Raw genomic sequence first — 115,343 nt, 5'->3', positions numbered from 1 at the left:
CCGCTTCGGTGCTTCATGCAACGGTTTCCCCCGGCCCAGGCGTTACTGCCTACACAGGGCCCTGACCGGAAGTACCGGAGCCGGGCCGGGGGCCGACGCATCTCACTCACCGACTTTCTCCCCCGGACCAGTCTGCGCCGATACCGGTCTAGACCTGTATTTCGTCATGGGCAGGTCCGGAGGAGGCTGGGGTGGCTGGACACAAGGCCGAGCTGCGACGACGGGTGGGCAACACCGTCGCGCTGATCGCCGTCTGCGTACTGATCTGCGGGATCGCGTTCACCGGAGCGGTGGTGTTCCTGATGCCCAGCGACAAGGCGCATCTGGCGCCGGTGGGCACCGCGCGACCGGCTCCCCGGGGCACTCAGCCGGTCGCCGCGCCGATCCCGGCCGCGCCTGGGACGAAACCGGCGGCCAGGGGCTACGCGTGCCCCGGCTACAGCGGTCTGCAGACGAAGATCCCGCTGCCGTCCCTGCTCGCCGATACGTTTGCTTGGGGCAACAACCCGCCGTACAAGATCGGTAACGGAGCGGGCGATATCAAGTGGGAGAGCAACCCCTACAACGATCCGAGCTGGCATCTGTGGGTGCACTCGCTGCGCTGGCTGGGCAACGGGATCGACGCCGGTCGCGCCGGCAACAGCACGGCGATGAAGCACTCGCTCACGATCATCCAGGACTGGGTGAAGGACAACCCGTTCCCGTGGAAGAGCAACCCGAGCGCGTCCGAGTCGACGATGCACCGGACCAATGTGCTGATCTGCACCCGGCAGGCGCTGCTCACCGTCCTGCACGCCCGCACGCTGCCCGCGCAGTACAAGTGGCTCGACGACGCCCTGCTCACGCACGCGCGGTACATCATCGAGCACTGGAGCGGCATCCGTAACCACGGTACCGACGAGAGCATCGCGCTGTTCGGCGTCGGCTGCACCTTCGACCGCGCGGATTTGAAGAAGAAGGCGATCGACCGGTTCAACGCTGCCGTCGTCCAGTCGATCGATTCCGAGGGTTCGACCAACGAGCAGTCGGTCGGGTACGCCGGCTTCAACTACCGGCTGTGGGGCCGGGCCGCCGAGGTCGTCCGGCGCTGCGGGGACGATCCGGGCCCGGCGATCGAGTCCCGGCGCAAGCTGCTGGCCGACTGGATGGCACTCGCGACCAAGCCGAACGGCGAGCTGTTCCAGATCGGCAACACCACCCAGGAAGAGGTCAAGACCGAGCCCGGTACGCCGTGGGAGTTCGTCGCGACGCAGGGTGCGAAGGGACCGCGGCCGGACCGCCGGACGGGCATCTTCAGGGCCGGCTACATCTTCGGCCGGACCGGCTGGGGCGAACACCGCCCGTACGACGAGGAGTCGGCGTACAGCATCAGGTTCGGGCAGTCGATGAAGTACCACGGGCACGACGACCACACGTCGATCAACTACAACTGGCACGGACAGGACGTGCTGATCGACCCCGGGTACTACGGCTACAAGAAGGGCGACCTGCAGAACTGGGCGCCGAGCCAGGCCGCGCACAACGTGATGACGATCCCGACCGCCAAGACCAAGCTGGCGCCGACCCGGCTGGTCGGCTCGGTCAGTACGGCGAACTCCGACTACTACGAGCTCGCCGACGAACCGGCCGAAGGTGTCAGCCGCAGCCGGGACCTCTTGATCCTCAAGGATCCGGACCTGGTGATCTCGCTCGACCGCGCCGAGTCGGCGGGTAGCCAGCGGTACGAGACGCTGTGGCACCTACCGCCCGGCCAGTCGGTCACCGTGCAGTCGCCGACGACCGCGGTCGCGACCGGCGGCGGGATGCAGACGCATCTGTTCCAGATCCCGTTCGGCGAGACGACCGGCACGACAACTGTCGAGCAGGGCAAGTCGAACCCGGCGCAGGGCTGGTACCTGCCGGACATCTTCCACGCCAAGCCCGCGCCGGTGGTCAAGTTCACCCAGACCGGGCTGAACGCGCGCATCCTGTCTGTCGTCGCACCGTCGGCCACCGGCGAGAAGGTCAGCTACAGCACTCGCTCCGCCGGCACGAACTTCTTCGTCGAGCTCACCGTCGGCGCCCAGAAGATCACCGTCAAGGTCACCCCCGACGGCCGCCTGACCCGGATGAACTGAACCGTTTCGGTTCGATCCGAAGACAGGTTTCCAGCACGATCGAATCGTTTGGGTCTGGTGCGGCCAACCGGTCGACTGAACCCATGAACAACCGTGACATGTGACGCTGGAGGAGAGCCCATGGCCGGCAAGGAGCAGTAGTCCTATGACCGACCCATCCGTCCCCGACTGAGGAGGCACCATGGCCGGCAAGGACCAGTGACTCATCGGGCCGTCAGGCCGGGTCGTGCCTTGGCCTGGCGGTCCGCCCTGTTCTATCGCCCGACAGCGCGTTCCAGCTGAGCCTTGTTCATCTTCGAGCGGCCCTTGACGCCCTTGTCCTTGGCCTCGTTGTAGAGCTGCGCCTTCGTCCGCCCGCCGGAGCCCTGGTGCGACCGCAGGCCGCCACGGCGCCCCGACGAGATGTCGTGCGTGGAACTCCGGCTCGCCTCCTTCGACTCACCGGACCGCGCCCGCTCCTTGTTCACCGTCCGGGCGGCGATCTCCTCCGCGACATCCTCGCTGCGGCCGCGTTTCTTCAGGCCGGCCTTGATGTGCTCGTACTGCCGTTCCCGCTTCGGGCTGGATCCTGCAGGCATGATCAAGCTCCTTTCGCCGCCTGCCCGGTACCCAGTTGGCCGATCGAAACAACTTCTTGCCCCGCTCTCGCGTCATGAAGCTGTCCGGGACACGTCTCCTCAGCACGGAAGGCGGCCGAGCGAGCAATGAGGTGTTTCAGATGAGTCACGACACTGGTCAACCGGTGGAGCAGGTGGGTGATCCCTGCCGGTTCTCCTGGGCCGTGGGCGGACAATCCCACGTCTGCCGCCAGGGAAGCGGGCACGCGCTACCGCACAAATGCGCGTACTGCGGCCTCGAGCAGCACGCTGGATCCGACACCGCACACTGACTGTCGGTGGCGCCGTCTAGAGTCAGCGCCCATGACCTCACCCCGCGCGGCCGGACTGGTCTGGAACGACGGCATCCCCCAGCTGGAGTGGTCCGCCACCACCCCACGGACGCCGCTCCGCCTGGGCGACGAAATCGCTCTCATCACCGGCCCCGATCGTCAGTGCCTCGGCATCTGGCGCAACGGCAAACGCCTCGGCTGCCCCACCCGGACCCCGCTCGCCGCGACCGCCCATGGACCGCTCTGTCCGGAGTGCCAGACGATGGACCGGTCGTACTCGATCGCCGCCGACACCCGCCTCGACGACCCGCGCGAGTTCGCCGTGTACCTCGCTCACCACGGCAGCCGGGTCAAGATCGGCATCACCGCGGCCGACCGCGGCTCCGCTCGTCTCCTCGAACAGGGCGCGCTCAGCTCCGCCTTCCTGTCCAGCGGGACGCTGGCCGCGGCCCGCCGGGTCGAGCGGCTCTTCACCTCCGCCTTCGGCGTCACCGACCGCGTCACCTCACCGACCAAGCGGACCGCCCGCCTCAGCCCGCCCAGCGCCGCCGAACGCTTGAGCGACCTCCGCACCCTGGCCGCGAACATCGACAGCCTCGACTGGCCCGACGGTCAGACCGTCCGCGCGCTCGAGGTCGTCGACCACACGCCGACGTACGGGCTGCCCGCGGACGGGATCTGTCCCGCCCACGCGGTGACCGGACTCGCGCCGGGTGTCGTGATCTCCGGCCGGATCACCTGTCAGATCGCCCGCGATGTCTACCTGGAGACCTCACACGGTCTCGTCCTCACCGACACCCAGCTGCTCTCCGGCTGGTCGCTCACCCCGGCTGAATCGGGCACGGCGTTCACTGCACCGACCGAGCCGATCGCCGCGCCGGTCCTACCGCAGGACGCCCTGTTCTAGCGCTTCCGGCAGCGGCTCCGAGTGCACGAGATGCAGGCGGCTGACGGCTCGCGTCAGGACGACGTACAGGCGTTGCAGTCCGCGCGGTTCCGCGGCGACGATGCGGGCCGGCTCGGCCACCACCACGGTGTCGAACTCGAGGCCCTTGGCCAGGGTCGCCGGGACGCAGACCAGCCGCGTCGCCTCCATCGAGTCCTCCGACTCCCCCAGCAATCCGGCCTCCAGCCCGGCTCCCACCAGCTCGGCCTGCAGCGCCCCGATCTGATCATCGGCCGCGATCAACGCCACCGAACCCTCAGCACTCAAAGCGATCCGGCACGACTCGACGACCGCGTCCGCGAATCCGTCCTCACCCGTCCGTACGACGGCCAGCGCGTCGGCGACCGTCCGCACCCCGGTCGGCACCCCGAGCGTCGGAGCGATGGCGGGAAGCAGTCGCGCCGCGAACTTGATGATCTGCTCCGGCACCCGGAACCCGCGGTCGAGCTCGACCACGAGACCGTCCGACTTGTCGAGGTGACCGAGGACCTTGTCCCACGCTCCCGCGGCCCACGGCGTTGTCGCCTGCGCGACATCGCCGAGTACGGTGGCCGAGCCGGTCCGGCACCGCCGACCCAACGCTCGCAGCTGCATCGCTGAGAGATCCTGCGCCTCGTCCAGCACCAGGTGCCCGAGGGAGCCGGCCTTCCGCTCGATCAAGTCATCGAGCTCGTCCAGCAAGACCGCATCGGCCGGCGACCACTTCGCCGACTTCCACCCTCGGGCCGGCTTGGCCCACAGGATCGCGCTCTGCTCCTCCGCTGTCAGGTCGTCGCCCGCCACCTCCGCCAGGAACTCGGCGTCGGAGAGCATTCGGTGCAGCACCTGCTCCGGCACCAGCTTCGGCCAGACCGAGTCCACCAGTGCCTTGACCGGCTTCGACCGTGCCACCGCATTCTGGACCCGGTCGTCCGGCGAGTCGCCCCGCCGTTCCATCAACACCAGTACGGCGTGGGCCAGCCGTTGCGCGAGCGCATTCCGGCCGGCGGCGTACCCGGTCGATCCGCGCAGTGCCGCGACGATCTCCTGCGCCTCGTAGTCGTGCACCCGGAACCGCTGGGCGCCCTTGCTGTACAGCACGCCCTCGGTCGGCGTACCGACGAAGGACCACAACGCCCGCACCAGTACGGCGGACATCCGCTCGCTGCCCTTGATCCGGGCAGTCTCCGGACCGTCGACCGCCTCGGTCGGGTGGGTGATCAGCTCCTCGATGGTGATCTGCCGGACGTCGACCTCACCCAGCGCGGGGAGCACCTTGCGGATGTAGGACAGGAACGAGCGGTTCGGACCGACGATCACGACACCGCCACGGCGCAGCCGCTCGCGTTCGGTGTAGAGCAAGTACGCGACGCGGTGCAGACCCACCGCGGTCTTCCCGGTGCCGGGTGCGCCCTGCACACAGATCGACGGGTTCAGCGGCGCCCGGACCAGGTCGTCCTGCTCCGGCTGGATGGTGGCGACGATGTCGCGCATCGGGCCGGTGCGCGGTCGCTCGATCTCGGCCCGCAGGAACGCGTCGCCCTGGTCGACGACCGGTACGCCGGTCATCGGCTCGTCCTCGAAGCCGGTCAGCTCGGCGCTGTCGGAGAAGCCGTACCGCCGGCGCAGCAACACGTTCTGCCGATCGCTGTGCGTCGCCCGGTAGAACGGGACGGAGACCGGTGCCCGCCAGTCGATGACCATCGGCTCACCGCTGCCGTCGTGCACGTGCCGGCGGCCGATGTAGATCCGGTCGATACCGTCGATCGTGCCGTGCTCGTAGTCCAGCCGCCCGAAGAACAACGGAACGTCGGGCAGATCGACCAGCGCGAGGGTCCGCTGCTCGTGCGCGCGCTGGTTGGCCTCGTTGGTGAACCGCTCGTCGTTGTCCTCACCCCCGATGACCGGGATCTCGCGGACCAGCACATCGGCGTACATCCGGGCCAGTGCGGCCTGCGCCTCGGCGAGAAAAGCGCGCTCGGAGTCGAGTTCGACCATCGTGGGAGTGCCTCGTTTCGGTGAAGGAGAACGGAGCGCGGGGTGACCACCAAGGGTCCCGCCCCGGAGCAGATCCGGTTCGATTCGATCCTTCACACAGGCTTTGCACGTCACCCACAAAACAGACGGGCGACGTTACCAGTCTGGTCTCGCAGGGACCACCCAATTAATTCAGCAGACCCTCGCGGTGCGCGATCGCCGACGCCTCGGTCCGCGACGCCGCTCCGAGCTTCCGCAGCACCCGGGCCACGTGGGTCGCGACCGTGTTCCCGGAGACGAAGAGCTTCCGCGCGATTTCAGCGTTCGACAAGCCCTGCGCCATCACCTGCAGCACCTCGAGCTCCCGAGCCGTCAGCCCGAACGCCCGCGCCGGCCGCGCCTCCGCATCCAGCCCGACCCGATCCGCCAGGCCGGCGATCCGCGCCAGCAACGGCGCGGCACGCAGGTCGGCCGCGATCGCCCGAGCCTCCGCCAGCGCCTCCCGGGCGGCCTTGTCGTTGCGCTCGGCAACTTCCGCGGCCGCCAGCCCGGTCAGCGCCTCGGCAAGGTCGTACACCTGGCCGATCTCGCGCCAGGCATCCACCACCCGCTGCCAGGCGGCCACCGAGTCGTCCTCGGCGGCATCGGCTGTCGCCACGACCGCCGCCGTGGTGACCCGGGCCGCCATGTCCGCCGCCACCACCTTCCGCGCGTCCGGAAGGGCCCACAGGTTCTTGGACTGCGCGACCGCGAGCAGGAACCAGGCGGCGTCGTACCCGCTCCACACCCGAAACGGCAGCGCACGCTCGAGCATGCGCCGCGCCGCCTCGTCATCGCCTTGCAGGGTTGCGAGAGTGAGCCGAGCGGTCAGCATCATCGTCTCGAAAGGCCGCGCCTCACCACACAGCGCCTCGCCTTCGTCGAGCAATCGCCGCGCATGGTCGAACTGTCCCCGTCGTGCGGCGATCTGCGCTCCGACGTAATGCAGTGCCAGCAGGTATCGCGGCGGTGGCGCGTCGGCCAGCGCATCGTCGGCAACATCCAGCGCCTCGTCCCAGCGGCCGAGACGGAACAACGCGTTGGCGCGGTTCTGCGCCAGCATGCTGCCGCGCGACCTCGTCAGTCCCCAGCGCTCGGCCGACTGCTGACCGCGCGCGGTCCGCCGCGCCGCCTCTTCGACCTGTCCGTCGAGCGCGTACACGACGCTGTCCCACTGCACAGCGGTCAGGCTCAGCGAATAGTCACCGGCCCGCAGCGCCAACTCCTCGCAGCGGGAGTATCGCGAGTGCGCCGACTCGACCGCACCGTCCACGTCGTCCAGGAAGGCCAGCGGGAGCAGCGCGGCGGCGCGCAACCCGTTGTCGTCGAGACGCTCGGCCAGCCCATAGGCCTCAGTGCCGAGCGCCCGTGCGCGGGCCATGTCCTCCTCGACGCACGAGACGAGCGCGAGCCAGGACAGCAACCGGCTGCGCAACAGATCGTCCATCCCGGCCGGCACCAGCGCCACCGCTTGCTCCAGGCTCTCGAGCCCAGGCTCGCCGAGCCGGTTCTGCAGCAGGCCCTTGAGGCCGAGGAAGCGCGCCGCCCGCGCCGGTTCGGCGTCGATGTCCATCTCGGCCAAGGCTTCGGCCGACCGCCGGACACCCCAGTCGGCGCGACCCGCCGAGTACGCCGCCTCGACACCGGCCGCGAGCACATCGACATGACTGACGCCGGTCAGCGTCTCCGGGCTCTCCACCTCGGGCCAGAGCGTGAGGACCTTGTCGAGCAGGTTCAGTTGGTCGTCGTACGCGAACTGCCGGCCCGCCACCGCGGCCGCACGCCAGGCCGCGGTCAACGCCCGCCCGTGCTCACCAGCCGCCGCCCAGTGCTCGGCCAGTGCGGCTGCCTGATAGTCGCCGTCGGTGTCTCGTGCGCTGATCGCGGCCGCGTAGCGGCGGTGCAGGCGGCGGCGCTCGCCCGGCAGCAGCGCGCCGTACACGGCCTCCCGGATCAGGTCATGCCGGACGGCGTACACGGTGTCGCGCACCACGACCTGGTGCCGCTCGACCAGCTCACGCAACGCCTCATCGCTCGGCCGCTCCAGAACCTCGGCCAGAATCACATCCGGTACCTCGGCGCCCGCCACCGCAATTGCCGCCAGCAAGTGCCGCGCGTCCGGCGCCAGGTCCGCCACTCGGTCCAGCAGCAGATCACTCAGTCCGCCACCGGCCGCCGCACCACTCGACCGCAGAGCCTCGACAAACAAGGGGTTCCCGTCGCTGCGCTGGTGAATTTCGCGCACCACGACCGGATCGACCGGATGCCCGTCGAGCGCGGCCAGCAACGCTGCAACCTCACGTCGCTCGAGCGATGCCAGCTCCACCCGTACGACGTCCGCCCGGCGACCCAGCTCCCCCAGCAACTGCCGCGTCGGGTGACCGGGAACGAGTTCGCCGGACCGGATGGTGCCGACCAGCAGGACCCGGCGGTCCGCCAGGTTTCGCGCCAGGTACGCGAACAGCTCGCGGCTCGACACGTCGGCCCACTGCAGATCCTCGACCACCAGCACCACCGGTTGGTCCCGCGCCGCCCGGCCCAGCAGGGACAGGAACTCCTCGAACAGCCGCACCTGTCCGCCGTCGACCCGGGTGAGCCCGAGCTCCGGCCACCAGTCGGCGAGCGCCGTACCGTCGGCAGGGAGCTCGGCACGCAGCCGATCCGCTCCCCAGGAGCGCAGCAGACCGCGCATCACGGCCACGAACGGCAGCCAGGGTGTCCCGCCCGAGCCCAGCTCAAGGCAGCCGCCGGTCAGCACCAGCGGAGTCTCCGGCAGCCGGCCGATCGCCGTCGTCACCAGCCGGGATTTGCCGATCCCGGCCTCGCCGGTGACCAGCACCGTGATCGCCTCACCGCCGCCAACCTGCCGGTACGCCGTCTCGATCGCGGCCAGCTCGGTCTCCCGGCCCACGAGGACAGGACTGATGACGGTCGGCGGCATAGACCACATCGTCGCATCATCCAGGGTTCGTCCGGCGATGTCACCAGATCTGGTGACGACCTGGGCCGGGGTCGACGCCGAGAGTTGAGCCATCAGACCCTAAGACCCCAAGGAACCGACATGACCAACCCTCGCCGTACCGTCGTCGGAAACATCTCTCTGTCGCTCGACGGCCGGGTCAACGGCCCCGGCGGCGACTTCGACATGAGCTGGATCGTGCCGCACGCGGCCACGCCCGTGACGCTGGACCACATGATCCGAGTCACCGCTCCGGCAACGACCGCGCTGCTCGGCCGCAAGAACTACCAGGGCTTCGGCGGCTACTGGCCGAGCGTCGCCGACGACGAGACCGCACCGGAGCAGAGCCGCCAGTTCTCCCGCTGGCTCAACGAGGTCGAGAAGGTCGTCTTCTCCAGCACGCTCGACCACGCCGGCTGGCAGAACAGCTGGATCACCACCAGCGACCCGGCCACCGCGGTCAAGGAGCTCCGCACCCAGCCCGGCGGCGATATCATCGTCCTCGCCAGCGCGAGCGTCATCCGCGCCCTGCTGGCCGCCGACGAACTCGACCGCCTCTCGATCACCCTCTGCCCGGAACTCGTCGGCGGCGGAGCCTCCCTGTTCGACACCACCTTGGTCCCCGGCTCCTGGACCCTCGTCGACAGCACCCCCGGCGACAGCGGCACCCTCTGCCTCCTCTACGACCGCAAGCGCGCCTGATCTCCATGGGTACGGTTCAGGCACAGGCGAACATGTCCCTCGACGGGTACGTCGCCAAGCAGGACAACAGCATCGGCCGGTTGTTCGACTGGCTGCAGAACGGCGACGTCGCGGTCCCGACCCCCGCCGGCGACTTCACCATCCACCTCACCCCGACGAGCGCGGAACACCTCGGGCGGTGGGTGTCGGGGCTGGGTGCGCTGGTCTGTGGCCGGACGCTGTTCGACGTGGCTCAGGGCTGGAACGGCCGGCACACCTTGGATGTCCCGGTGGTCGTGGTGACTCATCAGGTACCCACGGACTGGGTCGAGGCCCACCCCGACGCACCGTTCTCCTTCGTGACCGACGGTGTGGAGGCCGCGATCGCCCGGGCTCAGGAGCTCGCCGGCGACCGTGTCGTCTCGGTCGCCGGCGGAACCATCGCCCGGCAGTGCCTGGAACTGGGGCTGCTGGACGAGGTGGCCGTCGACCTGGTGCCGGTGGTGATGGGCGCGGGCAATCGGCCCTTCTTCGGGGAGCTCTCCGCGGAAGTGTCGCTCGGCAACCCGACGACGTGCATCCAGGGCGACCGCGTCACCCACCTCGTGTTCCCGGTTCAGCGGTAGGCGCGGGCCTGGAGTTCGAAGAGTTCGGCGTAGCGGCCGCGGGCGGCGAGCAGTTCGTGGTGAGTGCCGACCTCTTCGATCCGGCCTTCGTGCAGGACGACGATCAGGTCGGCCATCCGGACGGTCGAGAAGCGGTGCGAGACCAGCACGGTGATGCCGCCGGTCTCGGTGGCCGCGATCCGCGCGGCGGCGGCGTACTGCTCGAAGAGGCGGTGCTCGGCCTCCGGGTCGAGCGCGGCCGTCGGCTCGTCGAGCAGCAACAGCAGCGGTCTCTCCCGCATGAAGGCGCGGGCCAGCGCGAGCCGTTGCCATTGACCGCCCGAGAGCTCGGCACCGCCTTCGAACTTCTTGCCCAGCTGGTTGTCCAGGCCCTTCGGCAGCCCGGCGATCACCGACTCCGCATCACCCCGTACGACGGCCGCCCGGACCGCCGCCTCGTCGGACATCCGGTCGAGGTCGCCGATGCCCACCACCTCGCGGGCGCGGAACTCGAACTTCACGAAGTCCTGGAAGCCGGCCGACATCCGGGACCGCCACTGCTTCGGCTCGACCTCGGTGAGCGGGACTCCGTCGATCAGGATCTGGCCGGTCGTCGGGTCGTACATCCGGGCCAGCAGCTTCACCAGCGTGGTCTTGCCGGCGCCGTTCTCGCCCACCAGCGCGACGGCCGACCCGGCCGGAATCTTCAGCGTCACACCGCTCAGCACCGGAGACTCTCCGCCGGGATAGGCGAAGCCGACGTCCTGGAGCTCGATCCCGGTGCTGAGCTTCGCGGGCGCCGGCGTCGTGCTCTCCCGCCACGCGTTGTCCTTGGCGTACTCCCGCAGCCAGTCGTAGCGAACGAAGCTGCGCACCACCTCGCCGACCCAATAGATGTTCTGCGCGATGCCGCCGGTCATCTGATCGACCTGCGGCGCCAGCAGCAGCACGAGCACCACGTCCCCGGCCGACGCCTGGCCATCGCGAGCTCGCGCGACCACCCAGACGATCGCAGCGGCGTACGCCAGCGCGAACAGCAACCGAACGGCGCCGTCGACCTTCCCGCTCCACTTCGCCGCACTGACCAGCAGCTTGAACCGCTCGGCCTGCAAGCCCGAGATCCGCTCGATCAGCACTCGCCCCAACCCGAACACTCGCAGCTCGAGCGCCGTCCGCGGGTCCTTCGCCACCTCGATCAGCCGATCCGCCAGCCGCTCGTGCGGCAGCGAGTCCTCGTACGCCTTCTGCTGGCGCATACTCCCCTGGTACGCCGACCAGATCCGCGACGTACCGAGTAGCGGCAGCAGCAACAGCACTGGGTGCACCGATCCCAGCAAAGTGAGCACAGTAACGGTGTTGGTCACCGTCCCGAACACCCACAGCAGCACCTCGGAGCCGACGCCCATCCGCCACGCCCGCTCGCGAACCAGCTCCAGCCGATCGGCCACATCGGGTCGCTCGTGATGGGTCAGCCCGGGAATCCCGGTCGTCACGTCCAGCAGGTCGGCGTGCACCCGGCCGGCCATCCGCTCCTGCGCTGTCTGCTGCACCGGCCAACCGACGACGTCCGCCAGGAAGGCGACCGCGAGGCCCCCGATGATGACCGCGATACCGACCGCGATCGTGCTCGACCGGTGTCCGCTCAGGCCGTCGACCAGCAGGCTGATGCCGTAGGTCTGCGCCGGCGCTGTCACCGCTCGCGCCGCGACCAGCACGGTCGAGATCGCCATCAGCAACGGCGCCGCCCGGAACGACGTGACCAGCCACAGCCGGCCGATCCGCAGGCTACGCATCGGTCACGTACCGCTCGGCCTGCAGCCGGAACATCTTGGCGTAGGTCCCCTCGATCGCGAGCAACTCCTCGTGCGTCCCGTCCTCGATGATGTGGCCGTCGTCGAGCACGCAGATCCGATCCGCGTTCCGCACCACGGAGAACCGGTGCGAGATGATCAGCGACGCCACCCCGGAGGTCAGCTCGAGATACCGCTCGACCAGCTCGATCTCGGCGCGCACGTCCAGCGCCGCGGCAGGTTCGTCCAGCACGAGCACACCGGCGCCCGCGTGGACGGCGAACAACGCCCGCGCGAGCGCGACGCGCTGCCACTCCCCTCCGGACAGATCGACACCGCCGTCGAAAGCCTTGTCCAGCACGGTGTCCCACTCCTTCGGCAGTCCGCGCACGACATCCTCGATCCCGGACTCCCGGGCCGCCTGCGCAAGTGCGACCCGGTCACCCGCCCTCTCGATCGCACCGAACTCCACGTTGTCCGTCACCGGCAAGGGGAACCGGAGGAAGTCCTGCACGATCGCCGCGATCCGCCGCTGCCAGGCGCCCAGGTCGAGCTCGGCCAGGTCGACACCATCGACCAGGATCCGTCCACTCGTCGGCCGGTACGCGCCGCCGAGCAGCTTCACCAGCGTCGACTTCCCCGCGCCGTTCACCCCGACCAGCGCGAGCGCTTCACGCGCGTGGATCGTCAGGTCGAGATCGCGCAGGACGTAGTTCTCGGACCCCGGATAGTGGAAGCTCACCTTCTCGAACCGGATCTCCCGCACCGGCATCGCCGCCACGTCGTGCTGTCCGCTGACGGCCGGCTCCGGATGCCGCGTCGCGATCGTCTCCGGCAAGGCCACCATCGCCCGGTACGCCGACAACCCGCGCCGCAGCTGGACGACGCCGTACCCGCTGCCGGAGACACCGATCGCCAGAATCGCCGGTACGGCGGTTGCGACCTGTGTCAGCGGCAGATCACCGGCCAGTGCGGCCCGGCCGACGAGCAGGATCGCGAATCCGTCGGCGAGCAGCCGGACCAGGCCCATCGCGATCGACCAGGCCACGTTCTTGCCGCGCTTGGCCCAGACCGCGCGGAAGCCGGCCGTCCATTCTTCGACGTACCGATTCACCACCCACTGGTGCAGGCCGAAGACCCGCAGCTCCTTCGGCGCATCGCGCATCCCGAGGTCGAAGACGTAGTTGGCGCGGCGCTGCTCCTCGGTGTTGCCCCACCACATGTCGATCTCACCCTCGATCATCCGGCCCTGGTGCCACTCCAGCAGGAGCGTCACCGCGACCAGCATCGCTGCGACCAGCCAGGAGAACATCAGCCCGACGATCACCGCCGACCCGATCATCGTGACCCTGGCCGCGAGCAGCCACGGCAGCTGGGACATCCCGGTGGAGAGGTGGAAGCCGCCCTTGCCCTTGGCCCGCTCCTGGACGTCCAGGACCTCGCCGTCCTCGAGATGCTCGATCCGTTGCGGTCGCAGCAGCGGCTCGGTGATGCCGATCCCGATCTCGCGGACGACCACCGCCTCGAGAAGCGTCGCCGTGACCCGATGCATCGCGGGCGTCAGGCTCTCCAGGACGAACACGATCAGCATCGCCGCCAGCAGCCAGCCGAAGGCCCACAGCGACATCGCTCCGGCCGACCCCGCGACCACCCCAGGCACCGCACCGACCACCTGCCCGGTGAGCAGCGTGACCGCCATCCCGAGCATTGCTCCGAGCACGGCGAGACCGACCGTCAACGCCGTACTTCCCGGCGCGACGCGCATCCCGTATCTCAGCAGAGTCAGCACCCGACAGACCGTAACCGGCCTAGCCGACAAAAATCACTGGAATAGTTCGGACCGACGCATTTCCAGGAGATCCGCGAGCTTGATCGACTCGCCGTCACGCCCGCCCTGACCCACCACCAGCGGCGGATCCGACGGCAGCACCCGTACGCCGGCCACCCGAGCAGTCAGGCTCGCCGGCGTTCCGAGGATGTAGAAGTTCGCGTCGGTGTCGACGGCGACCGACTTGTTCTTGCGCAGGTACCAGCCGCTGATCCCGGTGCGATAGCTCGTTCCGGATCCGATCACCTGCGCGCGCAGCGGCTCAGGTGCGACGCCGCGCTCGGTGAGTTCGCGCACGAACTCGACCAGCAGCTCCCGCGCCTGCGCCGACTCGGCAGCCTTCCGCCGCTCGAGCGCGGCCGCTTGCTCGACAGACGCCTCCCGGCGCCGCTCCCGCCAACTCTGGTCCGCCACACGCTCAAACTACTGGATGCCCGGTCGTGCTCCGTGCGGTGGAACGTTCCCCCGTATCCTCACGGGGTGAGTCAGGACAAAGCCGACGGCGGCCGGATGGGCGACTCCTCGCTGCTGCGGAAACTGAACGTCGCTGCAGCCCTGGACGCGTTCCTCCAGGCTGAATCGCTGACGCCGCGGGAGCTGCGGGATGTCGTCGGGGTCTCCCGGCCGACCGCGGAGGAGCTGCTCGCCGGTCTGATCGCGGACGGCCTGGTCGAGGAGACAGCCCCGCCGCGGCAGCGGGCCGGCACCCGAGGCGCCGGCCGCCCGGCCCGGCACTTCCGCTTCCGCGCTGAGTCCGGGTACGTGACCGGCATCGACATCGGCGCCCACAAGGCGATGGCCGTCGTCACCGACCTGCGCGGCAACACCCTCGCCACGCAGCGCGCCGAGCTGGACCCGCTGCTCGACGTTCCGACCAGACTGCAGGCCGCCATCGACGTCACCCTCGCCACGTGGAGAGCGGCCAGTCTCGAGCCTTCCGACATCAGCAGCGCCGCCTGCGGCGTGACCGGCGCACTCCGGACCGGCGGCGCGGCCCGCGACGTTCGCGACGGACCGATCGGTTCCGAACTGGCGGTCTACTCGCTCCCCGGCTTCCCCGACATCGACGTGGCCGCTGAGCTCTCCGCCGGGCTCGGCGTACCGGTCGCGGTCGCGAACGACGTCAAACTCGCCGCTCTGGCCGAGCACTGGAAAGGTGCCGCCCAAGGACACGGTGACATCGTCTACATGTTCGCCGGGCACCGCGCGGGAGCCGGCGTCCTGATCAACGGCCAGGTCCACCAAGGCCACCACGGCGCTGCCGGCGAGATCGGCACCTGGCCGGCCCTCGGCTGGGAAGCCGCCGTCAACCAGCTCCACGCCCGCGGGACCGAGCTCGCCACCGCCGCCGGCCTGCCGCCCGGCCGCGAAGGCGAACTCGTCATCGCCTCCGCTGCCCTGCAGGACCCCGAGAGCCTGCGCGTCCTGATGGAGTTCGCCGAAGTCCTGGCCCGCGGCGCCGCGGTCCTCGCCCTGGCCGTAGACCCCGAGGTAGTCGTCCTCGGCGGCGGCATGTCCCGCGGCGGCGCCATCATCGCCGAGCCCTTCCGCCGCGCCCTGAACCGCCTCACCCTGGCCCCGATCGAGGTCATCACCTCCACGATGGGCGCCGACTCAGTAGCCCTAGGGGCAGCCCGCATGGCCCTCGACACCGTCCTCGCCGACCTCCTGGCAGTCCCGGGAGCTTGACTGCTCAGCTGCTTGCTTGTCGCTCTGCTCGCGAGGTGGCGTCGGCTTCGGTGGTGAAGGCGGCGCGGGGCTGCTGCACGGACGCCAGTGACACGATGTCTCGGCCGTAGAGGACGGCGACCAGCCACACCGCGAGCACGCGGACCTTGCGGTCCCACGTCGGTACGGCGAGCACGTGGTACCCGCGGTGCATGAGCCAGGCCAGCAGGCCCTTGACGACGATCCGCCGGAACTGGAAGACACCCGTCCCCAGGCCCAGCGTCGCCACCGACCCGAGGCTGTGGTGCTTGTACTCCTTGGGTTCGCGGCCGCGCAGATCGGCGAGCAGGTTCTTCGCGAGCAGCTTTCCCTGCCGGACGGCGTTCTGCGCGTTCGGCACGGTCAGCGCGCCAGGCACCGGTGAAGCCAGGTCCGGGATCGCGGCGTCGTCACCTGCCGCCCACGCGTCGGGAACGATCTCGTCCGCGGTACCGACGCGAAGATCGGGCCGGGTCTCGATCAGGCCGCGGGCCGTCACCGGAAGATCGGTGTGACCGCGCACCAACCGGGTCGCGGCGTTGCCGGCCGTCCAGACGATCAGCTCCGCATCGAACGCCGAGCCATCGGACAGCACCACGTGTCCACCGACGGCCGACTGCACAGTCGTCTCCAGATGCAGGTGGCCGCCCCGCCCCTCGAGCAACCGGCGTACCCAGGCCCGCGGACCGTCCGTCACCTCGGGCAGGATCCGCGCCGTCGCCTCGACCAGGTGGAAGGACAGATCGTCCCGGCTCAGCCCGGGATACGACTTGAGCAGACTGTTCGCGAGCGAGAGCAGCTCGCCGAAACTCTCCACACCGTTGAAGCCCGCGCCGACGAAGACAACTGTCAGCAGCCGTCGCCGCTCCGGCCCGGGCGGTAGGACGGACGCCTCGTCGAAAGCCGTGAGCAGCCGGTCGCGGACGGCGACCGCCTCCTCGACGTGCTTCATCCCGATCGCCTGGTCCGCGACGCCGGGCAGGTCGAACGTCCGCGTGACCGCACCCGCGGTGACCACGATGACGTCGTACGGGAGCTCGAAGTCCTCGCCACGCACCGGGTGCACGGTCACCGTCTTCCGGGCGTGCTCGACGACGGTCACCGAGCCGGCGATGACCCGGGTACGGCGCAGGTTGCGGCGCAACGAGATCGCCGCGTGCCGGGCCTCGACCGAGCCGGAGAGCACTTCCGGCAGGAACGGCTGGTACGTCATGTACGGCCGCGGGTCGATCAGGATCACCTCGGCCTCGCCGCGCCGCAACTTCTTCTCGAGTTTCCAGGCCGTGTAGAAGCCGGCGTACCCACCTCCGACCACCACGATTCTGCGCACCGAAGTCCTCCGTCCACGGATAGCTGTCACTAGCAAAGACAGCGCATCGACCCCCACTGTGACAAGGCCCACCGCCGATGTGACTGCGGTTACCCGGCAGATCCGTCACGGTTCCGGAAGTCGCGTGGTCTTGTGGAGGTAGAGCCGATGAGCCGAAGGAGACCGTCAATGACGATGGCCGAGCAGCAGATCGCAACCTCCGTGCTGGTGATCGGGACCGGCGGTGGCGGCCTGCGGGCCGCGATCGAGCTGGCCGAGCAGGGCGTCGAAGTCCTTGCCCTGGGCAAGCGTCCGCGGAACGACGCGCACACCTCGCTGGCCGCCGGCGGCATCAACGCGGCGCTGGCCACGATGGATCCCGAGGACACCTGGCAGCAGCACGCCGCCGACACCCTGCAGGAGAGCTACCTGCTCGCCAATCCGGAGACCGTCCGGATCGTCGCCGAGGGCGCGGCGCAGGGCATCGCCGATCTGGAGCGGTACGGGATGCCGTTCGCCCGCGAGGCCGACGGCCGGATCTCGCAGCGGTTCTTCGGCGCGCACACCTACCGCCGGACGGCGTTCGCGGGCGACTACACCGGGCTGGAGATCCAGCGCACCCTCGTGAATCGCGCGCTGCAGCTCGGCGTACCGATCCTCGACAACGTCTACGTGACGCGGATCCTGGTCCGGGACAACACGGTGTTCGGGGCCTACGGCTTCGATCTCGACACGGGCAAGCGGTACGTCATCCACGCCGACGCCGTCATCCTCGCGGCCGGCGGTCACACCCGGATCTGGCGGCGTACGTCGTCACGCCGCGACGAGAACACCGGCGACTCGTTCCGCCTCGCGGTCACGGCCGGCGGCCGGATCCGCGACCCCGAGCTCGTCCAGTTCCACCCGTCCGGCCTGCTCGAACCCGAGAACGTGGCCGGCACGTTGGTCTCCGAGGCCGCGCGTGGCGAGGGTGGCCAGCTCCGGAACGCGCTCGGCGAGCGCTTCATGGCCCGGTACGACGCCGAGCGGATGGAACTGTCGACCCGCGACCGGGTGGCACTGGCGGCGTACACGGAGATCAAGGAAGGCCGTGGTACGCCGAAGGGCGGCGTCTGGCTGGACGTGTCACACCTGCCGCGGGAGACGATCATGCAGCGGCTGCCGCGCGTCTATCAGACCCTGCTCGAGCTGCAGATGCTCGACATCACCCAGCAGCCGATCGAGATCGCGCCGACCGCGCACTACTCGATGGGCGGCGTCTGGGTGCGGGCCGAGGACCACTCGACCGGCGTCGACGGGCTGTACGCGCTCGGCGAGGCGGCCAGTGGTCTGCACGGCGCGAACCGGCTCGGTGGCAATTCGCTGATCGAGCTGCTGGTCTTCGGCCGGATCGTCGGCGCGGAGGCGGCGAAGTACTCGGTGAATCGTGAGTCCCAGCTGCGATCCGCCGACGTGGTCGGAGAAGCTCGGGCAGAGGTCGACGGCCTGCTCGCGGCCGACGGGCCGGAGAACGTCCGGGCACTGCAGAGAGCGCTCCGCGACACTCTCACCGCCCGCGCCGGCGTCGTACGGGACGAGGCGGGTCTGCTGGCCGGCATCGCCGAACTGGCGGAGATCGAGGAGCGCACGGCACAGATCGGCGTCCACCCCGACATCGCCGGATTCCAGGACCTGGCGCACGCCTTCGACCTCAAGTCGTCCGCACTCGCCGCCCGGGCCACCCTCGACGCCGCGCTCGAACGGCGCGAGTCCCGCGGCTGCCACAACCGCTCCGACTACCCCGACCTCGACGAATCCCTCCAGGTCAACCTCGTCTGGTCGGGTCCTGGTCAGATCACGCGAGAGCCGATCCCCGCGATCCCGGCCGAGATCCGCGCGCTGATGCGCGACGACATCTCCACCGAGGGCAAGCTGGTCGAGTAGCGTGTAGCCGGCCGTGCCAACGGTCAGCTGGACCAAGTTCGGCCTGCGCCCACGCGGACTCCGCCGAATCGCAATCCTGGAAAGTGCGCGCCCGTCCCAGTCACCAGGGGATCTTCCAGCGCGTGCCAGAGTTGTTGCCGGCTGCGGTCCGCAAGGTTCGCATCGACATCGCCGAAGGAGTGCCACGTAGGCTCAGCAAGCTGCACGGGGTGGGTGATGGCGTCACCGAGCAACAGGGAGCGCCGATCGCCGAAATCGACCATCAGGCAGAGGTGCCCTGGGGTGTGGCCCGGGGTCATGAGCGTTGTGACCCCGGGCGCCAGCTCTGTCTCACGATCCAACGGTCGCAACAGCGACGAGTTCTGGGGGCGGCGGAACCCGGCTTCGACCTCCACGTCGAGCTCTCCCGGTCCGTCGACGAAGTAGTCCCAGTCCGCCGCTCCGAACCAGATCCTCGCGCCCGGGAAGGTCGGCTGGGCGTCGCTGTCGAACAGCCAGCCGACGTGGTCGGAATGCAGGTGGGTGCAGACCACGTCCGTGATCTCGTGCCGAGCCGTCCCGAGTGCGGTCAGCTCGGTGAGCAGCTGACCGCCGTGCAGTTCCATGCCGTCAGGCATCTGCTTCCGGCGCGGGCCCAGGCCCGCATCGACCAGCACCACTTGCTCCGCCGTACGGATGAGGAAGCAGCCGATCGGCAGCCGCGCGGTACCGTCGCGGTCGAACACCTCGGGACGCACAGTGGGCTCGGCGCCGAAGTAGCTGGGCCGCGCCACGAACGTGCCATCCGACATCGCCTGCAGCGACGGAGCGGCGGCTCTATTCATCTCGTACCTACGCGCGGGAGCGGAGTGCTCTTGTCCGTGCGGGCCACGCGGAGCCGGATCCGGGTGTGAAGGGTGGGCAAGGCAACAACCGTGGCGAGTTCGGTCGCGGTGCGAGCTGCGGCTGCTTGCACCGCGTCGAGATCGGCGGTGGGCTCGATTGTGCAGGTGAGTTCGGCGACCAGTTGGCCGCGGTCGGCGACGACTTGGCCGGAGCCGTCACGAATCCCGGGCGTCCGGGCGAGTGCTTGGGCAGCGGCGTCTACGGCCGAATGAGCGTCGGCGGTCAGTCGGCCGCTGCGATCGCCGCCAGGCAACGCGAACCGGCCGCCGACGCGGCGTGGCAGATGCCGCCCGAGCCACCAGAGGCCGAGCAGGATCGCCAGCACTCCGCCGGCACCTGTTGCCCACGGCCACCATTCGGCGGTGGCCGGATCCGCGAAGGGTCCGGCCGTGATTCGGTCCGATGGCAGTTCGCCGTACTGCCACGCGATCAGTGCGCCTCCGGCCGCCAGCAGGTTGAGCGCGACTACCGTTCCCACCGCCCGGTCCAGGGCGATCACTCCACGTCGCATGTCACTCCTCCCGTACGGCGATGCGCGTCCGCGGCACCGGGCTGATGCTTGCCAAGCGGCTGTCCACGACCGCCTGCACGTCGGTGCTCACCCGGACGGGTTCGCCGAACGTCGTCACGGTCAGGCTGACGCGCTTGCGCTTGGACTTCCCAGACACTGCAGTGACCGAATCCACCTGCCGAGCACTCTCGGACGCCAGCCGGGCCACGTCCGTACTGCGCAGCCAAACGAGCCCGTCCGGACCCACCGCATGATGAGTCCGGCGCCGCCGCTTGTAGGTCACCAGCAACACCAGTAGTCCGACGACAGCGGCGGCGATCCCGGCCGGCAGCATCCAGCCGGACGGTTCCAGCTCAATCGTTCGCCCGAAGCCTCGCGCCAACCAAGAGGTTCCGTCCATCAGTCCGACGGCAACCGCCAGCTCGCGGATCGCGACACAACCCGCCAGGATGAGCGCGACGGCCGCCAGCAAGCCGACCCACACGGCGGCAGCCCCAGCCACCGGCTGCTTGGCCGCCACCGCCTCAGCGGACGACGCTTTACTTCTCGACACCTCAGAGGCATCAACCATGGTGATGACGACATCGGCGCGGTCGACGCCGAGGCCCGTCAGCTCTTCGACCGCCGAGGTGATCGCCTGGCGCAGATCGGCTGCAGTCTCCGCCAACGGATGCGGCCAGCTGATCGCCGTCTCCAACTCCAGCCGGACACGCTGCCCGGCGACCACCGCCCGCGCCTTCGGCAACCCACGCCCCAGTACGCCGGCCTGCCGCGACACCGCCGGATGCCGCCGCGCCGTGATCTCGACGATCCGCTCCACCGCCCGTTGAGCGATCTCGAGCCGCCCGCGATCACCCCCGAAAGCGATCGCGGACGGCTCCGAGCCGCCCGGAGCCGGTCCGTCCACCGGCTCGAGTCCATCCGACGCACGCGCGGCCGCCGCGGATCCCACGACCCGCGCAGATTCGCCGGAAGCCGCCACCAGCACATCCCCAGCCACCGGCGACTCGCCGGCCGGGCGCGAGTCCGCTCGGCGCGAGCCCGCCGGGTGCGAGTCGACCGGGCGCGGGCCGGCGCTGCGGTCAGCCACGGTTGCGGCGGTTGAGGAGATCGTCGAGCGCCTTGGAACCACCGCCACCGGACAGGAAGTACCCGACGGCGAGGCCTACCGCGCCCAGCACGAGGGCGAGCAGGAAGCCGGCGAACCCGCCGGCCGCGGCGGCGATGGCGATCAGCAGGCCGGCGAACAGGCCGATAGTCGAGGTGCTCACTCGGATCTCCTCAAGGGTTGATGAACCGGTGCGTCAGCGGACGCGCGGTTCGGTGGTGGTGTCGTCAGCGTCGTCCGCGTCGTCGTCATCGCCGTCCAGGTGCACGTCGGTCACGGAGATGTTGACCTCGGTGACCTCGAGCCCGGTCATCCGCTCGACGGCCGAGATCACGTTCTCCCGGATCGCGCCGGCCAGCTCGCCGATCGCGACGCCGTACTCGGCGACGAGCTCGATGTCGACGGCGGCCTGCGTCTCGCCGACCTCGACCGAGACACCCTGGGACAGGTTGGTCTTCGAGCCGGGGATCCGCTCCCGCAACATCCCGACGGCCCGCGCGGCGCCGCCGCCGAGAGCGTGCACACCGGGGATCTCGCGGGTCGCGATACCGGCGATCTTGGAGACCACGACATCCGCGATCGAGGTGCGCCCGCCGGCCGACCCGATGCCGTCGGCAACGACAGCGTCGGCGGCCGGGACGGAGGCGACCGATCGCTTGGCGGCCGGCTTGGGGCTCGCCGTGGGGATGGCACTGTCGGTCATGAGGATGCCTTTCTCGTCAGCGACTGCTTCGAATGGTGGAACAGCGTCAGTCGTTCGGAGCCGTTCGCCAGAAGGACGACCGCTCGCCCGGAATCGTCACGGTCCCTCCACATCCTGCACAGCGTGACATGACTCACGGGGCAGATCGGGGAGGCTACCGTGACATCTGTGCGGCTGGTGTCGTCCTCACTGCACGCGCGCAACCAGGAGGTGACGTGACCACGGTGCTGACCGAGCTCGACGAGGCGACCCTCGTCGCCCGGGCCCGCGATCGGGACCCGGCGGCGTTCGAGTTGCTGGTCCGTCGCTACCAGCGCCGGATCTACACGCTCTGCCTGCGGATGCTGAACGGCGCGACCGGCGACGCGGAGGATGTAGCCCAAGAGACGTTCGTGACCGCCTGGCGCCGGTTGCCGGAGATCCAGCACGAAGCAGCCTTCGGCTCGTGGCTCTACCGCACCGCCACCAACAAGTGCCTAACCGTCCTGCAGCGCCGCCGGCCGTTCGCGGAACTGAACGAAGACAGCGCTCCCCCGGATCTCGCCGAGGATCCCGCCCGCGCGGCCGGGAACACCGCCGCGATGCAGGCACTGGCCGACGCACTGCGCCGGCTCCCACCGCCACAACGTGCCTGCTGGTTGCTGCGCGAGGTCCACGGCCGCTCGTACGCCGAGATCGCGGACCTGGTCGGTACGACGCCCACGGCGGTCCGCGGCCGGATCGCCCGAGCCCGCGCCGAGCTTGCGGAGGTGATGAAGCCATGGAGATGAACCCTGATGACACGGTCACCGCGCTGCACCCTTTGCCCTGCGGCCGAACGGTCGAAGACGTCTGGGACGAGCTGGAGTCCGGTGAGCTCAGTGCACACCGAGCCGACTGCCCGCACTGCCGAACCGCGCAGGCCGGCCTGGAGCAGCTGATCGAAGCGACCCAGCTGCTGATCGACGACCCGGTCGAGGTCCCCGGTGGTCTGCTCGACCGGATCATGACCGCGGTCCGCGCCGACCTCAACCTCGGCCGCACGATCCCGCTGCCCACGGAGCCGGCCGCGATCGAGGTCTCGGTGCACGCGCTCGCCGCCGTACTGCGGTATGCGGTCGACGGCACCAGCGGCGTACGGGCTCGGCAGTGCCGGATCGAGTTGACGCAGCCGGGTTCCGTCGCGGTTTGGATGTCGGTCGCCCTCGAGTTCGGGGCTGGTCAGGTCGGTGCGCTCGACGAAGCGCGCCAACGGGTTGCCATGGCCTTACGTGGTCAGGTCGGGCTGGAACTCGACACCCTCGACTTCGAGGTCGTGGATGTCTGGACCACCCCGGGACCGCAGAGTCCGGGATCGCGGTCGTGACCGCGGATCCGGCCGGCGCGGTCGCTCAGTTGGGCGCGGCTGATGCAGCCGCGCAGGCTGCCCGCGCGGTCGGCGGCGTTGTCCGCCTGCAGCCTGGAATCAAAGGGCTGCTGCGCCAGTTCGGGGCACAGGCCTGGCAACGCGCGACGGGTCGCGACGTACCGGATGTGGCCGGGGTCGAGGTCGACCTCAGCGCGCCCGGTCAGGTGCGCGCCGAGGTCCGGATCGTCGTGGGCGTCGATCACCTCGCGACCGAGGTCGGCCAGAAGGTGCACGAGGCGGTGGCCGCGGCACTGGAGACGGCAACCGGACGGCCCGCGACCGTCCGGATCCGCATCGTCGAGTTCGACCTCGAACCGCGCTACAGCTGACGTGCGATGAAGCGTTTGCCGGTGGTGATCATCGGCTTCTCCACCCAGCGGTAGCACAGGTGCGCCATCAGGATGGACATCAGCGCCACCGGGACCCACAGCACCGGGCCCTGGTAGATCGCCGCAACGGCGCTGTGTGCGATCAGCTGTACGAGGTAGATCGAGTACGAACGTTCGCCGAGAAACACGAAGGCCCGGGAGGAGAGCAGCCGCTGCGGGAACGCGTCGGCAAGCAGCGCCGGCAACAGCAGGAACCCGACCAGTACGACGTACGGCGGCGGAACCGCGATGACGCCGGGAACCGCACCGACCAGGTGATGCCGCTCGATGAACGCGGCCCAGAACTGCACGGTCCCGTGGATCACCAGGAAGGCCGCGGCCGCCGTACCCGCGACCCAGGGCCGGGTCAGCGGCTTGAAAAGCTTGTAGGTCTTGGGGTTGTGCATCAGGATCGCGACCAGGCAGCCGACCAGGATCGAGAAGTAGTGCGCGGTCCACCCGCGCGGATCGGCGCCTAGCGTCAGCGGCACCGCCCCGAGCGTGACCGCCATCAGCACGAGGGTCAGACCGATCCGGCGGCTGGATTTCGCCTTGCGCTGCACGAGGATGGCGGAGAAGGCCAGTAGCGGCCAGAACAGGTAGAACTTCTGCTCGATGCCCAGCGTCCAGGACTGCCCGTACGCCCCGCCGTGGCCGAACTCGTTGAGGAAGAACAGGTACAGCGGCAGTTCGGAGCCGGGCGGGCTCTTGGTCAGGTTGCCGTGGAAGACCTGCAGGACCAGTGTCACCGCGAGCAGCAGGAGATACACCGGCAGGATGCGGAAGATCCGCCGGGCGTAGAACTTCCTGAACGAGACCCGCCCGGAGCGGTCCTCCTCACGCAGCATCAGTGTGGTGATCAGGAAGCCCGAGATGACGAAGAAGATCTGGACACCGATCCAGCCCTGCAGCCAATCCGGACCTTCGTTGTGGAAGACCACGACCATCAGCGCGGCGATCGCGCGCAACCCGTCGAGAGCGGGGAAGCGCTTCAGCGCCAGAAACTCAGCGTGGCTCAGCGTCTGCTTTGCCGCGTCGACCTTGCTCGAGGGACCGATCGTCATGCTGTCGACGATCGCTGCCGGCCCCCTGCCGGCACATCGCCGTCAAGTGCCGATCGTGCCGACCGGGTGTCACTCCTGAGAGTGACACCCGGTCTCCGCGCTCAGGGCCTGATGACCGGAGCGATCGTCTTGCTGCGGGCGCCTTCGTACGCCGCGAGCAGGATGCCGAGTACGGCGATGCCCTCGACCTCCGTGTGAAGCGGTCGGGTCTTGCCGATCAGCGAGTCCGCGAAGTGACCGATCTCGGCGACGAAGGTGTCGACCGGCTCCAGCTCGAACGTCTCCGATTCGCCGGACCGCAGTTGGTAGGTGAGCGACGTACCGTCGCTGTGCAGGGAGCCCAGCTCACCGACCGCCGAGAACCGCTCGGTCGATCCGGCCGGCTGGTACGCCCAGCTCGTCACCAGCTGACCGACCACGCCGTTGTCGAAGCGGATCAGCACCTGGGCGGAGTCCTCGCCCTCCATGAACTTCAGCCGGTGCGTCGACAGCATCGCCGTCGCCTCGACCGGCATCCCACCGGCCAGGTGCAGCATCAGGTACGTCGGGTGGTAGCCGGTGTCGATGAGTTCGCCACCACCACTCGTCTTGCTGCTCGCCCGCCAGCCCATCGAGCTCGGGTCGAAGTCGTTGTAGAAGCTGTCCGTGGTCCGCACCTCGTAGACCGTGCCGATCGTGCCGGCCTCGAGCAGTTCCTTGGCCTTGGCAACGGCCGGCATGAACAGCTGGTTGTGCGCCGACATCAGCGTCACCCCGGCGGCCTCGACAGCTCGCCGTACGTCGGCTGCCTCGTCGGCGCTCAGGCACAGCGGCTTCTCGCAGAGAATGTGCTTTCCTGCTTCAGCTGCCGCGACGATCGCGTCCCGGTGCAAGTGGTGCGGCAGGCAGATGTCGACCGCGTCCAGCTCCTCGTTCGCGAGCATCTCGCGATAGTCCGTGTACGCCGTCGCGCCGAGCTCACTCCCCCGCGCCTTGGCGGTCTCCTCGACGGCGTCGGCCACTGCCGTGATGCCGATCTTGTCCGCATGGGCCGCGTAGCCCTTGATGTGCGCGGAGGCGATGCCGCCGGCGCCGATCAGGCCGACCTTGATCTGGGGCATGGTTCGTCTCCTCAGCTGTTGGAGTAGGCAACGACCGTGTTGGTGGTGGCGGCCTCGTTCGCCGCGACCACCAGCCGGGTCAGCTCCAGGGCGCGGCTGATGTTGTCGTCCGCCCGGGTGCCGTTCGTGATGTGCTCGACCCACTGGCCGAACGGATCCAGGCTGTGCTCGGGCACCGGGAGCTCTTCACCGCCGACCTTCAGGACGTTGCCGTCGTCGGTGTAGGTCAGCGTGCTCTCGGTCCCGAAGATCTCGATCGTGAACGGGTTCGGGCTGGCGAATCCGGCCTCGATGACGCCGATCGTCTGGTTCGGGTAGCCGAGCACGACGACCGCGTTGTCCTCCAGCCCACGCCCGGCGATCGACCGGTACGTCGCGCTCACCGTTTCAGCGTCGGCGCCGAGGAACAGTTGCGTCAGGTAGACCGGGTGACAGCCGAGGTCGGTGAGCGCGCCGCCGATCGCGGCCTTCGGCTCGAAGAACCGCTGCGGCAGCCAGCCCTCCTTGCCGTCCCGCGCGATCGCGCCGTCGTGGGACAGCCGGACCCGCGCATAGGTCACCTGACCGAGCCGGCCGCTGTCGAGCACCTCGCGGATGGCGTTGGTGTAACCATGGGCGAGTCGCGGCAACGACACCACCAGTTTGACACCGTTGTCGTCGGTCGCGGCGATGATCTCCTCGGCCTCCGCGACGGTCGGCGCGAGCACCTTCTCGGTGAAGATGTGCTTGCCGGCCTGGGCGACCTTGACCATCAGGTCCCGGTGCTCGTCGGTCGCGGTGGTGATCACGACACCGTCGATGTCGCCGGCCAGCAACGCGTCCAGATCGCTTGTGTAGGAGACTCCGAACGCTTCAGCGCCGGCCTTTCCGCGCTCCTCGTCCGGGTCCCAGACCGCCACCAGTTCGGTGCCTGGGTGCTCCTGCGCCTGCCGCGAATAGTCGCCGGCATGCACATGCCAGAAACCCAGGGTCGCGATCTTGAGGGGGTTCGGCATCTGCTTCCTCCTGCCCGAGGTCGTCCCGGCTCACCCGCACCGGCCGCGCACCAACGTACAACGTTGTCATGGGGTTTTGGGAAGGGCTGGCGCGCCTCGTTTCAGCTGCCGGACCGCTCGGCGTCCCTATAGTTATCCAGGACTCCTAAGTAATCGGATGAGGGCTGATGAGCGAGACGCTGTCCGGTGGCGACCTGCAACGGTTGCGGCAACTCAATGTGGTCGCCGCTCTGCGGGTTCTGCGCGCCGATGCGCCGCTCACCGTCACTGAGCTCGCGAAGCGCACCGGCCTGTCGCGCGCCTCGACCGAGGACGTCGTCCGGGATCTGCTCGGCCGCGGCTGGATCAGCGAGGTCTCACCGACGGCCGGCACGGTCGGGCGGCCCGCCCGTCGCTATCGGTTTCGCGCCGATGCCGGGCGGCTGCTGGGCGTGGACATCGGCGGCCACAAGGTGCTGGCCGTCGTCACGGATCTCGAGGGCGACGTCCTGCACCAGGCCCGGATCCCGGTGGCGCCGGAGGCCGGCCGGCGGGAGCGATTGGCAGCTGTCGACGACTGCATCGCGTCCGCGTTGGCCGGCGCGGACGCGACCGCCGGGCAGATCTGGGCGACCGGCGTCGCGACGACCGGGCTGGTCGACGGCACCGGCAAGGTGATGCTGTCGGACTCCCTGCCCGAGTGGACCGGTGTCGACCTGGTCGCGCAGTTGCGGCGGATCGTCGGTGGGCCGATTCGAGTCGAGAACGACTGCAAACTCGCAGCCCTGGCTGAGAATTGGCGTGGTGTCGCCCGCTACGCCAAGGACGTCGTGTTCCTGCTGGCCGGCCTGCGCACGGGCGCCGGGCTGATCATCGACGGCAAGCTGCACCGCGGCTTCGCCAACTCGTCCGGCGAGATCGGCGCGCTGCCCGCCGTCGGCTGGGAGCGTGCTCCGGAGCACCTCCACGGCTGGCTCAGCCCGGGCCAACCGGTCGAGCGCGTCTTCCTCGCCGCCCGTGACGGCGACCGCGCCGCGCTCCGCGCCGTCCGCGGCTACGTCCGCGACATCGCCATCGGTACGTCGGCCCTCGTACTCACCTTGGACCCGGAGCTCGTCGTGATCGGCGGCGGCTTCTCCCGGTCGGCCGACGTACTGGTCGAGCCGCTGCGGCGTGAGCTCGACCGGTGGTGCCTGCGGACGCCGGAGATCCGGGTCTCGGCCTTCGCGGACGAAGGTGTGGCGCTCGGCGCGGTCCGGCTGGCGGTCGAGCAGGTCGAGTCGACCCTGTACGGCGACGCTCCCGCGACCGCCGCGGCGCTCATGTTCTGAGCAGCGTCTTGATCAAAGCTGCTCGAAACTACCTAGTTGTGAACTCTTGACACAGTTTCCGTGGAGTCCATGATTATTCCATCGCCCCGCCCAGCGAGAGGAACCGTCCATGCGACTCCCGAAGGCTCTGCGGCTGTTGACCGGTGTCACCGTCGGCGGACTACTGACCGCTTTCGCGGTGGTCTCCCCTGCCGGTGCGACGATCAGCGGTGGCTCCGCGAGTAACACCGCGACCACCGTCACCTACCAGTACTCGTTCACCGGCACGCCGGCGTACCAGCGGGTTTACGTGGACACCGACCGTTCCACGGCGACCGGCTATGCCCAAGGCTCGGTGGGCGCTGACTACTTACTGGAGAACGGGAACCTCTATCGGAGCACCGGTACTGGCTGGAGCTGGACGCTGGTGAAGGCCGTCACCTTCTCGGCCGTGAGCGGGGTTGCACGGTGGACTGTTGATCGGGCGGATCTGGGAGAGAGCGCCTCACCGAACGACGCCGACTTGATCTTCCAGGTCGAGTCGCCGATGGAGACCTCCAGTAAGTACACGCAGGTCTATAGCAGTGGTGGTTCTGTCGCCTACACGGCGAGCACGGAGAACTTCGCGAACCCGGAGCGCGGTTTCTACCACCACACCGGCGACTGCGATAAGTCCGACTTCTCGGTGAGCACTCTGCAGAGCTATCGAACCAGTCAGGGCATCTCTCTGGTGATGTGCGTCTTCTACCTCGCCGAGTACAAGAACGGCGCGATCGCACAAGCCGCGCTCGACCAGCTGCAACAGCAGCTCGACACCGTCCGGGCCGCCGGGATGAAGATGGTGCTGCGGTTCGCGTACACGACCTCGACGGCCGGGGACGACGCGACCAAGGCTCGCGTGCTGGCCCACCTCGACCAGCTGGCGCCGTACCTGAGCTCCGGCAAGGACGTCATCGCCGTCGTCCAGGCCGGGCTGATCGGAGCCTGGGGTGAGTGGTACTACACGCAGAACTTCGGCAACGCCGGCACCGTCAGTACGACGGACTGGGCGAACCGGAGGGCGGTCGTCGACAAGCTGCTGAGCGTCGTACCGTCGAGCCGGATGGTGCAGCTGCGGACGCCGAAGTTCAAGCGGACCATGTACACGACGACGGCCGTGCAGTCCGCCGACGCCTACAACGGATCCGCGACCTCACGGATCGGGCACCACAACGACTGCTTCCTCGCGAGTCCGGACGACTACGGCACCTACGAGAACACGTCGGTCGAGTATCCGTACCTGCAGGACGAGACGAAGTACGTCGCGATGGGCGGCGAGACGTGCGGCGTCAACGCACCGCGATCCAGCTGCCCGACGGCGACCGCTGAGCTCGCGCAGTTCCACTGGTCCTACCTGAACACCGACTACGAACCGAACGTGCTGAACTCGTGGAACTCCGGCGGTTGCCTGGCGGACGTCACCAAGAAGCTCGGCTACCGCCTCCGTCTGGAGACCGGGACCTTCCCGACCTCGGCGGTCCGCGGCGGGAGTTTGCCGGTGTCGCTGTCGGTCCGCAACGACGGCTACGCGACGCCGTACAACGCCCGAGGTCTTGAGCTGGTACTGCGGAACACGTCGACCGGCACCAACTACAAGCTGGCGATGAGCTCGGACCCGCGGCGATGGACGGCCGGTACGGCGACCACGGTCTCGCAGACGCTCACCGTGCCGTCGAGTCTGCCGACCGGCTCGTACCAGCTGCTGCTGAACCTGCCCGATCCGCTGCTCTCGACGCGGCCGGAGTACTCGATCCGGCTGGCGAACCAGAACACCTGGGAGCCGTCGACCGGGATGAACTCGCTCTTGCACACCATCACGATCAGCTAGGAGATCCCCCTGTGCTGCATTTGTCTGCCACGCTCCGCGCTAGGTTCTTACGCCTAGTTGGTGCCACGCTGGCACTCGGTCTGCTCGGCCCAGCTCAGCTCGCCGACGCACATCGCGACCCGACCGTCACTCGCAACTACACGGCGAGCGACGCCGTCATCGCCAACCAGGAGCGTGGCTTCTACCACCACACCGAGACGCACTACCGCGCCGACGGCTCCGGCTACGTCCCCCTCGACGTGGCCACCCTGCGCAACTTCCGGACCCAAGAGAACGTCACCCAGATTCTCCGGGTCTTCTACCTGGAGAAGTTCGCCGGCCTGGACAAGCTCGACCCTGCCTACCTCGACCTCGTCCGCGCCGACTTCCGTACCGCCCGCGCGGCCGGCGTGAAGGTGCTCGTCCGCTTCGCCTACGCCCAGCCCGCCGGCTGGCCGCCCACCATCCCGTACGGCGATGCTCCGGTGCAGCGCGTTCTCAAGCACATCCAGCAACTCACGCCGATCCTGCGCGAAAACGCCGACGTGATCGCCCTCGTGCAGTCCGGCTTCGTCGGACTCTGGGGCGAGGGCTACTACACCGACTACTTCGCCGACCCGGCCGACCCGAGCAAGGTCTCCGACCAGAACTGGGCCGACCGCCGTGCCGTCGTGATGGCGCTGCTGAGAGCACTCCCCCGCGATCTGATGGTCCAGGTGCGTACGCCGTACATGAAACAACGCATGCTCGGCCTGCCGACCGGAACCGAGGGAGCGCTCTCGGCTGACCAGGCGTACGACGGCTCGCCGGCCGCGCGCATCGGTCACCACAACGACTGCTTCCTCGCCAGCCCCGACGACTTCGGCACCTACCTCAGTGACCCGATCGAACTCGACAAGGATTTCGTTGCCCAGGACACCAACTACGTCCCCGAGGGCGGCGAGACCTGCGCGGTGAATTCGCCACGCTCGGACTGGGACTCGGCCGCCGCGGAGATGGCCCGCCTGCACTTCTCCTTCCTCAACACCGACTACCACCCCGACGTGCTCGGTAGCTGGGGCTCGAACATCACCACCGCCAAGCAGAAACTCGGCTACCGGTTCTCGCTGGTGCGTGGCACCTACACCGCCAAGACCCGCCCGGGCGGCGCCGTACAGGTCGGGCTGGACATCCGCAACGACGGCTGGGCCGCGCCGTACCACCGCCGGCAGGTCCAACTGATCTTCCAGAGCGACAAGCACACCTACCGAGTCAACCTCCCCGCCGACCCACGTCTCTGGGCAGCCGGTACGACGACCACCGTCAAGACGACCGTCCGCGCGCCACTCGCACCCGGCCGCTACCGCCTGCTGCTGAACCTCGCCGACCCGTCGCCGCGCCTGCAGTCGCCGGCCTTCAACCCGATCTACGCCGTCCAGCTGGCCAACACCGGCACCTGGCAAGCAGCGACCGGCTACAACGACCTCGGCCAGGAGGTCACCGTCTCGAGGTGATGCCTTCTCTGCCGTGCGACGGAGGCCGGATCCGTCGCACGGCAGAGGCGCCGGCCGGGCCGCCCGACCTACGCTGCTCGGCATGAGGCGAACACTACTTCTGGGTACGGCCATGGCGCTTTGTCTCCTTGGCGTTTCCCCAGCCGTTGCTAATAGCAACAAATTGACCTGGCACCGGTGCAGCACCGGTCCGGCCGACGAGACCGGCGGCTCTCTCGATGCCGTCGGCGCGCAGTGCGCCGAGGTCGCCGTACCGCTCGACTACCGCCGCCCGGACGGCCGCACGATCTCGATCGCGATCGCGCGCCGGGCGGCCACCCAGCCCAGCAGGGGCACGCTGGTGGTCAACGTCGGCGGCCCCGAGGCCTCCCGCCAAGGCATCAACTTCTTCCTGGACAAGAGCCCCGCCTTGGCCGCGCAGTTCGATCTGGTCGGTGTCGACCCGCGCTTCTTCGGTCTCAGCGCACCCCTCGAGTGCGGCTGGCGGACCGACCGCTACCTCCGCAGCGCCCAGTACGCGAGTCCAACACGTGCCGCCTTCCGCGACAGCGTCTCAGTCGCCCGCGAGCTCGCTTCCCTGTGTGCGCCGTACCGGGATCTGTTGCCTTACGCATCGACCCGCAACATCGCTCGCGATCTGGACCGCGTCCGCGCTGCGCTCGGCGTACCGGCGTTGTCCTACTTCGGTACGTCGTACGGCACGTATCTGGGCGCGGTCTACCTGCAGATGTTCCCCGGCCGGGCTGATCGGGTCGTGCTCGACAGCTCGCACGCCCCTGACTCCTACGGCCCTCGCTGGACTCGCTCAACCGCGCCCGCCGACGCTGCTGCCCTCGCCGACTGGGCAAGGTGGGCCGCTACCCACACCCCCGACCTCGGGGCCAGCCGAACCGCGGTCCTGGCCACCATCGACCAGATCGCTGCCGTCCTCGCTCGGCACCCCATCCAGGTCGGCAGCCACGAGGTCACCGAGGCCATGCTTCCCGGCCTGCTCCTCACCGTCGACGACGAAGACGCGTCGTACCAGGAGTTCTCCGCCGCCGTCCGCGTCTACCGCGACGCTGCCAACGGCCTGCCCGTCACCCCCACCCCACTCCAAGAATAACGCTTCGCCCTCTACGACCTCCCCGAAGTAATCCCCGCCTTCGGCTTCAGCGCCACCGTCGCCAACCAGTGCGCCGACCGCGCAGCTCCCCGAGACCCCGCCATCTACTACCGCGACATCCAAGCCCACCGCCTCACCGAGCCCCTCTACGGCCCGCTAGCCCGAGACATCAGTCCCTGCGCCTTCTGGCCGACCACTCCCATCGAGCCGCCCACCACCATCGCCACCTCGCACCCCGTCCTCATGCTCGCCGCCACCGGCGACCCAGCCACCCCCTACCCCGGCCAACTAGCCATGCACCAAGCCCTCGCCGGCTCCCGCCTCGTGACCCTCGCCAACACCTACCGCCACGGCGTCTACGGCGCCTCCCCCTGCGTGGACGCCGCCGTAGCCACCTACCTGACCACCAACGCCCTGCCTCCCACCGACCAAACCTGCCCCGAGCCAAACCAAGATTTTGGGTAAGCCAGCAGGTCCGCAAGCAAGCAACCATCCGTCTCGCACGACCTCACCACCACGCACTCACCCCTCCACCAACCTCCTCCCCCTCCCCCGGCCCACCGGTCTCGCGGCTGACCGGTCACCTGGCCTGCCACACACCACACGAAACAACCACTCCTCACCTACTCGAGGCCACAGCAACCAGCCGGCGGCGACCCGTCCGCTCGCGGCCGACTGAGGCAGATGGCTGGCTGGTCTGTGGCTGAGGTGCTGGTGCTGTCGGCGAATGAGCTTGCGTTGCCTGTGGTTGCCGGGCTGTGGTTGAGCTAGCCCTGCCGCAGACGACCAGCCCATCGCCCGCTTCACATCCGCCAACGCCAGCTGTCAGCTCACCCGCCAGCTGACTCCACCCCATCCGCCGAGCGCTGCAGGCGGTCGGATGGCGGTTGGATGGCGGCCGCTCGGCCGCTCACGGCCGACTGAGGCACACGGTGGGCTGGGCTGTGGCTGAGGTGCTGGTGCTGTCGGCGACCGAGCCTGCGTCGCCCGTGGTTGCCGGGCTGTGGTTGAGGTGGCGGTGCTGCTGATATTTGGCCTTCTGTTGGCTGCAGCTGGCGGCCGCCGTTTGGTGGATGAGGCCCACCCGGTAGCTGACGGCCGTCGGTTGGTGGTGCGGGACTTGAACTGCGTTGGCGGGGCTCGCCTGTGGTCGGAGCTTTCGTCGCCAGCGCCCGTGGGATCTGGCTGAGATGGACGAAGTACCGGTGGCGACCAAGCCTGTCCCAGGCGATGACGGATCCGGAGCCTTCGTGCCAGCGCCCGCGGGATCTTGCTGAGATGGACGAAGTACCGGTGGCGACCAAGCCTGTACCAGGCGATGACGGACGTGGTGGTGGAGCCGGATGTGGTGGGGACGGCAAACCGAGCTTCTGTCGTGGGCGGCGTCAGGCCACAGCGTCCGGCTGACCGTGATCTGCGGGCTCTTGAAGCCCTTGCGGACCCCGACCACATAGACCTGCAGCCGCGAACCGCGCTCGTACTTCTCCCCCGGGACCTGCTCCGACGCCGGCAGCACGCCTCGATCAAGCCTGGTTCAGGCGATGATGGACGTGGTGGTGGAGCCGGATGTGGTGGGGACGGCAGACCGTGCTTCTGTCGTGGGCGGCGTCAGGCCACAGCGTCCGGCTGACCGTGATCTGCGGGCCCTTGAAGCCCTTGCGGACCCCGACCACGTAGACCCGCAGCCGCGAACCGTGCTCGTACTTCTCCCCCGGACCTGCTCCGGCGCCGGCAGCACGGCCTCGATCTTGCCGGCAGCCCGGCGTCAGGCGGCCGTGGTGGGGGTTGGATCGGCCCAGGGGTTGAAGGTTGGGTCGGGGTCAGCCAGCAAGGCTCGCCAGGTGGGAGGTTGGGCGGGTGGATCTTCGCCCCAGATGGCCTGCCTGGTTGCTGTCCGGGAGTCGATTGTTGGCCGGGCGGCGGGTTCGCTCGCGTGGGCGTGGGCGTGCGCACTGTGGGGCTGCACTTCGGTGGAAGCGCAGGCCTCGGCACGGGCGGTGCCGGTGGGTGTGTGGCGACTGGGGCCGCGGGAGGGTGGGTCGGCCCAGCTGGGGCGGGCTACCTGGACTTGGTCGTTGACGATGGTGATGATCCATTTGCCGGCGTGGAGGTCTACGTGGTGCATGCGGCAGAGGAGCACGAGGTTGCTGACGGCGGTGGTACCGCCGTCGATCCAGGAGATGAGGTGGTGGGCGTCGCATTGAACAGGTGGGGCGTTGCAGATGACGCAGCCTTGGTCTCGGGTGTTGAGGGCTCGGCGCATGCCCAGGGTGACCAGGCGTTCGGCGCGGCCTACGTCGAGGGGTTCGGACTTCGAGCCGAGGACCAGCGGGATGATCTTGGCGTCGCAGGCCAGGCGGCGGAGCGTGGCGGCGGACAGGCCGCCGCCGTAGACGGTGCTGCCGATGGCGTTGGGGGTGGCTGCCTTGAGGTCTTGCCAGTCGATGGTGACGACGAGGTTGGTTTTGGCGCCGAAGCCGGGGACCCACTGCCCGGCGGCGGCCGGTTCGCACGGCGGCGTAGCCGGGTCGCTCGAGGTGTCTGCCGGCGTGGTGTGTGAGGTGCGGGTCAGGCCGGCGTCGGTGACCGCGGCGGCGATGCTCAGGATGCTGGAGAGGGCGTCGGCCTGGCGCTTCTCGCGGGAGCGCGGGTCCAGCTCGCCGTCGGCGGTGCGGTGGGGGCGGGCGCCGGCGTGGATGGCGGCGCGGAGGCGCTCGGCATTGTCGTTGGCCAGGTAGCCGGTGAACTTGACGCCGTGCTCGTCGTTGACCAGGTTGAGGCGCTCGCGGGCGTAGGCCTTCTGCTCGTCGGGCTCGGGGCCGTCGGCGTCGAGGAGATCGCGGACCAGTTGGGCAGCCTTGCGCAGCTCGCTCGGGGACGACAGCCGGGCCAGGCCGACCAGCTGCTCCTCCGCGACCCGCAACTCGTCGACGGAGACCGTGGTGGGCACCTTCTCCAGCGCCGAGACGATCACCGCAGCCTGGTCGGGCCGCAGAAGGATCTCTGGCGGGAGAGTGTCGTCCGTGCCGTCCGGTGCCGGTACCGGAGTGCTCGGGTCCGGCAGTGCTTCAGCGACCGCCGGATACTTCGGCAGGGCCTGCGCCAGCCGAACCAGGCGCCGCGCTTCGGGGCGGTCCATGCGGTAGCGCAAGGCAACGAGCTCCGCGGTGTCGCGGGCGCCGAGCTCTTGCGCGTGACCGATCTCGTCGAGCCGGCCGATCAACTGCAGCTGGTAGGTCTTCAACTGGGCGACCAACGCCTCGATGGAGTCGACGGCGGACAGCGCTTGGCTGCCATCCATCGACCACACCGGCCGCTGCCCCAGAAGTTCCATACCGACAACTCTAGACACCCCCACCGACAGTTTTCAAAGCCAGAACCCCTTATTTTCAAGGGAAATAGTTATCCACAGAATCCGGCTAGCGGCGTCCGGGGCGAACCAGCCCAGCCTCATAAGCGAGTACGACGGCCTGCACGCGATCGCGGACGCCGAGCTTGGCGAGCACGTTGCTCACGTGGGTCTTCACGGTCCCGGCGGAGACCGTCAGCTCGGCAGCGATCTCGGCGTTCGACGAACCACGCGCGACCGCGATCAGCACCTCGCGCTCCCGATCGGTCAGAGCCTCAATCGCCTTGACTGCAACGGGATCGAGCGCCGGTGCGAGCTGGTCGAGCAAGCGGCGAGTAGTCGAGGCAGCCAGTACGGCGTCGCCGGCGTGGACGGTGCGGATGGCGGTGAGCATGTCCTCGGGCGGTGCGTCCTTGAGGAGGAAGCCGCTGGCGCCTGCGCGGACCGCGGCGAGCGCGTACTCGTCGAGGTCGTAGGTGGTCAGCATCAGAACCCGTGGCGGCGACGGCAGCACACTCACCTGCCGACACGCCTCGATTCCGTCCAGCCCAGGCATGCGGATGTCCATCACGACCACGTCCGGCCGAGTACGCCGTACCTCCGCCACCGCAGTGAAACCGTCGCCCGCTTCGGCGACCACAGACAGGTCGTCCTGCGAGTCGATCACCATCCGGAACCCGGCGCGCACCATCACCTGGTCCTCGACGAGCACGACCCGGATCACGACGCCACCGGAATGATTGCCCGCAGCAACGTCCCACCGGCTCGCCGTTCGGTCAGCTGCACCGATCCACCGTACGCCGCCACCCGCTCCCGCATACCGAGCAACCCGAACCCCTGCCCGTCCCCCGGCCCCAGTCCGTCGTCCGCTACCAGAACCTCCAGCCCACCAGGCGTCGAGCGCACAGTCACCTCCGCCCGAGCATCCGGACCCGCGTGCTTCATCACATTCGTCAGTCCCTCCTGCACGATCCGGTACGCCGCCAGCCCCACCCCAGGCTCGACCTCGTCAACCTCGACCGAGAGCGTCGCACCCGGCACCCGCGACACCAACGGCGGGAGGTCCGCCAGACCCGCCGCAGGCTCCACCGGCAGTTCGGGATTGTCGCGCAGGACGCCGAGGATCCGCCGGGTGTCCCCCAGCGCCTGCCGAGCGTGCGCCCCAATCGTCTCCAGCGCCAGCACAGCAGCCGCCACCCCATTCGCAGCAGCCGGCACCACCGCCCCATCCCCATCCCCACCCACCACCGGCACCACCGCCCCATCCCCATCCCCACCCACCACCGGCACCACCGCCCCATCCCCATCCCCACCCACCACCCCACTCGCGGCTCCCACCCCGCCCCCACCCGCGCCCATCACGGAACGCGCGGCATACCGACCACCATCCGCCTGCGCGATCACCACAGCCAACGAGTGAGCGACCACATCATGCATCTCGCGCGCTATGCGGGCTCGCTCGGCCAGCACCGCCAGTTCACGCTGAGCCTCCACCTGCGACCGCCGGACACGCTGCATGGTGCCCACAGCCCAGGCCGCGATCACCGTGCTCGCCAGGAAGCCGCCAACCACCAGATGCGACACCAGCGAGTCGCGGAGGCGCGGCCACTCCACACCGCCGAGCACTGCACCCACCAGTCCCGCAAGCAGCCCAACCAGCCGCGCCCACCGAGGGCCGTAGGCGGCAGCAGCGTGAACAGCCAGCGGCACGGCGACATCAGCCGGTACGGCGCCCACCGTCCCACGTACGCTGAGCCACTGCGCCAACGCCGCGACCGCGATCACGACCAAGCACCACACCGGCCGGCGACGCCGTACGGCCAACGGGATCAGCAGCAGACAAGAGAATACAAAGTAGGGGCCCGAGGCATGCACCACGAGACCGAAGACGGTAGCGGCGGCCAGAAGCGCCGCAGCGAGGATCACGTCGACCGTCAGCACGTGCGACCGCATCCACGCTTCGATCCGCACCTCGTGAGTATAGGCTCCCCTCATTTTCTCGCGGCGTGCGACGACATCGTCACGGGCCGCCGCGAAGACGCACTAGTCCCACTTCCGGGATGCGCGTTGTTCAGCTTGCGTTTGCCGAATGGCAGCGGTGGCCGGGGGAGGATCGAGACGTTCCACCTACAGCGTCCAAGGAGCTCCATGTCCGTCGATCGTCGTTCCGTCCTGCGTGGCGCCGCTGCCGGCGCCGCCGGTGTCGGTTTCGCCACCGTTGGTTCCATGCCGACCCTTGCCGAGGCCACTCCGGCTTCGCATGGCCAGCACTCGCCGTTCCCGCAGCACAAGCCGTTTCCGCCGTTGCTGGACGACCCGGCCGGCGTGCTCGCGCTGCCGCCGGGGTTCAAGTACCGGATCGTCACCAAGGCCGGTGAGACCAAGCTCAAGTCCGGGCAGCCGACGCCGGACTCGCACGACGGCACCGCTGTCTTCCCGGGTGGCCGGCACGACAGCTACCGGCTGATCCAGAATCACGAGATCAGCGGCAACAGCGCGCTCGGCGTACCGCAGATCCCTGGCACCGTGTACGACGCCGGTGTCGGTGCGGCCGGTGGCTGCACGGTGATCTCGGTCGACCGGACCGGCAAGAACCTCGGCGAGTGGGTCGCGATCTCCGGCACGCTGACCAACTGCGCCGGCGGTCCGACGCCGTGGGGCACCTGGATGACGTGCGAGGAGACCGAGAACAAGGCCAACGGCACGACCCGGCTGAAGGACCACGGGTACGTCTTCGAGGTCTGGGGCGACGGCGAGACCGCGAACCCGGTGCCGCTGAAGGCGCTCGGCCGCTACGCCCACGAGGCGCTGGCGATCGACGAGGACCGGCAGCACATCTACCTGTCCGAAGACGCCTCCGGGCCGAACGGCACGTTCTACCGCTGGACGGCTCCGCACGGGTACCGGCTGAGCTCGCGGAGCTGGAAGGACCTGCAGGACAAGGACTTCGGCACTCTCGAGGCACTGGCCATCCTCGGTGACGACGGCAAGCCGATCCCCGACGTCGCGTACCTGACCTCGGCGCAGCTGCTGCGTCCGTTCCGGGTCGCGTGGGTCAAGGTTCCGGACCGCGACGGCACCACCACCTCGGTGCGCAAGCAGTTCACCGACGGGCAGATCACCCGCGGCAAGAAGTTCGAGGGCGTCTACGGCACCAAGCACGGCGTGTACGTCGTCAACTCGTACGCCGCCTCCGGTACGACGGACGTCCCGGCCGACGCGGTCCCGCACGACGGCATGGTCTGGTTCTACAACTACGCGAACAAGACCATCCAGCTCGTCACGTACTTCCCGGAGAGCGCGGCCGCCGACAAGGGTGCGGACGCCAAGTACCAGGACTACAACTTCGACGGTCCGGACAACGTCACGGTGACCCCGTGGGGCTCGCTGATCCTGGCCGAGGACGGGAACGCCGCCAGCCACGTGCTGAGCGCCGTACCGGGTGGTCCGACGTACGCGATCGCGCGGAACCAGCTCAACGACTCGGAGTTCACCGGGCCGACCTTCTCGGCCGACGGCAAGGTGCTCTTCGTGAACATCCAGACCCCGGGGATCACGCTGGCCATCACCGGCCCGTGGCACGAATACCTGGGCTGAAGCGCAACGCCCGCGCTGGGTCGCGCTACGGCGTGACCCAGCCGGTCAGGATCGTCGGGCCGTCGTCGGGGGTGCAGGCCAGCCGGTACGGCGCCTTCGGCAGCGGCTTGAGTACGAAGAAGCCGAGCTCGTCGATCCGCGCCGTGGCCAGTACGCCGTCGTCGGTGCTGGCCTTGATCTCACCGGCCGCCGGTGGATCGAGCTGGCCGAGCAAACCCTCCGGCGTGAGCTCGATCTCGATCGTCCAGCCCTCGGAGGCGAACGTCAGCGATCGCAGCACCGCGCTCTCGGCCGACCGGACCGGCGCCGCTTCGACGGTGTCCCAGGCCGAGTCGTAGGTGAGTGCGGCCAGTTCGGCATCGATCGTCCGCCAGGCGAAGGCGGCCTTGCCCGCGTCGATGAAGGTTCTCGGCACCTCCTCGGTCAGCGCATCCCGCAGCGCTTCGAGCAGTTGGCCGTCGTCGTTCCAGTCGGTCTCCGTCATCCCACTCACCTCCTTGTCTCTCGATGGTCGGCCAGGCCGGCCAGGGCCGGGGTCCGGCGGAGCCGCTCCAGGCACCGGGCCCGGTTCGGCCCGATACTTCCGACCGGCATCGCCAGCTGCCGGCTGATCTCGTCGTACGGCGTCGGCGGGTCCTTCGTCATCATTGCCAAGAGCAACTGACAGCGCTGGGACAACTGCCCGAACGCGTTCCGGACGATCGTGCGCCGCTCGTGCCGGAGCACCTCCTCCTCGGCGACGGCCGGCTCGACCGCGTCGTGCTGTTCGGCGGGATCCACCGGATCGACCCGGCTGGACGCCCGCAGCAGGCGGAAACACTCCCGCTGCGTGGTGGTTGCGATCCAGCCGGGCAGCGCAGCCGGCTCTCGCAGACTGGGCAGGTGCTCGATCAGGCGCAACCAGACGCCCTGGCCGACATCGTCGATATCGGCCTGGGTCAGCCGGTACCGCCGGCCGATGCCCCAGATCAGCGGTGCGTACCGCTCCACCAGGTCGTCCCACGCGCCTTTGTCGCCGCCCACCGCCCTCGTCACCAGTGCGACGACGACCGGATCGTCCCGCATGCCTGTTCTCCTTCCCCCCGATACTGCTACGGAGCGACCTGGGTCGCCGATTGATACAAGCCGCTCACGCGCCGAGTGCGACGAACGACCGGCCGGCCGCGTCCTCCGGCGCCGTACCGCGGGCCAGGGCGAACGCTTCGGCCAGTGAACGACCTGCCTGCAGATGATCGTGCACAGCGGCCATCAAGGGAACCGTTGCGAGATCATTGACCGGTACGACGCTCGCCAGGATGCCCGCCGCGCCGAGTGGCACCAGACTGCTGCTCAGCCCGAGCAGCTCGTCGGCACCGACCGGTTTGGCCAGCCCGGAGTCGCAACTCGACAACACCAGCCGGTACGGCGCTCGCCGCAGCCGCTCGAAGTCGTACACGGTCAGCGGCCCGTCGTCGAGCCGCAGTGACGAGAACAGCGGACTGTCGGCCCGGAACGTGCCGTGCGCCGCGATGTGCGCGATCCATGCACCGTCCAACTCGTGCAGCACGCGCTCGGCCGTCGCATCGCCGTCGCGCAGCACGACCGCCTTCGGATACAGCTCGGTCAGCCGATTGATCTCGGCCCGCCCCGCCGTCAGGCCCGGCCCGAGCACCAGCACGACCCGCCGGTCCGCCGGCGGCTGCAACTGCCGCGCGCGCAACCACATCGCGGCCGACGGTACGACGTTCACCGGGCGCTCGGCCAAGGCCGGGATCAAGGCCCACGGCACCGCCTGCAGACTCGCCGGCGGAACCATCACCACCGCCCGCTCCCCCAGCACCTCCTGCACCGGCCCGAGAATCGCAGCGCCGAGCCGAGCACCCAGCACCTCCAGCGACGGCCCCGAACGCGACCGCCCGTGCGCCAACCAGCGCAACCGGAAGCGGGACCGCTCGACCTCAACCGCCGCCGCAGCCAAAGTCCCGATCTCGAAGTGCCTGAGCTCGCCCCCAGCCGCCACCACCGCGTGCAACGTCCCGCCGACATCGATCAACTCGACGAGCGCGGTGTCACCTAGCGCCTCGTGCAACGCCGCTGCGTCGAAGACTTCCACCGCGGCAGAAACGTTGCCTTGGGCCCTTAAAACCCGGTCCCGGACTGCTGTTTCGAGGCGCCGGCGTTCGCGCTCCAGCGACGGGGACCGCGACGGTTCGGGAGTGGCCTCAAGCCTCTGTACGACGTCGCGCAGCTGAGCGAGGTCGCTGATCAGCTGCTCGTCGCCGGGTGGGCGAACGGGTGGAACGGTCAGCGCGGTAGCGCGCCAGCGCTCGGCCCAGGTCAACAGACCGCGGGCGTCGTCGCGGCCGAGCGCCTCCCGCAGGGCGAGCTCGGCCAGCTCGGCGCCGTGACCAGTCGTACGGGCCCGCAGCTCGGTCGCGCCCATCATCATCCGGTACTCGTCCAGCGCGTCGAGGCCACGACCGCAGGCGGTCAGCATCCGCCTGGTCTCACCACGAGCCTCCGCCCGTAACGCGCGACCGAGCCACGCAGCGCTCCGGACCGGCGGCGGGACATCCTTCGACAATCGGCCGGCCAGCTCGAGCTGCCGATCCGCAGTCCGTGCGCGTCCCTCGGACAGCGCCAACCGCCCGGCCAACAGGTGCGCCGCGGAAGCCTCCGCCGTACTGAGTTCGTCCAGCCGACCGGCGGTCCGGACCACCTGACGCAGCAATCCCGGTCCTCGCTCGCCCGACCGGTACTGCGCCTCGAGCTGCAGCATCGAGGCCCGGACCGACCACCACGGACGCCGTTGCGCTGAGAACAGCCGGCGAGCCCGCTCGGCCCGCTCCTGCGCCGTGGCCTGATCGCCCGCCGCCAGCGCAGCCGTCGCTGCAGTGAACAGCACCTCGGCGCGCTTGGTCGCGGGCACCCCGCCGGGCTCCATCCGGCCGATCGCCTCATCCGCCTCGGTGAGCGCCTCGGCAGTCAGTCCGGCAGCCATCAGCACCGCACAACGATCGATCGTCAGGTCCGGCCAGACCACGCCGACGCCTTCGTACTTCTGCGCTGCCTCCTCCAACAGCTGCAATGCCGTCGGCAGGTCACCACGCAGGAACGCGACCCAACCACGGTTCTGCCGCGTTTCGGCGTACTCGAACTCTTGCCCGGCCGCCGCATACAGCTGACCGGCCTGCTCGAAGTCCGCATCCGCCTGCCGGGTCCCGCCGCGTGCCAAGTGAATGAAGCCGCGATAGTTCAGCGTCCGCGCCTCCCAGACCTGGTCGCCGGAGCGTCGCAGTCGCGAGATGGCCAGTCGCAGATCGTCCAGCGCTTCCTGATGCCGACCGAGCACCAGCAGAACATCGGCACGCCGCAGCAGCACCCGTCCCGCCAGCGCACCCCGACTTAATTCGACCGCCCGGTCCAGCCGGGCAAGGCCTTCCCGGCTCCGGCCGGCCCGGCCGAGGGTCGCTCCCAGCGTGGCCAGTACGTCGGCCTCCCGCTCGGGCAGCCCCGATTCCTCGGCCAGCCGGAGCGCCTGGCGGAGCTCGCGGATCGCCGAATCCACCTCGCCGAGCTGGCGAAACCCGATCCCGCTGGCCTGGTGGGCGATCGATGCGGCCGCCGCGGCAGGCTCGGTCGCCAGCAGCGACCGCGCCGCGGTGATCGCGTCGTGCGGACGCGACAACGCCAGCGGTAGCAAGTCTTCGGGTGCAACCGTCATGCGAGTTTCCCCCAAGTACGCCGGCAGAGTGGAATGATATCGACTCGGACTCGACCATTGCAGTGATTCGAGGGGGGCGCCATTCCATGACCGAAGAACGCACGAACTATCCGTCCGGCGAGCGTGATCAGAGGTACATCGCGCAGATCAATCTGATCCTCAAGAGCTTCGGCAAGGAGGTCGAGGTCTTCCCGGCCAAGTGGCAGGACGTCGGCGCCGAGTACCTCTACCACGCCGGCTTCGTGCTGGTCCGGGACGAGGACCTCGAGCGCGTGATCAGGCTGTTCGGCGGCGGCACCCGCGGCGAGGGTGGGATCGGCGGGGTCAACCGGCTGAAGCTGCCGTCGACCGTGCCGCCGGGAGCGCCGGAGGACCGCTCCCCCACCATGCGCTTCCTCAAGTACGCCGACCTCCGGCTCGGCCGCGGTGTCGTCACGCCGGAGCACCTGTTCTACGTCGTACCGAGTGTCAGCCCGTGCCCCGCGACGGAGCCGGAAGAGATCGACGCGAAGACGCCGCCGAGCCCGTTCATCGACGACAAGTCGACCACGGGCAAGGGCGTCAAGGTCGTCGTACTGGATGTCGGCTGGTCGGACGCGCCTGCGGCGGACTGGCTGACCGGCGTCACCGGTGACCCGGAGAGCGCGTTCGACTCGGCCGGACTGATCAAGCCGTACGCCGGGCACGGCACGTTCATCGCCGGTGTGCTGCGCTCGATGGCCCGCGAGACCGAGGTCGTGGTGAAGAGCTACTTCACCACCGCCGGTGCGATCTGGGAGTTCGACCTGGCCGAGGCGCTCGACGAGGTGCTCGACCTGGCGCCGGACATCATCAGCCTGTCGGCGGGCACGCGGACGAGGTTCGACCTGCCGCCGCTCGGCCTGGACGTCTTCATCAGCACCCGGCTGAACCGGGTCAACGGCCTGGTCCTGGTGGCCGCGGCCGGGAACGAATCCACCCGCGACTACTTCTGGCCGGCAGCCTTCCCGGAGACGGTCGGCGTCGGCGCTCTCGCCGAGAACGGCGGTGAGCGGGCCTGGTTCAGCAACTTCGGCGGCTGGGTCGACGTCTACGCGCCCGGCGAGAACCTGATCAACGCGTTCCTGACCGGCGAGTACCACTGCACCGAACCGCCGCACACCGGCGAGGTGCGCAACTTCGGCGGCATGGCCCGCTGGAGCGGTACGTCGTTCGCGACGCCGCTGGTGGCCGGTCTGATCGCGGGCCGGATGTCGCGGACCGGCGAGAACGCCCTGCAGGCCGCCGACGGTCTGCTCGCGTTCGCACTCGGCCAGGCAGTCCTGGACGTCGGCCCGGTACTCAAGCCCGGCGACGCGCTGAACAGCACGCCCTAGACGCAGGAAAGCCGTCCCCTGCCAGCTCAGTCAGGTGAGTTGGCAGGGAACGGCGACCGGTGCAACGCGCTGACGCGATGCGGAGAAGCTTCGGCCTGACCACCGAAACTCCTCGCGCACCGCGTCAGCCCCTCCCCCCACGGAGACCGTTGACCTGCCTTCCCCCCGGAAGCAGTTCAACGGCGTTCCATAAGTGCGGAGTCGGGGCGCCGTACCGGTGATACAGCCAATTTCAAAAGTTTTTCTGGCTGTCCAGGAAGGCTTGGGCGAGGGTGTGTCCCTTCCGCGCCGCCGCCCGGACCCAGCGGTCGCCGGCGGCCACGCCGTCCCGCTCCATCACGAGGACCGCCAGCTCCCACATCGAATCCACATCGCCCTGGCCGGCGGCGGCCTGCAGCAACCGCTCGGCCGCCTTCCGGTTGCCCTCCCTCCGCGCCACCAGCGCGAGCTCGCGGACCTTGGCGGGATGCGCGCCGACAGGCGTGCGGAACCTCTTCCGGTCCACGACCCAGCCCGCCGCGGCGAAACCCAGTCCGATCGGCCAGAAAATCAGACTGATCCACAGCAAGGTGCCGTTCCCGGTGAACAGACTGGCGACATCGAAACCAACCGCCAGTACCAACACGAAGAACGCGATGATCGTGAACATGTGTCCCCCCTTGCCAGTGATCCGCGGTCAGAGCGAGTTCGTGCCGTCCATGTTCAGGGCGTGCCCGGGCCGGAACAGCCGCTTGGCGAAGAAGTGGCCGTGCTCGGCGGCCATCCGGAACCATGGCTCGGCGGCCACGAGATCGCCGTCGCGCAGGTCGTAGAGCCGGCCCATGTCCCACATCGCCTCGACGTCGCCGCGGTCGACGGCGAGCAACAGCAGCCGCTCCGCCTCGACGAAGTCGCCGCTCAGCTTCGCGACCGACGCCAGCGACCGCAGCGCGTGCGGATTACCTGCCTCGGCGGCCGCCTGCGCCTCCTCGACTGTGCGGAACTTGCGCCGTCCGCGCAGCCGGCGCAGCAACAGGCCGAGCAGTCCGAACGCCCAGACGACCCAGCCGATCCGGAGCAGCGTGTCGTTGCCGGTGATCAGGCCGGCGACCGAGAACCCCGCCGCAACGAGCAACAGAAATACCGCCATCGCAGATCCTCCCCAGGCCCGACGCCGCCCCCGGCATCCTGCGTCAACGCTAGTCGATGCGGCGGGTCAGCGGGCCTGCGGATTCTCGCAGAGGAAGGGCGGGCGGGCGCCGCCGGAGTGGTACTCGTAGCGCTTGCCGTCGGCTTCGAGGACGATCCGCATGCCGTTGACCAGGGCCTGCGTGTACCGCATGCCGGGCTCCGGGCAGCCGAGGCTGCCGTCGGACCAGGTGATCTCCTCGGCCGAGACCACCTTCACCGCGGTCGCCTGGACGCCGAGCTTCGCGACCAGGTCGGCGGTCGCCTGCTCCACCGCCGTACCGCCCGGGGTTCCGGTCGGCGCCGCGCCGCCGGGCGTGGGCGTTGAACTGCTGTCGGACGGACTCACCGCGGGACCTCCAGATTCGTTGCCACACGCAACCAAAGCCAGCATCAGGGCGGCGCTCGCCGCCGCCGTACCGAACTGTCGCATCGTCATCACCTCCCACCCTAGACGCTGGCCGGAGCCGCTTCGTTGCAGCTAGCCGGCGTAGGTGATGGTGCGCAGAACCTTCGCCGGCGCGCCCGCAGCGATCGAGTACGGCGGGAGGTCGCGGGTCACGACGCTGTTCGCGCCGACCACGCAGCGCTCGCCGATGGTCACACCGCTGGTGACGACCACGTTCGCGCCGAGCCAGACGTTGTCCCCGATCCGGGTCGGCCCCTTGGAGTCGAACCCCTGCCAGGGCACCGGCCGCTCCGGATCGTCGAAGCGGTGGTTCGAGTCCGTCACGAAGCACCCGTTGGCGAGCATGCAGTGCGCGCCGATCTCGACCAGTTCGAGCGCGGCGACCATCACCGCGATGTTCAGGATCGTGCCCGCACCGATCCGCACCTTCGCCTCGTCGCCGACCGTGATCCACACGTTCGGCTCGAACATCGCGTGCTCCCCGACCTCCAACCGGCCGTCGGTCAGCGCCTCCAGCACGTTCCCCTGCAGCGGCCAGCGCGCGAACGCCCCGCGCCGCATCAGCTCCCAATGGATGCGAGCCCGGTTCCACGGCAGCGAGTTCCGCTCGTACCACCGCCACTTCTGCGCCCAGAGCTTCGCCTGCCCGGCAAGATCGTCCACGCGCCTCAGGCTACGTCGTGGCAGCATCCGGTCACCGCCCGGCGAGCCGCCGCGGACGCACCTAGGATCCGGCTCATGGCGTTGGTCCTGTGGGTCGTCTTCGCACCTGTCGCCATCGGCTTGGTGGAGTGGGCGGGGATCTGCGCGGTCGGTGCCCGGCAGCTGGCTATTCCCCGGCAAGTGATCCTGCGCCGGCTGCGCTGGTGCTACGCAATCCTCTTCCTGGCGTTCTTCATCTCCGGTGTCCTGGCCGATGCGACCTCCGCCGTGGCGCGCAAGATGCAGGACCCGGACAGCCAGGTGCCGAACGACCTGTTCTTCTGGTCGCAGCCGGCGCGCGACGCTGTGGTGGACGGCTTGTTCATTGCTCTCGACGCGGCCGGCCTGGCGCTATGCGTGGGCGGCTTCGGCTTGACGCTGGCGGCCGTGCTCTACCTCCGAGCAAGGTTCCCGCTCGGAGATCGCGACCCCACTCGCTACCAGCGGGATCAGGACGGCCGGCTCCCACCGCTTGCGCGGCAACTCTGGATGGGCTGGCTGTTTCTCCCGTTCCCGGCCGGTGTGGCACTGCACGTGCTCGCGACTCCGGACGGAATTCTGCTGTCGGTCGCCGTCGCCGCTCTGAGCGCTGTCGCCTTCGGCCTGGTGACCTGGGTGGAGTGGCGGGTCTGGCAGGAGAACAGGAAACGCCGAGCGAGGAGCACCGCTCCCCAGGCCCCGACGCTGACCGGCAGGCGCCGTACCGTGGTGGCGATCAGCGCCGGATTCATCGGTGGCTCGGCCGCCTCCTGGGCGGTGCTGGCCCTGCTCTACGAGGGACAGATCGCAACCTCGGCCGGTACGGCGAGCAGGGTCGGAATGTTGCTCGTCGCCGCCCTGCTCGGTGTGATTCGAGCCCTCGCGGACCTGACCAAGGAACGCGCCGAGACCGCGCTCGGCTGATCAACGAAAGTCGCGGGACGGCGTCCGGGTGGCGAGCGGGAGGCGCTCGAGGGATTCGGCGGAGAGGTTGGTGACCTCGCCGGCGCGCTCGACGCGGCCGCGGATGATGAGGGCGTTGGCGTTGCGGGCGACGGCGGCGTGGCGGTGCCAGCAGCCCTTGGTGATGACGATGTTGGCCATGCCGGTCTCGTCCTCCAGGTTCATGAAGGTGACGCCGGAGGCGGTGGCGGGGCGCTGGCGATGGGTGACCACGCCGGCGACGCGGACCCGGGTGCCGTCCGGGACCTTCCGGAGCTGAGCGGCCGACAGGATGCCGGCGGCGCGGAGCTCGTCGCGGACGCGCTGCATCGGATGGCTGGTGGCGGTGATCGAGGTGGACCACAGGTCGGCCATGTCGGTCTCGATGTCGCTCATCCCGGGCAGGGTCGGCGGCGGGCCGGCGGTGGAGACACCAGCGAGCCGGTCCGGACGCTCCTCGGCGGCGCGGCCGGCCTCCCACAGCGCCTGCCGGCGATCCAGTCCGAAGCAGTCGAACACCCCGGCGGTGGCGAGCGCCTCGACCTGCGCGGCGGTGATCCCGGTACGCCGGACCAGGTCGGCCATGTCGCGGTAGTCGCCACCGCGCTCGCGCTCCTCGACGATCAGCTTCGCGCCCTTCTCCCCCACCGTCCGCACCTCCGACAACCCGAGCCGTACGGCGAAAGCTCCGTCGCGGCGATGCGCGACAGAGTCGAACGGCTTCGAGCCGTCGAACGGTCCGACCGGCGGTTGCGGATCCATCAGGCAGCTCCACGAACCGGTCGGACCGGTCAGCTCCTGACCGTCGACCAGCAACTCCAGCCCGGCCTCGACCCCCGAGCGCTGCAGATGCGGACGCCGCACCTCGACCCCGTGCCGGCGGGCGTCGGCGACCAGGGACTGCGGCGAGTAGAACCCCATCGGCTGCGCCCGGAGCAGCGCGGCCAGGAACGCGGCCGGATAGTGCAACCGCAGCCAGGTGCTCGAGTAGACCAGCAGGGCGAAGCTGATCGAGTGCGACTCGGCGAACCCGAAGTTCGCGAAGGCTTCGATCTTGGCGTAGATCTCGTCGGCCAGGTCACCGGCGATCCCGTTGCGCGCCATCCCGTCGTACAGCTTGGCCTTGAGCGACGAGATCTTCTCGACCCCGCGTTTGGAACCCATCGCACGGCGCAGCAGATCGGCCTCGTCACCGTCGATCTCGCCGACCGCCATCGCCATCTGCATCAGCTGCTCCTGGAACAGCGGGACACCCAGGGTCCGGGCCAGCACCGGCTCCAGCTTCGGATGCAGGTAGCTGATCGGCTCCTCACCGGTACGGCGCCGGATGAACGGATGCACGGCGCCGCCCTGGATCGGGCCGGGCCGGATCAGCGCGATCTCGGTGACCAGGTCGTAGAACCGGCGCGGTTTCAGCCGCGGCAACGTCGCCATCTGCGCCCGCGACTCGACCTGGAACACCCCGACCGAGTCAGCGTGACACAACTGGTCGTAGACCCCGGCCTCCTCGCGCGGGATCGTGTGCAGCTGCCACGACTCCCCCAGCTGGTCGCGCACCAGATCCAGGCAGTACTGCAGCGCGGCCAGCATGCCGAGACCGAGCAGGTCGAACTTCACCAGCCCCATCCACGCGCAGTCGTCCTTGTCCCACTGCAGAACGGTGCGTTTCTCCTTGCGGGCATGCTCGATCGGCACCACCTCACCCACCGGCCGCTCGGTCAGTACCATGCCGCCGGAGTGGATCCCCAGATGCCGCGGGAACTTCAGCAGCGAGGTCGCCATCGCCACTACCCGCGGGGGAATGTCGTGCTCGGTCGAGGTGATCTCCGGGCTCCAGCCGTCCACCTGTTTGGACCAGGCGTCCTGCTGACCGGTCGAGTAGCCCAGTGCCTTGGCGACATCCCGGACGGCGGACTTCGGCCGGTAGGAGATCACGTTCGCCACCTGGGCGGCGTTGTGCCGGCCGTACTTGTCGTAGACGTACTGGATCACCTCCTCGCGCCGGTCGGAGTCGAAGTCGACGTCGATATCGGGCTCCTCGGCCCGCGTGGTGGCGAGGAACCGCTCGAACGGCAGGTCGTAGAGGATGCTGTCCACCGCGGTGATGCCGAGCGCGTAACAGACCGCCGAGTTCGCCGCCGATCCCCTTCCCTGGCAGAGGATCCCCTCCCGGTGGGCGAAGCTGACGATGTCGTGCACGATCAGGAAGTAGCCCGGGAAGCCCTTCTCCTTGATCACCGCCAGCTCGCGCTCCAGCCGGTCGTAGGCGTCCGGCCGCTGCTCGCGGGTCCCGTAACGCCGGGCGGCGCCCTCCATGGTGACGTGCTCCAGCCAGGTGTCCGGGGTGTGTCCCTCCGGTACGTCGCGCAGCGGTAACTTCGGCTTCGCCCGGGCCAGGTCGAACGCGAGTTGGTCGGCGAGGGTGACCGATCGCGCGACAGCGCCGTCGTACCGGCGGAAGCGGTAGGCCATCTCCTCGCCGGTGCGCAGGAACGCCATCCCGCTGGGCGGCAGCCAGCCGTCCATCGCGTCCAGGTCGCGGCGGGCCCGGACCGCGGCCAGCGCGGCGGCCAGCTTGTGCTGCGCGGGGGCTGCGTAGTGAACGTTGTTGGTGGCAACGACCGGTAGACCGCGGTCGGCGGCCAGGCCGGCCAGGATCCGATTCCGCGTGCTGTCGGCCGGCAGATGATGATCGGTCAGCTCGACCACCACCCGGTCCTTGCCGAACAGGTGGGTCAGCCGATCCAGCTCCCGCCCGGCCGCCTCAGGTCCACCGCGCGCCAGCCCTTGCTGCACCAGTCCCTTGCGGCAACCGGTCAGGATCACCCAGCAGTCCTTGCCCTTGTCCCCCAGCCGCTCCAGGTCGTAGACCGGCTTGCCCTTCTCGCCACCCTTCAACTGGCCCTCGGTGATCTCACCCGCCAGCCGGTGATACCCCTCTTGCCCTTCGGCAAGCACCAGCAGATGACTCCCCTCCGGGTCTGCCACCCCGTTCTGCGGACCGGTCAGCCCGAGTGACAGCTCGGCCCCGAACACCGTCGGCAACGAGTACGCCGCCGCGGCCTCGGCGAACCGCGCCGCCCCGTAGAACCCGTCGTGATCGGTCAGCGCCAGCGCGTGCAAACCGTGCCGGACCGCGGTCTCGACCAGCTCCTCCGGCTGCGAAGCGCCGTCCAGGAACGAGTAGTTCGAGTGCACATGCAGCTCCGCATAGGCCACCGAGGACTCGCCCCGCTGCACCCTCCCCGGCACATAAGGCCCCCGATGCTGCGACCAGGCCGGACTGTCCCCACCGTCCGCCGTCGCCGGCCGCCCACCATGGCTGCCCGGCCGCGACCGGTCCGACAGCTTCCGCTCCAGCTCGGACCACTTCACCGGCGGATTGTTGTACCCCATCGCACCGCCCATCTGCCAACCGATTCGAAGACCTGTTCGAATGATAGCGCGGATAGAGTCGGTCCTGTGACGGAGCTTCAGGTGGTGTTGCCGGACGAGTCGGCGGCGATGAGTCCGGAACGGCTGGTCGAGCTGGCGGTCGCCGCTGAGGAACTCGGGTACGGCACGGCGTGGTTGCCCGATCATCTGCTGCCGCCGGAGCCTTTCGGTTCGACGTACGGCGGCGTGTACGAGCCGCTGGTGACGATCGGGTACCTGGCCGCGCGGACGACCAGGATCCGGTTCGGCACCTCGGTGCTGGTGCTGCCACTGCGCAGCCCGTACGTCGTGGCCAAGCAGGCCGCCACGCTGCACCGACTGTCGGGCGAGCGCCTCGTCCTCGGCGTCGGCGCCGGCTGGGAGGCGACCGAGTTCGCAGCGGTTGGTTCGGCCTTCCAGGACCGGGGCCGCCGGACGGACGAGTCGCTCGCGATCATCCGGAGCCTGTTCGCGGGCGAGGACCGCGACGGTGTCTTCGAGCCGAAGCCGCGCGCACCCCTGCCGATCATGATCGGCGGCACGACGACACCCGCACTCCGCCGGGCCGCCCGCTTCGGCGACGAGTGGCAGGGCTTCAACCTCGACGCAGCAGGCTTCGCTGCGGCCCTGGCGCGGCTGCGAGAGCTGAGCCCCGGCCGACCTGTACAAGCCGGCACCCGCCTCGACTGGTCCAGCGGCGAACCAGGCCCGATCGTCGAGGCCGCCCACGAGCTCGCGGCGGCCGGCGCCGAGACGATCGCGATCTCGTTCGGCGACGAGCAGGAAGCCCTGGACCGGATGACGCGCTTTCACGCCCTCTTCACCGCGGCCTGAAAACCGGTCGCCGGTACGGCGGCAGCGCTGGTACCGTGCCGTGGTCCGTGACATCACGCTTGGAGGTGGGAACCCATGAACGCTGTTTCGCAGTGGGTGCTCCCCCTCTCGTGGTCACGGGCGGGCGATTGACATAGGTGTCGCCGGGAGCGCCCCGAGAAGTTCGGCACTCCCGAAAGGAAACACCTATGGACCCTTTGACAATCTCCCGTGTGGCCACGAATCAGTGGCATGCGGTGGAGAACGACCTGGTCGTCGGTCGCGGCCACGCGTCCCGCCGGCTCGACGGGCGGACCTTCCTCAGCATCGACACCTGGGACGACACCGTCTTCGACCGGCTCGCCAACGCGATGCTGGCCGGTCAGGCGGAACCGCTGTACACGGTGGTCGACGAGACCGACCATGAACTGGCGGCCGGCTGGGAACGCGCCGGTTTCACGACCTGGCGTCGCGAGCGCGAGTACGTCGTACCGACTGGGCCGGCGACTGCGCCGATCCCACCCGGCGTCGTCATCACGGCGGCCGAGGAGGCACCGCTGCGTGAGTTGGATCGCGCCTTACGTGCCGAGATCGACTGGCGAACAATGCCCGCCGAAGTCCTGCCCTGGCAAGGCGGAAGCACACCACTCGACCCATCGAAGTACACCGTCGCCAAGCACCACGGCCAGTACGTCGGCCTTCTGCGACTGGCGACGTACACGCGGCAACCGCGGATCGGCGTGATCGCAGTCCTGGCCGATCACCGACACCAGGGAATCGGCCGCGCACTGCTCAGTCAGGTGCTGTCCGACCTGCACCACGCCGGCGTCGAAACCGTCGCGGCCGAGGTCAGCGAAACCAACGAGGCAGCCCTCGCGCTGTTCAGCGCTTTCGGAGCTCGCCACGCCAACAGCAACCTGGAGCTGATTCACCATGCCTAGAAAAGCAGGCACGATCGAACTCGACGGCACCGTCGTCGAGTGCCTCCGCAACGCCAACTTCCGGGTCGAGCTCACCAACGGCCACCAGGTCCTGGCCCACATCAGCGGCAAGATCCGCAAGAACTACATCAAGATCCTCCCCGAGGACCGCGTCCTGGTAGAACTCAGCCCCTACGACCTCACCCGAGGCCGCATCACCTTCCGCTACCGCAACTGACCTCGGCCGGGCGCGTAGGATCCGCAGGGATGGCCAATCTTCTCGGTGAGTTCCTGCGCGCCCACCGCGCACGGCTCGCACCACAGCAAGCCGGTCTCGCGACATCCACCGGGCGGCGCGTGACCGGGCTGCGACGCGAGGAGGTCGCGGTGCTGTCCGGCGTGAGCGCGGATTACTACACGCGGCTGGAGCAGGGCCGGGAGCGTACACCGTCCGCGCAGGTCGTCGACTCGCTCTGCCGGGCTCTCCAGCTGGGAGCGGACGCGCGGGCGCATCTGTTCCGGCTGGCCCGCCTGTCGCCGACGGTCGATCAGCCGGCCGAGGTGATCGCACCCGAGCTACTTCAAACGATGACAGCGTTCGGGCATGCGGCCGCCTACGTGACGAATCCGGCGTTCCGGGTGCTCATCGCCAACCCGGCCGCCGCCCAGCTCATCACGCCACTGCAAGGGCGGGAAGAGAACGTGCTGGCTGCGCTGTTCCTGGATCCCTTCGCAGCCAGGTTCTACGGGAACTGGGACGAGGTCGCGCGGGCATCGGTCAGCGCGCTACGGCTGTCGACCGGCTTCTCGCCGGTCCATCCTGAGGTGCCGAGCCTGGTCGCGCGCCTGTACGGCGAGAGCGCGTCGTTCCGGAGCCTGTGGGACGACCGGCGCGTCGCCGGCCTCTCGGTCACCCGGAAGACGATCCACCATCCGGAGGCCGGGCTGCTCGAACTGAGCTATCAGACCTTCGACGTCCGCAGCGCGCCGGGTCAGCAGCTGACGATCGCGACGGCGGCGAGCGGTTCACGCAGCGCCGACGTCCTCGCATCCTGGGTGCAGCGCTCCTAGGAAGATCCGGCCTTCTCCGGTCACCGGCGGAACCGTTGACTGAGCGTCATGAACATCGTGATCATCACCGGCGGCAGCCGCGGGATCGGCGCCGCCACCGCACTCGCCTGCGCCCGGCGCGGCCTGGGCGTCATCGTCACCTACAACACCAACCCGGCCGCGGCCGCGGACGTCGTCGGCAAGATCGAAGCCGAGGGCGGTACGGCGGTCGCCCTAAAGCTCGACGTCACCGACACCACCACCTTCCCGGCCTTCGCCGAAACGGTCCGCCACACAGTGCAGGAGACCTGGGGCCGGGACACCTTCGACTACCTGGTCAACAACGCCGGCTACGGCCTCTACAGTCCCATCGCCACCGTCACCGAGGAGCAGTTCGACGACCTCTTCCGCGTGCACCTCAAGGGCCCGTTCTTCCTCACCCAAACCCTGCTGCCACTGATCGCCGACGGCGGCCACATCGTGAACCTGGCCAGCGCCACCACCCGCGTGGCCACCGCCGGCGTCGCGCCGTACGCGAGCTTCAAGGGCGGCCTGGAGGTGCTGACCCGCTACCTGGCTCTGGAACTCGGCAACCGCCGCATCCGCGCCAACTCGATCGCCCCCGGCCCGATCCGCACCGACCTCGGCGGCGGCCTCACCGACGACTTCGAGGCCCACCTCGCCGCCCGCACCGCACTAGGCCGCGTCGGCGAACCCGAAGAGGTCGGCAGCGTGATCGCGAACTTACTCTCCGACGACAACCGATGGATCAACGCCCAGTCGATCGAAGTCTCCGGAGGCTTCGACATCTGAGCAAAACTAGAACATCTGTTCGATCTGGCGTAATCTGAAAATATGCTTGGTCGGTTCACGGTGCGCCCTGCAGACGACGGATCCGAAGGGTTCGGTGTCTGGGACGGCGCGGTCAACGGGTGGCGTGCGAGTGGTTTGCGAAGCGAGGCGGAGGCCCACCAAGTGGCCTCCGACCTGGAGGTCCAGTACGACACCCACGGCCCCCGCCCCGCCGAGGCCGTCCGCCGGCTCGAGCCGGCGCAACCAGTGCAGCGGGCCCGCTGGGACCCAGGCGAACTGGACGTCTGGATCCGCCACAACGGCGAATGGCTAGGCCGCTTCTGCGACGCCAACGGCCGAGTTACCTGGATCCCCGGCTCAGACCTCCGGCCATTGTGAGCTTGCGTCTCGCAGCATCTCGACGATGCCAGCTATCAGATCAGGCATGGCGGCAACGAAGATGCGGTGGCGGCCAGGTGCCCGTTGGTTGGGGTCGTCGGGCTTTGACGGGCGCGACTGCGTTGATCGGAAACTTTTGGGCGCTATATGACCATTTATTACCGATTAGCGCAGTCAGCGGTCTGACGCGCCGGAGACAAGCTCAGCGGGCGGCACACGCCTGTGCCACAAGCCGGGCCGGGCGGGCAATGGGGCCGCTCCACGTGCGGCCTGCACGGGTGGGTTAACAACCCCAAACCCTATGGAACTGACGGGCCCTTGGAGAGGTAGATGGTGACCAGGGAGCCCTTGGTGGCGCCGGAGGCGGAGCGGGGGTCGGTGTAGGCGACTTTGCCGGGCGGGACCGGGGAGTCGACGAGTTTGTTGGCGATGGTGACGTCGAAGCCGGCTTTGCGGATCAGTTTGGTGGCTTCGGCGCGGTCGAGGCCGGTGACGTCGGGGAGGCCCGTGCGGTCGCCGTTGACGATCTTTTGGGACGGCTGGACGAAGCGGCGGACCGGCATGCCCTTGAGGGCGCCTTGCATCGCGGTCTTCCAGAGCGGTCCGGCGGTGCCGGAGCCGGTCGGGTCGGAGATGTCGCGGCCGTCCAGTGTGTGGCCGTACATGAGGTTGGTGTAGGGCAGGTTGGCGTCGGCGACGACCGCGGCGGCAGCCAGGTTCGGGGCGTAGCCGGCGAACCAGACCGCCTTGTTTTCCTGGATGGTTCCGGTCTTGCCGGCCAGGTCCCAGTTGCCGAACTTCAGCCTGCCGCCGGTACCGCCCGGCTGCATCACCGCGCTGAGCACCTTGTTCACCCCGTCGGCCACGCCGGCCTTGAGGGCTTGGTTGCATTGGACCTTCGGGGTGCTGATCGGGCGGTTGGCCTTGTCCCGGACCGAGGTGACGACCAGCGGGCGGCAGTACTTGCCGCGGGCCGCGAAGGTCGCGTAGGCGTTCGCCATCTGCAGCGGGGTCACATAGCCGACGCCCAGTGTCATCGAGATGACCTGGTCGAGCGGCTGCAGCGTCTGCGCGTTGTACATGCCGAGCCGGCGTGCGACCTGAGCGATCGGGCACAGACCCACCCGCTGTGACAGCTGCAGGAAGTAGGTGTTGGTCGAGTAGCGGGCCGCTTCGACCATGGTCAGGTTGCCGCTGCGGGTCGAGTTCTGCGGGGTGTAGTCGGGGTCCCGCGTGAAGCCGGTGCAGGTGCGGAACTTCTTGTTGCTCAGGTCGATCTGCTTCGGCGAGTTGATCCGGTAGTCCAGCGGTACGCCGGCCTGGATCGCGGCGGCGATCGTGAACGCCTTCATCGTCGAGCCGTTCTGGAACCCGCCGTACCCGCCGGCGTACGACTTCTCGACGTTGTAGTTGTAGTTGGTGTGGTTGCGGCCGTTGCCGTAGGGCTTGCTCTGCACCATCGCCTTCACCAGCCCGGTCCCCGGTTCGACGATCGTGATCGCCGCGACCGCGGTGTCGGTGGAGCGGGCGTGCGCGTCGATCGAGGCCTGGGCCGCGGCCTGTGCCCGCGGGTCGAGGCTGGTCCGGATGGTCAGGCCGCCGGTCTTCAGGTTGTGCTCGCGCGCCTTCTCGGTCGGCCCGAGGGCGGGATTCGCGAGCAGCTTGGCGACGGCGTACTCGCAGTAGAACGGGTACCGCGAGCTCGCGCAGCCGTTCGGGACCGGGTTCACCTTGGCGGGGTCGATGACCGGCGCGCGCAGGGCGAGGTTGGCCTGGTGCACCGAGATCACCTTGAGCTCGAGCATCCGCCGGATCACCACGTCACGGCGTGCCTTGGACCGGGCCAGGTTGTTGGTCGGGTCGTAGCCGGTCGGGTTCTTCACCAGGCCGGCCAGCAGCGCGGCCTGCGGCAGCGTGAGCTTGTCCGCGGTCGTCCGGAAGTAGTGCTGCGCAGCAACCTGTACGCCGTACGTCCCGTCGCCGAAGTTGACCAGATTCAGGTACCGCTCGAGGATCTCGTTCTTGCTCAGCTGGCCCTCGAGCGCGATCGCGTACCGCAGCTCGGTGATCTTGCGCTCGTACGAGACCTCGGTGGCCTTGGCCCGCTCGGCGGCCGTCCGGGCCTTCTCGATCAGACTCAGCTTCACGTACTGCTGGGTGATGCTCGATCCGCCCTGCTGGACCTCACCGCTGCCGTGGTTGCGGATCATCGCGCGCACGGTGCCCTTCGGGTCCAGCGCGCCGTGCTCGTAGAACCGGGAGTCCTCGATCGCGATGATCGCGGTCTTCATGATCGGTGCGATCTGGTCCAGCCGGACCGGCACCCGGTTCTGCTCGAACAGCGTCGCGATCACCGAACCGTCCGCGGCCAGCATCCGGCTGCGGACGGCGACCGGCTCCACCTCGAGCTCGCGCGGCAGGTCCTGAACGGTCTTCACGACCTGCTCGCTGCTGATCCCGGCGAAGCCGGCCAGCGGTATCGCCAGTCCCGCGGCGAGCGCGCCGGACAGCACGCTGACCCCGATGAACGTGATCAACGCACGTGCCTTGTTTGGAGCGCCTTCCCCGCCGCGCATGGCGCACAGCTTAGACCTGGTTGGTACCAGCCGACGACAGCCCGTGACCGATGGCCTCGATGAGTCGCGGCCGCAGCTCGGCCGCACTGATCACCGCGTCCACCGATCCGACGTCACGCGCCCGCTGGATGCTGTGCACCTTGTCGAACCCGGTCGCCACCTCGGTCAGCTTCTCGGCCCGTACGGCGGTCCGCACCTCAGCAAGCTCGGTCGCCAGCTCAGCGCGCTCCGCCGCACTCGCCGCACCGACCTTCTCGGCCAGTGCCGCGACCCGCGGGTCGGCCGCCGTCCGGGCGTCCACCTCCGCCGAGAACACAACCGCCGCGGCCGGTGCACCACCGAGCACCGAGGCGAACGAACCCTCGACCGCGAGCACGGTCATCGACGGGTTCAGCTGCTTGGAGAAGACCACGAACGCACCACCGTGGTACCGCGAAACCACGCAGAACACGATCGGGCCGGAGAAATTCACGATCGCGCGGCCGATCTCGGCGCCGTACTCGAGTTGCAGGTTGCGCATCGAGTCCGGTGAGCCGTCGAACCCGGACAGGTTCGCCAGTACGACGAGGGGCCGGTTGCCGCTGGCCGCGTTGATCGCCCGCGCCGTCTTCTTGGACGACCGCGGGAACAGCGTGCCGGCCGTGTAGGTGTCGGGTCCGTCGGCCGGCGGGAAGCCGCGCCGCGGCACCGACTTGGACTCGATGCCGACCAGGCAGACCGGGTAGCCGCCGAGCCGCACGTCCTGCACCACGGCGGTGTCGGCGTCGGCCATCCCGGCCCAGCGCTCCAGCACCGGGTGGTCCTGGTCGCTGACCGCCCGCATCAACGTGCGGATGTCGAAGGCCTTCTTGCGGTCCGGGTTCGTCTCGGCGGAGAAGATCTCGCCGACCGTCTTGAAGTCGCTGCCCTCCGCACTGTGCGGGTACGGCGTGACGTCGCGATCGATCGGGTCAGTCGTCTCGGCCCGGCGCGGGCGGTCCTCGCCCGGCAGCACGTACGTGTGGTCGTAGTGCGACATCAGCACGTCGCGGGCGCCCTTGAGGTCCGGCGCCCAGTACTGCGCCTGGCCGTTCGGGCCCATCACCCGGTCGTAGCCGCCGATACCGAAGTTGTCCTCGGCCGAGACGCTGCCGGAGAAGTCCAGGGTCTGCTTACCGGTCAGCACCATCGCGCTGTCCGGCGTCATCACCAGGATGCCCTTGGTGTGCATCAGCATCGTCGCTTCGGCGTTCCAGTACGGCTGGGCGCCGACGTTGATCCCGGCCACGACGATGTTGATCTCGCCGCCGGCCTGGGTGAACTCGACGATCCGCTTCAGTGCCTTGGCGACCCAGTCCATGTTCTCGGTGCCGGAGTCCATCGAGATCCGGGCACCGGCCGACAGCGAGTACCACTCGACCGGGATCTGCAGCCGCTCGGCCAGGTCGATGGCCGCGATGATCCGGGAGCACTCCGGCTCCGCGACCGCGCCGAGCGCCTTGGTCGGGTCGCCGCTGAGCGCGACCCGGGTGATCCCCTCGGGGTAGCGGGCGGTCGGCGTACTGACGACGCCGAGGATGATGCCGGCCTTGTTCAGCCCGCGTGGCCGCTCGACCGGGACCAGCGCGCCGCTGTCGTCCAGATCGTGCTCGACGAACGAGCCGCCCGGACCGGTGACGATCCCACTGACCTCGTACGGGTAGATCGTGTTGCGGCGCCGCGAGCGCTGAACCTTCTGCGCATAGTCGTCGAGCGGCATCAGCTTGGTCGTCGGCGGCTCCTCGATCGAGGTGACCACACCCGCGCCCGGCTGGGCGTAGAACCGGGCAGCGACCGGGTACGCCGATCCGTCGGGCCCCTCGACGCGGCCCTGGATCAGGACCTCCTCGATACCGGCGCCGGCCGTCATCGGGGCGATCTTGCTCTTCAGCGTGGTGACCTCGTCGAGCTGTGCGTCGACGGTCGGCCAGATGTGGATCCAGACGTGGTTCATGTCCAGCTTGGCTCCGGCCGCACCGCGCGCGGTCCGGGCCCGGCGGACCGCCTCGAGGCAGTTCGCGATCGCGCGCTCGGCGTGCGGCAGCGACGTGACGTTGCCGTCCTCGTCGCGGACCACGGCGAACTGGCGGATCTGGGCGAGCGCGACGAGCCGCTGGTCGGCTGCGTTGTCGCGGGCGACGCAGTAGTACAGCAGTACGTCGTCCGGGCTCTCCAGCCGCGTGATCCGGAAATCGCGCAGGCGCCACAGGTTCAGCCGGCGGCCGACCATCGGGTGCACGCCGCGGACGTTGTCGTCCTCGACCACCGAGCCGTCGGCCGGACGGTAGGTGAAGTACGACACCGGGCTGTCGCCACCAGGCGCGACCGCGACCGAGATCCGGCGAGCGCGCTGGGCGATCGGCAGGTCGGCCACCATCTGGCGGTACAGGTCGGAGGCGTCCTGCTGCCCCTCGGGCATGTCGGAGCCGAACAGGTAGAGCTCGACCACCGCCTCGTGCCCGGCCGGACCGGCGTCGAGTCGCGCGGTCAGCGCCTGCGAGAGTCCGCTGTTCGGGTCGGCCAGCTCGGCCGTCGTACCGACTGTGGTGACGAGGTGGGTGGGGCGGTCGTCGATCGTGTAGTCGGCGGTCGCGAACGGCCGGCCGTCGACGGTGACCTCGTTGACGTCGTGCAGCTCGTACTCGCGGTAGTGACGACGGATGAGCACCTCGAGCATCGGCTCACGCTCACCCCAGCCGCCCTCCAGCCGCTGCGCCAGGAACCGGACGATCGGCTCCGGGATCGCGGCCAGCCGGTCGAGCCGCTCCTTGCGGTCGGGCGCCTCCGGGTGCGCAGCGAGGTCGGCGACCTCGTCAGCCACACCCGCGATCACCGAAGCGCGAGCCTCGTCGACCAGCGGCTGGTCGAACCAGCGGAACCGGACGCTGCGAGCCAGGTCACCGATGATCGGGAAGCGCAGCTGCGTGGCCAGCACCAACCGGTCCAGCAGCTCGTGCACGGCCTCGTCCAGCGGGGCCTCCGGCCGCGGCTCGTCGATCCAACGCTCCAGCACCGACGTGACCAGCAGGATGTCGGGAGTGGACCGCTGCTGAGCGAGGAAGATCCGGAACACGGCCTCCTCGACCTCAGTACTGCGCTCCAGCTCCTTCACGCCGTAGTGCGCCAGCACCCGAGCCAGCCGGGACTGGAACTCGGCCGGCAGACCGCCGCGCTCGGGGTCGAGGCTCTGCAGGTACGTGTGGAAGTGCTCGCGCGGGCTGTGCACCCGGTTCTCGGTGCTGATCTCCTCACCGGCCGGCCGGTTGCGGCTCAGCTCGGCGAAGTCCGCGAACACCTGCATCAGATCGATCTCGTCCGCCACCGGCGGCTGCGGCAACTGCGTCCGGGCCAGCAGGTAGCCGGCCAGCATGCCGCCTTCATCACGCGGGTCGATGTCAAACCCGAGCAGCATGCTGCGCAGGTCGTCCCGACCACGCTCGACCCGCTCCGCGGGTGTCAGCTCACGAGCACCGTTCGGCAGCTCAAGCCGTACGGCGTTCTGCTCCGGAGCAGCGGCCGCACCATCGGCCTCGTCCGCGATCGGCTCCAGCCGCAACAGCGGCGCACCGGTCTCCACCTGGCTACCGGTCGAGACCTGCAGCTCCTTCACGGTGGCCTTGAACGGCGCGTAGAGCACCGTCTCCATCTTCATGCTCTCCAGCACCAGAACCGGCGCACCGGCCTCGACCTCGGCACCGGCCTGCACCGGCGTCGCGACCACGAGCGCCGGCGCGGGCGAGCGCAGTACGCCGCCCTCGTCCCGGCTGACGCGGTGCGTCACACCGTCGACCTCGATCAGGTGCACCGGGCCGTGGGTCGCGGTGACGAGCCGGAACCGCTGCCCGCCAACCGTCAGCCGGCCGCTGTGACCGTCCAGACGCTCCAGATCGGCGTCCACCACCTTGAAGGCGTCGGTCCCGGAGCCGACGCCGACGCGGAACCGGGTCCGCCCGATCCGCGCCACCGTCACCCGGTACGTCGCCCCCCGCAGCTTCAAGTCGATCGCGCGACCAACCTCGTGCTGCACCTGCGGACGGCCGCCGTGGGCCGTCTCCAGCAAGCGGCTCCGCTCGACCTTCTCGGCGTCCTGGTAGCCCTCGATCCCGGCCGCGACCAGCGCGATGCCGGAGTGGCGGTGCGAGACCAGACGGCCCTCACCGCGGACGCGGTCGATCCAGCCGGTGTCGGCGCTGCCATCGATCACCTCGGGCTGGTCGAGCAGTTCGAGGATGAAGCTCTTGTTGGTCGCGCCGCCCTCGATCAGCACGGTGGTCGCGGTGACCGCGCGGCGCAACCGGGCCAGGGCCTCTTCGCGGGTCCGGCCGTAGCCGATGATCTTGGCGATCATCGAGTCGAAGTCGGCCGGGATCGTGTCTCCGGCGCTGACACCGGTGTCGACCCGGATGCCGGGGCCGGCGGGCAGATCCAGAACGGCGATCCGGCCCGGGGACGGCGCGAAGTCGCGGTCCGGGTCCTCGGCGTTCAGCCGGGCCTCGACCGCATGCCCGAGCTCGGCCGGCTTCAGACCGTCGAGCCGGCCGCCGTTCGCGACGTGCAACTGAGCCTTGACCAGGTCGAACCCGGTGGTCAGTTCGGTGATCGGGTGCTCGACCTGAAGCCGCGTGTTGACCTCGAGGAACGCGAAGGTCTTCTCCCCCGGGTGGTACAGGAACTCGACCGTGGCCGCGCCGCGATAACCGACCGCGAGGGCCAGCCGCTCGGCCGACGCCTTGAGGTCCTCGACCTGACCGGCCGAGAGCAGCGGCGAGGCGGACTCCTCGATCACCTTCTGGTTGCGGCGCTGGACCGAGCAGTCGCGGACGCCGAGCGCCCATGCGGTGCCCTGGCCGTCGGCAATGACCTGCACCTCGACGTGCCGGGCGCCGGTGACGAGGCGCTCCAGGAAGACGATGCCGCTGCCGAAGGCGCGGGCCGCCTCCTCACTCGTCCGCGCGTAGGCGTCGGACAGTTCCTCGGCCGAGCGGACCACGCGGATGCCGCGGCCACCGCCACCGGCCGTTGCCTTGAGCATCAATGGGTAGCCGATCGTCTCGGCGGCGGCCAGGGCCGCGTCGAGCGACTCGACCGGTCCCCGGCTCCACGGAGCGACCGGTACGCCGACCTCCTCGGCGATCAGCTTGGAGCCGATCTTGTCGCCGAGTTTGCGCATCGCCTCGGGCGACGGGCCGATGAAGGTGACCCCGATCCGCTCGCACAGCTCGGCGAACGCCGGGTCCTCGGCGACGAAACCCCAGCCCACCCAGGCGGCGTCCGCACCGCTCTCGCGCAGCGCGCGCTCCAGTACGGCCAGGTCCAGGTACGGTCGCGCCGACGCGGGCCCGAGCGGGTACGTCAGATCCGCCTCGCGCACGAAGGTCGCCGTACGCTCGCCGTCCGTGAACAAGGCCACCGTCTCGATCGGCTCGCCACCCTCGGCGTTGACCTCCCGGACCGCGTTGATGAGCCGCATCGCGGCCTCGCCTCGGTTCACTACTGCGATACGCTTGAACATCGACCGCCTCCCTGTCGCACCACGCACGTGTAACGGCCCGGCCCTTGTGGAACACAAGTTTTGGCCGGGCCGCTCGCACACACTTTCAGGACAACGCTATTACCGTCGAGTCGGGGCAGGTTTTCAGCGTGGCCGCTGACCTCTCGCTGCGGCAAAGTCGAGCCTGAAAGCTTGATCGAGAGGGGACGCAATGCCGAACAAGACCGGCTTGGCCGATCAATTACGTCAGACCGTGAGCGGTCCGGTGCTGACCGCGAGCGACGAGGGGTTCGCCGCGGAACTGGCCGGATTCAAGACCAACGTCCAGCACCGGCCGGACGTCGTGGTCGGGATCATCTCGGCCGCCGACGCCGCCGCGGTGGTCGCGGTCGCCAACGAGACCGGTACGCCGGTGCACGTGCTCGCGACCGGTCACGGGCTGCCCGCGCCGGTCACCGAGGGCATCGTCATCACGACATCGCGCCTCAAGGGGCTGACCGTCGACCCGGCCACCAAGACTGCTCACATCGAGGCAGGCTGTCGCTGGGGCGAGGTGATCGCGGCAGCGGCCGAGCATGGGCTCGCGCCGATCGCCGGCGCCTCCGGGACGGTCGGCTGCGTCGGCCTGGTGCTCGGCGGCGGGTACGGGCCGCTGGTGCGCACGTACGGCGTCGCCTCCGACTGGGTGCGCGGCTTCGAACTCGTCACCGGCACAGGCGAGCTGGTCACGGCGAACGCAACCGAGCATCCCGACCTGTTCTGGGCGCTGCGCGGCGGCAAGGGCGGCTTCGGCGTGGTGACATCGGTCGACGTCGAGCTGGTCGAGCTCAGCACCCTGTACGGCGGCTCGATCTTCTTCGGTACGTCGGAAATCGAGTCGGTGTTCCGGACCTGGGTGGACTGGACCACGACACTGCCGGAGACCGCGACCACCTCGGCGGTCATCCTGCGACTGCCGCCGCTGGAGTTCATCCCCGAACCGCTCCGGGGCCAGACCGTGCTCAACGTCCGGTTCGCGTACGTCGGCCGGCCGGAGGAAGGCGCTGAGTTGCTGGCGCCGATCCGGGCTGCCGGTTCCGTGCTCATCGACGCGGTCGCGGAGATGCCGGCCGCGGAGATCGCGCGGATCCACAACGACCCGACCGAGCCGACGCTGTCGTGGGACCGCGGTGTCCTGCTCGGTGAGCTCGACGCCGGTTTCGCGGACGCGTTCCTCGGTGCGGTCGGCCCGGATCAGCAGGTCCCGCTGGTGGCGGTCGAGGTGCGGCACCTCGGTGGCGCCGCGAGCCGCGACGTACCGGAAGGCAGTGCGGTCGGTGGACGCGGCGGCGCCTACTCGCTGTTCATGGTCGGAGCGCCGGACCCGAGTCTGCACGAGGCCGTGCTGCCCGCTGTCGCGGAGCGAGTGCTGGGCGGTGTCCAGAAGTGGACCTCGGCCGAGAACGCGGTCAACCTGGCCGACGGGTTCGCGCTGCCGGGGTCCTACGAGGCGTGCTGGCCGGCCGAGACGCTCACCCGGCTCGGCGAGGTCCGGGCCACGTACGACCCGGACCGGCGCTTCCCGTACGGGCCGCGTTAGTCCTGGGCTAGTTTCGCGGCTTCTTCTCGTCCTTCAGGCGGGCGGCCTCGGCCCGGACGTCCGCCTGAATGGCACGCTCGTGCTCGAGCCAGTCCGGGTTCTCCGCCCGGATCGCGTCGATGTCGTCCGTGGTCAGGGCGTCGGAGACGCCGGCCCGGGCCAGCCCGCTGATCGACACGCCGAGGCGCGCCGCCACCACCGAGCGCGGGTGCGGGCCGTTCTTGCGGAGCTCCTGCAGCCACTCCGGCGGGTTGTTCTGCAGCTCCGTCAGTTCCTCCCGGGAGATGAACCCTTCCTGGAACTCGGCCGGAGTCGCCGGAAGGTAGATGTCCAGCTTCTTCGCCGCCGTCGCGGGCTTCATGTCCTGAGAGGTCTTACGTGCGGTCATTGGGTCAGGGTATCCCGGCGTGACCGGTAGCCTGACCGGGTGACCGACTCCTCCTTCCGCCTCGGGTACGTACCGGGCGTGACACCGGCCAAGTGGGCGCGGATCTGGGCCGAGAGGTTGCCCCGGACACCGATCGAGCTGATCCAGGTCGGAGCGGCCGACGCGGTCGGGCTGATCCACGACGGCACCGCGGACGCGGCCCTGGTCCGGCTGCCGATCGACCGGACCGGCCTGCACGCCATCCCCCTGTACGTCGAGCAGACGGTCGTGGTGGTCCCGAAGGATCACGTGGTCACGGCGGTCGAGGAGGTCGCCCTCGAGGACCTCGCCGACGAGCTGATGCTGCACCCGCAGGACGACGTACTGACCTGGGAACAGCCGTTGCCGGGGCGGGTGATCGACGAGCGTCCCGCGACCACCGCCGCCGCGATCGAGTTGGTTGCCATGGGCACCGGATTGCTCATCGTGCCGATGTCGCTCGCACGGCTGCACCACCGCAAGGATCTGACGTTCCGGCCGTTGCTCGAGGCACCGGCTTCGCAGGTCGCGCTGGCCTGGCCCGAGGGCGCGGAGTCCGGGCTGGTGGAGGAGTTCGTCGGCATCGTCCGCGGCCGGACCGCGAACAGCACCCGCGGCAGCCGCCCGGAACCCGAGCCGAAGAAGAAGGCCGAGCCTGCGAAGCAGCAGAACCGGCCGCAGAAGAAGAAGGGCGCCGCGCCGAAGGGCCCGACCCCCAAACGCAAGTACCGGCGCCGCTAGATTTCAGTTGAGCCTTCAACTATAGTCGGAGGATGGCGATCTTCCGGCTCAACCATGCGGTCCTGTACGTGCGCGACGTGGCCACGAGCGTCGCGTTCTACCGCGACGTTCTCGGCTTCGGCTACACCGAGATCGGTGACTCGTTCCCAGGCGGAGCGTTCCTGCGCGCACCCGGTTCGACCAACGACCACGACCTCGGCCTGTTCCAGATCGGAGCCGGGGCCGGACCGTCCGGCGCCGGCCGGAGCACGGTGGGCCTGTACCACCTGGCCTGGGAGGTCGACACTCTCGGCGACCTGGCCGAGCTGTCAGGCAAGCTGCAGGAAGCCGGCGCACTGGTCGGCCAGACCGACCACGGCACCACCAAGTCCTTGTACGGCAAGGACCCCGACGGCCTCGAGTTCGAGATCGTCTGGATCATTCCTGCCGATCTCCTCACCGACGCGGACCGTGAGAAAGCGGGCACCAGGCGCCTCGACCTCGACGCGGAGCTGGCGAAGTACGGCGAGGACGCCCGCAGCGGGGTCGGGATCTCACGCTGATCCGCTGACCAGGTGCTCGGTGATCCGCAGCGATCCGGCGAGCACCGTCAGGACCGGGTTCACGCCTCCGTTCGTCACATGGACGGAGGCGTCGGCGATCCGGACGTTGTCGTGACCCCAGACGCGGCCGTACGGGTCGGTGACCGATCGCGCCGGGTCGTCGCCCATCCGGCAGGTACCTGCTTGATGCTGGCCGGTGCTCGCGCGGTTCGTCGTACCGATGCCTGCGATCGCCGTCCGAATTGCGCCTGCGGCCTTGAGCCACTCGTCGGCCTTCGCGCTCAGGAACGCTTGGGCCCGGACGTCTTCGGGGTGGATCGAGCCGCTGATCTTCGCGACCGGGTTGCCGAAGCGGTCCTTCACTTGTGGGTCGACCTGGATGCGTGAATCGGGCGACGTCACCTCCTGGATCGGGCCGACGACCCGCAGCATCCGGCGGGCTTCGCGGCGCATCGCCTGCTTCCCGGCGAGGCCTGCGCGCGGGATCAGGCCGGCTCCGGTCAGATAGTCGTACGTCGCGGCGGGGGTGGGCACGAACTCGTTGGCCAGCATGCCGCCGCCGATGATGCCGTCGTTACCGTGCCGGAAGTCGCAGGTCGCGATCGAGACGCCGGGCCCGATCAGGTCGGCCAGTTCGTCGTCGAACAGTCCGACCGCACCGGCGTATACGTGGGCTTGGAGGTAGCGGCCGACCTGGTCCTGGTTGTTGCCGATGCCGTTCGGCTCGGCGGGATGGGCGCTGTTGAGCAGCAGCCGCGGGGTCTCCGAGGCGCCGGCGGCGAGGATGACCTCGTCGCACTCGATCGTGCGGCGCCAGATGTGGTCGCCGTCGATCGCTGCGAGAGCGACTCCGGTGACCCGGCCGGCGCTGTTGACCACGAGCCGCTCGGCGGTGGTGTCGGTTGTCAGCGTGCAGCGGCCGGTCGCGAGCGCTGCCGGTAGCGCGGTGTTGTGGGTGCCGGACTTCGCCTCGACCGGACAGGCGAAGCCGACGCACTGGCCGCAGCGGACGCACGCAGCGCGGCCTTGGTAGGCGACCGAGTTGATCAGCAGCGGTACGTCGAGCGTGCCCCAGCCAAGCGTCTCCGCAGCAGCCGCGAGGCGGTGCGCCGGACCGGTCCGCGGCAACGGCGGCATCGGGAGCTCGCGAGGCTCGTGCCACGGGTCTGTCCCACCGCCGCTGACCCCGAACCGCTGCTCGGCCAAGCGGTAGTAGGGCGCCAGGTCGTCGTACGAGATGGGCCAGTCCGCGAGCCCGCTTCCCTCTGGTACGCCGTACATGCTGGCCATCCGGAAGTCGTGCGGCACGAACCGCCACGCCTGCGCCCCAAACACCCGCGTGCCACCGCCCACCGTGAACGCATTGTTGCCCCACGCCCCGTCCGGCGGCAGCGGGTACGACGTCACGCCATCTACCACCGCCACCCGCGGCCGCCCCTGCGGATCCGGATCGGTCCCCGCCGGCAACCCCGCCACCGACCGCGGATTCCGCAAATGGTCCCGCGCCAGCGACTCCGTCGACGGATACCCGCCAGCCTCGACGACCAGCACACTCCGCCCACCCTCGGCCACCACCTGCGCCGCTGCTCCCCCACCCGCCCCCGACCCAATCACCACCACGTCATACCGCGCCGCCAACGCACTCCGAGGCGTCACAGTCAGCTCGGTCGAAACCGACTCCCAACCCCCAGCCACATCCGCTCGCCACCCCACCATCGCCCAAGCCGCTGGCACAGCCCCGCCCACACCCCACCTCCGAGCGCCGTCCCCCGCGTAGTACCCCTGGGCGATCAGGTGGATCAGCCACGCCCCGTCCACGTCCGCGAGCACCGCCTCGACCACCGACTCTCCCGCCACGACCCCGCGCGAAGGCTCGGCCGCGTCCTCCGGCGTTGCGCTCCCCCGCAGTACCGCCCCCGCGACCTCGAGCGCTCGCTCCACCCGCGGCTTCCAGTCCGGCCTATCCGTCGCCAGCACTCGCTAGATGAACGCGACCGCTCCGGCTTCCGCGGCGGAGGGATAGTCGTCGGCGGGCACCGCGAGCTCCGCCAGCTGTTCGAGCACCTGCCGCTGCGTTTCGGTCAGCACGTCCAGCCCTCCACAGTTTGTACTTGCCGGTCCATTTTTCCCGCGGAACGCTGGAGCCATGGCACTCGACAACTATTACCTGCTCGGCCGCTCCGGCCTCCGCGTCAGCCGGCTCGCGCTCGGCACGATGAACTTCGGCACCGGCGGTTTCCATGCCTCCTACGGCCGCACCCCCGACCAGGCCGGCGCGATCTTCCACACCTATGTCGATGCCGGCGGCAACTTCGTCGACACCGCCGACTTCTACACCGCCGGTGAGAGCGAGGAGATCCTCGGCAAGCTGATCACCGAGAGCGCTCTCCGGGACAAGATCGTGCTCACCAGCAAGTTCACCAACAGCGTCGAGGACGGCAACCCGAACGCCGGCGGCAACGGCCGCAAGCACATGATCCGCGCCGTCGAGGAATCGCTCCGCCGTCTGCAGACCGACTACCTCGACCTGTTCCTCCTGCACACCTGGGACCGCATCACGCCGATCGACGAGGTCCTCCGCACGTTCGACGACCTCACCCGCGCCGGCAAGATCCGGTACGCCGGTCTGTCCGACGTACCGGCCTGGTACGCCGCTCGCGCGCAGAACGACGCCGTACCGATGGTGAGCCTGCAACTCCCGTACCCCCTGGCCGAGCGCACCATCGAGACCGAACACGTCGCCATGGCGCAGACCCTCGGGCTCGGCATCACCGCGTGGAGCCCGCTCGCCGGTGGCTTCCTGACCGGCAAGTACCGGCGCGACGGCGGCTCCGGCGAAGGTCGCCTCAACGCAGCGAGCACACCGACCTGGAGCGACCGGCACTGGGACCTGCTCAAGACCCTGAACGCAGTGGCCGACGAGCTCGGCGTGACCATGGCGCAGGTAGCGGTCAACTGGGTCGCAACCCAGCCGGCTGTCGCCTCGGCGATCGTCGGCGCGAGCTCCCCCGAACAGCTCACCTCGACCATGGCCGCGCTCGACTTCGAGATCCCGCCTGCGCTCCGCGCCGAGCTCGACGCGGCGAGCGCCGTACCGGCTGAGTCGGTCTACCGAATGTTCACCCCGGAATACCAGGCCTGGCTGGTCAACCCAGGCGCGAAGGTCGGCGACAAGCCGGCCGGCTACCAGCCACCGGTCCTCAACTGGTCTTGACGCGCAGATAGTCCAGGCAAAGATCGAGCGCGTACTCGAGATGCTGGGCCGAGCCCGACGACATCAGAATCGCCACCCCACCTTGGATCGCAGCCATCAACGCTCCCGCGGCCCGGGTGGAGTCGACATCGGCGCGAATCTCACCAGCGGCCTGCATCTCCTCGATCCCGGCCTGCAACCGCTGCTGCCACTGCGTGAGCAGCTTGTCCGTCACCGCCTGTGCCGCGGGCGTGTGCCGCCCGATCTCGGTGATCAGTACGCCGAGCGGGCAGTGCACGCCCTGCCGTCGGTACCGCTCGACCAAGACGTCTCGCCAGTCCTGCCAGGCGTCCCAGCTGGCCAACTGACCCAGCTGTGGCTCCTGGTCCTCGAGCACCCGCTCGGCCTCACGCTCGGCCACCGCGAGCAGCAATTGCTCCTTGCCGTCCGGGAAATAGTGGAACAGCTGACTCTTGCCCGTCCGGCTCCGCTGCCCGATGCCGTCCAGCGTCACCGCGCTGATCCCCCGCTCGCGGATCTCCACGGCCGCCGCGTCCACGATCCGCTCTCGCGTCGCCAGTCCCTTCGCCGTCAGCACGCTTCGACTGTACCCGCCGGTCCAGAACCATCCGGAGCGGCGTACGGCGCGGGTTGTTGCGAGGACAGGGTGATCTGGTGAGACTGAGCCGGTGAAGACTGAGCCGGTACCGGCGGGTGACCGGCGATGGTGACGACGATCGGCGTGGTCGGGCCATCGGACCTCGTCACCTCCACGTGCAAGATCATCGGGGCGCAGCGCGGGATCGAGGTGGTGCCGCTCAAGTACCGCCGGGAGACCGACACGCCGAAGGTGATGGCCGAGGCCCCGCCGAGCGTGGACGCCTGGCTGTTCACGGGCGTGGTTCCGTACCAGATCGCCGCGGCCAACGACCTGCTCGACCGCCCGGCGACCCACGTCGAGTACACCGGCGCCACGTTGCTGCGTGCGCTGGTGGAGCTGCTCGGCGACGGTCAGGACATCAAGTCGATGAGCATCGACGTCCTCGACGAGGCGCAGGTGCACGAGACGCTGGCTGAGGCGGGGCTGCCGACTCGTCACGTCAAGGTGTTGCCGTACCGGCCCGGACTGAGCTCGGACGACGTACTGGAGTTCCACCGGGCGGCTGGGGCGACGGTCGCGATCACGTGCCTGCGGTCGGCGTACGACAAGCTTCGGGCCGAGCGGCCGACCATCCGGCTCGCGCCCTCGATTCACTCGGTGCGCAGTGCGCTCAACGGCCTGCTGCTCGTCCACGACGCCCTGCGCAGCGACGACGCCCAGATCGCGCTCGGTCTGGTCGAGATCGCCGCCGCCGGCGAGAGCGCTCTCCGGCGTGAGGCCGGCTCGCTCGGCGGCAGCGTCATCCCGTACGACGACAAGCGGTATCTCGTCATCGCCACCCGCGGCCCGCTCGAGCAGGCGACCGCCTCGTTCACCGAGCTCGGGATGCTGACTAGGTTGAAGGAACAGTTCGGCCCGGTGCGGATCGGGTTCGGCATCGGCGGCTCCGGCACCGAGACCGAGGCGCTGGCCCGGCGGGCACTCGGCCGCGCCAAGACCGCGGGGCGGACAGCAGCCGTCGTCTCGCTGCGCAACGACATCGACTTGATCCTGGTCGGCGGCGCGACGCCACGCGCACAGCAGCGTTCGAAGCTTCAGCTGCTCGCGCAGCGCGCAGGGTTGTCGAAGGCAACCCTGGAGCGGCTCCAGGAGCTCGTGCACGCGGAGCCGGAGGACGGCGTGACCACGCGATCAGTGGCCGACCATCTAGGCATCCAGCCGCGCACAGCCCGCCGCGTGCTGAACCGCCTGGAGCGCGCCGGTCTGGCCGACGCGACCGGCACTCAGATCGGAACCGGCAGCGGCCGGCCACTGGTCGTCTACCGCGTCCACCTCTGATCCAGTAGGGTCGGCGGTAATTACAGCCATGACCGTAATTACCAGCGGGGAGGCCTTGTGTCCGAGCTTGCCGTGAACGGTGGAGCCCCGGTCCGCTCCACTCCCCTGCCTTCGGTCTTCAACGCCTCCGGCCGGCGCTACGGCGACGAGGAGGTCGCAGCCGCCGAGCGCGTGCTGCGCAGCGGCATGCTGTCCGCCACCTGGGGTTCCGAGGTGCGTGCGCTCGAGCAGGAGTTCGCTGCGCTGCTCGGCGCCGGTCACGCCGTTGCCTGCAGCTCCGGTACGGCGGCCCTCCACCTGGCCGTGGCCGCGGTCGACCCGGAACCGGGTGACGAGATCATCACCACGCCGATCAGCGACATGGGCACGGTGTTCCCGATTCTGATGCAGAACGCCGTACCGGTGTTCGCGGATGTGGATCTGGCGACCGGCAACCTCGATCCGGCCGCCGTCGAGGCTGCGATCACGCCGCGGACCAAGGCGGTGCTGGCCGTTCATCTGTTCGGCAAGCCGGCACCGATCCGCGCATTGCGAGCGTTGTGCGACAAGCATGGCCTGCTCTTGATCGAGGACTGCGCGCAGGCGTATCTGGCGCCGGTCGGCGAGGTGTACGCCGGGCGGATCGGCGATATCGGCTGCTTCAGCCTCCAGCAGAGCAAGCACATCAGCGCGGGTGACGGCGGTCTGGTGGTGACCGATGATGCAGCGCTGGCCCGTCGGATGCGGCTGTTCACCGACAAAGGCTGGCCGCGCGACACCGACGAGCGGACTTATCTGTTCCTCGCGTTGAACTACCGGATGACCGAGCTGACCGCGGCCGTCACACGGGTCCAGTTGACGCGACTCGCTGCTGTCGTCGCCGATCGCCGTACCGGCGCGGCCAAGTTGACCGCCGGGATCGGCGACCTGCTCGGCCTCAGCACACCGCCGGACGACGACGATCATGTCTACTGGCAGTACCCGTTGATCCTCGACGGCGGCATTCATCCCTGGGCCGCCGCCCTCACCGCCGAAGGCGTCCCGTGCACGCCCGGCTACCTCACCGCACCCCTGTACGCCGCTCCCGCGCTCCGCTCGAAGATCACGTACGGCGGCTCCGGCTTCCCACTGCAGGACGTGGAATATCCACCCGGCTTGTGCCCGAACGCCGAGACCCTGATCAACGAACGACTGCTGGTGCTGCCCTGGAACGAGAACTACACCGGCGCCGACGTGGACGATATCGTCACGGCCGTCCGCAAGGTCCACCGCGCCCTGGAGACGACATGACCGCCGCCCCCGTACTGCTTGACTGCGACATTCTGGTCGGGCACGACGTGACGACCGGGCGCTGGAGCCGGGCCGAGCGGGTGCGGGAGGTGTTCGCCGGGACCGGGATCTCCGGTGGGGTGGTGGCCTCGCTGCGGGCCGTGCACTTCGACGTACCGTCGGGGAACGACGAGGCGCGAGAAGTTGCGCAGGGCAACGGTTGGACCGCTTGCCCGGTGCTCGACCTGCGCGACCCGCTCGGCGCCGAGCGTGAACTCGACCGGCTGCTGAGCGGTCCCGAGCGGCCGGCCGGGATCCGGTTGGCGCCGGCCGCGCAGGCGGTGGATCCGTCGTACCCGTCGTTCGGGCATGTGGCGCGGCTGGTTGTCGCGGCCGGGCTGCCGTTGTTCGTCGAGGGCGATGTCCGGATCGTCGGCCCGGCGCTGCGGGATCTCGGGGCGCGGGTGGTGTTCCTCGACACGCACTTCTACTACCTCGGCGACTTCGTGCTGCTGGCTCGCGCCGAGCCCGGCTTCCACACGTCGACGCGGATGCTGACCGGTCCGGACTCGCTGGAGATCGTCGCCGCCGAGGTCGGCGCCGAGCGTCTCGTGTTCGGCACCAGGACGCCGTTCCACGAGACCCACTCGGTGCTCGGTCGCCTGCTCAGCTCGAAGTTGACGCCGGCCGAGATCGCCCAGGCGGGCAGTCTGTCCCTGACCACCCTGCTGGAGCCGTGATGCTGATCGACGTCCACGCCCACTGGGGCCCGTGGTTCTTCTCGATGGAGGTCGGCCCGATCGAGGTCAACCTCGAACTGATGGACCGCTTCGGCATCGACCTGCAACTGGTCTCCTCGATCGAGGGCATCGTGTACGACGCTCCCGCCGGCAACCGCGCGCTCGCCGGACAACTGCCGGCCGACGACCGCCTCCGTGGCATGCTCGTCGTCGACCCCCGCCGGCTCGACGAGGCCCGCGCCGATCTCCAGGAACTCGTCGCGGGCAACGACGGTGACACCGCCAGGACGACGGCGGCGGGCAACGGCCGTTGGGTGGGCGCCAAGATCCACACCGAGTACAGCCGCACCCCGATCACCACCCCCGCGATGCAGGCCGCCATCGAGCTCACCACCGAGTTCGGCCTGCCCACGCTCGTCCACACCTGGGGCGACACCGTCCTCGACCTCGCCGACCTGGCCGCCCGCGTCCCCGGCTCACGCCTGATCGCCGGTCACATGGGCGCCGCCGCCTGGCGTCAGGTCCCCGAAGCCGCCCGCCGCGCCAACAACCTCTGGTTCGAACCCTGCTGGTCAGCCCCCGACGCCGGCCGCATCCGCTGGATCCTCGACCGCATCGGCCCGGACCGCCTGATGTTCGGCACCGACGCCACCCTCATCGACCCCTCGGTAGCCCTAGGCGCCCTCACCGCCGCCGACCTCACGCCGGCCGAGGCCGACGCCATCCGCTGGCAAAACGCCCAGTCCCTCTTCGCCCTCTGACCCCAGCCCGCCGTACCACCCGCTCCCCCCCCATTTGGTGGGTCCACCCATCAGCTTGTGGGTCCCCCCACCGCATGCGATGGGTAAACCCACCACCGCATGGGTCCACCCACCAAATGCCGACGGCGACCGAAGACCGCCCCCGCCCCGATCTGCTGGGTCCACCCACCAAATTCCCGCAGCGTGAGCCCACCGCAAGCGCCCGGAGGCCAACCCACCCCAAACCGATTTGGGGACCATCCACGCCCAGATCGGGCGGCCAGCACTCCCCAAACCGGTTCGGGGAACATCCACGCCCGGACCGGGGGCTGGTACTCCCCGGACCGGTTTGGGGATTGCGCAGACTCGGACGGGTGCTGCTCGCCGGTCCGGTTGGGTACGGCGGGTGTTAGGGGGTGGGCGCGACGAAGACGATGATGTCGGTCTCCGGGCCGCGGACCTCGGGTTCGGTCCAGCCGAGGCGGCGGTAGAAGGCGAGCGTGTCGTGGTTCTGGTTCCAGGCCAGGAGCCAGGCGCGGGGGTGTTCGGCGGTCGCGGTCTCCAGCAGGCGGCGGCCGAGGCCGGTGCCTCGGGACGAGGCCAGGACGGCGAGTTCGTCGATCTCGAACGCGCCGACCAGCAGCTCGTCGACCTGCTCGGTGCCGAGCCGCTGCAGGACACTCCCGTACGACCGGTCCGTGCGGAACGGTGCCGGCGTCGTCCAGCCGGTGACGAACCCGGCGATCCGACCGTCGGCGGACCGCTCGACCCAGGCCTGGAACCCCTCGCGCCGGACGTCGCCTTCCAGCCGTTGCCGGAAGGCGGCCCGGGTCTCCGCCGGATCCCGGTGCTCGAACGGCGGCGCCGTGAACACCTCGACGTACGCGTCGGTCAGCTCGTCCGCGATCTCGAGAAGGTCCGCCTGGTAGCTCTGCACCGGGTCACGGTAGCCCGGGCCCAGGTCAGCCCGCCGCGGAGATCGTCTCCAGCTCGGCCCGGAACTGCGGCAGCATCCACCGCAGCGGCTGGTCGAGGACGCGGCCGATCGTCATCTCGTCCACCTTCAGCAGATCGGCGATCCGGACCAGCGCGTCCGGTTCGTCGGACGCGGCGTACAGAAGATGGACGACCTCGTGCCGGTGGGCGAATACGGCCAGGGCCGCAGCCGCTAGCCCGGGATCGATCGCCGGCGGATCAGCGGTCTCGGTCTCAATGATTTCCCCGTTGACTGTCACGCCATGACAACCTGACAAAACGCCGATCGGTTACGAACCTGGTAGCCAGCCGACCTTCCCGATCAGGTACGTCGCCCCGATGAGCGCCACAATGTCGATCACCGTGTGCGCCACCACCAGCGGCATCACGCGCCCCCAGCGGCGGTACAGGTAGCAGAAGATCACGCCCATGATCACGTTCCCCGCGAACCCGCCGGCCCCCTGATACAGGTGGTACGAGCCCCGCAGCAGCGCGCTCGCCGCCGTACTGCGCCGTACGGACCAACCCAGCTGATCCAGCCGCCGGTTGAGGTACCCGAGCACGATCACTTCCTCGAGTACGGCGTTCTGCGCGGCCACCGCGATCAGGATCGGGATCCGCCACCAATGGTCCGGCAACTGCGCCGGATCCACGCTCAGATTGGCTCCGGATGCATAGGCGAGCAGATAGAACCCGAGCCCGGCTCCGCCGATGACAGCCGCCACCGCGGTCCCCCGCCCGAGGTCCCGCACCCGCTCCCGCAGGTCGAACCCGATCGTGCGCAGCGACTCCCCGCCGCGCAGCAGGAAATGCCCGACCAACGCGACCGGCACCAACGCCGTCACGATCGCGAACACCTGCCAGGCCAGGTCCAGCCACGGCCGCCCCGGCGCCCGCGATCCCACGATCACCGCGGTCTGCCCACTGATCGGCTTCGACGACGTCAGCACACCGGTGAACGAGATGAGCGCCGCGACCCCCGAAGCTCCCAACGACAGCGCCAGCACCAACCAGACCTCGCGCCGCAGCACGCTCCGAGAAGCAACGCCCTCGGCCACCGAACTCGTCATACGTCCACTATCCCCCGGGTGACACGGTGGCCCGTGTCGGACTGCCAGTACAGGACCGACCGGCCGGACCGGCGGCGTTCGAGCAGACCGGCGGCGGTCAGGACTCGAAGGTGGTCGGAGACAGCGGCCAGCGACAAACCAGTGGCCGCGACCAAGGCCGTCGTACTGATCGGGTCGCCGGCGGCGGTGAGGATGCGGGCGCGGTTGCGGCCGAGCAGCTCGACCAGCGGTTCAGCCGGTACGGCGGTTCCCGCGAAAATGCCGGTCACGGGATAGGTCAACGCGAACCGGTCCGGCAACCGCCAACTGACGCTCACCCGCTGCGTGTGCGTCGCGATGAACATCAGTGATCGGCCGCGAACGTCGGTCACCGGGTAGTCCCAGCGATTCACCTGGATGCGGCCGTCGCCCAGCCACTGCACATCCGGTCCGAGCCCACGCAGTACGCCGGACCACCCCTGCTCGCTGAGTCGCGCCGTTCGCGACACGATGTCGGCCCGGAGCAGACGCCGGCGACGCGGCCAGTCCGGCTCGACGGTATGCGTCCAAACCCAGGTCAGTACGTCGGCCGCTACCGCGGCAAGCGCGCTCTCCGATTCCAGGATCGCGGGCAACGGATCCCGTACGACGCGCAGGTCGGCGCGAATGTGATCGTCGTCCAGACGCATCAGCGCGTCGAGTTCGTCGGCGAGCTGCGCGTCCGGATCCAGCGGCAGGCTGGTCAGGAAGTCCGCCGTCCAGCTCGGTCCGAAAGCACTCTCGAGCAACGCCGACCAGAGCGGTTCCGCCGCCAGCCGCGCCTCGAACGCGGGCCGGTGAGTGTCCTTCCACGCCCGGAACCAGGGCTCGACCGGCCGCAGCAGCAGCTTGAGCGCCGACACGGTCTCGGTGAGCTCCGACGTGGCGAAGCGCGCGTTCGCCAGGGTGTCGGCGTCGACGAGGAATTCGGACAATGGTTTCGCCTCCACCCGAAACTGTAGGTGGTCGCCGTGCCATCGCCGAAGCTTCCGGACATGAGCATCCGCACCACACCGCCGACCACCGCCCCTCCGACCTACCGGCAGATCTTCGCGAACGCGGAGTTCCGCGGGCTGTGGGTGGGGAGCGCGCTGGGCAACGCGTCCTCGACCATGACCAGCCTCACGCTCGCACTGATCGTGAACGCGGCGACCGGTTCGGCGCTGCTGGCCGCGCTCGTCATGTTCGGGCCGTCGCTCGCGCAGGTCCTCGGCGTCTCGACGCTGATGTCGGCCGCCGACACCGCGCGGCCGCGACGCCTGCTGATCGCGCTCGCTTGTTTGTCGACCGCCGCGGTCGGTGCGCAGGCCGCCTTCGAGCTACCCGCCGGCGCTCGGCTGATCCTCGCGCTGCTGGTCGCGTACGGCCTGTCGATCGGCTCCGGCGTCCGGTGGGGACTGCTCAATGACGTCGTCGCCCCGGATCAGTTCGTGCTCGGCCGCTCGGCGATGAACCTGTCCGTCGGCGCCATGCAGATCGCCGGCTTCGGGATCGCCGGATTGTTGCTCCAGGCAATGAGTACCGCCGGTGTGCTCTGGCTGGCAACCGCGCTCTCGGCGCTCACGATTCCCGTTCTCCGGTTCGGCCTCCGCAACCGGGCGCCCCGCCGTGGAGCCCGGACCAGCCTGGCCGAGACCTGGCGCGGCAACCGCCGCCTGCTCGGCCAGACCCGCACCAGGCCGCTCCTGCTCGCCCTGACGATCCCGAACGGCCTCGTCGTCGGTTGTGAAGCGCTCTTCGTCCCGTACGCCGGTGCGAACGCCGGCTGGCTGCTCGCCGCCGGAGCCGCCGGCATGATGTCCGGCGACCTGGTCATCGGCCGCTTCCTCACCCGCGATCAACGCCGCGCTGCTGCCCGCTGGCTGCGGATCGTCCTGGCCGTTCCCTTCCTCGCCTTCGCCGTCGACCTGCCGCTGCCGGTCCTCGCCATCGCGATCGCTGTCGGCAGCTGCGGCTACGCGGCCTCCCTGGCGCAGCAGGAAGTGCTCGTCGACCTCACTCCCCCGGACCTCCGCGGCCAGGTGCTCGGCATCGAGTCCGCGCTGCGGATGACCACCTTCGGCGTCTGCGCGATCCTGGCCGGTACCCTCGCCGACCTCACCGCGCCGGCTCCGGCGATCGCCGTCTTCGCTGCGCTGTCCCTGCTCGCGTCGCTCCTCCTCAGCCGTCCCCTCGCCCGTGTCATGAGCAACTGAACCCGGCGCGGATAAGGTCGGCCGTATGGCAGTGGTGCGGCTGACTGGGGTTTCCAAGCGGTACGGGCGGCGAGAGATTCTCCGGGAGGTCGACCTGGGGATCGAAGCCGGTGAGTTGCTAGCCCTGGTCGGCGCGAACGGGTCCGGCAAGTCGACCGTGCTGAAGCTGATGGTCGGGCTGTCCCGGCCGACCTCAGGCACAGTACGGCGTACTGCGCGGATCGTCAGCTACGTACCGGACGTGTTCACGTCACACGATCGGTTGTCGGCGTCGGCGTACCTCCGGCACCTCGGACGAATCCGGGGACTGAGCGCCGCAGCGGCGAGGGAGCGCTCTTCGGTGTTGCTCGAGCGGCTGGCGCTGACCGGCGGTGCGGATATCCCGATGCGGAAGTTGTCGAAGGGCAATGCGCAGAAGGTCGCGCTGGCCCAAGCACTGCTGACACCGCCGGAGCTGCTCGTACTCGACGAACCGTGGGCCGGCCTCGACGCCACTGCCCACGAAACCCTTCGCGAACTCCTCACTGAGACAGCCCGGGCCGGGGCGGCCGTCGCGTTCACCGAGCACTCCACCGACACCGTCCGCTCCACGGCCACCAGAACCTGCGAGCTCCACGACAGAGCGCTCCACGACGTTTCTAAGGCTCCGACCACCCTGACCGAGATCGTGCTGGCGCCTGGCCCCGACCTCGACTGGTCCGGACACCCCGAAGTGGTCGAGGTCCATCGCAGTACCAGCGGAACCACGCTGGCCGTGGTCACCGGTCAGCACGACGCCGTGCTGCTCACCGCGCTCTCACAAGGCTGCTCGGTCAGGCAGGTGAATGCCCGATGAGCGCTTTCTACCGATATCTCATGACCAGCGTGCTGCTGTCCCAGCGGTACCTGCCGCCGACCCTGATCTTCCTGGCCGCCCTCGCCGTCGGTACGACGTCCGACAACGGACCGCTGCAGTCCGCCTACGCGTTCTGTGTCCTCGCAATGCTTGTGTGTACGACGTGGCTGACCGTCTCGATCGTCAACCATGAGGATCCGACCCAACGCCGGATCACGCTCGTCATGATCGGCAGCTCGGCCAAGGTCCTCGCGATCACGGTCGCGGTGATCCTGACCTGGTGCGTGCCGCTGATCGTGATCGGGATCTGCTATCCGCTGATCACCGGCAAGCACGTGGTGACCCCGGGCACCCTGACGGTCGGCGTCGTCGCGCACCTCACCGCCGCGCTGATCGGGATCGCGATCGGCTTGCTCTGCTCGCGACTCGTGATCCCGCGGATCGGTGTCGCCATGCTGACGGCCGCCGCCGCAATCCTCGCCGTCCTGCTCATCCGCTGGATCTCGCCGATCCGTGCGCTGATGAGCGTGCTCTCGGACGGAGAGCGCTCCCCCGCCGAGAGCGCCGTACCGCTGACTGTGCTGGCTGTGCTGAGCGCGGCGATCCTGACCGCCGCGCTCTTCACCACCCGGGCCTTGTCCGACCGTAAGGAATGATCAGCGACTGAAGCCCGCGGTCAGGCCGCTGAGCAGTTGCCGGCGACCGACGGCGTACAGGATCACGATCGGCAGCGTGGTGAGCATGACCGACGCGAGGACCGCCGGGACGTTCACGCTGTACTGCCCCTGGAAGGTCCACAGCGCCAGCGGCAACGTCCGCCGCTCCGGGCTCTGCGTCAGGATCAACGGCAGCAGGAACCCGTTCCACACGCCCAACCCGTTGTAGATGGCAACAGTCACCAGTGCGGGCCGGGTCAGCGGGAACGCGAGCGTCCGCAGCATTCCCCACTCGGTCGCACCGTCGACCCGCATCGACTCGAACAGTTCCTTCGGTACGTCGCGGATGAAGTTCGTCAGCACCAGCACCGAGAGCGGAATCGCGAACGCGATCGACGGCAGGATGATCGCGAGCAGGCTGTCGTACAGCCGCATCTTGATGATCAGCAGGTAGACCGGGATGATCGTCGCCTGCAGCGGAATCGCCAGTCCCATCAGGAACAACCCGTTCACCCCGGCCAGGAACCGGCTGCCCGCGCCGCGCACGATCGCGTACGCCGCCAGGAACGAGATGCCGACCGCCGGAATGATCGTGCCCGCCGTGACGACCACGCTGTTGATGAAGTAGCGCGGGAAGTCCGACTCGATCACCAGCCGGTAGTTGTTCAGCGTCGGCGCGGACGGCAACGCGAACGGGTTCTGGCTGAAGTACGCCGACTCGTCCTTGAAGCTCGTCACCACGATCCAGTACAGCGGGATCATCACGATCAGCAGCCACACCCACGCGGCGGCCCCGCCGAACCAGTTCAGCCGGGCCAGTTTGCGCGTGCCCATCTCAGGCTCCTTCCTGCTGGCTGGCCGTCGTACTGCCGCCGAGCCGGCGCAGCAGCAAGGCCAGCGCCAGACCGATCAGCACCAGCAGGACGGCGATCACGCTGGCGGGGCCCATCAGGTTCGCCTGGAACCCGCGCTTGTACATGTCGAGCGCCAGCACCCGGGTGGCGTCACCAGGGCCGCCCGCGGTGAGCACGAAGATCAGGTCGAAGAACGTCAGCGAGCCGACCACCATCAGCGTCGACGACGTGATGATCGTGTACTTCAGCTGCGGCACGGTGATGCTGAAGAACTGCCGGACCCGCCCGGCGCCGTCGATCTCGGCCGCCTCGTACATCGAGGTCGGGATCTGCCGGACGCCGCCTTGGTAGATCAGCGAGTGGAACGGGATGAACTGCCACGACACCACGAAGATCACCACGCCGAGCGCGAGCCCGCTGCGGCCGAGCCAGTCCTGGGTGAGGAAGCCGACCTTGAGACCGGCGCCGAGCCCGAAGTTCGGGTCCAGCAAGGCCTTGTAGGTGATCGCGATCGCGGCCGAGCTGAGCAGCAACGGCACGAAGAACAGCACCGCCAGCCAGCCGCGGTACCGCTGCCGGCCGGCCAGGAAGGTCCCGATCAGCAGGCTGAGCGGCGTCTGCGCCGCCCAGGACAGGATCATGATCTCGAACGTCACCCAGATCGTGTGCGGCAGCGCGGGATCGGACAGCACCGCTCGCCAGTTCGACGCCCCGGCCGGCCGGATCGCCCCCAGGCCGTCCCACTGCGTGAAGCTCAGTACCAGGACGCCGATCAGCGGCACCACGCCGAACACCACGAACATCAGCAGCGCCGGCACCACCATCCAGCTGACCGCACCGGTGCCGTGCGACGAACCACCGGTACGACGGGCTGCCGCTCGGCCCCGGTCGCCCGTCGTACCCGGCCCGGCGGCCACCGCCGCGGGGTCCGTCCTCGGGGTGGCCACCTGGCCGGGTGAGGTCACTTGCCGATCACCGCGTTCATGTTGTCGGCGAACTGCTGCGGCGAGATCGACAGCTGGAAGAGCTTCGCGATGTTGTCGAGCAGCGTCTCGGCCTGGGTCGGGCTGAGCGCCTGGTCCCAGGACTGCGCGAAGACCTTGGCATTCGCCGACGTGTCGTAGATGAACTTCAGCCACTCGGCGTCGTTCGTGTCGGTGATCGAGGAGAGCCGGTCCTTGGCGCGCTTGGCCACCGCGATGTTGCCCGACTTCACCCACTCGTCGACGGAGGCGTCGTCCAGGGTGTTGTTGGCGAGGAACTTCTTCGCGATCTCCTTGTCGGCGTCGCTGGCCTTCGACGAGATCGACAGGTAGGCGCCCGGGTTGCCGACGGTGTCGCTCGGGTCGCCCTTGCCGCCGTCGACGCCGGGGAAGTTCATGTAGCCCAGGTGCCCGCCGGTCACGAAGTCCTTGCCGGCCGTCTTCATGTTGCCGTAGGTCCAGGCGCCGTGCAGCATCATCGCGGCCTTGCCGGTGAACAGCAGTGCCTGGTCGGCGTTGGAGTCCGCCGTGATCGAGGAGAAGCCCTTGATGAAACCGTTCGCCTTGATCAGCTTCTGCATCTCCTCCAGCGCCTTCAGCGCCGACGGGTCGGACCACGCGTTGGCCTTGCCGTCGAAGATGCCCTGGAAGAGCTCCGCGCCGCCGATCCGGTCGAACAGGAACTCCAGCCACATCATGTTGGTCCAGCGCGACTGGCCGCCGAGTGAGAACGGCGCGATCCCGGCGCCGTTGAACTTCGGCACCAGATCCATGATGTCGCCCCACGACTGCGGCGGCTGCGCACCGATCTTCTCGAACGCGGGCTTGTCGTAGAACAGCACGATCGGCGTCGTGGTCTCGACCGGCATCGCGTAGAGCTTGCCGTCGACCGTCGCCGCCCCGAACGCGGACGGGAAGATCGACTCCTTGAGCGCCGCGTTCTGCGCGAAGAACGGGGTCAGGTCCTCGACCTGCCCGGCCTGCACGTAACTCTTCAGCCCGCCGCCGCCCCAGCCCCAGATCAGCGTCGGGCCTTGCCCGGCGCCGATGGCGGTCTTGATCTTCTGCTTGAACGCGTCGTTCTGGAACGAGTTGATCTTGATCTTGGTGTCCGGGTTCGCCTCGTTGAACCGTTTGACCTGGGCTTCCCGGATGGTCTGCTGCGGCTGTCCGGTGAGGAACCAGTACGTCGCTCCGCTGCCGGCCGCCGCACCGCCGGTCGACCCGGGGGTGGTCTTCGGCCCGGAGGTACCGCAGGCCGCGAGTGCGCTGACCGCGGCCAGGCTCAGAAAGGTCCGGCGCGATGTCTTCAGGGGGTCCACTGTGATCTCCGTCTCCAGGAAGTTGTTTCGTAACGTAGGTTTCGGAGATGTGACTGTCAAGACTTGAACAACCACCTTTATCGGGTCACAGTGAGGTCACGCATCCCCTTGTGGACCAAGGGATTCCGCGCAGCATTGGCGGCGCGCCGATTTGCCAGCACCTTCGAAAAGTTTCGATAATCGGCAGAGCACATCAACCGCCCAGGAAGGACTCAGCGATGCCACGTCCGAAAGGTGCGGTGACGCTCGCCACCGTCGCGACCAACGCCGGCGTCTCGATCGCCACCGTCTCCAAGGTGCTGAACGGCCGCAGCGACGTCTCCTCGGCGACCCGGGCCCGGGTCCAGGACCTGCTCGCCCAGCACGGGTACGTCGGCCGCCGCCCGGAGACCGTCGTCCGGGACGCGGTCGAGCTCTTCTACCAAGGGGCCGTGAACAACTACTCGGTCGAGATCATCCAGGGCGTCGTCGAGGCCGGTCAGGCCGCGAACATCGACGTCGTCCTGAACGCGCATCCGCGGCACGAGTCCGGATCGACCGACCGGGCGAGCCGCTGGATCCGCGAGCTGATCGCCGGCGGCCGCCGGGCCGCGATCGGCATCACCAGCGAACTCACCGACGCCGACCTCGCGGCGCTGGCGCGGGCCCGGCTGCCCTTGGTGGTCATCGATCCGGCCAACATCCCCGAGCCGGACGTGACGAGCGTCGGGTCGACCAACTTCGCCGGCGGCATGGCCGCCACCCAGTACCTGCTCGGCCTCGGCCACCGGCGCATCGCGTACCTCGGCGGCCAGCCCACCTCGGGCTGCAACCAGGCCCGGCTGAGCGGCTTCCGGAGTGCGATGGAGGCCGCGGGCGCCGCCGTACCGAAGGACTACGTGTGGCAACGCGACTTCCTGTACGACGACGGCGTGGCCGGCGGTGCCGTCCTGCTCGACCTGCCGGACCGGCCGACCGCGATCTTCGCCGGCAGCGACGAGGTCGCGCTCGGCGTGATGGAGGCGGCCCGGGCCCGCGGACTGCGGATCCCGGAAGACCTCAGCGTGGTCGGCTTCGACGACACGCAGGTCGCGCGGCTCGCGTCGCCGCCACTGACGACAGTCAAGCAACCGCTGCGTGAAATGGGTGCCGTCGCGTTGCGCACCGCCCTGCGGCTGGCCGCGGGCGAAACGGTCGATTCCCATCACGTCGAACTCGCCACGACGTTGATCGTCCGCGGCTCCGCCGCGCCTATTGCTTGCGAATAACCCCGGAAATAGCTACCGTTGGGTGTTTGTGTCTGGACACAAAAAAGTTGCCCTCGTGGGGCAACTAAGACCAGATTATCAGAACGCCCACGGTATTTCAAGAACGATCGGGGAAATCGTGACCGACGAGCTGCTGGCAGCGCAGATCGCAGAAGAACAAGGGCATGTGGCGGCGATGTACGCGAGGCTCGACGTCTTGCGGGAAAAGGCACGGGCCGAACTCGGCCGCGTTCAGGGTGAAGAGACCGTCGACAATCTTCAGGCCGCGAGTGAACGGGAATCCTTCACCGCGCTGTTCTCCGGCCGCTTCGCGCAACTGTCGTCGGTGGAACGCGGATTGTGTTTCGGCCGGATCGACGAGACGAGCGGTGAACGGTTCCACATCGGCCGGATCGGGTTGTTCGACGAAGAGTACGAACCGCTCCTGGTGGACTGGCGGACGCCGCTGGCGCAGGCCTTCTACCGCGCCACCCCGGCCGCCCCGCTAGGAGTCACCCGACGCCGGCACATCCGCCTGCACGGCCGCACCGTGATCGGCGTCGACGACGACGTCCTCGATCTCGCCGCGCTTGCCGACGGCGACCGCGGAACCCTGATCGGCGAAGCAGCACTGATGTCGTCGCTCGGCGCCAGCCGGACCGGCCGGATGAACGAGATCGTCGCGACCATTCAGACCGAGCAGGACGCGATCATCCGGTCGGAGCTCCCCGGCGTACTGGTGGTTCAGGGCGGGCCTGGGACCGGGAAGACCGTGGTCGCGCTGCACCGGGCGGCCTACCTGCTCTACACACATCGCGAGCAGCTGTCGCGGAGCGGTGTGCTGGTCGTGGGACCGAACACCACGTTCCTGCGTTACATCGACCAAGTACTGCCGTCGCTGGGCGAGACCGACGTCGTACTGGCAACGGTCGGTGAGCTCTATCCAGGCGTCGAGGCGACCGCGGTCGAGAGTGCGGACGCTGCGCGGGTGAAGGGCAACCTGGCGATGGTCGACGTCCTCGCCCAGGCGGTCGCGGACTTTCAGCGAGTGCCGGAAGCGCCGCTCGCTCTCAAGGTCGATCAGCACGAGCTGGTCCTGCGGCCCGACGCGGTCCGGAAGGCGAAGGCGAAGGCACTCGAGTCCGGCGAGCCGCACAATCCGGCTCGGCGAATCTTCGTTCGGCGGATCCTGCACGTCCTCACCGATCAGGTCGTCGACACGATCGGCCGGCAGTACGTCGGCACGGAGGACATCGAGGACATCCGCAAAGAGCTGGCCGAGGACGACCGGGTGCAAGGCGTTCTCGACCACCTCTGGCCGGAGCTCACACCACAGCTCCTGGTCAGCGTGCTGCTGTCGTCGGCCGAGCGCCTGGAAGCGGCGGCGCCGCAGCTGAGTACCGAGGACCGGGCCGCCGTTACGAGGCCGATCGATGCGCCCTGGACGGCCTCCGACGTACCGCTGCTCGACGAGGCCGCCGAGTTGATCGGTGAGCTCGATGCCACCGTCTCGGCCCGCAGGCAGCAGGCGGCCGCCGAAGCTGCGGAGGCCGAGGAGAACTGGCGGTACGCCCGCGAGGTCGTCCAGGTCCAGATGGAAGCGGAGAACGTCGTGGTGATGCCGTGGGAGATCGAGCAGTTCGAGGATCTGGTCGCGCGCCGAACCGAGCTGATCCGTAACCCTGGAACGGTGTCCGAGCGCGCGTCCGCCGATCGCAGCTGGGTCTTCGGGCACGTGATCGTGGACGAGGCACAGGAGCTGACCGCGATGGACTGGCGGCTGCTGATGCGGCGCTGCCCGCGGCGTTCGATGACGCTGGTGGGTGACATCGCCCAGGCCGGAACGGACGCGGGCGTGACGTCGTGGTCCGAACTGCTGGATCGGTACGCGCCCCGGCGCTGGCGCAGCGCCGAGCTCACCGTCAACTACCGCACACCGACCGAGGTCATGACGGTGGCGGCCGACGTACTCGCGGCGATCGATCCGTCGTTGCGGCCGCCCGTCTCGGTGCGCAGGGGTGACGACGAACCATGGATCCGCGCCGTTCCGGCCGCCGAGTTCGTCGAAGCGCTCCGGACCGCGATCGCGTCCGAGCGGGCGGCGATCGGCGACGGCCGGCTCGCCGTCCTGGTTCCGGCACCCCGGTACGACGAGCTGGCCGCCGTACTGGAGGATGTTGCTCACAGCAATGATCCGGCCGTGCTCGATGCCCCGGTCGCGCTGCTCGACGCGACCCGGGCCAAGGGTCTGGAGTTCGACGCCGTCCTGATCGCCGACCCGGCCGGCATCATCGCCGAGTCCCCCCGTGGACTCTCCGACCTCTATGTCGCCGTCACCCGAGCCACCAAACGCCTTGGTGTCCTGGCCGACGGCGACCTTCCGAAGGTGTTGCGGCGTTAGCCGGCCAGCGCCAGCGACTGCGTGGCCTTGGTGAGCACCGTGCCGAGCAGCACGCGGTCCTGGAGACGGCCGCCGACCGTGATCTCGGCGGCCGCGGTCTTGTCACCGTGGAAGCCGATGTAGCGGGTCGCGACCCACCGGGTGCTGGATCCACTGCGGTAGGTGTAGACGAGGGTCGAGATCCGCAACGGGCCTTGCTGGTTCGTCGACCGCATCGTGCCGTTCTGCAGACCGAGAATCTTCAAGCCAGGCGTGCCTTTGAGCGCCTTCTGCTTCTGCAGCGCGGCCGTCGCCGTCCCCGGGTGCGTGGCCAGGTTGATGTCGAACCGCACCATCCGCGGTACGGCGCGATCGGCGAACCGGTGCTCGCCGTTGCCCAGCCCCGTGTGCTTCCAGGACTTCGGCAGCACCGCCGTGGCGTGACAGCCGTACTCCGGGACGCAGTCGAAGTACCTCTGCCCGAAGGCCGGTGCCTGGCTGTTGCTCGCAGCAACGACCCGGACCGGCGCCGCCGCCTGGGCCGGCCCGGCTCCCACCAATGCCATCCCGGCCGCTCCGAGCACGGCCAGACCGATCACCGAGCGACGCGATGCCGTCGTCAATCGCTTCATGGTTCCTCCCCTTGTGCTGTGACTCTTGCCGATGAGACGCCGGTGACACTGCTGTGGTTGGATCACGGAGTGGCACCTCCGGATCGGAGCGCGCAGTAAGAGCGTGGCCACGCAGGGTGAGATTGCGGGACGAATGTGTTAATTCCGTAACATCCGGCGTGCCGAAGGCCCCTTTCCTGCCGTACTGTGCCGGACCATGCACAGAAGTGAGCCGGCCCGCCCCGGTACCTTCCGGTCGGTGCTCCTCTTCCTCCTGGTGAGCGCGCTGTCCGGTGCCCTCGTCGCCGGCCTGGCGCTCCCGCTGGCCGGCCTGGCCGGCGTGACCACGGCGACCGCGCACAACACGGTCCAGTTCCTCCCGCAGGACCTGGAGATCCCGCCGTTGCAGCAGAAGACGGTCATCAAGGCGGCCGACGGCTCACTGATCGCGACCCTCTACAAGGAGAACCGGACCGAGGTCTCGCTGAAGGCGATCAACCCGATCATGCTGAAGGCGATCGTCGCGATCGAGGACGACCGGTTCTACGAGCACGGCGCACTGGACGCCAAGGGCACGCTCCGCGCGCTGCTCCGCAACCAGACGGCGGGCGGCGTCTCCCAGGGCGGCTCCAGCATCACCCAGCAGTACGTCAAGCTCAGCCTGGTCGCGAAGGCCAAGACGCCCGAGGAGCGCGCGGCGGCGACCGCCGACTCCTACGAGCGCAAGCTCACCGAGCTGCGCTACGCGATCGCGGTCGAGCAGAAGGTGGCCAAGGACGAGATCCTGCGCCGCTACCTGAACCTCGCCTTCTTCGGCGGCCGCTCGTACGGCGTCGAGGCCGCGGCGAGGCACTACTTCGGCGTACCGGCGTCGAAGCTGAACCTGCCGCAGGCCGCGCTGCTGGCCGGCCTGGTGAAGAACCCGGTCGGCTACGACCCGACCGACAACCCGAAGAAGGCCAAGGTCCGGCGCGACACCGTCCTGGCCCGGATGCGCGACCTCGGCATCGTCACCGCCAACCAGGCCAACGCCGCGATGAAGACGCCGGTCATCGACCTGAAGAAGGTCCAGGGCGTGCCGAACGGCTGCGCGAACTCGAAATATCCGTTCTACTGCGACTACGTCGTCGCCAAGCTGATGGAGAACCCGCTCTTCGGGCGGACCGACGACGCCCGGGAGAACTACATCCAGACCGCGGGACTGACGGTCCGGACCTCGCTCGACCCGAAACTGCAGGCGGCCGCGCAGAGTGCGATCGACAAGCACTCGCAGCCGGACGACGAGGCCGTGGCCGCGATCACGGTCGTCGAACCCGGTACCGGTCTGGTCAAGGCGATGGCGCAGAACACGCCGTACGGGTTCAAGAAGCACCAGACCGCCTACAACTACAACGTCGAGAAGACGTATGCCGGTGGGTTCGGCGGGTTCCAGAACGGGTCGACGATGAAGGCGTTCACGATCGCCGCCGCGATCCAGGCCGGTGTCCCGCTGAACTACCGGATCAACTCCCCGCAGAACATCGACCTGAGCGGGCAGGAGTTCAAGACCTGCACCGGGGTCACGTCCGCTGACCCCTACACCCCGAAGAACTCGACCAAGACCGTCCCGGACCCGTCGATGATCGAGGCGGCCCGCGCCTCGACCAACACCTACTTCCTGCAGCTGTCCCAGCAGGTCGGCCTGTGCCCGATCGCCACGCTGGCGGCGAAGATGGGGATGCGCGACGCGCAGACCGAGAAGCCGCTGCTCCAGGTTCCGTCGATGACGCTCGGATCGGCCGGTCTGATCACGCCGATGATGCTGTCCAGCGCGTACGCGACCTTCGCGGCCCGCGGCGTGTTCTGCAACCCGCAGGTGATCACTGCGGTCGCCAGCGTCCGGGGCAAGTCGATCGCCACCCCGGGCCGCAGCTGCAAGCCGGTCATGACCCAGCAGGTCGCGGACGGCGTCAACTACGTGCTGAACAAGGTGATGGAGCCGGGCGGTACCGGTGGCGCCCTGAAGTTCGGACGCAGCGACCTGGCCGGCAAGACCGGAACGGTCAACGAGAACAAGGCTGTGTGGTTCGCGGGCTACTCGTCGAAGTACGCGGCCGCCTCGGTGGTCGCCGACGCGAAGCCGCCGGCCAAGGACCTGACCCGCCAGATCTTCAACGGCAAGCCGCTCCGCGAGGTCTCGGGTTCGAAGCTGGCCGGACCGATCTGGGAGGACGCGATGCGCGGAGTCCTGGCCGGGCTCCCGTCGACGAAGTTCGTCCAGCCGGACGACAAGACGATCCGCGGCAACGTGAAGGACCTGCCGTCGGTGAAGGGGATGACGCCCGAGCAGGCGACCGCCGCGCTCGAGGCGCTCGGCTTCAAGGTCGCGGTCTCCCCCACCCAGGTCGACTCCGACGCGATCACCGGCACGGTCGCCTACACCAGCCCGCGGACCGAGGACGGCGCGCTGCCGGGTGCCACGGTCACGCTCTGGCTCTCCAACGGCAGCAAGGTGCCGCCGCCCAGCACTCCCCCGACACCCGGCATTCCGCAGCTCCCGGGCACCCCGCCGACGATCAAGCCGCCGCCCGGCCGCCCGACCTGCCCGCCGTGGGACCCGAAGTTCCCCAACTGCAGGGGCCGCTGACCCCCGGCATTCGTCGCTGCCGGATCGCACTAGGATGTGCGTCACAGTTGCAGCGAAGGGAAATGTCGTGGGTGGTTCGGCCTTGACGGTGGAAGAGCTGACGGCGCAGCGAGAGCGCGCCCAGGCGGAGTACGACGCGCTGGCCGCGAAGGGGCTGAAGCTCGACCTCACCCGCGGTAAACCGTCGCCCCGGCAACTCGATCTCGCCGACGCGATCCTCGGTGCGGTCGAGCGTCCGGTGGCCGCCGACGGCACCGACCTGCGCAACTACGGCGGCCTCAACGGCCTGCCCGAGCTGCGGGCGATCTTCGCCGCGGATCTGCAGGTGCCGGCCGACCAGCTGCTCGCCGCCGGCAACTCGAGCCTGGAGCTGATGCACGACGCGATCGTGTTCGCGCTGCTCGGTCAGGTCCCGGGCGCCGAGCGCCGCTGGGCCGACGAGGACGAGATCACCTTCCTCTGCCCGGTCCCGGGCTACGACCGGCACTTCGGTATCTGCGAGCGGTACGGCATCAAGATGGTCCCGGTCGCGCTCACCCCGGACGGCCCGGACATGGACGAGGTCGAGCGACTGGTCGCCGGTGACGCCTCGATCAAGGGCATCTGGTGCGTGCCGAAGTACAGCAACCCCGACGGCACGACGTACTCGGACGAGACGGTCCGCCGGCTCGCCGCGATGCCGACGGCCGCGCCGGACTTCCGGATCTTCTGGGACAACGCGTACGCCGTGCACCACCTGACCGACGAGCACGCGGAGCTGGCCGACGTCCTGGCGCTGGCGGCCGAGGCGGGGAACGCCGACCGCGTCTTCATCTTCGGGTCGAGCTCGAAGATCACCTTCGCCGGCGCCGGCGTCGCGTTCTTCGGCTCCTCCCCGGCGAACCTGAAGTGGTGGGCGAGCCACACGGTCAAGCGCAGCATCGGTCCGGACAAGATCAACCAGCTCCGGCACGTGCAGTTCCTCCGCGACGCCGACGGCCTGCACGAGCACATGCGGCAGCTGGCCGGGCTGATCCGGCCGAAGTTCGAAGCCGTCGACAAGATCCTCACCGCGGAGCTCGGCAACACCGGTTTCGCCTCCTGGAACGCGCCGACCGGTGGCTACTTCATCACGCTGCGGGTGCCCGAGGGCTGCGCCGCGGACGTCGTCGCCAAGGCGAAGGCCGCCGGGATCGCGCTCACCCCGGCCGGCGCCACCCACCCGTACGGCGACGACCCGACCGACAGCATCATCCGGATCGCGCCGACGTACCCGGAGCTCGACGAGCTCGAGACCGCGGTCGCCGGCCTCACGGTCTGCGTGCGGCTGTCGGCGGTCGAGAAGCTACTGAGCGCCTAGCTCGAAGATCAGGCAGGTGGACGTGGCGTGGGCCAGGAGCGTCCCGCGCTCGTCCACCAGCCTGGCCTCCGCGACCGCAGTCCGGCGGCCGCGGCTGATGATCTGCCCAGTGCAGCGCAGCTCCCCGGACTTCACCGTGACCGGCTTGATGAAGCGCGTGTTCAGGTCGAGCGACGTGTAGCCGACACCGGCGGGCAGCGTCGAGTGCACCGTGCAGCCCGCCGCTGTGTCGAGCAGCGTGGCGATCACGCCACCGTGGACCGTACCGAGCGGGTTGTAGTGAAACTCCTGGGCCGGCATGAACACGGTCACCTGGCCCTCCTCGACCTCGATCCCGGTCCCGCCGACGAGTTGCAGGATCGGCGGTGCCGGAATCTCCCCGTCGCGCATCAACTGCAGCATCTCGAGCCCAGACGTCGTACCGACCCGCGCCGCGATCACCCCCGGATCCGGCCAGGAGAAGGTACGCGTGCGAGTGCCGTCGGGTGTCTCGGTCATGGCCTGAGCCTCACAGCCCGCACCTGGGTCTGTCAACGAGACTTAGAGCTCAATACCAGCAACGGCTGGAACGCGGCTCGCACATTCGCGTCGCTCGGCTCCACCGGAGTCGAGATGGTTCCGCCGATCGGCGGGAGGAGTCCGGAGGTGTCGGTGTAGATCATCGGGCAGGCCTCGCCGTTGATCGTGACTTTGCCGTCCCGCACGAGTCGGCCGGTGCGCAGCGCGTAGATCTTCACCGGTACGACGACCTTCCGGAAGGTGCGGTAGAACGTGTAACTCTGCCCCTCGCGGGTGTACGGACACGTCTCGATTGCCGGACCGTCCTCCACCGCCTCCGTGCAGATCACCACGGATGCGTTCGTCGGCACGGTGGTCTGCCACTGTCGCGGCAACTGGGCGATGTAGTCGTTCGTCTCACCGAGGAACAGCGCACGGTTCACCCCACGGCGGTACTTCGGCGCACCGCCGTACGCGGCGGGGTTGTCGCAGTACTGGCCTGCGGCGATCAGGTTGCGGAGGTCGAGCAGCTGCACCTTGAGGGCTACCACCGCGAGCGCGGCGCGTGCCTTGGGCGTGATGGCAGCGCTGGGGTATTGCCCGATCAACTCCTGATACCGGTACGACGCCGCCCGCCACTGACCCGCCTTGGCCTCGGACTGTGCACACGCGAACTGTGCATCGGGCACGAGCCGATCACCGACCGGGTTCGCCTTGTCCAGCACGGTGTGGGTCTGGGTGCGATTCCGCAGCCAGGTCGCGAGTTTGACCGTCGGACACGGACCGCCCTTGGTCACCGTGCCGAGGTACTCGTCGAGTACCTTCTCCACGGTTTTGTCCTGGCCCGGCTTGGTGAGCACCGCCGTGAGCTTCTCGAACTCGTCGGCCAGCACCTCGGTGTCACCGGCCCACGTGGTCCGCAGGCGCGCCGCAATCTCGCGTAGCTGCGCACACGCCTCGAGGTCCACGCCGAGCCGCTCGATCCCGGCCGCGTCCGCGATGCGATCGCCGTACCGGGCTTTCTGCTCGGCCGCCGTCACACCGGCGCAGTCGCCGGCTGCGCGGGCCTCGGCCACCTCGCGCTGGATGCCGGTCGCTTCGTACCGGAAGAACCCACCCGCGACGAGCACAGGAACCGTGACACACAAGGCGATCAGGCGCTGCTCGGCGACCCGTCGTGTCCCAGGCTTCCCGCCGAGCGCCCACCCGTGGGCGATGACCGCCACCCACCAGACCACCAGCGCGATCTCACACCACAACGCCTTCTCGGCCATCAGAATGAGCACCAGCGCCACTGTGATCAATTGCGCCGTCATCGCCAATCGCCAACGGCGCAACAACAAATAGCCGACGCCGAGCAGCGACGCGTTCCCGACAGCGGTAGCAATCCGATCGTCCCTCATACCGAAAGCCTGACCGCTCCGAACGCCTCCTGACACTCCGTGGCGTCAACCTGCCATTTTCACGATCAGGGGACGGAACGCGGCCGCCACACTCGCCTCGGTCGGCACCACTGACGTGTGCCTCGGCGGCTCCTCGAACGCCTTACCCCGGTACCGGAACGGGTCGGGGCAGACCGAGCCACTGACCTGGATCTTGGTGTCGATCACCAAGCGTCCGGTGCGAGCGACCTCGCCGCGGCTCGGCGATTCGATGCACGAGGCGTGCACGGTCGCCTGCCACGCAGTCGGCAGCATCGCAGTTCTGTCGTCACCGCCGACTACCACCGCCTGATTGACCCCCCGGCCGTACGGCGCCGCCTGACTGAACCCGACCGGCGTATTGCAGTAGGCCTCGGGATCCGAATCAGAACGGCTGATCAGGTCGACGATCTCCTCCTGCTCCTTCTGCCGATCGATCGCGGCGAGAGCCGTCTTCGCCTTGGCGACCAGCGGGTTCGCGGGATACCGCTTCACGAGACGCTCGTAGAAGACCTCGGCCTGGTCGCGTGTCCCCACCTGGTCCATCGTCTCCGTCGCGCACTTCAGCAGGGCGGCCGGTTCGAGTTCATGAATCACCGTGTACGTGCGATCGAGCGGCGTACGGAGTGGTTTGCGGTCGTTGAGCCACTCGGCGACCTCGACGGTCGCGCACGGCCGATTGCCCGGCAGCTTGCGCAGGAACTTGTCCAGTGCCACACCGACCGGCGCTTGCTGGTCCGGATCGTCGAGCGTCGTATTAAGGGTGCGGAAGCCTCTGGCGAAGGTCTGCAGATCACCCGCGAACAACTTGTCCATCTGGTCGCCCGCGTCCGCGAGCCGACCGCAGACCTTCACGTCCTCGGCCTCGGTCACCAGCGACCAGGCCGCGATCCGATGGCCGAAGCCGTACCGCTCCTGCGCGACGGCCACCTGACCACAGTCACCGGCCGCTCTGGCCGCATCCACGGCGTGGTTGATCCGGCCCGCGTCGTACCGCAGCCAGCCAAGGCCGATCAGCGCCACCAGCAGCGCGGCGACGCCGGCCTGCAGCCGTCGAGAGTTGCGCAGGGCAACCATCGGTGAGCGGTTCATCCCAGGCACCTTCGCATCGCGGACTGTCCTTCGCAGTCTGCGGTACGGCGACCTCGGGCGGCGGCCCGCGGCCGGAAGCTGCCAGCTAGAGCCGGATCGACTTGTGGTTCATGAACTCCTCGATACCGGCCGGGCCGAGTTCGCGGCCGATGCCCGAGCGTTTGATGCCGCCGAACGGGAGGTCGGCCTGGGAACCGCCGGCGCGGTTGAAGTAGACCATTCCGGCGTCGATGCGGTCCGCGACCCGACGGAGCCGGTCGGGGTCGGTGCCCCAGACGCTCGCGCCCAGACCGAAGGGTGTGTCGTTGGCGAGCCGGACGGCGTCGTCCTCGTCGGTGGCTTTGAAGACGATCGCGACCGGGCCGAAAATCTCTTCGTAGTAAGCGTCCATGCCCGGTGTGACGTCGGTGAGAACCGTCGCCTCGAGATAGGCGCCAGGGCTGATCCGGCGACCACCTGCGCGCAGCGTCGCGCCTTGCTCGACCGCTCGGGCGACCTGGCCGGCGACCTCGTCCGCGGCCGCGATCGAGGCGAGCGGCGGAAGCTTCGTCTCCGGGTCGGCCGGGTCGCCAGGCACGAAGTACTCCGCGACGCGCTTGGTCAGGCGGTCGACGTACTCGTCGTACAGGTCGGCGAGGACGATGATCCGCTTGGGCGCGTTGCACGACTGACCGCAGTTCCGCATCCGCGCGGTCGCGGTGGCGTTGACCGTCTCGTCCATATCCGCCGTGTCGAGGATGATCAGCGGATCGGAGCCGCCGAGCTCGAGCACGGTCTTCTTCAGGTTCTTCCCGGCCTCGGCCGCCACCGAGATCCCGGCCTGCTCACTTCCGGTCAGCGATACCCCGACGATCCGATCGTCGGCCAGGATCCCCGGGATCTGCCGGCTCGACGCATACGTGTTCACGTACACGTCCTCCGGTACGCCGGCCGCGTGCAGAATCTCCTCGATCGCGCGCGCCGACCGCGGGCAGATCGACGCGTGCTTGAGCAGAATCGTGTTGCCCAGCACGAGATTCGGCGCCACGAACCGCGCCACCTGGTACACCGGAAAGTTCCACGGCATGATCCCCAGCAACGCCCCGATCGGCCCCTTGGTGATGACAGCCCGGCCGCCCTTCACCTCCAACGGTTCGTCCGCCAGCAACGCGGGCCCGTTCTCCGCGTAGTACCGGAAGATGTCGACGACGATCCCCACCTCGCCGAGCCCCTCGTTGACCCGTTTCCCCATCTCCAGCGTCATGATCGCGGCCAACTCGTCCGCCCGCTCGGCGAAGATCTCCGCCGCCCGCGCCACCACCCCCGCGCGCTCCTCGACCGCTCTCCCCCGCCACCCCGGGTACGCCGCCGCCACCCGCCCGATCGCGTCGAGAACCTCCTCCGCCGTCGAGTTCGCCACTTCCTCCACCAGCACCCCCGTCGCCGGGTCGGTGACCGTGTACATAACTCCTCCATCCCACGCAGCCGATCGCAGCCAGCCTAATCACAGAACCACATACTGTATACAGTCATCTCATTTCGTGTCCCCCACACAATCGCGCTCTCCCGGTTACTCTCGAATGACGCAGAGTGACGGGAGGGTTATGTGACGGCACCCAGCACCTTCGATGCCCTCGTACTTCTGCGCGCCAAGAAAGGCGAGCTCGCCGCTCTGGCGCGCGTGGCTGAGGACCGTGGCGTGCAGCCCGTTCTGGCGCTCGATCACGACCCCAACGGGTCGGTCGACGGACTCCTCGACCGGGTCGAGGCAGCCGCGCGAAACTTCTGGCAACTGGGCCGTGCGGTGATGCTCGATGCCACCAACATGGCAACGGCGCCCGGCGGCACCGGCGAAATCCTGGAGCGTCTGGCACGCCGGCTCAACGCGCCGCTCGAGCTGTTCCAGTCAGAGGTACCGTTCGTCCCGGTCGCCGATGGCGGCATGGACGACTCGCTGCTGGCACGAATAGGCACCCTCGCCGGTGCAGAGGCTCACGGCTGCGCACTACGGATTCGCGCCCGGGGTACGCCGTTCAGCTCGATCGACCGGGCGGTGACGCAACTCGGCGTCGAGCCGGCAGATCTGGATCTGATCCTCGACGCGGGCTACGTGCCGGGACCTGATGATCGTTTGGTCGACGATCTGCTGGAGCTGGTCGGCGGCGCGGCCCAGTACGCCGGACTTCGTTCGATCAGTGTGCTGAGTGGTTCGGTGCCGAAGACCCTCGACCGGATCGACCAATGGGAGCAACCGCGCTTCGAGGAAGGCTTGTGGCGATCCGTGCGGGACGCGGGTGCGGCGCACCTACGCTTCGGTGACTACGGAGCCGTCCATCCGGTCGCGAGTTCCGCGCCGTGGCGCAGCAAGCACATCAGCCTGAAATACACCTGCGCCGATCACTGGTTCTATCTCCGCGAGCGCATCATGGATCCAGATCTCGAAGATGCGCGGGTGCGTACCGTGCGGGCCGTCTCCAGCCAACTGGTGGCGTCGGGAAGCTTCTGTGGCGCGGAGTACTCGTGGGGCGATCACGAGGTGGCCGCGGCGGCCAACGGCGCGGGTCGCGGGCTCGGCGACGCGAGCAAGCCGGTCGCCATCGCCACCTCCCACCACCTCGCCTATCTCGGTGACTTCGCAGCGGCCGCCTGAACAATAGTGCGCGAGAACGCAGCGAAAAGCGACGCTCCGATCGGTTGTGGTCAGGGGTGTGGACGGGGCATGCTCATGGCTGTTCGATGTCCCCCGCTCCTTCGTCGATCGGATGCCCGCCCGTGTCTGAGCAATCGAAGTATCGCGTCGCCCTGCGTGTGATCGCCGTACTGGCTGCCGTTTCGGTGCCGAGTTTGGCGCTTGCCGCACCGGACGCTCCCCCGGATCCCGCGAATGCCTGGCAGTACCCGCATTGGCCGCAGCAGCAGCCCTGGCAGGAGTCGGGGGTCGACAAGCGAGTCGCGTCGACGGCCGCCAACGGACTGCCGGGGCCGATCGATCCGCAGAACTGGGAGAACCCGGACCACATGACGTGGTCGGACTACAAGAAGCCCCCCGGGACGAACTGGGCCGACCCGAACGTCAAGGGGTCGCAGCGCACGTTCAAGGGTGCGTTGGTGCTGCTCGACTACCCGAACCTGGACTTCGTCATCACGAAGCCCAAGGGGTCGACCGTGTTCGGCAATCCGAGTGCCGAGGCGAGCGGCGTACCGCGGGACCAGACTGCGCAGTTCTACAAGAACTTCCTGAACACGCCTGGTCAGCTGAACCGCGGTCACACCCTGCACGAGTACTGGATGGAGGACTCCGGCGGCCGGTACGGCGTCGACCTCACGGCGTTCGGCCCGTACCGGATGCCGGGCAAGTCGCACGAGTACGCGATGGAGATGCAGAAGCCGAGCGACTGCCCGGCCGGCGACGACTGCACCAAGAACATCCGCACCGACGGGCGGGCCGCGTGGGTCGCGGACCAGGGTCCCGAGGTGCCGGCCGGGTTCGACTTCGTGTTCTTCCTCAGCGCCGGTCAGGACGAGTCGTCGACCTGGCAGGAGTTCGGGATGATGAAGTTCCCGACCAAGGAGGACGTCACCGACGACTTCGGCCCGCCGGACCCGACGCTGCCGAACTGGTCCGACACCCGGTACGTCGACTGGACGTCGTGGGCCTCGGGTTCGACGATCTGGCCGAACGCCGGCGGTGGCTCGTCGACACAGGCGGAGAGCTCCGGCATGGCGGTCTTCGCGCACGAGTTCAGCCACATCCTCGGCATCGGTGACAACTACAACAACCCGTACGGCGTCCCGGCACGGCGCGCCTACACCGGCATCTGGGAGATGCTCAGCCGCGGCAGCTTCAACGGCCCCGGCGGTCCACACAGCCGCTGGATGATCCCCGCGACCGGCGGCGCCTCGATGGGCGCACAACACATGCTGCGCAACAAGATCAAACTCAACATGGTCGACGAGCGAAACGTCCTGCGGCTGTCCCGAGAAGCGCTCGCGACGTCCGGAGTCGTGATCGCGGACGTCACCGCACGCTCGGTCGATCCGGGCGCGAAGGGTCTGTCGGGCGTCAACATTCAGCTCGGCGGCGCCGGTGATCTCGCGCCGCCGTGCGACACCGCGAAGGACCCGTTCTGCGACGGCCGCGGCTACCAGAACTACACGGTCGAGGTCGTCGACCGGATGGGCACGGACTCGTTCACGCCCGATTCCGGCGTACTGCTGGCGAAGACCAAGAACCAGGACGCGGCGCCGTTCGAGTGGGTCGTCGACGCCAACCCGCAGAACATCAACATGACGGACTACGTCCTGCCGGACGGCACCAAGGTACCGATCACGATCGGCGACTACCGCCAGCTCTCCGACGCGCTCTTCCACGCAGGCACCAACTCGGGCAGCGAGTACGAGTACACCGACACCGCCAACCGCCTGCACTTCTACATCACCAACGTACGGCGGGACCGTGCTGGCGTCCTCTCGTACACGGTCGCCATCCGCTCCCTCGACGGCTCCGGCCCGCAGCAGCGCGGCGTCCGCGTGCTGCCGACTGTCGCCGTACCGGGTCGGGCCGGCGTCCAGACCTGCAACTTCAAACTCACCAACACCGGCAAGGCCGGCGCGGCATCACAGCACCCGGAGGATGTGTCGGCGTACCTGAAGGGCGACGTCTACCGCCTCTCCGCCAAGGTGAACGGCAAGGACTGGGCAGTCTCCCTCCCCAACGCCCTCACCACCGCCAACGCCGGCCAACAGGTCACCGTCCCCGTCTACGCCAAAGCCGGCCGCGGCCCCCTCGCCAAGATCACCCTGACCGCCAAGTCCGAGAGTGACCCCACGAAAACCGCAACCGCCACCTGCGTAGCCATCAACCGCTGACCGCAGGGCGGTCCCCGGCCCGCGCGGCCGGGGACCGCAGGCCGAGCCACTGCTCGGCGTTCCAGGCATGGAACCGCTCCACCTCGGTGAACCCCAGTTTCTCCGCGAGGCGCATCGAGCCGAGGTTGGCGGTCTGGGTATGGAGCACCACCGGCTCGCCGGGAAGGACGCCGTCGAACCAGTCGAGTACCGCCGCGCAGGCCTCGGCGGCGTACCCGAATCCCCATGCTCGCGGGAGGAACAGGTACCCGAGATCGACCTTCCCCACGGCGGCCGGGCGACCGTGCTCCGGCACTCTCCTGAGCAGGATCTGACCGATCATCGTCCCGTCGAGATCAACGACGAAACATCCGGGCCCTTGCCCAGGCACCTCGGGCAGCTCGCGCTCCAGGTCGTCGCGCCCGCGGGGCCCGCCGAGGTAGGTGTGAACCTCCGGGGCCGCGAGCAGCTCGATGAACACCGCACGGTCCCGGGCCGCGGACTCACGCAGGATCAGTCTCTCGGTCTCGATCGGGTGAGGTGGCCAGGTGACGGGTCCGAGCTCAGTCATGAGGTGATCATAATGGCGCGAAACTGCCTGAGCCAGAACACTTAAGTTCATCTTCCGTCGGTTAATCGTTCAGGTTAGGGTGCCTGCGAGGCAGTGCTCGTGGTTGACACTCCATCCGCCCCATTCGACAGGAGACGCGCATGCCAGACATCAATCGCCGCAGGTTCCTGCAGCTGGCCGGGGCTTCGGCCGGGTTCGCTGCGATGGCGAACAGTATCGAGCAGGCCGCGGCGATCCCGGCCCATCGCCAGTGCGGCGACATCAACGACGTCGAGCACATCGTCGTGCTGATGCAGGAGAACCGGTCGTTCGACCACTACTTCGGCACGATGAAGGGCGTGCGCGGGTTCGGTGATCCGCGGCCGGTGACGTTGCCGAACGGGCGCCCGGTGTTCTACCAGCGGGACAAGGACGGCAACGAGGTGCCGCCGTTCCATCCGGACGCCGACGACCTCGGGCTGCAGTTCCTGACCGGGCTGCCGCACAGCTGGCCGGACGGGCACGCAGCGATCAACCGCGGGAACTACGACAACTGGATCCCCGGCAAGGGCCACGTCGCCACGATGGCCTACCTGACCCGGGAGGACATGCCGTTCCACTACGCGCTCGCGGACAAGTTCACGCTCTGCGATTCGTACCACTGCTCGTTCATCGGCGCGACCGACCCGAACCGGTACTACCTGTGGTCCGGCTACACGGGGAACGACGGCACCGGCGGTGGCCCGGTGCTCGGCAACGACGAGGCGGGGTACGGCTGGACGACGTACCCGGAGCGGCTCGAGCAGGCCGGCGTCTCCTGGAAGGTCTACCAGGACATCGGCGACGGCCTGGACGGACCGGGCGGCTGGGGCTGGATCGACGACGCGTACCGCGGCAACTACGGCGACAACTCGTTGCTGTACTTCAACAACTTCCGCAACGCGAAGCCCGGGGACGCGCTCTACGAGAGGGCCCGGACCGGTACGAACGCCAAGGCCGGCGAGGACTACTTCGGCCGGCTGCGCGCCGACGTCCAGGCCAATCGGCTCCCGAAGATCTCCTGGATCGCCGCTCCCGAGGCGTTCAGCGAGCACTCGAACTGGCCGACCAACTACGGCGCCTGGTACATCTCCCGCGTCCTCGACGCCCTCACCTCGAACCCGAAGGTCTGGAGCAAGACCGCGCTCTTCGTCACCTACGACGAGAACGACGGCTTCTTCGACCACGTCGTTCCGCCCTTCCCGCCCGCCGACGCGAACCAGGGCCTGTCCACCGTCGACGTCGGCCCCGACAACTTCCCCGGTGACACCCGGTACGCCGCCGGTCCGTACGGACTCGGTCCGCGCGTGCCGATGTTCGTCGTCTCCCCGTGGAGCACCGGCGGCTACACGTGTTCGGAGGTCTTCGACCACACCTCCGTCATCCGCTTCATGGAGAAGCGTTTCGGCGTGCACGAGCCGAACATCTCGCCATGGCGGCGAGCGATCTGCGGCGACCTCACCTCCGCCTTCGACTTCGGTACGGCGGACAGCCGCCCGGCCCCGCTCACCGACACCTCGGCGTACGAGCCGCCGGACAACGAGCGGCACCCGTCGTACGTCCCCGCGCCACCCAAGGTCGGCGCTGTCCCCGCGCAGGAACGCGGCTCCCGCCGTACAAGGCCGTTGCCCTACGCATCGACCATCGACGGCGCCGCGGCCAACGGCCGATACACCCTGAAGTTCGCGTCCGGTCCCCGCGCCGGCGCACAGTTCCTGGTCACCGCCGCCAACCGCACCGACGGCCCGTGGACCTACACCACGTCGGCCGGGAAAACTCTGTCTGACAGCTGGAATGCCACCGCCTTCGGCGGAATCTACGACCTGACTGTGCACAGCGCGAACGGCTTCCTCCGCGGCTTCAAGGGCAAGCCCACCACCACCCTCGAAGTCACCGCCCGCGACACCAGCACCGGCGACCTCAAACTCACCCTCACCACCGACGTCGCCCGCAAGGTCACCATCGCCAACGCCTACGGCGGCACCCCGAAAACCCTCAACCTCAAACCCGGCACGACGACCCACCTCGTCACCACCACCCGCCGCTGGTACGACGTCACCGTCACCACCACGACCGACCCGTCGTACCAACGCCGCTTCGCCGGCCACGTGGAAACCGGCCAACCAGGCCTCAGCGATCCCGCCATCCGCACCGTCTAACGCCCGCACACACGAACGGATATCCCCGCCTGTTGCCCCTTCTCCCCCCTGTATGAGAGTGGAGAAGGGGCAACGGGGACGGATATCCGTTCAGATGATCGGGGCTTCGGGGGCCGGAGCGGCTTGGGCGTCGGCACGCTCCTGGTCCTCGAGTTCGTCGACGGTGATGCGGTTGGTCCAGCGCGCGTCGGGGTCGGGTTGCGGGATGGAGTCGAGGAGGAGCTTGGTGTACGGGTGGGAGGGCTCGTGCATGACGGTGGAGACGGGGCCGCGTTCGACGATCTCGCCTTTGGTGATCACCATGACCTCGCCGCCGAGGTAGTAGACGGTGGAGAGGTCGTGGGTGATGAAGAGCGTGGTCATGCCGTGCTCGCGCTGGAAGTCGAGCAGGATGTCCAGGAAGTGCTTGCGGACCTGGGCATCCAGCATCGAGACGGGTTCGTCGGCGATGATGAACGACGGGCGCAGCATGTGGACGCGGGCCAGCATGATGCGTTGGCGCTGACCGCCGGAGAGCTGGTGCGGGTAGCGGCCGAGGACGTTCTCCGGCTCCAGCCGGACTGCTCGCAGCGACTCCTCGATCAGCTGCAGGCCCTTGGAACGGCTGGTGGTCAGCCCGAACTTCTTCACGGCCTTCCACAGCACGCGATCGACGCGATAGAACGGGTTGAAGATCGCGTACGGATCCTGGAAGACGGGCTGTACGTCGCGCCGGTAGGCGTCGTACTCGGCTCGGCTGAGTTTGAAGATGTCCTTGCCGCCGTAGAGAACACTGCCCGAGGTGGGCTTCTGCAGACCGAGGACGTTGCGGGCGATCGTGCTCTTGCCGCTGCCGCTCTGGCCGACCAGGCTAACGACCTGCGGCGGCTGGGCGGCGAGCGTGAAACTCACGTCGTCGACCGCGGTGATGTAGCCGGCGGCGACTCCGCGGGCGTGGAACCGTTGCTGGACATTGCGAAGCTCGAGCTCGGACTTCACGACGCTCTCCTTCCGAGCCGCGGGATGGACTCGATCAGCTGCCGCGTGTAGGCGTCCTGCGGATCCTTGAACACCTGCCGTACGTCGCCCACCTCGACCAGCCGGCCTTCGTACATGACCGCGACCCGGTCGACCAGTTGCGCGTGCACGCCCATGTCGTGCGAGATCACCATCAGCGTGACGCCGAAGTCGGTGCGCAGATCGGCCAGCGACTGCAGGATGACGCGCTGGATGGTGACGTCGAGCGCGGTGGTCGGCTCGTCAGCGATCACGAGATCGGGTTCGAGCGCGACCGCGATCGCCATCAGCACTCGCTGTTTCATCCCGCCCGACAGCTCGTGCGGGTACATCCGGGCTACTCGTGCTTCCAGACCGACCTGGCTGAGCAGGCGCGGGATCAACGTGTCGAGCTCGGCCTTGCGGGTCGGTGCGTGTTCCAGGATCACGTCCTTGAACTGGTCCTGCACCCGCATCACCGGGTTCAGCGAGCTCATGGATCCCTGCGGGAGATACGAGAGCGCGCTCCATCGCAGGACCCGGAGCTCCTCGCCGTTGACCTTCAGCAGGTCGACCGGCGACCGCCCTGCCGGATGGAACATCACCGACCCGGCGGTCACCTTGCCCGGCGGTTTGAGCAGCCGCAGCAGCGCCACGGCCAGCGTGCTCTTCCCGCTGCCCGACTCCCCCGCGATCCCGAGGATCTCGCCCCGGCGGACGGAGAGATCCAGCCCGCGAACAGCCTGGACGTCGCCGCGGCTGGTCGAGTAGGTGACGTCGAGTCCCTTGATCTCCAGCACCGAATCGGAGTCGCTCGCCGTCCCTTTGTGCTTCGCGGAAGCCTTCACCGACTCATTCACCGGCCACTCCCCTCAGCCGTGGGTTGTAGACCTCTTCGAGGCCGATGTTCACCATGTTCAGCGCGGCGAACAGCAAGGTCAGCAACGCGATCGGTACGACGAACATCGGCCACGCGCCCAGGGTCAGTGCACCGGTGTTGATCGCGGTGAAGATGATCTGACCGAGGTCGATCACGCCACCGGGACCGAGCCCGATCACCTCGAGCCCGACCAGGCCGAAGATCGCACCCAGTGCCGACGACGCGAAACCGACCCCGATGAACGGGAGCAGGTTCGGCAGTAGTTCGGTCGCGACGATCTCCAGGTCACGGGCCTTGCTGACCCGCGCCAGATCGACGTACGGGCGGGAGCGCAGGCTCAGCACCTGCGCGCGGATCGTCTTGGCCGCGAACGGCCAGGAGAAGATCGAGATCATCACCCCGACCTGGAACAGGCTCACGTTCTTCGCGTACGCCGAGAGCGCGATCAGCAGCGGAAACGTCGGGATCACCAGCAGGATCCCGGTGAACGTCGAGAGGATCCCGTCGATCCAGCCACCCTTGTAGCCGGCCACGAAGGCGACGATCACGCCGGCCACGGTCGAGATCACGCCGGCGATAGCGCCGATCTGCAGCGAAACCGCGAGGGCGCTCACCACCATGGCCAGTACGTCGCGGCCGAACTGGTCGGTCCCGAGCAGATGGTCGGGACCCGGCACCAGCCACCGCTCGTACGCCGCCAGCTCCAGCGGATCGGTCGACCCGCCGATCCCCTTCACGATCAGTGGACTGAACACCGCGATCAGCACCATCACGAGCAGCACCGCCAGCCCGATCGCCAACCGCCGGCTGTTCCGGATCGTCCGTAGTACAGCTGTCAGGATTCGCATGAGCATCACTTCCAGTACTTGACGCGCGGATCAAGCAACGGGAGGAGGAGATCGAGCAGGAGGACGGCGGTCAGCACGGAGAAGATCGCGATGTCCGTGACGCCGAGGATCGTGTTGAAGTCGAGTTGCTGGATCGCGGTGACCAGCGTCGTTCCGAGGCCTGGATAGTTGAAGAGCTGCTCGACCAGGACGTTGCCGTTGAAGATGAAGCCGAGCGAGATGCCGAAGGCGGTCACCTGCGGCAGGTAGCAGTTGCGCAGCGCGTAGCGGGTCAGGATCCGCCACGGCTTCAGGCCCTTGGCCTCGGCGTACACGAGGTAGTCCTCGCCGAGCACCGGCACCATCAGCATCCGCGTCGAGAGGATCCAGCTGAACGCCCCGATCAGCACGATCGACAAGCCTGGCAGCAACCCGTACTTGAGCAGGCTGCCGATGAACGCCGGACTGAACCCGGGATTGATGTTGGAGTCGTACGCCGAGCGCGCCGGCAGCCAGCCCAGTGAGTACGCGAAGATGTAGACCAGGATCAGCGCGACGAAGAAGAACGGCACATGGGAGAGCGCGATCGACAGGTTCGTCATGATCCGCGACCCGAGCTTGCCGCGCCGCCAGCCCGCGATCGCACCGATCACGATGCCGAGCACCCACGCCATAACGGCGGAGATGCCGAGCAAACCGATTGTCCAGGGCAACGATCGCAGGATGACGTCCTGCGCCGGAGTCGGGTAGCTGATCAGCGACGGCCCCAGATCGCCGTGCAGGATCAGCTTCTTCATGTATACCAGGTACTGCGAGAGCAGGTTCCCGTCGAGACCGAACTCGGCGCGGTACCGGGCGATGATCTCGGCCGAGGCCTGCTGGTTGTAGATGTAGTTCTGCTGCAGGCTCTGGATCAGCGTCTGGATCGGGTCACCGGGCATCAGCCGGAAGAAGAAGAACGCGATGGTGAGCGCTCCCCACAGTTCCACCAGGTAGAGCCCGAACCGGCGCACGGCGTACGCCGCGAGCGGATGCCGCGACATCCAGGCCCGCACCCCCGGCGAGGGTGCGGACTCCTGGGTCTTGTCGACAGCCACCACCGGCGGCGCCTCAGCGGTCACGCCGGGCCTTTCTGCCCGGTGGGCTTGATCTTGCCGAGGACGAAGATGAAGTGCGGCCACCAGTTCAGCGGCACCTCGTACAGATCGTCGTCGGTCGGCCAGCCCGTCCAGAACGCGGTGTGGAAGTACGACGGATAGCCGGTCTGGATCACCGAGAGCATCGGCAGTTCCTGGAAGTAGATCTCCAGCGCCTGGTCGAGCAGCGGCTTGGCCTCCGGGCTGCTCGGGTCGATCCCGGACAGTTGCCTGGACAGCGCATCGAACTTCGCGTTGCGGAACCGCATCTTGTTCTTGCCGGCCGCGTTCTTCCCGACCGGCTGCGCGCGGTCGCTGGTCCAGTCGCTGTAGAGCTGCTCGGGATCGACCGCGAACCCGGCCCAGCTGGCGTCGATGTCGTACTCACCACGCTCGAACTTCTCACCGTGCACACTGCCCGACAGGCTGCGCAGCGTCGCCGGTACGCCGACCTTGGCCAGCTCGGTCTTGAGCACGTTCGCGATCGCGTACTCACCACCGTCGACCGGCGACGGCGTGATGATCTCGAGGTTGATCTCCTTGCCCTTGTACGTCCGCTTGCCGGCCGCGTTCTTCGGCGCGATCTCGTCGAGGATCTCGACCGCCTTCTGCGGGTTGAACTCGAACTTGTACTTGTTCGCGAGCTCGTCGTTCTTCCAGACGTCGTTGTTCGGGTAGTCCGCCCACGGGTAGATCGCCGGGGGCACCTCGACCGGCCAGATCGACTTGCCGATCTTCTCCCGGTCCAGGCAGTAGTTGATCGCCCAGCGCATCTTCGGCTCCGAGATCACACCGCGGGCCGGGTCGCAGTTCAGCCACATCACCCGCGGGTTCGGGTCGTGGAACTGCGTGGTGACCAGGTTCGGGTAGCCGGTGTTGCGCAACTGCTTCGCGTGCTGCTCGTCGATCGAGCCGACGTCGAACTCGGCCCGCTCGAAGGCCAGCGACGCCTGGTCGGCCTGCTTCGAGGTGCTCTGGAAGACGACGTACTGCGGCTTGACGTCGAGCTTGTCCTTGTTCCAGTAGTTCGGGTCCTTCTCCCAGATGAACATCTTCTGGTTCCGGATCGCCTGCTTGAGCTTGTACGGCCCGGAGCGTACCGGCGGATTGTCCTTGTACTTCGTCGGGTCCTGCGACTTCCAGATGTGCTCGGGCATCAGGTTGATCGGCGCGCCGGCGATCGCGGCGATGAAGTTGTAGTGCAGCCGCGGGGTCGGCTTGAGCAGCTTGACGAGCGCGGTGTGCTCGTCGACGACGACGACCTCCTTGACGAACTCCTTCAGCTCGCCACCGCCGCCGAACAGGTCGGGCCGGTCCTTGAGCAGCAGCACGGTGAACCGGAAGTCCTTGGCGCCGAGCGGCTGCCCGTCGTTCCAGTGCGCCTTCGGGTCGAACTTCAGCGTCAGCTCGGTGTGGTTGTCGTTGTACTTGTACTCCGTGGCCAGCCACGGCGTCAGCTTGCCGGTGGCGAAACTGAGGAAGAACAAGGGTTCGGTGGTGAGCTCGACGCCGGCTCCACCGGGCGAGCCGTTCGGGATCATCCCGTTGAAGCTGTCGAAGACCGTGTACTCCACCTGGCCGACGACCACCGACTGATCCCGCGGGACCGGGATGTTGGCCTTGCCGATCTGGATCGACTTGGTGGCGACCGGCTTGTTGGCGGCTGGTTTGTCCGAGTAGGAGCCGCCGCCACCGGAGCAGGCGGCCAGCAGGCCGGTCAGCGCGGCCGCGGCACCTCCCCCGACGAGACTGCGGCGGCTGAGTTGGTAGCGCACTACCTCGGCGACGTCTTCGTACTGCGGCTGCGGTGCTTCGTTCATGACGAAAGTCACCTCCGTTTCCGTTGCGTTGACCACGGCATAACCGACCGAGAGGTGTCACGGACTATAAGTAGCGTTGACAACGTTGGCAAGAGTTCATTGCCACGTTGCAAAACCGCAGCCAAACCCGCAGGCCAGTGGATATACCAACCTCTGACAACGATGTTTCGCTGTCCGTAATCACGCCATGGAGCGCCCCCAGCCGTCGCCTTGGCCGGAACCGGTCAATGTGAAGATCTCCGGGTCGGCTACGACTACGGCATGTCAGCAGCGGCAGAACGAAAGGCAGGATCTCGATGTACGGCGGGCTCGCGCGATTCGTGGTCAGACCAGGCAAGCGGGACGAACTCCTGGACGTGGTGCGCTGGAGTGCTCGGATCGCCCGCGACGACGAGCCGGAGACATTGCGGCTCGATGTCTGGGAGGTCGCGGACGAGCCCGGCGTCGTGTACGTCTACGAGGCCTACACGAGCCGCGAAGCCTTCGAGGCGCACATCAAGAACCCCGCCGTCCAGCACTTCGGCGAGGTCGCCGACACCCTCGTCGAGGGCTGGAGCTTCGTCATCCCCTTCACCGACAGCGGCGGCTCGAACGCCGACTAGTCGTAGGAGGCGTCGGTGAGGAGTTCGGAGGCTCGGTGGGGTTCGTTGAGGACGGCGCGGATGACGTGCCGGCGGTCCCAGCGGGCGCTGGACCAGGCCAGGGCTTTGGCGAGGCCGTCGAAGGTGGCGGCGTGCGGGGCGCCGTCGGCGTCCACCCACCAGGAGACCTCGGCGCCGTCGACGGTCAGCTCCTCGTGCTCCCACCAGGTCGGTGGCACCTCGGGGACGAGTTCGCGTACCAGCTCCGGCACGTCGGCCGGCGTACCGGTGCCGTCGATCTTGCCTTCGGCAACTTCTTGCGCGAGCGGTACGTCGAGCAGGTCGCTCAGGCCGTCGGCCGCGGCGCCGGAGGCGATCACGAAACCGCCGAGATCCGTGCGCTGCAACCACATCGGGCTGTCCGCGACGACCGCCGCCTCGGCGTCGACCACCTCGGTCCAGCCGTCCTCGCCCAGCACGCGAACGCGCTCGGGCGCATCGCCCGGGAACAGCGGGAGCGTCCCGAGCTGGCGCCAGAAACGAAGGAGATCGCTCTCTGCGATCTCGTGGTCCGGATCGGCGAGGCGTTCCAGCACGAGGCTGATCCCGTCGGCGTCGAGGTCGCCGACCTCGCGGACAAGACCCACCGCGGAACGCACCTCGGGATCCAGCCCGCGGGTCCATTCGGGTGCCTCGTCCAGGAAGGCCGCGAGCACCGCATCGGCGTCGGGATCGGCGCGGCCGGCGAGCGGCTCGCCGTCCTCGAGGAGAACGCGTTCTCTGATCCACCAAGCCGAGTACGACGGCACGCCGAGCGGCCGGTCGTCCGGGCCGACCACGCGCACCTGGGTGACGAGCGCACGGCGTAGCTCCGGCTCGGTACCGAGGATGCCGAGAACCCGTGGCCAGGCGTCGTCCTTGATCCAGTCGAGGTCGCGGATCGCGGTCAGTTCGCCAACGGTCGCGCCGTACCGGGAACCGTCCGGCGCCACGTCGTACGCCCAGTCCTCGATCCCATCCAGGTCCTTGAGGGCCTCCGGCAACCGATCCAACGCGACGTCGGAGGCCGTGATCGTGCCGAGAGTCGCCAGTACGCCGACGGCCGCGAGCGCGGGCAGTCCGTAGCGCTCCACGACGGCAGGATCGATCGGCGCAACCTCCTCGGCGTCCAGTACCGCCTCTGCGTCGGAGCCGGGAACCACGAGCGCGTTTGCCGGGACCAGCTCGCCGTCCGCATCACGCAGTACGAGGTCGGACAGCCACCAGAGTCCCTCGGCCTGCGCGGGATCGGTCGCGACCAGACTGAGTACGGCGTGCGCGATCGCCTCCGGGTCGTCCGCATCGACGGAGTGCTCGACAGCCGTCCGTACGGCGCTGTCCTCCAACAGCGAGCGTGGTGAGGCCGGAATCGCGCCGAGCCGTTCGAGCGTCGGGTGCACGGCAGCTGGGTGAACGACGCGAACGCCGTACTCGCCGAACTCGGCAAGCACGTCGATCGGAAGCTCCGGACCAGGCAGCAGCAGGGCGCGGGCACCGCGGACGAGACGGCCGTCCGCGAGCGGAACCGGCAACGTACCAAGGGATTCCCGAAGGAGCGCGTCCGTCACCATGCCCGAGAGAGATTCGTAGAGAGCACTCCACCACTCCGGCGACTCATCGGCCGCCGCCGTCCCGAGCTGGTCCACGACCTCGGCCAACTCCAACCGCCGAACCCCGAGGGCATCCAGCGCCAGCCGATCCTCACGAGCTGACCGAATCAGCCCCGGAACGATCGGAGCCAGCACCCGATTGAACGCGTCATCCGACCCCTCAACCACAACCGCCTCGCGCGGCCGCAACAGCGCGCCATCCTCCACCGCCCGCACGATCGGCGTCGCAGGCAGCACCGCCAGAATCGCGTCCCGCAGAGCCTGATCCAACACTCCCGCCGCCAGCCCGGTAGGCACCAACTGCAGCACGTTGTGCTCGGTGCTCTGAGCATGTTCGCGGAGTAGTTCGGCGTAGGCGGTCGCGGCTTCGCGAACCAGGCGATCGGTCAGCGGACCCTTCGCCACATGACGGCGCGTCGGGTCGAGCGCGAAGCTGGCCAGCAGCAACGCCGGCAGAGAAAGCGCTTCCTCGGTGGGAGTCGGCGCCTGCACGACATTCGGCAACGCGGTGCTCGGATCACGCGGCAGGGCCCAAAGGATCGAGTAGTACGGACGGGAGCGCTCTTCGACAGGCCGATCGGCGAGCAACTGTTCACGTTCGTGGTGGTCGAACGTGCCTGCCGTGCGGTGGATCCACCAGCGCGACTCAGCCTCCTCCAAGACGCGTCTGCCGTCCGCCGTCTCGATCTCGATGCGAGACAGCCCCGGAAGTGCGAGCAGCAACGGGTCGCCGGCCTCGGCCAGCAGCCGGTCGACCAGAGCAACCGCTGCCTCGTCGCGCAAGGGCAGGATCACCGCAGTGTCGTAGCCGGTCGGAGGCTCACCTTCCGCCTCGAACGGCAACCGCAGTACAGGCACCTTGCCGTCACGCCGCCGCACCTCGGTGTCGAGCCCCGGAGCGCCAACTGCTGCTATGGCCGCTGCGGTGTCCGCCTTCGAGAACCGCACACCACCACTGCGTGACAACACAACCGGCTCGTCCGATACCGCGAGCACCGCGGAGAAGCCGACGCCGAACCGCCCGACAGCACCACGACCATCCGCATCCGCCTCGGGCGGCACCTCGTCGCGCTTGGCCGACGCCCGAAGCGTTGCCAGCGACTCCACACCTTCGGCAGACAACGGCGTACCGGTGTTCGCGACAACGAGCGTGTTGCCGCGGAACTCGAACAACACCCGGCCCGGTACGCCGGCGCGCAGAGCGGCATCGGCCGCGTTCTGGGCGAGCTCGATGACGAGGCGGTCGACGTACCCACCGAGAGCGAGGTCCTCCTCGGCGTTCGCGTCCTCCCGGAATCGCACCGGCGCGGCCGACCAGCCTGCCAGGACGCGTTCGCGGATCCCGGCCGTTCCGAACACATCGTCACTCACGCGGTGCAGTATGCCCGGTGCTCTCTCACTGGAACGAGCAGCCCGGGTTCGCGGCGTCCTCCGACAGCGGCGCACCCTTCGGGTTGAAGTAGTAGACGAGGAGGACGATCGGCTTGCCGGTCAGGTTGCGTCCGATGTGCACCTGGTGGTCGGGCTCACGGAAGACCGAGCCCTTCGCGTAGTGGCCATCGGACTTGCAGTCGCTGCCGAAGTGGTCGAGCGTGCCCTCGGCCACCCGGGCGAGCAGGTTGCCGTCGTGGAAGTGCCAGCCGGTCGTCCCGCCCGGCTGAATGGTGATCTTGCGGTAGACGATGTCGGTGTCGCCCACCGTCTGCTGCCACAGGATCTCGCCGGTGACGCCGGACGGCGGCGTTGCGGTCGCAGTGACCGGTACGGCGAGCGTCGCCGCCGCGAGACCGGTGATCGAGACCGCAGTGAGCGCTCTCCGCGTGACTCCGCGCATGAGTACTTCCCTTCGAAGTGGTTTGGTTTTCGTCAGGTGAAGACCGGCGAGCTGACCGCTTTGTGACATCGCCATTATGGTGGGTCGGTGATCCCACCCGGCAGCCAGTACGTCGCCCTTGGAAGTTCCTTCGCAGCGGGACCCGGCATCGCGCCGATCGTCGACAAGCCGGCCGGTCGATCCGGCGCCAACTACGCGCACCTCGTCGCCGCCGAGCTCGGCCTCGAGCTCACCGACGTCACGTACTCCGGCGCGACCACCGCACATCTGCTCGACACCCGCCAGGACGACGCACCGCCCCAACTCGATGCCGTCGGCCCCGATACCGCCTTCGTCACGATCACTGCCGGCGGCAACGATCTCGAGTACGTCGGCACCTTCATCCGCGGCAGCATCCTGAACACACTGGCCAAGCCGGCCACCCTCTTCGGCCGCCGGGTGGCGAACCGGATCCGGGCCCGCGTCAGCTATCTCAAGGACGACGCCGCCTACCAGGCCGCCGCGGACTCCCTGACCACTGTGGTCGAGAGCGTCCGTGAGCGCTCTCCGAACGCGCGCATCCTGCTCGTCGACTATCTGACGTTGGTCGGTCCGAGCACCCGCCCGCGCCTCGACGTACCGCTGAACGAAGAGCAGTTGCCCAGCGTCGCGATGATGGCCGACGGCCTGGCCGACGCCTTCGCCAAGGCCGCAGCCGCCAGCGGCGCGGAGCTGATCGCCGCCTCTGCCGCCAGCCGCGACCATGCCATCGGCTCCCCCGACCCTTGGACCACCGGCTTCACACTCCGCCCACCCGGCATCCTCGGCGGCTTCGTCCCCTACCACCCGAACGCGGCCGGCATGCGCGCCGTCGCCGACCTCATCGTCAACCACCTCCGCGCCTGAAAACTGTCGGCGGCCACCGCTACGTTGTGGTGCAGGTCGACGAGAGGAACAGTTCATGGCCGAGGTGGCACTGCGGGAGGTCGAGGACGCCGATCTCGACGCGCTCTTCGAGCAGATGCGGGACCCGGAATCCGTCCGGATGGCAGCCTTCACCGCCCGGGACCCCAACGACCGCGCCGCCTTCGACGCTCACATCGCACGGCTGAGATCCGATCCCGACCTGAGCTTCCTGGCCGTCACCCTCGACGGGCAACTGGCCGGCACCGTCGGCAGCTTCGAGCTGGAAGGCGACACCGAGGTCACCTACTGGATCAACCGGTCCCTCTGGGGACAGGGCGTCGCCAGCCGCGCCCTCGCCCTCCTCCTTGAGCGCATCACCGTCCGCCCGATCCACGCCCGCGCCGCCAGCGACAACCTCGCATCGCTCAAGGTTCTGCACCGCGCCGGCTTCGTCACCACCGGCACCGACACCGGCTACGCCAACGCCCGCCAAGCCGAGATCGAGGAAACCATCCTTCGCCTCAACTGACTCCGGAAGCCTGAAAGAATCGGAAACGTGTCGGACAGGGAGAGATGTGACTTCCCTGCCTGAGGCTCGGTTCGAGGCGCTCGTGCGTGCCGTCGGTGAGCCGCTGCACCGCTACTTGCTCCGGCGGGCCGACCCGGCCGCAGTCGACGACGTACTGGCCGAAACGCTGCTCGTCCTCTGGCGGCGGATCGACGACGTACCGCAGCTCGACGACGTTCTGCCTTGGTGCTACGGCGTCGCCCGCGGCTGCCTCGCCAATGCTCGCCGGGCGGAGCGGCGACGGCTCCGGCTGGTCGACAAGCTGGCGTGGACGTCGCCGGTCTCCGCGCCGGCCGAGCACACCGAGCTGTACGACGCATTGCGCACTCTCGGCGAGATCGATCGCGAGGTCGTCCTGCTCTGGGCCTGGGAGGGACTCACGCCGCGGGGCATCGCCGAGGTGACCGGCCTGACCGCGAACGCGGTCAGCATTCGGTTGCACCGGGCAAAGAAAAAACTCGCCGCCGAGCTCGAGCGAAAGAACGGCGTCGCGTCCGGACAGGAACAGGTCACGAGAGGGAGTGAACTGTGAACGACAACGAACTGCTGGCCCGGCTGACAGCCGCCGATCCGGCCTCACGTGCTCCCCGCCCCGACCTCGATCGCCTCCTGGAGGACACGATGACTGCCGGCACCGAACCCCGTCCCACCACGACCCGCCGTCGCTGGGTCCCAGCTGCGGCGGCCGCCGCCGTACTGATCGCTGCGGGCGCCGTCGTCTGGGGCAGCAACGGAAACGACGACCCAGTGGCCGCTCCACCTGCCGTCAGGCTGACGATGGCCGGTGGCGCCACCGGCAAGTGCCGCGCTCCCGAGATTGCCGACTTCAAGGACCTGCCGGTCGCCTTCGAAGGCCAGGTCACCGCGATCAAGGGTGATCTGGTCACGCTGAAGGTGGCGCACTGGTACCGCGGCGGTCCCGCCGATACCGTCGAGGTGCAGTCCATGCCCGAAGACGTCGCTACGCTCCTCGGCGTCGATTTCAGCATCGGCGACAGCTATCTCGTCTCCGCCGCCGACGGCCAGGTCAGCACCTGCGGCCACAGCGGTCCCGCCGATCCCGACCTTCGCCGCCTCTACGAGGAGGCGTTCCCGAAGCGCTAGATCCGCTCGAGCAACTGGTGCAGCGCCTCGAGCAGCTTTCCGTCGTTCTCGGCGTGGGCCGTCACGGTGATCGTGGTGCGCGCCGACGGGCTGATCAGGGCGTACTGCCCGTAGCGACCATCCATCCGGTAAATGTCGCCTTGGTCGATCCAGACGCCGAGCCCGTAGCCGTGCCGCCAGCGATCGCCGTACTCGGGGTCGCTGGGATCGACGAGGTCGCTGGTGTCGAAGGCCTCGCCCGTCATCCGGCGTACATAGTCGGCCGGCACGAGCTGCCGGCCTTCCCACGCGCCCTCCTGCAACAGAAGTTGCGCGAATCGCGCCAACTCGTGCGTCCGCAGGAACAAGTCGCTCTCGGCGAACGAGTACCCGTTCGGGCACGTGTGCCAGGCCGGGTTGTGCAGATCGAGCGGTGCGAACAGCCGCGGCATCAGGTACGCACGGAGGTCGGCACCGGTGACGCGAGCGATGACGCGGCCGACGGCGTACGGGCCGGACCCCGTGTAGGAGAACACCGTGCCGGGGGCCGCGACAAGCGGTGCGGCGACGATCTCGTGCAACAGGTCCGCGGCATCGATCCGCACATCGGCGAACCAGTTGTGGCTGCTTCCGCTGGTCATCGTCGTCAAGTGGCGCAACGTCACCTCCTCGACGCCGTCCGCCGCCATCGACCGCAGCTCAGGAAAGTGATCCAGCAACCGGTCGTCGAGCCCCAGCCGCCCTTCGGCCTCGGCCATCCCCAACGCGACCGACGTGAAGGTCTTCGAGACCGAGTACAGATTCACCCGGTCGTCGGAGCGCATCCGCCGTTCGACCAACGGCGATCCCTCCCGGTACACGCAGATCCCGTACACACCCAGGTTGTCATCGACGTTCGCCTGCACGAAGTCGTCCAGCAGTTCGCCATCCACGCCCGCATCCTAGGCCGGACCTGACAGTCCGGCTGCCTTGCAGAGAGCGTTGAAGCCGTCCTCGGTACCGTGCCAGTGTGACCTCAGGGG

99 protein-coding genes and 2 pseudogenes (1 of these 101 cut by a window edge) are annotated in these 115,343 nt (G+C 68.8%); 46 read left to right on the top strand and 55 right to left on the bottom strand.

Annotation, left to right across the window (positions count from 1 at the left end; all coding sequences use genetic code 11):
* The first annotated feature begins 191 nt into the window (after positions 1–191).
* A complete protein-coding gene (locus ABZS29_RS19450) occupies positions 192–2,117 on the top strand; it encodes a heparinase II/III family protein (protein WP_355463639.1) in 1,926 nt (641 codons plus the stop codon).
* A 254-nt stretch (positions 2,118–2,371) separates the two neighbouring features.
* On the opposite strand, the gene ABZS29_RS19445 is transcribed toward ABZS29_RS19450, so the two are convergent.
* Positions 2,372–2,695, bottom strand: coding sequence for a plasmid stabilization protein (locus tag ABZS29_RS19445; protein WP_355463638.1), 324 nt, complete (start codon positions 2,693–2,695; stop codon positions 2,372–2,374).
* Between the two features lie 342 nt (positions 2,696–3,037).
* On the opposite strand from ABZS29_RS19445, the gene ABZS29_RS19440 reads away from it, so the two are divergent.
* Positions 3,038–3,913 (top strand): DUF2797 domain-containing protein, encoded by an 876-nt coding sequence (locus tag ABZS29_RS19440; protein WP_355463637.1) that lies wholly within the window; start codon positions 3,038–3,040, stop codon positions 3,911–3,913.
* Here ABZS29_RS19440 and ABZS29_RS19435 read toward each other — a convergent pair.
* Complete coding sequence (locus tag ABZS29_RS19435; RefSeq protein WP_355463636.1) at positions 3,890–5,929, bottom strand: AAA family ATPase; 2,040 nt, start codon at positions 5,927–5,929, stop codon at positions 3,890–3,892. The genes ABZS29_RS19440 and ABZS29_RS19435 overlap by 24 nt on opposite strands.
* 166 nt (positions 5,930–6,095) lie before the next feature.
* A complete protein-coding gene (locus ABZS29_RS19430; RefSeq protein WP_355463635.1) occupies positions 6,096–8,981 on the bottom strand; it encodes an AAA family ATPase in 2,886 nt (961 codons plus the stop codon).
* Positions 8,982–9,008: 27 nt separating this feature from the next.
* On the opposite strand from ABZS29_RS19430, the gene ABZS29_RS19425 reads away from it, so the two are divergent.
* Positions 9,009–9,608: a dihydrofolate reductase family protein gene (locus ABZS29_RS19425; protein WP_355463634.1), complete on the top strand. Its 600-nt coding sequence runs from the start codon at positions 9,009–9,011 to the stop codon at positions 9,606–9,608.
* A 5-nt stretch (positions 9,609–9,613) separates the two neighbouring features.
* Entirely contained in the window at positions 9,614–10,213 is a 600-nt protein-coding gene (locus ABZS29_RS19420) for a dihydrofolate reductase family protein (protein WP_355463633.1), read from the top strand.
* On the opposite strand, the gene ABZS29_RS19415 is transcribed toward ABZS29_RS19420, so the two are convergent.
* The 3 genes from ABZS29_RS19415 to ABZS29_RS19405 are packed head-to-tail and all read right to left on the bottom strand — an operon-like array spanning position 10,204 to position 14,224.
* The gene (locus tag ABZS29_RS19415) at positions 10,204–11,985 is read right to left on the bottom strand and encodes an ABC transporter ATP-binding protein (RefSeq protein ID WP_355463632.1); all 1,782 of its coding nucleotides are present in this window, start codon (positions 11,983–11,985) and stop codon (positions 10,204–10,206) included. The genes ABZS29_RS19420 and ABZS29_RS19415 overlap by 10 nt on opposite strands.
* Positions 11,978–13,771 (bottom strand): ABC transporter ATP-binding protein, encoded by a 1,794-nt coding sequence (locus ABZS29_RS19410; protein ID WP_355463631.1) that lies wholly within the window; start codon positions 13,769–13,771, stop codon positions 11,978–11,980. The genes ABZS29_RS19415 and ABZS29_RS19410 overlap by 8 nt, the downstream gene beginning before the upstream one ends.
* Before the next feature lie 33 nt (positions 13,772–13,804).
* Entirely contained in the window at positions 13,805–14,224 is a 420-nt protein-coding gene (locus ABZS29_RS19405) for a hypothetical protein (protein ID WP_355463630.1), read from the bottom strand.
* Positions 14,225–14,290: 66 nt separating this feature from the next.
* On the opposite strand from ABZS29_RS19405, the gene ABZS29_RS19400 reads away from it, so the two are divergent.
* Positions 14,291–15,499 carry an ROK family transcriptional regulator gene (locus ABZS29_RS19400; RefSeq protein WP_355463629.1) on the top strand — a complete coding sequence of 403 codons (1,209 nt, stop codon included), beginning with the start codon at positions 14,291–14,293 and terminating at the stop codon, positions 15,497–15,499.
* A 4-nt stretch (positions 15,500–15,503) separates the two neighbouring features.
* On the opposite strand, the gene ABZS29_RS19395 is transcribed toward ABZS29_RS19400, so the two are convergent.
* Positions 15,504–16,847 carry an FAD-dependent oxidoreductase gene (locus ABZS29_RS19395; protein ID WP_355463628.1) on the bottom strand — a complete coding sequence of 448 codons (1,344 nt, stop codon included), beginning with the start codon at positions 16,845–16,847 and terminating at the stop codon, positions 15,504–15,506.
* Between the two features lie 168 nt (positions 16,848–17,015).
* On the opposite strand from ABZS29_RS19395, the gene ABZS29_RS19390 reads away from it, so the two are divergent.
* On the top strand, positions 17,016–18,749 hold the full coding sequence (locus ABZS29_RS19390) for an FAD-dependent oxidoreductase (protein WP_355463627.1): 1,734 nt from the start codon (positions 17,016–17,018) through the stop codon (positions 18,747–18,749).
* 23 nt (positions 18,750–18,772) lie between these two features.
* Here the strand turns inward: ABZS29_RS19390 and ABZS29_RS19385 are convergent, their stop codons facing one another.
* From ABZS29_RS19385 to ABZS29_RS19365, 5 genes are read right to left on the bottom strand one after another with little or no spacing between them, the layout of a single operon-like run.
* Positions 18,773–19,573 carry an MBL fold metallo-hydrolase gene (locus ABZS29_RS19385; protein WP_355463626.1) on the bottom strand — a complete coding sequence of 267 codons (801 nt, stop codon included), beginning with the start codon at positions 19,571–19,573 and terminating at the stop codon, positions 18,773–18,775.
* Positions 19,570–20,145 carry a hypothetical protein gene (locus ABZS29_RS19380; protein WP_355463625.1) on the bottom strand — a complete coding sequence of 192 codons (576 nt, stop codon included), beginning with the start codon at positions 20,143–20,145 and terminating at the stop codon, positions 19,570–19,572. Before ABZS29_RS19380 ends, ABZS29_RS19385 begins: the two co-directional genes overlap by 4 nt.
* Position 20,146: 1 nt before the next feature.
* Positions 20,147–21,235, bottom strand: coding sequence for a DUF6286 domain-containing protein (locus tag ABZS29_RS19375; RefSeq protein ID WP_355463624.1), 1,089 nt, complete (start codon positions 21,233–21,235; stop codon positions 20,147–20,149).
* The gene (locus ABZS29_RS19370) at positions 21,228–21,416 is read right to left on the bottom strand and encodes a hypothetical protein (protein WP_355463623.1); all 189 of its coding nucleotides are present in this window, start codon (positions 21,414–21,416) and stop codon (positions 21,228–21,230) included. Before ABZS29_RS19370 ends, ABZS29_RS19375 begins: the two co-directional genes overlap by 8 nt.
* A 33-nt stretch (positions 21,417–21,449) precedes the next feature.
* Positions 21,450–21,956 carry an Asp23/Gls24 family envelope stress response protein gene (locus tag ABZS29_RS19365; protein WP_355463622.1) on the bottom strand — a complete coding sequence of 169 codons (507 nt, stop codon included), beginning with the start codon at positions 21,954–21,956 and terminating at the stop codon, positions 21,450–21,452.
* A 215-nt stretch (positions 21,957–22,171) separates the two neighbouring features.
* On the opposite strand from ABZS29_RS19365, the gene ABZS29_RS19360 reads away from it, so the two are divergent.
* From ABZS29_RS19360 to ABZS29_RS19350, 3 genes are read left to right on the top strand one after another with little or no spacing between them, the layout of a single operon-like run.
* A complete protein-coding gene (locus tag ABZS29_RS19360; RefSeq protein WP_355463621.1) occupies positions 22,172–22,726 on the top strand; it encodes a sigma-70 family RNA polymerase sigma factor in 555 nt (184 codons plus the stop codon).
* Entirely contained in the window at positions 22,717–23,301 is a 585-nt protein-coding gene (locus ABZS29_RS19355; RefSeq protein ID WP_355463620.1) for an Asp23/Gls24 family envelope stress response protein, read from the top strand. Before ABZS29_RS19360 ends, ABZS29_RS19355 begins: the two co-directional genes overlap by 10 nt.
* Positions 23,298–23,672 (top strand): Asp23/Gls24 family envelope stress response protein, encoded by a 375-nt coding sequence (locus ABZS29_RS19350; protein WP_355463619.1) that lies wholly within the window; start codon positions 23,298–23,300, stop codon positions 23,670–23,672. The genes ABZS29_RS19355 and ABZS29_RS19350 overlap by 4 nt, the downstream gene beginning before the upstream one ends.
* On the opposite strand, the gene ABZS29_RS19345 is transcribed toward ABZS29_RS19350, so the two are convergent.
* The 3 genes from ABZS29_RS19345 to ABZS29_RS19335 all read right to left on the bottom strand — a co-directional run bounded on the left by ABZS29_RS19345 (position 23,663) and on the right by ABZS29_RS19335 (position 26,870).
* On the bottom strand, positions 23,663–24,775 hold the full coding sequence (locus ABZS29_RS19345) for an acyltransferase (protein WP_355463618.1): 1,113 nt from the start codon (positions 24,773–24,775) through the stop codon (positions 23,663–23,665). The genes ABZS29_RS19350 and ABZS29_RS19345 overlap by 10 nt on opposite strands.
* A 101-nt stretch (positions 24,776–24,876) precedes the next feature.
* Positions 24,877–25,875, bottom strand: a complete 999-nt coding sequence (locus ABZS29_RS19340; RefSeq protein WP_355463617.1) for a Gfo/Idh/MocA family oxidoreductase — start codon at positions 25,873–25,875, stop codon at positions 24,877–24,879.
* A gap of 11 nt (positions 25,876–25,886) precedes the next feature.
* Positions 25,887–26,870, bottom strand: coding sequence for a Gfo/Idh/MocA family oxidoreductase (locus ABZS29_RS19335; protein ID WP_355463616.1), 984 nt, complete (start codon positions 26,868–26,870; stop codon positions 25,887–25,889).
* A 167-nt stretch (positions 26,871–27,037) separates the two neighbouring features.
* On the opposite strand from ABZS29_RS19335, the gene ABZS29_RS19330 reads away from it, so the two are divergent.
* The 5 genes from ABZS29_RS19330 to ABZS29_RS19310 all read left to right on the top strand — a co-directional run bounded on the left by ABZS29_RS19330 (position 27,038) and on the right by ABZS29_RS19310 (position 33,068).
* The gene (locus tag ABZS29_RS19330) at positions 27,038–28,180 is read left to right on the top strand and encodes an ROK family transcriptional regulator (protein WP_355463615.1); all 1,143 of its coding nucleotides are present in this window, start codon (positions 27,038–27,040) and stop codon (positions 28,178–28,180) included.
* A 109-nt stretch (positions 28,181–28,289) separates the two neighbouring features.
* Positions 28,290–30,026, top strand: coding sequence for a DUF4832 domain-containing protein (locus tag ABZS29_RS19325; RefSeq protein ID WP_355463614.1), 1,737 nt, complete (start codon positions 28,290–28,292; stop codon positions 30,024–30,026).
* Positions 30,027–30,037: 11 nt separating this feature from the next.
* A complete protein-coding gene (locus tag ABZS29_RS19320; protein WP_355463613.1) occupies positions 30,038–31,498 on the top strand; it encodes a DUF4832 domain-containing protein in 1,461 nt (486 codons plus the stop codon).
* 163 nt (positions 31,499–31,661) lie between these two features.
* Positions 31,662–32,603, top strand: a complete 942-nt coding sequence (locus ABZS29_RS19315; protein ID WP_355463612.1) for an alpha/beta fold hydrolase — start codon at positions 31,662–31,664, stop codon at positions 32,601–32,603.
* Positions 32,604–32,633: 30 nt separating this feature from the next.
* Positions 32,634–33,068 (top strand): alpha/beta hydrolase, encoded by a 435-nt coding sequence (locus ABZS29_RS19310; protein WP_355464405.1) that lies wholly within the window; start codon positions 32,634–32,636, stop codon positions 33,066–33,068.
* Positions 33,069–33,999: 931 nt separating this feature from the next.
* On the opposite strand, the pseudogene ABZS29_RS19305 reads toward ABZS29_RS19310, so the two are convergent.
* From ABZS29_RS19305 to ABZS29_RS19285, 5 genes and pseudogenes are all read right to left on the bottom strand, one after another.
* Positions 34,000–34,122: pseudogene (locus ABZS29_RS19305) on the bottom strand (transcription termination/antitermination protein NusA); the annotation flags it as partial.
* Positions 34,123–34,222: 100 nt separating this feature from the next.
* Positions 34,223–34,356 (bottom strand): annotated as a pseudogene (locus ABZS29_RS19300) (transcription termination/antitermination protein NusA); the annotation flags it as partial.
* Between the two features lie 12 nt (positions 34,357–34,368).
* Positions 34,369–35,937: a DUF222 domain-containing protein gene (locus ABZS29_RS19295; RefSeq protein WP_355463611.1), complete on the bottom strand. Its 1,569-nt coding sequence runs from the start codon at positions 35,935–35,937 to the stop codon at positions 34,369–34,371.
* Positions 35,938–36,022: 85 nt separating this feature from the next.
* Positions 36,023–36,676, bottom strand: coding sequence for a response regulator transcription factor (locus tag ABZS29_RS19290; RefSeq protein WP_355463610.1), 654 nt, complete (start codon positions 36,674–36,676; stop codon positions 36,023–36,025).
* On the bottom strand, positions 36,673–37,923 hold the full coding sequence (locus ABZS29_RS19285) for a histidine kinase (protein ID WP_355463609.1): 1,251 nt from the start codon (positions 37,921–37,923) through the stop codon (positions 36,673–36,675). Before ABZS29_RS19285 ends, ABZS29_RS19290 begins: the two co-directional genes overlap by 4 nt.
* Positions 37,924–38,100: 177 nt before the next feature.
* Here ABZS29_RS19285 and ABZS29_RS19280 point away from each other — a divergent pair, with 177 nt between their 5' ends.
* Positions 38,101–39,549, top strand: coding sequence for an alkaline phosphatase PhoX (locus ABZS29_RS19280; RefSeq protein ID WP_355463608.1), 1,449 nt, complete (start codon positions 38,101–38,103; stop codon positions 39,547–39,549).
* Between the two features lie 25 nt (positions 39,550–39,574).
* Here the strand turns inward: ABZS29_RS19280 and ABZS29_RS19275 are convergent, their stop codons facing one another.
* The 3 genes from ABZS29_RS19275 to ABZS29_RS19265 form a co-directional block, all read right to left on the bottom strand.
* Positions 39,575–40,033 carry a hypothetical protein gene (locus ABZS29_RS19275; RefSeq protein WP_355463607.1) on the bottom strand — a complete coding sequence of 153 codons (459 nt, stop codon included), beginning with the start codon at positions 40,031–40,033 and terminating at the stop codon, positions 39,575–39,577.
* 5 nt (positions 40,034–40,038) lie between these two features.
* On the bottom strand, positions 40,039–40,614 hold the full coding sequence (locus ABZS29_RS19270; protein ID WP_355463606.1) for a sigma-70 family RNA polymerase sigma factor: 576 nt from the start codon (positions 40,612–40,614) through the stop codon (positions 40,039–40,041).
* 64 nt (positions 40,615–40,678) lie between these two features.
* The gene (locus ABZS29_RS19265) at positions 40,679–43,252 is read right to left on the bottom strand and encodes a CHAT domain-containing tetratricopeptide repeat protein (RefSeq protein WP_355463605.1); all 2,574 of its coding nucleotides are present in this window, start codon (positions 43,250–43,252) and stop codon (positions 40,679–40,681) included.
* 86 nt (positions 43,253–43,338) lie between these two features.
* Between ABZS29_RS19265 and ABZS29_RS19260 the strand changes: the two genes are divergently transcribed.
* Positions 43,339–44,607 (top strand): S8/S53 family peptidase, encoded by a 1,269-nt coding sequence (locus ABZS29_RS19260; protein ID WP_355463604.1) that lies wholly within the window; start codon positions 43,339–43,341, stop codon positions 44,605–44,607.
* A 232-nt stretch (positions 44,608–44,839) separates the two neighbouring features.
* Here ABZS29_RS19260 and ABZS29_RS19255 read toward each other — a convergent pair whose 3' ends face one another.
* The 4 genes from ABZS29_RS19255 to ABZS29_RS19240 form a co-directional block, all read right to left on the bottom strand.
* A complete protein-coding gene (locus ABZS29_RS19255; RefSeq protein WP_355463603.1) occupies positions 44,840–45,256 on the bottom strand; it encodes a hypothetical protein in 417 nt (138 codons plus the stop codon).
* A gap of 27 nt (positions 45,257–45,283) precedes the next feature.
* Positions 45,284–45,736: a hypothetical protein gene (locus ABZS29_RS19250; RefSeq protein ID WP_355463602.1), complete on the bottom strand. Its 453-nt coding sequence runs from the start codon at positions 45,734–45,736 to the stop codon at positions 45,284–45,286.
* 66 nt (positions 45,737–45,802) lie between these two features.
* Entirely contained in the window at positions 45,803–46,213 is a 411-nt protein-coding gene (locus ABZS29_RS19245) for a hypothetical protein (protein ID WP_355463601.1), read from the bottom strand.
* Between the two features lie 42 nt (positions 46,214–46,255).
* Positions 46,256–46,846: a DapH/DapD/GlmU-related protein gene (locus ABZS29_RS19240; protein WP_355463600.1), complete on the bottom strand. Its 591-nt coding sequence runs from the start codon at positions 46,844–46,846 to the stop codon at positions 46,256–46,258.
* Between the two features lie 75 nt (positions 46,847–46,921).
* Here ABZS29_RS19240 and ABZS29_RS19235 point away from each other — a divergent pair, with 75 nt between their 5' ends.
* Positions 46,922–47,788 carry a hypothetical protein gene (locus ABZS29_RS19235; RefSeq protein WP_355463599.1) on the top strand — a complete coding sequence of 289 codons (867 nt, stop codon included), beginning with the start codon at positions 46,922–46,924 and terminating at the stop codon, positions 47,786–47,788.
* Here the strand turns inward: ABZS29_RS19235 and ABZS29_RS19230 are convergent, their stop codons facing one another.
* Positions 47,789–51,202 (bottom strand): error-prone DNA polymerase, encoded by a 3,414-nt coding sequence (locus ABZS29_RS19230; protein ID WP_355463598.1) that lies wholly within the window; start codon positions 51,200–51,202, stop codon positions 47,789–47,791. It abuts the gene before it with no gap.
* A gap of 66 nt (positions 51,203–51,268) precedes the next feature.
* Here ABZS29_RS19230 and ABZS29_RS19225 point away from each other — a divergent pair, with 66 nt between their 5' ends.
* The 6 genes from ABZS29_RS19225 (at position 51,269) to ABZS29_RS19200 (ending at position 55,194) form a co-directional block, all read left to right on the top strand.
* Positions 51,269–52,054, top strand: a complete 786-nt coding sequence (locus ABZS29_RS19225; RefSeq protein ID WP_355463597.1) for a TIGR03619 family F420-dependent LLM class oxidoreductase — start codon at positions 51,269–51,271, stop codon at positions 52,052–52,054.
* 212 nt (positions 52,055–52,266) lie between these two features.
* Complete coding sequence (locus ABZS29_RS19220) at positions 52,267–52,974, top strand: GNAT family N-acetyltransferase (protein ID WP_355463596.1); 708 nt, start codon at positions 52,267–52,269, stop codon at positions 52,972–52,974.
* Positions 52,967–53,191 carry a translation initiation factor IF-1 gene (infA, locus tag ABZS29_RS19215; protein ID WP_355463595.1) on the top strand — a complete coding sequence of 75 codons (225 nt, stop codon included), beginning with the start codon at positions 52,967–52,969 and terminating at the stop codon, positions 53,189–53,191. Before ABZS29_RS19220 ends, infA begins: the two co-directional genes overlap by 8 nt.
* Positions 53,192–53,220: 29 nt before the next feature.
* Positions 53,221–54,024 (top strand): helix-turn-helix transcriptional regulator, encoded by an 804-nt coding sequence (locus tag ABZS29_RS19210; RefSeq protein WP_355463594.1) that lies wholly within the window; start codon positions 53,221–53,223, stop codon positions 54,022–54,024.
* A gap of 48 nt (positions 54,025–54,072) precedes the next feature.
* Positions 54,073–54,816: an SDR family oxidoreductase gene (locus tag ABZS29_RS19205; RefSeq protein ID WP_355463593.1), complete on the top strand. Its 744-nt coding sequence runs from the start codon at positions 54,073–54,075 to the stop codon at positions 54,814–54,816.
* 42 nt (positions 54,817–54,858) lie between these two features.
* Positions 54,859–55,194, top strand: coding sequence for a hypothetical protein (locus ABZS29_RS19200; RefSeq protein WP_355463592.1), 336 nt, complete (start codon positions 54,859–54,861; stop codon positions 55,192–55,194).
* Positions 55,195–55,493: 299 nt separating this feature from the next.
* On the opposite strand, the gene ABZS29_RS19195 is transcribed toward ABZS29_RS19200, so the two are convergent.
* Together ABZS29_RS19195 and ABZS29_RS19190 are read right to left on the bottom strand one after the other, a co-directional pair.
* On the bottom strand, positions 55,494–57,770 hold the full coding sequence (locus ABZS29_RS19195) for a penicillin-binding protein (protein WP_355463591.1): 2,277 nt from the start codon (positions 57,768–57,770) through the stop codon (positions 55,494–55,496).
* A gap of 10 nt (positions 57,771–57,780) precedes the next feature.
* Positions 57,781–63,300: a carboxyl transferase domain-containing protein gene (locus ABZS29_RS19190; protein ID WP_355463590.1), complete on the bottom strand. Its 5,520-nt coding sequence runs from the start codon at positions 63,298–63,300 to the stop codon at positions 57,781–57,783.
* A gap of 190 nt (positions 63,301–63,490) precedes the next feature.
* Here ABZS29_RS19190 and ABZS29_RS19185 point away from each other — a divergent pair, with 190 nt between their 5' ends.
* Positions 63,491–64,858 carry an FAD-binding oxidoreductase gene (locus ABZS29_RS19185; protein ID WP_355463589.1) on the top strand — a complete coding sequence of 456 codons (1,368 nt, stop codon included), beginning with the start codon at positions 63,491–63,493 and terminating at the stop codon, positions 64,856–64,858.
* A gap of 7 nt (positions 64,859–64,865) precedes the next feature.
* Here the strand turns inward: ABZS29_RS19185 and ABZS29_RS19180 are convergent, their stop codons facing one another.
* Positions 64,866–65,246 (bottom strand): DUF5997 family protein, encoded by a 381-nt coding sequence (locus ABZS29_RS19180; protein ID WP_355463588.1) that lies wholly within the window; start codon positions 65,244–65,246, stop codon positions 64,866–64,868.
* Between the two features lie 39 nt (positions 65,247–65,285).
* Between ABZS29_RS19180 and ABZS29_RS19175 the strand changes: the two genes are divergently transcribed.
* Together ABZS29_RS19175 and ABZS29_RS19170 are read left to right on the top strand one after the other, a co-directional pair.
* Positions 65,286–66,005 carry a LysR substrate-binding domain-containing protein gene (locus ABZS29_RS19175; protein ID WP_355463587.1) on the top strand — a complete coding sequence of 240 codons (720 nt, stop codon included), beginning with the start codon at positions 65,286–65,288 and terminating at the stop codon, positions 66,003–66,005.
* A gap of 32 nt (positions 66,006–66,037) precedes the next feature.
* On the top strand, positions 66,038–66,547 hold the full coding sequence (locus ABZS29_RS19170) for a VOC family protein (protein WP_355463586.1): 510 nt from the start codon (positions 66,038–66,040) through the stop codon (positions 66,545–66,547).
* Here ABZS29_RS19170 and ABZS29_RS19165 read toward each other — a convergent pair.
* Positions 66,539–68,488 carry a GMC family oxidoreductase gene (locus tag ABZS29_RS19165; protein WP_355463585.1) on the bottom strand — a complete coding sequence of 650 codons (1,950 nt, stop codon included), beginning with the start codon at positions 68,486–68,488 and terminating at the stop codon, positions 66,539–66,541. The genes ABZS29_RS19170 and ABZS29_RS19165 overlap by 9 nt on opposite strands.
* 205 nt (positions 68,489–68,693) lie before the next feature.
* On the opposite strand from ABZS29_RS19165, the gene ABZS29_RS19160 reads away from it, so the two are divergent.
* Entirely contained in the window at positions 68,694–69,761 is a 1,068-nt protein-coding gene (locus ABZS29_RS19160) for an aldo/keto reductase (protein ID WP_355463584.1), read from the top strand.
* On the opposite strand, the gene ABZS29_RS19155 is transcribed toward ABZS29_RS19160, so the two are convergent.
* Positions 69,748–70,338 (bottom strand): TetR/AcrR family transcriptional regulator, encoded by a 591-nt coding sequence (locus tag ABZS29_RS19155; RefSeq protein ID WP_355463583.1) that lies wholly within the window; start codon positions 70,336–70,338, stop codon positions 69,748–69,750. The two genes, ABZS29_RS19160 and ABZS29_RS19155, sit on opposite strands and share 14 nt — an antisense overlap.
* Before the next feature lie 126 nt (positions 70,339–70,464).
* Here ABZS29_RS19155 and ABZS29_RS19150 point away from each other — a divergent pair, with 126 nt between their 5' ends.
* Genes ABZS29_RS19150 through ABZS29_RS19135 form a run of 4 tightly spaced genes read left to right on the top strand, consistent with a single transcriptional unit; the run spans position 70,465 to position 74,428 of the window.
* Complete coding sequence (locus ABZS29_RS19150; protein WP_355463582.1) at positions 70,465–71,679, top strand: helix-turn-helix domain-containing protein; 1,215 nt, start codon at positions 70,465–70,467, stop codon at positions 71,677–71,679.
* Between the two features lie 57 nt (positions 71,680–71,736).
* Positions 71,737–72,948: a DegT/DnrJ/EryC1/StrS family aminotransferase gene (locus ABZS29_RS19145; protein WP_355463581.1), complete on the top strand. Its 1,212-nt coding sequence runs from the start codon at positions 71,737–71,739 to the stop codon at positions 72,946–72,948.
* A complete protein-coding gene (locus ABZS29_RS19140; protein WP_355463580.1) occupies positions 72,945–73,667 on the top strand; it encodes a hypothetical protein in 723 nt (240 codons plus the stop codon). The genes ABZS29_RS19145 and ABZS29_RS19140 overlap by 4 nt, the downstream gene beginning before the upstream one ends.
* Positions 73,667–74,428, top strand: a complete 762-nt coding sequence (locus ABZS29_RS19135; RefSeq protein WP_355463579.1) for an amidohydrolase family protein — start codon at positions 73,667–73,669, stop codon at positions 74,426–74,428. Before ABZS29_RS19140 ends, ABZS29_RS19135 begins: the two co-directional genes overlap by 1 nt.
* Before the next feature lie 388 nt (positions 74,429–74,816).
* On the opposite strand, the gene ABZS29_RS19130 is transcribed toward ABZS29_RS19135, so the two are convergent.
* From ABZS29_RS19130 to ABZS29_RS19115, 4 genes are read right to left on the bottom strand one after another with little or no spacing between them, the layout of a single operon-like run.
* Positions 74,817–75,344: a GNAT family N-acetyltransferase gene (locus tag ABZS29_RS19130; RefSeq protein ID WP_355463578.1), complete on the bottom strand. Its 528-nt coding sequence runs from the start codon at positions 75,342–75,344 to the stop codon at positions 74,817–74,819.
* Positions 75,345–75,369: 25 nt separating this feature from the next.
* Positions 75,370–75,642 carry a hypothetical protein gene (locus tag ABZS29_RS19125; protein ID WP_355463577.1) on the bottom strand — a complete coding sequence of 91 codons (273 nt, stop codon included), beginning with the start codon at positions 75,640–75,642 and terminating at the stop codon, positions 75,370–75,372.
* A 30-nt stretch (positions 75,643–75,672) separates the two neighbouring features.
* On the bottom strand, positions 75,673–76,452 hold the full coding sequence (locus tag ABZS29_RS19120; RefSeq protein ID WP_355463576.1) for a CPBP family intramembrane glutamic endopeptidase: 780 nt from the start codon (positions 76,450–76,452) through the stop codon (positions 75,673–75,675).
* Positions 76,449–77,420, bottom strand: a complete 972-nt coding sequence (locus ABZS29_RS19115; RefSeq protein ID WP_355463575.1) for a helix-turn-helix domain-containing protein — start codon at positions 77,418–77,420, stop codon at positions 76,449–76,451. Before ABZS29_RS19115 ends, ABZS29_RS19120 begins: the two co-directional genes overlap by 4 nt.
* A 45-nt stretch (positions 77,421–77,465) precedes the next feature.
* Here ABZS29_RS19115 and ABZS29_RS19110 point away from each other — a divergent pair, with 45 nt between their 5' ends.
* The 3 genes from ABZS29_RS19110 to ABZS29_RS19100 are packed head-to-tail and all read left to right on the top strand — an operon-like array spanning position 77,466 to position 80,156.
* Complete coding sequence (locus ABZS29_RS19110) at positions 77,466–78,665, top strand: hypothetical protein (protein WP_355463574.1); 1,200 nt, start codon at positions 77,466–77,468, stop codon at positions 78,663–78,665.
* 25 nt (positions 78,666–78,690) lie between these two features.
* On the top strand, positions 78,691–79,500 hold the full coding sequence (locus tag ABZS29_RS19105) for an ABC transporter ATP-binding protein (protein WP_355463573.1): 810 nt from the start codon (positions 78,691–78,693) through the stop codon (positions 79,498–79,500).
* A gap of 20 nt (positions 79,501–79,520) precedes the next feature.
* A complete protein-coding gene (locus ABZS29_RS19100; protein ID WP_355463572.1) occupies positions 79,521–80,156 on the top strand; it encodes a hypothetical protein in 636 nt (211 codons plus the stop codon).
* On the opposite strand, the gene ABZS29_RS19095 is transcribed toward ABZS29_RS19100, so the two are convergent.
* The 3 genes from ABZS29_RS19095 to ABZS29_RS19085 are packed head-to-tail and all read right to left on the bottom strand — an operon-like array spanning position 80,157 to position 83,315.
* Positions 80,157–80,990, bottom strand: coding sequence for a carbohydrate ABC transporter permease (locus tag ABZS29_RS19095; RefSeq protein ID WP_355463571.1), 834 nt, complete (start codon positions 80,988–80,990; stop codon positions 80,157–80,159).
* A 1-nt stretch (position 80,991) separates the two neighbouring features.
* Positions 80,992–81,975 carry a sugar ABC transporter permease gene (locus ABZS29_RS19090; protein ID WP_355463570.1) on the bottom strand — a complete coding sequence of 328 codons (984 nt, stop codon included), beginning with the start codon at positions 81,973–81,975 and terminating at the stop codon, positions 80,992–80,994.
* Entirely contained in the window at positions 81,972–83,315 is a 1,344-nt protein-coding gene (locus ABZS29_RS19085; RefSeq protein ID WP_355463569.1) for an extracellular solute-binding protein, read from the bottom strand. Before ABZS29_RS19085 ends, ABZS29_RS19090 begins: the two co-directional genes overlap by 4 nt.
* A 218-nt stretch (positions 83,316–83,533) precedes the next feature.
* On the opposite strand from ABZS29_RS19085, the gene ABZS29_RS19080 reads away from it, so the two are divergent.
* Together ABZS29_RS19080 and ABZS29_RS19075 are read left to right on the top strand one after the other, a co-directional pair.
* Positions 83,534–84,562: a LacI family DNA-binding transcriptional regulator gene (locus ABZS29_RS19080; RefSeq protein WP_355463568.1), complete on the top strand. Its 1,029-nt coding sequence runs from the start codon at positions 83,534–83,536 to the stop codon at positions 84,560–84,562.
* A 118-nt stretch (positions 84,563–84,680) separates the two neighbouring features.
* A complete protein-coding gene (locus ABZS29_RS19075; RefSeq protein ID WP_355463567.1) occupies positions 84,681–86,942 on the top strand; it encodes a UvrD-helicase domain-containing protein in 2,262 nt (753 codons plus the stop codon).
* On the opposite strand, the gene ABZS29_RS19070 is transcribed toward ABZS29_RS19075, so the two are convergent.
* On the bottom strand, positions 86,939–87,553 hold the full coding sequence (locus ABZS29_RS19070; protein WP_355463566.1) for a hypothetical protein: 615 nt from the start codon (positions 87,551–87,553) through the stop codon (positions 86,939–86,941). The genes ABZS29_RS19075 and ABZS29_RS19070 overlap by 4 nt on opposite strands.
* A 196-nt stretch (positions 87,554–87,749) precedes the next feature.
* Here ABZS29_RS19070 and ABZS29_RS19065 point away from each other — a divergent pair, with 196 nt between their 5' ends.
* Positions 87,750–90,158: a penicillin-binding protein gene (locus ABZS29_RS19065; RefSeq protein ID WP_355463565.1), complete on the top strand. Its 2,409-nt coding sequence runs from the start codon at positions 87,750–87,752 to the stop codon at positions 90,156–90,158.
* Between the two features lie 67 nt (positions 90,159–90,225).
* Entirely contained in the window at positions 90,226–91,497 is a 1,272-nt protein-coding gene (locus tag ABZS29_RS19060) for an aminotransferase class I/II-fold pyridoxal phosphate-dependent enzyme (protein ID WP_355463564.1), read from the top strand.
* Here the strand turns inward: ABZS29_RS19060 and ABZS29_RS19055 are convergent.
* The 4 genes from ABZS29_RS19055 to ABZS29_RS19040 form a co-directional block, all read right to left on the bottom strand.
* Positions 91,483–91,995, bottom strand: a complete 513-nt coding sequence (locus tag ABZS29_RS19055; protein WP_355463563.1) for a PaaI family thioesterase — start codon at positions 91,993–91,995, stop codon at positions 91,483–91,485. The genes ABZS29_RS19060 and ABZS29_RS19055 overlap by 15 nt on opposite strands.
* 32 nt (positions 91,996–92,027) lie before the next feature.
* Entirely contained in the window at positions 92,028–93,398 is a 1,371-nt protein-coding gene (locus ABZS29_RS19050) for a hypothetical protein (RefSeq protein ID WP_355463562.1), read from the bottom strand.
* Between the two features lie 45 nt (positions 93,399–93,443).
* The gene (locus ABZS29_RS19045; protein ID WP_355463561.1) at positions 93,444–94,508 is read right to left on the bottom strand and encodes a hypothetical protein; all 1,065 of its coding nucleotides are present in this window, start codon (positions 94,506–94,508) and stop codon (positions 93,444–93,446) included.
* Between the two features lie 85 nt (positions 94,509–94,593).
* The gene (locus tag ABZS29_RS19040) at positions 94,594–95,952 is read right to left on the bottom strand and encodes an NAD-dependent succinate-semialdehyde dehydrogenase (protein WP_355463560.1); all 1,359 of its coding nucleotides are present in this window, start codon (positions 95,950–95,952) and stop codon (positions 94,594–94,596) included.
* A 141-nt stretch (positions 95,953–96,093) separates the two neighbouring features.
* Between ABZS29_RS19040 and ABZS29_RS19035 the strand changes: the two genes are divergently transcribed.
* Both ABZS29_RS19035 and ABZS29_RS19030 read left to right on the top strand, forming a co-directional pair.
* Entirely contained in the window at positions 96,094–97,137 is a 1,044-nt protein-coding gene (locus ABZS29_RS19035) for a hypothetical protein (protein ID WP_355463559.1), read from the top strand.
* A 122-nt stretch (positions 97,138–97,259) separates the two neighbouring features.
* A complete protein-coding gene (locus ABZS29_RS19030) occupies positions 97,260–99,356 on the top strand; it encodes a M6 family metalloprotease domain-containing protein (protein WP_355463558.1) in 2,097 nt (698 codons plus the stop codon).
* Here the strand turns inward: ABZS29_RS19030 and ABZS29_RS19025 are convergent.
* The gene (locus tag ABZS29_RS19025) at positions 99,346–99,906 is read right to left on the bottom strand and encodes a GNAT family N-acetyltransferase (RefSeq protein ID WP_355463557.1); all 561 of its coding nucleotides are present in this window, start codon (positions 99,904–99,906) and stop codon (positions 99,346–99,348) included. The two genes, ABZS29_RS19030 and ABZS29_RS19025, sit on opposite strands and share 11 nt — an antisense overlap.
* A gap of 140 nt (positions 99,907–100,046) precedes the next feature.
* On the opposite strand from ABZS29_RS19025, the gene ABZS29_RS19020 reads away from it, so the two are divergent.
* Positions 100,047–102,083, top strand: a complete 2,037-nt coding sequence (locus tag ABZS29_RS19020) for a phosphocholine-specific phospholipase C (RefSeq protein ID WP_355463556.1) — start codon at positions 100,047–100,049, stop codon at positions 102,081–102,083.
* Positions 102,084–102,173: 90 nt separating this feature from the next.
* On the opposite strand, the gene ABZS29_RS19015 is transcribed toward ABZS29_RS19020, so the two are convergent.
* The 5 genes from ABZS29_RS19015 to ABZS29_RS18995 are packed head-to-tail and all read right to left on the bottom strand — an operon-like array spanning position 102,174 to position 107,721.
* Positions 102,174–103,061 carry an ABC transporter ATP-binding protein gene (locus tag ABZS29_RS19015; RefSeq protein ID WP_355463555.1) on the bottom strand — a complete coding sequence of 296 codons (888 nt, stop codon included), beginning with the start codon at positions 103,059–103,061 and terminating at the stop codon, positions 102,174–102,176.
* Complete coding sequence (locus ABZS29_RS19010; RefSeq protein WP_355463554.1) at positions 103,058–103,918, bottom strand: ABC transporter ATP-binding protein; 861 nt, start codon at positions 103,916–103,918, stop codon at positions 103,058–103,060. The genes ABZS29_RS19015 and ABZS29_RS19010 overlap by 4 nt, the downstream gene beginning before the upstream one ends.
* The gene (locus ABZS29_RS19005; RefSeq protein WP_355463553.1) at positions 103,911–104,786 is read right to left on the bottom strand and encodes an ABC transporter permease; all 876 of its coding nucleotides are present in this window, start codon (positions 104,784–104,786) and stop codon (positions 103,911–103,913) included. The genes ABZS29_RS19010 and ABZS29_RS19005 overlap by 8 nt, the downstream gene beginning before the upstream one ends.
* 5 nt (positions 104,787–104,791) lie before the next feature.
* Positions 104,792–105,886, bottom strand: coding sequence for an ABC transporter permease (locus ABZS29_RS19000; protein WP_355463552.1), 1,095 nt, complete (start codon positions 105,884–105,886; stop codon positions 104,792–104,794).
* The gene (locus tag ABZS29_RS18995; RefSeq protein WP_355463551.1) at positions 105,883–107,721 is read right to left on the bottom strand and encodes an ABC transporter substrate-binding protein; all 1,839 of its coding nucleotides are present in this window, start codon (positions 107,719–107,721) and stop codon (positions 105,883–105,885) included. Before ABZS29_RS18995 ends, ABZS29_RS19000 begins: the two co-directional genes overlap by 4 nt.
* A gap of 296 nt (positions 107,722–108,017) precedes the next feature.
* Between ABZS29_RS18995 and ABZS29_RS18990 the strand changes: the two genes are divergently transcribed.
* Complete coding sequence (locus ABZS29_RS18990; protein WP_355463550.1) at positions 108,018–108,323, top strand: putative quinol monooxygenase; 306 nt, start codon at positions 108,018–108,020, stop codon at positions 108,321–108,323.
* On the opposite strand, the gene ABZS29_RS18985 is transcribed toward ABZS29_RS18990, so the two are convergent.
* Positions 108,320–111,322 carry a hypothetical protein gene (locus ABZS29_RS18985; RefSeq protein ID WP_355463549.1) on the bottom strand — a complete coding sequence of 1,001 codons (3,003 nt, stop codon included), beginning with the start codon at positions 111,320–111,322 and terminating at the stop codon, positions 108,320–108,322. The two genes, ABZS29_RS18990 and ABZS29_RS18985, sit on opposite strands and share 4 nt — an antisense overlap.
* Positions 111,323–111,347: 25 nt before the next feature.
* The gene (locus ABZS29_RS18980) at positions 111,348–111,785 is read right to left on the bottom strand and encodes a cupin domain-containing protein (protein WP_355463548.1); all 438 of its coding nucleotides are present in this window, start codon (positions 111,783–111,785) and stop codon (positions 111,348–111,350) included.
* Positions 111,786–111,872: 87 nt separating this feature from the next.
* Here ABZS29_RS18980 and ABZS29_RS18975 point away from each other — a divergent pair, with 87 nt between their 5' ends.
* The 4 genes from ABZS29_RS18975 to ABZS29_RS18960 are packed head-to-tail and all read left to right on the top strand — an operon-like array spanning position 111,873 to position 114,342.
* Entirely contained in the window at positions 111,873–112,670 is a 798-nt protein-coding gene (locus ABZS29_RS18975) for an SGNH/GDSL hydrolase family protein (protein WP_355463547.1), read from the top strand.
* 55 nt (positions 112,671–112,725) lie between these two features.
* Complete coding sequence (locus tag ABZS29_RS18970; RefSeq protein WP_355463546.1) at positions 112,726–113,199, top strand: GNAT family N-acetyltransferase; 474 nt, start codon at positions 112,726–112,728, stop codon at positions 113,197–113,199.
* A gap of 46 nt (positions 113,200–113,245) precedes the next feature.
* Positions 113,246–113,770: a sigma-70 family RNA polymerase sigma factor gene (locus ABZS29_RS18965; protein ID WP_355463545.1), complete on the top strand. Its 525-nt coding sequence runs from the start codon at positions 113,246–113,248 to the stop codon at positions 113,768–113,770.
* Entirely contained in the window at positions 113,767–114,342 is a 576-nt protein-coding gene (locus ABZS29_RS18960; protein WP_355463544.1) for a hypothetical protein, read from the top strand. The genes ABZS29_RS18965 and ABZS29_RS18960 overlap by 4 nt, the downstream gene beginning before the upstream one ends.
* On the opposite strand, the gene ABZS29_RS18955 is transcribed toward ABZS29_RS18960, so the two are convergent.
* Together ABZS29_RS18955 and ABZS29_RS18950 are read right to left on the bottom strand one after the other, a co-directional pair.
* Positions 114,339–115,253, bottom strand: coding sequence for a serine hydrolase (locus ABZS29_RS18955; RefSeq protein WP_355463543.1), 915 nt, complete (start codon positions 115,251–115,253; stop codon positions 114,339–114,341). The genes ABZS29_RS18960 and ABZS29_RS18955 overlap by 4 nt on opposite strands.
* On the bottom strand, positions 115,207–115,343 hold the 3' end of the coding sequence (locus tag ABZS29_RS18950; RefSeq protein WP_355463542.1) for a YkvA family protein. Its footprint extends 328 nt past the window's final position; the window shows 137 of its 465 coding nt (coding positions 329–465); its start codon lies beyond the right edge, outside the window; the stop codon is at positions 115,207–115,209. Before ABZS29_RS18950 ends, ABZS29_RS18955 begins: the two co-directional genes overlap by 47 nt.

This window comes from Kribbella sp. NPDC005582 (assembly GCF_040605415.1).
GTDB lineage: Bacteria > Actinomycetota > Actinomycetes > Propionibacteriales > Kribbellaceae > Kribbella.
This window is presented reverse-complemented; position numbering and strand designations above follow the sequence as displayed.

Coding starts and splice junctions, on each gene's coding strand:
- ABZS29_RS19445 (WP_355463638.1), bottom strand. CDS start 2,695: ATGCCTGCAGGATCCAGCCCGAAGCGGGAACGGCAGTACGAGCACATC.
- ABZS29_RS19440 (WP_355463637.1), top strand. CDS start 3,038: ATGACCTCACCCCGCGCGGCCGGACTGGTCTGGAACGACGGCATCCCC.
- ABZS29_RS19435 (WP_355463636.1), bottom strand. CDS start 5,929: ATGGTCGAACTCGACTCCGAGCGCGCTTTTCTCGCCGAGGCGCAGGCC.
- ABZS29_RS19430 (WP_355463635.1), bottom strand. CDS start 8,981: ATGGCTCAACTCTCGGCGTCGACCCCGGCCCAGGTCGTCACCAGATCT.
- ABZS29_RS19425 (WP_355463634.1), top strand. CDS start 9,009: ATGACCAACCCTCGCCGTACCGTCGTCGGAAACATCTCTCTGTCGCTC.
- ABZS29_RS19420 (WP_355463633.1), top strand. CDS start 9,614: ATGGGTACGGTTCAGGCACAGGCGAACATGTCCCTCGACGGGTACGTC.
- ABZS29_RS19415 (WP_355463632.1), bottom strand. CDS start 11,985: ATGCGTAGCCTGCGGATCGGCCGGCTGTGGCTGGTCACGTCGTTCCGG.
- ABZS29_RS19390 (WP_355463627.1), top strand. CDS start 17,016: ATGACGATGGCCGAGCAGCAGATCGCAACCTCCGTGCTGGTGATCGGG.
- ABZS29_RS19385 (WP_355463626.1), bottom strand. CDS start 19,573: ATGAATAGAGCCGCCGCTCCGTCGCTGCAGGCGATGTCGGATGGCACG.
- ABZS29_RS19380 (WP_355463625.1), bottom strand. CDS start 20,145: ATGCGACGTGGAGTGATCGCCCTGGACCGGGCGGTGGGAACGGTAGTC.
- ABZS29_RS19365 (WP_355463622.1), bottom strand. CDS start 21,956: ATGACCGACAGTGCCATCCCCACGGCGAGCCCCAAGCCGGCCGCCAAG.
- ABZS29_RS19355 (WP_355463620.1), top strand. CDS start 22,717: ATGGAGATGAACCCTGATGACACGGTCACCGCGCTGCACCCTTTGCCC.
- ABZS29_RS19345 (WP_355463618.1), bottom strand. CDS start 24,775: ATGACGATCGGTCCCTCGAGCAAGGTCGACGCGGCAAAGCAGACGCTG.
- ABZS29_RS19340 (WP_355463617.1), bottom strand. CDS start 25,875: ATGCCCCAGATCAAGGTCGGCCTGATCGGCGCCGGCGGCATCGCCTCC.
- ABZS29_RS19335 (WP_355463616.1), bottom strand. CDS start 26,870: ATGCCGAACCCCCTCAAGATCGCGACCCTGGGTTTCTGGCATGTGCAT.
- ABZS29_RS19330 (WP_355463615.1), top strand. CDS start 27,038: ATGAGCGAGACGCTGTCCGGTGGCGACCTGCAACGGTTGCGGCAACTC.
- ABZS29_RS19325 (WP_355463614.1), top strand. CDS start 28,290: ATGCGACTCCCGAAGGCTCTGCGGCTGTTGACCGGTGTCACCGTCGGC.
- ABZS29_RS19295 (WP_355463611.1), bottom strand. CDS start 35,937: ATGGAACTTCTGGGGCAGCGGCCGGTGTGGTCGATGGATGGCAGCCAA.
- ABZS29_RS19280 (WP_355463608.1), top strand. CDS start 38,101: ATGTCCGTCGATCGTCGTTCCGTCCTGCGTGGCGCCGCTGCCGGCGCC.
- ABZS29_RS19275 (WP_355463607.1), bottom strand. CDS start 40,033: ATGACGGAGACCGACTGGAACGACGACGGCCAACTGCTCGAAGCGCTG.
- ABZS29_RS19270 (WP_355463606.1), bottom strand. CDS start 40,614: ATGCGGGACGATCCGGTCGTCGTCGCACTGGTGACGAGGGCGGTGGGC.
- ABZS29_RS19265 (WP_355463605.1), bottom strand. CDS start 43,252: ATGACGGTTGCACCCGAAGACTTGCTACCGCTGGCGTTGTCGCGTCCG.
- ABZS29_RS19260 (WP_355463604.1), top strand. CDS start 43,339: ATGACCGAAGAACGCACGAACTATCCGTCCGGCGAGCGTGATCAGAGG.
- ABZS29_RS19255 (WP_355463603.1), bottom strand. CDS start 45,256: ATGTTCACGATCATCGCGTTCTTCGTGTTGGTACTGGCGGTTGGTTTC.
- ABZS29_RS19250 (WP_355463602.1), bottom strand. CDS start 45,736: ATGGCGGTATTTCTGTTGCTCGTTGCGGCGGGGTTCTCGGTCGCCGGC.
- ABZS29_RS19245 (WP_355463601.1), bottom strand. CDS start 46,213: ATGACGATGCGACAGTTCGGTACGGCGGCGGCGAGCGCCGCCCTGATG.
- ABZS29_RS19235 (WP_355463599.1), top strand. CDS start 46,922: ATGGCGTTGGTCCTGTGGGTCGTCTTCGCACCTGTCGCCATCGGCTTG.
- ABZS29_RS19230 (WP_355463598.1), bottom strand. CDS start 51,202: ATGGGGTACAACAATCCGCCGGTGAAGTGGTCCGAGCTGGAGCGGAAG.
- infA (WP_355463595.1), top strand. CDS start 52,967: ATGCCTAGAAAAGCAGGCACGATCGAACTCGACGGCACCGTCGTCGAG.
- ABZS29_RS19210 (WP_355463594.1), top strand. CDS start 53,221: ATGGCCAATCTTCTCGGTGAGTTCCTGCGCGCCCACCGCGCACGGCTC.
- ABZS29_RS19205 (WP_355463593.1), top strand. CDS start 54,073: ATGAACATCGTGATCATCACCGGCGGCAGCCGCGGGATCGGCGCCGCC.
- ABZS29_RS19200 (WP_355463592.1), top strand. CDS start 54,859: ATGCTTGGTCGGTTCACGGTGCGCCCTGCAGACGACGGATCCGAAGGG.
- ABZS29_RS19195 (WP_355463591.1), bottom strand. CDS start 57,770: ATGCGCGGCGGGGAAGGCGCTCCAAACAAGGCACGTGCGTTGATCACG.
- ABZS29_RS19190 (WP_355463590.1), bottom strand. CDS start 63,300: ATGTTCAAGCGTATCGCAGTAGTGAACCGAGGCGAGGCCGCGATGCGG.
- ABZS29_RS19185 (WP_355463589.1), top strand. CDS start 63,491: ATGCCGAACAAGACCGGCTTGGCCGATCAATTACGTCAGACCGTGAGC.
- ABZS29_RS19180 (WP_355463588.1), bottom strand. CDS start 65,246: ATGACCGCACGTAAGACCTCTCAGGACATGAAGCCCGCGACGGCGGCG.
- ABZS29_RS19170 (WP_355463586.1), top strand. CDS start 66,038: ATGGCGATCTTCCGGCTCAACCATGCGGTCCTGTACGTGCGCGACGTG.
- ABZS29_RS19160 (WP_355463584.1), top strand. CDS start 68,694: ATGGCACTCGACAACTATTACCTGCTCGGCCGCTCCGGCCTCCGCGTC.
- ABZS29_RS19150 (WP_355463582.1), top strand. CDS start 70,465: ATGGTGACGACGATCGGCGTGGTCGGGCCATCGGACCTCGTCACCTCC.
- ABZS29_RS19140 (WP_355463580.1), top strand. CDS start 72,945: ATGACCGCCGCCCCCGTACTGCTTGACTGCGACATTCTGGTCGGGCAC.
- ABZS29_RS19135 (WP_355463579.1), top strand. CDS start 73,667: ATGCTGATCGACGTCCACGCCCACTGGGGCCCGTGGTTCTTCTCGATG.
- ABZS29_RS19120 (WP_355463576.1), bottom strand. CDS start 76,452: ATGACGAGTTCGGTGGCCGAGGGCGTTGCTTCTCGGAGCGTGCTGCGG.
- ABZS29_RS19110 (WP_355463574.1), top strand. CDS start 77,466: ATGAGCATCCGCACCACACCGCCGACCACCGCCCCTCCGACCTACCGG.
- ABZS29_RS19105 (WP_355463573.1), top strand. CDS start 78,691: ATGGCAGTGGTGCGGCTGACTGGGGTTTCCAAGCGGTACGGGCGGCGA.
- ABZS29_RS19100 (WP_355463572.1), top strand. CDS start 79,521: ATGACCAGCGTGCTGCTGTCCCAGCGGTACCTGCCGCCGACCCTGATC.
- ABZS29_RS19095 (WP_355463571.1), bottom strand. CDS start 80,990: ATGGGCACGCGCAAACTGGCCCGGCTGAACTGGTTCGGCGGGGCCGCC.
- ABZS29_RS19080 (WP_355463568.1), top strand. CDS start 83,534: ATGCCACGTCCGAAAGGTGCGGTGACGCTCGCCACCGTCGCGACCAAC.
- ABZS29_RS19070 (WP_355463566.1), bottom strand. CDS start 87,553: ATGAAGCGATTGACGACGGCATCGCGTCGCTCGGTGATCGGTCTGGCC.
- ABZS29_RS19065 (WP_355463565.1), top strand. CDS start 87,750: ATGCACAGAAGTGAGCCGGCCCGCCCCGGTACCTTCCGGTCGGTGCTC.
- ABZS29_RS19055 (WP_355463563.1), bottom strand. CDS start 91,995: ATGACCGAGACACCCGACGGCACTCGCACGCGTACCTTCTCCTGGCCG.
- ABZS29_RS19050 (WP_355463562.1), bottom strand. CDS start 93,398: ATGAGGGACGATCGGATTGCTACCGCTGTCGGGAACGCGTCGCTGCTC.
- ABZS29_RS19045 (WP_355463561.1), bottom strand. CDS start 94,508: ATGAACCGCTCACCGATGGTTGCCCTGCGCAACTCTCGACGGCTGCAG.
- ABZS29_RS19040 (WP_355463560.1), bottom strand. CDS start 95,952: ATGTACACGGTCACCGACCCGGCGACGGGGGTGCTGGTGGAGGAAGTG.
- ABZS29_RS19025 (WP_355463557.1), bottom strand. CDS start 99,906: ATGACTGAGCTCGGACCCGTCACCTGGCCACCTCACCCGATCGAGACC.
- ABZS29_RS19020 (WP_355463556.1), top strand. CDS start 100,047: ATGCCAGACATCAATCGCCGCAGGTTCCTGCAGCTGGCCGGGGCTTCG.
- ABZS29_RS19005 (WP_355463553.1), bottom strand. CDS start 104,786: ATGCGAATCCTGACAGCTGTACTACGGACGATCCGGAACAGCCGGCGG.
- ABZS29_RS18995 (WP_355463551.1), bottom strand. CDS start 107,721: ATGAACGAAGCACCGCAGCCGCAGTACGAAGACGTCGCCGAGGTAGTG.
- ABZS29_RS18990 (WP_355463550.1), top strand. CDS start 108,018: ATGTACGGCGGGCTCGCGCGATTCGTGGTCAGACCAGGCAAGCGGGAC.
- ABZS29_RS18980 (WP_355463548.1), bottom strand. CDS start 111,785: ATGCGCGGAGTCACGCGGAGAGCGCTCACTGCGGTCTCGATCACCGGT.
- ABZS29_RS18970 (WP_355463546.1), top strand. CDS start 112,726: ATGGCCGAGGTGGCACTGCGGGAGGTCGAGGACGCCGATCTCGACGCG.